At 65.3% G+C, this 112,733-nt stretch carries 107 protein-coding genes and 1 tRNA gene (1 of these 108 running past the window's edge); 44 read left to right on the top strand and 64 right to left on the bottom strand.

The genetic code is table 11. The features are described from left to right. The 4 genes from AC1DV8_RS19820 to flaF all read left to right on the top strand — a co-directional run. A protein-coding gene (locus AC1DV8_RS19820) for a flagellin N-terminal helical domain-containing protein (protein ID WP_477158628.1) crosses the window boundary here: on the top strand, positions 1–49 show its end. The gene continues 1,769 nt to the left of window position 1, outside the view; 49 of the gene's 1,818 nt are visible here — the last part of the coding sequence; its start codon lies off the left edge, out of view; its stop codon occupies positions 47–49. A gap of 86 nt (positions 50–135) precedes the next feature. Continuing rightward, complete coding sequence (locus tag AC1DV8_RS19815) at positions 136–1,338, top strand: MFS transporter (RefSeq protein WP_477158627.1); 1,203 nt, start codon at positions 136–138, stop codon at positions 1,336–1,338. A 63-nt stretch (positions 1,339–1,401) separates the two neighbouring features. Continuing rightward, positions 1,402–1,788, top strand: coding sequence for a flagellar biosynthesis repressor FlbT (flbT, locus tag AC1DV8_RS19810; protein WP_477149639.1), 387 nt, complete (start codon positions 1,402–1,404; stop codon positions 1,786–1,788). Next, positions 1,778–2,149 carry a flagellar biosynthesis regulator FlaF gene (flaF, locus tag AC1DV8_RS19805; RefSeq protein ID WP_477149640.1) on the top strand — a complete coding sequence of 124 codons (372 nt, stop codon included), beginning with the start codon at positions 1,778–1,780 and terminating at the stop codon, positions 2,147–2,149. The genes flbT and flaF overlap by 11 nt, the downstream gene beginning before the upstream one ends. Before the next feature lie 155 nt (positions 2,150–2,304). Here flaF and AC1DV8_RS19800 read toward each other — a convergent pair whose 3' ends face one another. The 3 genes from AC1DV8_RS19800 to AC1DV8_RS19790 all read right to left on the bottom strand — a co-directional run bounded on the left by AC1DV8_RS19800 (position 2,305) and on the right by AC1DV8_RS19790 (position 7,490). Further along, complete coding sequence (locus AC1DV8_RS19800) at positions 2,305–3,807, bottom strand: flagellin N-terminal helical domain-containing protein (RefSeq protein ID WP_477158626.1); 1,503 nt, start codon at positions 3,805–3,807, stop codon at positions 2,305–2,307. Positions 3,808–3,819: 12 nt separating this feature from the next. Next, positions 3,820–5,667, bottom strand: coding sequence for a flagellar hook-associated protein FlgK (gene flgK / locus AC1DV8_RS19795; protein ID WP_477158625.1), 1,848 nt, complete (start codon positions 5,665–5,667; stop codon positions 3,820–3,822). A gap of 68 nt (positions 5,668–5,735) precedes the next feature. Next, positions 5,736–7,490 carry a flagellar hook protein FlgE gene (locus AC1DV8_RS19790; RefSeq protein WP_477158624.1) on the bottom strand — a complete coding sequence of 585 codons (1,755 nt, stop codon included), beginning with the start codon at positions 7,488–7,490 and terminating at the stop codon, positions 5,736–5,738. A 255-nt stretch (positions 7,491–7,745) separates the two neighbouring features. Between AC1DV8_RS19790 and AC1DV8_RS19785 the strand changes: the two genes are divergently transcribed. Both AC1DV8_RS19785 and AC1DV8_RS19780 read left to right on the top strand, forming a co-directional pair. Next, on the top strand, positions 7,746–8,612 hold the full coding sequence (locus AC1DV8_RS19785; protein ID WP_477158623.1) for an ATPase: 867 nt from the start codon (positions 7,746–7,748) through the stop codon (positions 8,610–8,612). Positions 8,613–8,669: 57 nt separating this feature from the next. Further along, on the top strand, positions 8,670–9,587 hold the full coding sequence (locus tag AC1DV8_RS19780) for a homoserine O-succinyltransferase (RefSeq protein WP_477158622.1): 918 nt from the start codon (positions 8,670–8,672) through the stop codon (positions 9,585–9,587). 96 nt (positions 9,588–9,683) lie between these two features. Here the strand turns inward: AC1DV8_RS19780 and AC1DV8_RS19775 are convergent, their stop codons facing one another. Genes AC1DV8_RS19775 through AC1DV8_RS19765 form a run of 3 tightly spaced genes read right to left on the bottom strand, consistent with a single transcriptional unit; the run spans position 9,684 to position 13,248 of the window. Further along, a complete protein-coding gene (locus tag AC1DV8_RS19775; protein WP_477158621.1) occupies positions 9,684–10,118 on the bottom strand; it encodes an SRPBCC family protein in 435 nt (144 codons plus the stop codon). Between the two features lie 23 nt (positions 10,119–10,141). Beyond that, positions 10,142–11,302: a hypothetical protein gene (locus AC1DV8_RS19770; protein WP_477158620.1), complete on the bottom strand. Its 1,161-nt coding sequence runs from the start codon at positions 11,300–11,302 to the stop codon at positions 10,142–10,144. After that, the gene (locus tag AC1DV8_RS19765) at positions 11,299–13,248 is read right to left on the bottom strand and encodes a glycosyltransferase family 2 protein (protein ID WP_477149648.1); all 1,950 of its coding nucleotides are present in this window, start codon (positions 13,246–13,248) and stop codon (positions 11,299–11,301) included. Before AC1DV8_RS19765 ends, AC1DV8_RS19770 begins: the two co-directional genes overlap by 4 nt. Before the next feature lie 129 nt (positions 13,249–13,377). On the opposite strand from AC1DV8_RS19765, the gene AC1DV8_RS19760 reads away from it, so the two are divergent. From AC1DV8_RS19760 to AC1DV8_RS19740, 5 genes are all read left to right on the top strand, one after another. Next, positions 13,378–14,832 (top strand): YcjX family GTP-binding protein, encoded by a 1,455-nt coding sequence (locus AC1DV8_RS19760; RefSeq protein ID WP_477158619.1) that lies wholly within the window; start codon positions 13,378–13,380, stop codon positions 14,830–14,832. Next, positions 14,829–15,851 (top strand): YcjF family protein, encoded by a 1,023-nt coding sequence (locus tag AC1DV8_RS19755; protein WP_477158618.1) that lies wholly within the window; start codon positions 14,829–14,831, stop codon positions 15,849–15,851. The genes AC1DV8_RS19760 and AC1DV8_RS19755 overlap by 4 nt, the downstream gene beginning before the upstream one ends. 255 nt (positions 15,852–16,106) lie before the next feature. Beyond that, positions 16,107–16,943: an alpha/beta hydrolase family protein gene (locus AC1DV8_RS19750; RefSeq protein WP_477158617.1), complete on the top strand. Its 837-nt coding sequence runs from the start codon at positions 16,107–16,109 to the stop codon at positions 16,941–16,943. Positions 16,944–17,091: 148 nt separating this feature from the next. Further along, a complete protein-coding gene (locus AC1DV8_RS19745; protein WP_477158616.1) occupies positions 17,092–17,679 on the top strand; it encodes an NADPH-dependent FMN reductase in 588 nt (195 codons plus the stop codon). Positions 17,680–17,756: 77 nt separating this feature from the next. Continuing rightward, on the top strand, positions 17,757–18,119 hold the full coding sequence (locus AC1DV8_RS19740; RefSeq protein ID WP_477158615.1) for a YciI family protein: 363 nt from the start codon (positions 17,757–17,759) through the stop codon (positions 18,117–18,119). Positions 18,120–18,171: 52 nt separating this feature from the next. Here the strand turns inward: AC1DV8_RS19740 and AC1DV8_RS19735 are convergent, their stop codons facing one another. Continuing rightward, complete coding sequence (locus AC1DV8_RS19735) at positions 18,172–18,723, bottom strand: DUF2269 family protein (RefSeq protein WP_477149654.1); 552 nt, start codon at positions 18,721–18,723, stop codon at positions 18,172–18,174. 341 nt (positions 18,724–19,064) lie between these two features. Between AC1DV8_RS19735 and AC1DV8_RS19730 the strand changes: the two genes are divergently transcribed. Next, positions 19,065–19,922, top strand: a complete 858-nt coding sequence (locus AC1DV8_RS19730; RefSeq protein WP_477149656.1) for an EamA family transporter — start codon at positions 19,065–19,067, stop codon at positions 19,920–19,922. Here AC1DV8_RS19730 and AC1DV8_RS19725 read toward each other — a convergent pair whose 3' ends face one another. Then, positions 19,923–20,396, bottom strand: coding sequence for a winged helix-turn-helix transcriptional regulator (locus AC1DV8_RS19725; protein ID WP_477158614.1), 474 nt, complete (start codon positions 20,394–20,396; stop codon positions 19,923–19,925). Positions 20,397–20,527: 131 nt separating this feature from the next. On the opposite strand from AC1DV8_RS19725, the gene AC1DV8_RS19720 reads away from it, so the two are divergent. Together AC1DV8_RS19720 and AC1DV8_RS19715 are read left to right on the top strand one after the other, a co-directional pair. Then, positions 20,528–21,124, top strand: a complete 597-nt coding sequence (locus AC1DV8_RS19720) for an NADPH-dependent FMN reductase (RefSeq protein WP_477158613.1) — start codon at positions 20,528–20,530, stop codon at positions 21,122–21,124. Positions 21,125–21,311: 187 nt separating this feature from the next. Further along, positions 21,312–21,791, top strand: a complete 480-nt coding sequence (locus AC1DV8_RS19715; protein ID WP_477158612.1) for an SH3 domain-containing protein — start codon at positions 21,312–21,314, stop codon at positions 21,789–21,791. 114 nt (positions 21,792–21,905) lie between these two features. Here the strand turns inward: AC1DV8_RS19715 and AC1DV8_RS19710 are convergent, their stop codons facing one another. Next, complete coding sequence (locus AC1DV8_RS19710) at positions 21,906–22,238, bottom strand: 2Fe-2S iron-sulfur cluster-binding protein (protein WP_477149660.1); 333 nt, start codon at positions 22,236–22,238, stop codon at positions 21,906–21,908. Positions 22,239–22,400: 162 nt separating this feature from the next. Between AC1DV8_RS19710 and AC1DV8_RS19705 the strand changes: the two genes are divergently transcribed. Further along, positions 22,401–22,934, top strand: coding sequence for an SMI1/KNR4 family protein (locus AC1DV8_RS19705; RefSeq protein ID WP_477158611.1), 534 nt, complete (start codon positions 22,401–22,403; stop codon positions 22,932–22,934). Positions 22,935–23,026: 92 nt separating this feature from the next. Here AC1DV8_RS19705 and AC1DV8_RS19700 read toward each other — a convergent pair whose 3' ends face one another. The 7 genes from AC1DV8_RS19700 to AC1DV8_RS19670 all read right to left on the bottom strand — a co-directional run bounded on the left by AC1DV8_RS19700 (position 23,027) and on the right by AC1DV8_RS19670 (position 29,721). Next, the gene (locus AC1DV8_RS19700) at positions 23,027–24,052 is read right to left on the bottom strand and encodes an NAD(P)/FAD-dependent oxidoreductase (RefSeq protein ID WP_477158610.1); all 1,026 of its coding nucleotides are present in this window, start codon (positions 24,050–24,052) and stop codon (positions 23,027–23,029) included. A 124-nt stretch (positions 24,053–24,176) separates the two neighbouring features. Then, entirely contained in the window at positions 24,177–25,463 is a 1,287-nt protein-coding gene (locus tag AC1DV8_RS19695) for a phosphoadenylyl-sulfate reductase (protein ID WP_477149662.1), read from the bottom strand. Next, positions 25,456–27,114 (bottom strand): nitrite/sulfite reductase, encoded by a 1,659-nt coding sequence (locus AC1DV8_RS19690; RefSeq protein ID WP_477158609.1) that lies wholly within the window; start codon positions 27,112–27,114, stop codon positions 25,456–25,458. Before AC1DV8_RS19690 ends, AC1DV8_RS19695 begins: the two co-directional genes overlap by 8 nt. Beyond that, the gene (locus AC1DV8_RS19685; protein ID WP_477149746.1) at positions 27,101–27,406 is read right to left on the bottom strand and encodes a DUF2849 domain-containing protein; all 306 of its coding nucleotides are present in this window, start codon (positions 27,404–27,406) and stop codon (positions 27,101–27,103) included. The genes AC1DV8_RS19690 and AC1DV8_RS19685 overlap by 14 nt, the downstream gene beginning before the upstream one ends. Positions 27,407–27,412: 6 nt before the next feature. Beyond that, complete coding sequence (cysG, locus tag AC1DV8_RS19680; protein WP_477158608.1) at positions 27,413–28,804, bottom strand: siroheme synthase CysG; 1,392 nt, start codon at positions 28,802–28,804, stop codon at positions 27,413–27,415. A 196-nt stretch (positions 28,805–29,000) separates the two neighbouring features. After that, positions 29,001–29,321, bottom strand: coding sequence for a 2Fe-2S iron-sulfur cluster-binding protein (locus tag AC1DV8_RS19675; RefSeq protein WP_055878326.1), 321 nt, complete (start codon positions 29,319–29,321; stop codon positions 29,001–29,003). A 79-nt stretch (positions 29,322–29,400) separates the two neighbouring features. Then, on the bottom strand, positions 29,401–29,721 hold the full coding sequence (locus AC1DV8_RS19670; RefSeq protein WP_477158607.1) for an Hpt domain-containing protein: 321 nt from the start codon (positions 29,719–29,721) through the stop codon (positions 29,401–29,403). Positions 29,722–30,134: 413 nt separating this feature from the next. On the opposite strand from AC1DV8_RS19670, the gene AC1DV8_RS19665 reads away from it, so the two are divergent. Then, entirely contained in the window at positions 30,135–35,180 is a 5,046-nt protein-coding gene (locus AC1DV8_RS19665; protein WP_477158606.1) for an apolipoprotein A-IV repeat region-like domain-containing protein, read from the top strand. A gap of 117 nt (positions 35,181–35,297) precedes the next feature. Here AC1DV8_RS19665 and AC1DV8_RS19660 read toward each other — a convergent pair whose 3' ends face one another. The 7 genes from AC1DV8_RS19660 to acs all read right to left on the bottom strand — a co-directional run bounded on the left by AC1DV8_RS19660 (position 35,298) and on the right by acs (position 43,807). Next, positions 35,298–36,500 carry an MFS transporter gene (locus tag AC1DV8_RS19660; protein WP_477158605.1) on the bottom strand — a complete coding sequence of 401 codons (1,203 nt, stop codon included), beginning with the start codon at positions 36,498–36,500 and terminating at the stop codon, positions 35,298–35,300. Positions 36,501–36,509: 9 nt separating this feature from the next. Further along, positions 36,510–37,727 (bottom strand): MFS transporter, encoded by a 1,218-nt coding sequence (locus tag AC1DV8_RS19655; protein ID WP_477158604.1) that lies wholly within the window; start codon positions 37,725–37,727, stop codon positions 36,510–36,512. Positions 37,728–37,830: 103 nt separating this feature from the next. Beyond that, complete coding sequence (locus AC1DV8_RS19650) at positions 37,831–38,856, bottom strand: glycosyltransferase family 4 protein (protein ID WP_477158603.1); 1,026 nt, start codon at positions 38,854–38,856, stop codon at positions 37,831–37,833. A 254-nt stretch (positions 38,857–39,110) separates the two neighbouring features. Continuing rightward, positions 39,111–39,926 (bottom strand): UDP-2,3-diacylglucosamine diphosphatase, encoded by an 816-nt coding sequence (locus AC1DV8_RS19645; protein ID WP_477149672.1) that lies wholly within the window; start codon positions 39,924–39,926, stop codon positions 39,111–39,113. A gap of 148 nt (positions 39,927–40,074) precedes the next feature. Further along, entirely contained in the window at positions 40,075–40,575 is a 501-nt protein-coding gene (locus AC1DV8_RS19640) for a cupin domain-containing protein (RefSeq protein WP_477158602.1), read from the bottom strand. After that, positions 40,559–41,662, bottom strand: a complete 1,104-nt coding sequence (locus AC1DV8_RS19635; protein WP_477158601.1) for a glycoside hydrolase family 3 protein — start codon at positions 41,660–41,662, stop codon at positions 40,559–40,561. Before AC1DV8_RS19635 ends, AC1DV8_RS19640 begins: the two co-directional genes overlap by 17 nt. Positions 41,663–41,863: 201 nt before the next feature. After that, the gene (gene acs, locus AC1DV8_RS19630; RefSeq protein ID WP_477149675.1) at positions 41,864–43,807 is read right to left on the bottom strand and encodes an acetate--CoA ligase; all 1,944 of its coding nucleotides are present in this window, start codon (positions 43,805–43,807) and stop codon (positions 41,864–41,866) included. Between the two features lie 176 nt (positions 43,808–43,983). On the opposite strand from acs, the gene AC1DV8_RS19625 reads away from it, so the two are divergent. Further along, positions 43,984–44,550, top strand: coding sequence for a hypothetical protein (locus tag AC1DV8_RS19625; protein ID WP_477158600.1), 567 nt, complete (start codon positions 43,984–43,986; stop codon positions 44,548–44,550). Positions 44,551–44,553: 3 nt separating this feature from the next. On the opposite strand, the gene AC1DV8_RS19620 is transcribed toward AC1DV8_RS19625, so the two are convergent. The 4 genes from AC1DV8_RS19620 to AC1DV8_RS19605 form a co-directional block, all read right to left on the bottom strand. Then, on the bottom strand, positions 44,554–45,879 hold the full coding sequence (locus tag AC1DV8_RS19620) for a lipopolysaccharide biosynthesis protein (RefSeq protein ID WP_477158599.1): 1,326 nt from the start codon (positions 45,877–45,879) through the stop codon (positions 44,554–44,556). Further along, entirely contained in the window at positions 45,876–47,030 is a 1,155-nt protein-coding gene (locus tag AC1DV8_RS19615; protein WP_477158598.1) for a lipid II:glycine glycyltransferase FemX, read from the bottom strand. The genes AC1DV8_RS19620 and AC1DV8_RS19615 overlap by 4 nt, the downstream gene beginning before the upstream one ends. 109 nt (positions 47,031–47,139) lie before the next feature. Next, positions 47,140–47,832, bottom strand: coding sequence for a TerC family protein (locus tag AC1DV8_RS19610; protein ID WP_477149679.1), 693 nt, complete (start codon positions 47,830–47,832; stop codon positions 47,140–47,142). A gap of 261 nt (positions 47,833–48,093) precedes the next feature. Next, a tRNA-Lys gene (locus AC1DV8_RS19605) sits at positions 48,094–48,169 on the bottom strand. A 128-nt stretch (positions 48,170–48,297) separates the two neighbouring features. Here AC1DV8_RS19605 and AC1DV8_RS19600 point away from each other — a divergent pair. Continuing rightward, entirely contained in the window at positions 48,298–49,179 is an 882-nt protein-coding gene (locus AC1DV8_RS19600) for a mechanosensitive ion channel family protein (protein ID WP_477149680.1), read from the top strand. 42 nt (positions 49,180–49,221) lie between these two features. Here the strand turns inward: AC1DV8_RS19600 and msrA are convergent, their stop codons facing one another. After that, on the bottom strand, positions 49,222–49,863 hold the full coding sequence (gene msrA / locus AC1DV8_RS19595) for a peptide-methionine (S)-S-oxide reductase MsrA (RefSeq protein WP_477158597.1): 642 nt from the start codon (positions 49,861–49,863) through the stop codon (positions 49,222–49,224). 157 nt (positions 49,864–50,020) lie between these two features. Between msrA and AC1DV8_RS19590 the strand changes: the two genes are divergently transcribed. The 3 genes from AC1DV8_RS19590 to AC1DV8_RS19580 all read left to right on the top strand — a co-directional run bounded on the left by AC1DV8_RS19590 (position 50,021) and on the right by AC1DV8_RS19580 (position 52,759). Continuing rightward, a complete protein-coding gene (locus AC1DV8_RS19590) occupies positions 50,021–51,118 on the top strand; it encodes a pyridoxal phosphate-dependent aminotransferase (RefSeq protein WP_477158596.1) in 1,098 nt (365 codons plus the stop codon). A gap of 150 nt (positions 51,119–51,268) precedes the next feature. Continuing rightward, positions 51,269–51,829, top strand: a complete 561-nt coding sequence (locus AC1DV8_RS19585) for a hypothetical protein (RefSeq protein ID WP_477158595.1) — start codon at positions 51,269–51,271, stop codon at positions 51,827–51,829. Between the two features lie 18 nt (positions 51,830–51,847). Beyond that, entirely contained in the window at positions 51,848–52,759 is a 912-nt protein-coding gene (locus AC1DV8_RS19580) for a S8 family serine peptidase (protein ID WP_477149684.1), read from the top strand. 12 nt (positions 52,760–52,771) lie between these two features. Here AC1DV8_RS19580 and AC1DV8_RS19575 read toward each other — a convergent pair whose 3' ends face one another. Next, complete coding sequence (locus tag AC1DV8_RS19575) at positions 52,772–53,221, bottom strand: Lrp/AsnC family transcriptional regulator (RefSeq protein ID WP_477149685.1); 450 nt, start codon at positions 53,219–53,221, stop codon at positions 52,772–52,774. Positions 53,222–53,329: 108 nt separating this feature from the next. On the opposite strand from AC1DV8_RS19575, the gene rocF reads away from it, so the two are divergent. Both rocF and AC1DV8_RS19565 read left to right on the top strand, forming a co-directional pair. Then, a complete protein-coding gene (rocF, locus tag AC1DV8_RS19570; protein ID WP_477158594.1) occupies positions 53,330–54,280 on the top strand; it encodes an arginase in 951 nt (316 codons plus the stop codon). A 55-nt stretch (positions 54,281–54,335) separates the two neighbouring features. After that, entirely contained in the window at positions 54,336–55,397 is a 1,062-nt protein-coding gene (locus AC1DV8_RS19565; RefSeq protein ID WP_477158593.1) for an ornithine cyclodeaminase, read from the top strand. Here AC1DV8_RS19565 and AC1DV8_RS19560 read toward each other — a convergent pair. The 9 genes from AC1DV8_RS19560 to AC1DV8_RS19520 all read right to left on the bottom strand — a co-directional run bounded on the left by AC1DV8_RS19560 (position 55,394) and on the right by AC1DV8_RS19520 (position 62,248). Further along, positions 55,394–56,338 (bottom strand): endonuclease/exonuclease/phosphatase family protein, encoded by a 945-nt coding sequence (locus tag AC1DV8_RS19560; RefSeq protein WP_477158592.1) that lies wholly within the window; start codon positions 56,336–56,338, stop codon positions 55,394–55,396. The genes AC1DV8_RS19565 and AC1DV8_RS19560 overlap by 4 nt on opposite strands. 64 nt (positions 56,339–56,402) lie before the next feature. Next, complete coding sequence (locus tag AC1DV8_RS19555) at positions 56,403–56,852, bottom strand: GNAT family N-acetyltransferase (protein ID WP_477158591.1); 450 nt, start codon at positions 56,850–56,852, stop codon at positions 56,403–56,405. A 64-nt stretch (positions 56,853–56,916) separates the two neighbouring features. Then, entirely contained in the window at positions 56,917–58,491 is a 1,575-nt protein-coding gene (locus tag AC1DV8_RS19550) for a 2-isopropylmalate synthase (protein ID WP_477149690.1), read from the bottom strand. A gap of 115 nt (positions 58,492–58,606) precedes the next feature. Next, complete coding sequence (locus AC1DV8_RS19545; protein ID WP_477149691.1) at positions 58,607–58,732, bottom strand: hypothetical protein; 126 nt, start codon at positions 58,730–58,732, stop codon at positions 58,607–58,609. A 71-nt stretch (positions 58,733–58,803) separates the two neighbouring features. Then, positions 58,804–59,172 (bottom strand): cupin domain-containing protein, encoded by a 369-nt coding sequence (locus tag AC1DV8_RS19540; protein ID WP_477158590.1) that lies wholly within the window; start codon positions 59,170–59,172, stop codon positions 58,804–58,806. Between the two features lie 70 nt (positions 59,173–59,242). Beyond that, entirely contained in the window at positions 59,243–60,085 is an 843-nt protein-coding gene (locus tag AC1DV8_RS19535) for an AraC family transcriptional regulator (protein ID WP_477158589.1), read from the bottom strand. Between the two features lie 53 nt (positions 60,086–60,138). Continuing rightward, complete coding sequence (locus tag AC1DV8_RS19530) at positions 60,139–60,567, bottom strand: hypothetical protein (RefSeq protein ID WP_477149694.1); 429 nt, start codon at positions 60,565–60,567, stop codon at positions 60,139–60,141. Between the two features lie 104 nt (positions 60,568–60,671). Then, on the bottom strand, positions 60,672–61,250 hold the full coding sequence (locus AC1DV8_RS19525) for a TetR/AcrR family transcriptional regulator (RefSeq protein WP_477149695.1): 579 nt from the start codon (positions 61,248–61,250) through the stop codon (positions 60,672–60,674). Beyond that, complete coding sequence (locus tag AC1DV8_RS19520) at positions 61,250–62,248, bottom strand: aldo/keto reductase (protein WP_477158588.1); 999 nt, start codon at positions 62,246–62,248, stop codon at positions 61,250–61,252. The genes AC1DV8_RS19525 and AC1DV8_RS19520 overlap by 1 nt, the downstream gene beginning before the upstream one ends. Positions 62,249–62,404: 156 nt before the next feature. On the opposite strand from AC1DV8_RS19520, the gene AC1DV8_RS19515 reads away from it, so the two are divergent. Further along, entirely contained in the window at positions 62,405–63,187 is a 783-nt protein-coding gene (locus AC1DV8_RS19515) for a hypothetical protein (protein WP_477158587.1), read from the top strand. Between the two features lie 27 nt (positions 63,188–63,214). Here the strand turns inward: AC1DV8_RS19515 and AC1DV8_RS19510 are convergent, their stop codons facing one another. The 4 genes from AC1DV8_RS19510 to AC1DV8_RS19495 form a co-directional block, all read right to left on the bottom strand. Further along, a complete protein-coding gene (locus AC1DV8_RS19510) occupies positions 63,215–64,102 on the bottom strand; it encodes a PhzF family phenazine biosynthesis protein (RefSeq protein ID WP_477158586.1) in 888 nt (295 codons plus the stop codon). 65 nt (positions 64,103–64,167) lie between these two features. After that, complete coding sequence (locus AC1DV8_RS19505; protein WP_477149699.1) at positions 64,168–64,665, bottom strand: heme-degrading domain-containing protein; 498 nt, start codon at positions 64,663–64,665, stop codon at positions 64,168–64,170. A 65-nt stretch (positions 64,666–64,730) separates the two neighbouring features. Beyond that, positions 64,731–65,243, bottom strand: a complete 513-nt coding sequence (locus AC1DV8_RS19500; protein ID WP_477149700.1) for a heme-degrading domain-containing protein — start codon at positions 65,241–65,243, stop codon at positions 64,731–64,733. Between the two features lie 100 nt (positions 65,244–65,343). Then, positions 65,344–65,817 carry a GFA family protein gene (locus AC1DV8_RS19495; protein WP_477149701.1) on the bottom strand — a complete coding sequence of 158 codons (474 nt, stop codon included), beginning with the start codon at positions 65,815–65,817 and terminating at the stop codon, positions 65,344–65,346. A 102-nt stretch (positions 65,818–65,919) separates the two neighbouring features. On the opposite strand from AC1DV8_RS19495, the gene AC1DV8_RS19490 reads away from it, so the two are divergent. The 3 genes from AC1DV8_RS19490 (at position 65,920) to AC1DV8_RS19480 (ending at position 66,924) form a co-directional block, all read left to right on the top strand. Then, on the top strand, positions 65,920–66,066 hold the full coding sequence (locus AC1DV8_RS19490; RefSeq protein ID WP_477149702.1) for a hypothetical protein: 147 nt from the start codon (positions 65,920–65,922) through the stop codon (positions 66,064–66,066). Positions 66,067–66,154: 88 nt separating this feature from the next. After that, the gene (locus AC1DV8_RS19485; RefSeq protein WP_477149703.1) at positions 66,155–66,325 is read left to right on the top strand and encodes a YjiS-like domain-containing protein; all 171 of its coding nucleotides are present in this window, start codon (positions 66,155–66,157) and stop codon (positions 66,323–66,325) included. A 116-nt stretch (positions 66,326–66,441) separates the two neighbouring features. After that, the gene (locus AC1DV8_RS19480) at positions 66,442–66,924 is read left to right on the top strand and encodes a DUF1003 domain-containing protein (RefSeq protein ID WP_477158585.1); all 483 of its coding nucleotides are present in this window, start codon (positions 66,442–66,444) and stop codon (positions 66,922–66,924) included. Between the two features lie 11 nt (positions 66,925–66,935). Here the strand turns inward: AC1DV8_RS19480 and AC1DV8_RS19475 are convergent, their stop codons facing one another. The 3 genes from AC1DV8_RS19475 to AC1DV8_RS19465 all read right to left on the bottom strand — a co-directional run bounded on the left by AC1DV8_RS19475 (position 66,936) and on the right by AC1DV8_RS19465 (position 70,628). Further along, positions 66,936–68,708, bottom strand: coding sequence for a B12-binding domain-containing radical SAM protein (locus tag AC1DV8_RS19475; RefSeq protein WP_477158584.1), 1,773 nt, complete (start codon positions 68,706–68,708; stop codon positions 66,936–66,938). A 199-nt stretch (positions 68,709–68,907) separates the two neighbouring features. Next, positions 68,908–69,927, bottom strand: a complete 1,020-nt coding sequence (gene ilvC / locus AC1DV8_RS19470; protein WP_477149705.1) for a ketol-acid reductoisomerase — start codon at positions 69,925–69,927, stop codon at positions 68,908–68,910. 47 nt (positions 69,928–69,974) lie between these two features. Then, positions 69,975–70,628 (bottom strand): TetR/AcrR family transcriptional regulator, encoded by a 654-nt coding sequence (locus tag AC1DV8_RS19465; protein ID WP_477158583.1) that lies wholly within the window; start codon positions 70,626–70,628, stop codon positions 69,975–69,977. 252 nt (positions 70,629–70,880) lie between these two features. Between AC1DV8_RS19465 and AC1DV8_RS19460 the strand changes: the two genes are divergently transcribed. Continuing rightward, positions 70,881–71,870: an aldo/keto reductase gene (locus tag AC1DV8_RS19460; RefSeq protein WP_477158582.1), complete on the top strand. Its 990-nt coding sequence runs from the start codon at positions 70,881–70,883 to the stop codon at positions 71,868–71,870. A 214-nt stretch (positions 71,871–72,084) separates the two neighbouring features. Then, positions 72,085–74,274 carry a hypothetical protein gene (locus AC1DV8_RS19455; protein ID WP_477158581.1) on the top strand — a complete coding sequence of 730 codons (2,190 nt, stop codon included), beginning with the start codon at positions 72,085–72,087 and terminating at the stop codon, positions 74,272–74,274. A gap of 16 nt (positions 74,275–74,290) precedes the next feature. Here the strand turns inward: AC1DV8_RS19455 and AC1DV8_RS19450 are convergent, their stop codons facing one another. From AC1DV8_RS19450 to AC1DV8_RS19430, 5 genes are all read right to left on the bottom strand, one after another. Then, a complete protein-coding gene (locus AC1DV8_RS19450) occupies positions 74,291–74,884 on the bottom strand; it encodes an HdeD family acid-resistance protein (RefSeq protein WP_477149709.1) in 594 nt (197 codons plus the stop codon). 394 nt (positions 74,885–75,278) lie between these two features. Further along, positions 75,279–75,818 carry a hypoxanthine phosphoribosyltransferase gene (gene hpt, locus AC1DV8_RS19445; RefSeq protein WP_477149710.1) on the bottom strand — a complete coding sequence of 180 codons (540 nt, stop codon included), beginning with the start codon at positions 75,816–75,818 and terminating at the stop codon, positions 75,279–75,281. A 2-nt stretch (positions 75,819–75,820) separates the two neighbouring features. Beyond that, positions 75,821–76,696: a carbohydrate ABC transporter permease gene (locus AC1DV8_RS19440; RefSeq protein ID WP_477149711.1), complete on the bottom strand. Its 876-nt coding sequence runs from the start codon at positions 76,694–76,696 to the stop codon at positions 75,821–75,823. Beyond that, positions 76,693–77,655 carry an acetylxylan esterase gene (locus tag AC1DV8_RS19435; RefSeq protein ID WP_477149712.1) on the bottom strand — a complete coding sequence of 321 codons (963 nt, stop codon included), beginning with the start codon at positions 77,653–77,655 and terminating at the stop codon, positions 76,693–76,695. The genes AC1DV8_RS19440 and AC1DV8_RS19435 overlap by 4 nt, the downstream gene beginning before the upstream one ends. A gap of 61 nt (positions 77,656–77,716) precedes the next feature. Then, positions 77,717–78,745, bottom strand: a complete 1,029-nt coding sequence (locus AC1DV8_RS19430) for a LacI family DNA-binding transcriptional regulator (protein WP_477149713.1) — start codon at positions 78,743–78,745, stop codon at positions 77,717–77,719. Between the two features lie 238 nt (positions 78,746–78,983). Here AC1DV8_RS19430 and AC1DV8_RS19425 point away from each other — a divergent pair, with 238 nt between their 5' ends. From AC1DV8_RS19425 to AC1DV8_RS19400, 6 genes are all read left to right on the top strand, one after another. Continuing rightward, on the top strand, positions 78,984–81,326 hold the full coding sequence (locus AC1DV8_RS19425; RefSeq protein WP_477149747.1) for a family 78 glycoside hydrolase catalytic domain: 2,343 nt from the start codon (positions 78,984–78,986) through the stop codon (positions 81,324–81,326). 86 nt (positions 81,327–81,412) lie between these two features. Continuing rightward, positions 81,413–82,699: an ABC transporter substrate-binding protein gene (locus AC1DV8_RS19420; RefSeq protein ID WP_477158633.1), complete on the top strand. Its 1,287-nt coding sequence runs from the start codon at positions 81,413–81,415 to the stop codon at positions 82,697–82,699. A gap of 108 nt (positions 82,700–82,807) precedes the next feature. Continuing rightward, complete coding sequence (locus tag AC1DV8_RS19415; protein WP_477158632.1) at positions 82,808–83,689, top strand: carbohydrate ABC transporter permease; 882 nt, start codon at positions 82,808–82,810, stop codon at positions 83,687–83,689. Then, positions 83,686–84,513 (top strand): carbohydrate ABC transporter permease, encoded by an 828-nt coding sequence (locus tag AC1DV8_RS19410; protein WP_477158580.1) that lies wholly within the window; start codon positions 83,686–83,688, stop codon positions 84,511–84,513. Before AC1DV8_RS19415 ends, AC1DV8_RS19410 begins: the two co-directional genes overlap by 4 nt. Before the next feature lie 250 nt (positions 84,514–84,763). Then, positions 84,764–86,179: an MFS transporter gene (locus tag AC1DV8_RS19405; protein WP_477158579.1), complete on the top strand. Its 1,416-nt coding sequence runs from the start codon at positions 84,764–84,766 to the stop codon at positions 86,177–86,179. A gap of 131 nt (positions 86,180–86,310) precedes the next feature. Then, the gene (locus AC1DV8_RS19400; RefSeq protein ID WP_477149716.1) at positions 86,311–86,673 is read left to right on the top strand and encodes a hypothetical protein; all 363 of its coding nucleotides are present in this window, start codon (positions 86,311–86,313) and stop codon (positions 86,671–86,673) included. A 62-nt stretch (positions 86,674–86,735) separates the two neighbouring features. Here the strand turns inward: AC1DV8_RS19400 and AC1DV8_RS19395 are convergent, their stop codons facing one another. Beyond that, the gene (locus AC1DV8_RS19395; protein ID WP_477158578.1) at positions 86,736–88,103 is read right to left on the bottom strand and encodes a PQQ-dependent sugar dehydrogenase; all 1,368 of its coding nucleotides are present in this window, start codon (positions 88,101–88,103) and stop codon (positions 86,736–86,738) included. Between the two features lie 162 nt (positions 88,104–88,265). Between AC1DV8_RS19395 and AC1DV8_RS19390 the strand changes: the two genes are divergently transcribed. The 3 genes from AC1DV8_RS19390 (at position 88,266) to AC1DV8_RS19380 (ending at position 92,004) form a co-directional block, all read left to right on the top strand. Then, positions 88,266–89,390 carry an NADH:flavin oxidoreductase/NADH oxidase gene (locus AC1DV8_RS19390; protein ID WP_477158577.1) on the top strand — a complete coding sequence of 375 codons (1,125 nt, stop codon included), beginning with the start codon at positions 88,266–88,268 and terminating at the stop codon, positions 89,388–89,390. A gap of 148 nt (positions 89,391–89,538) precedes the next feature. Further along, positions 89,539–89,967, top strand: coding sequence for a hypothetical protein (locus AC1DV8_RS19385; RefSeq protein ID WP_477158576.1), 429 nt, complete (start codon positions 89,539–89,541; stop codon positions 89,965–89,967). A 198-nt stretch (positions 89,968–90,165) separates the two neighbouring features. Continuing rightward, on the top strand, positions 90,166–92,004 hold the full coding sequence (locus AC1DV8_RS19380; RefSeq protein WP_477158575.1) for an ABC transporter ATP-binding protein: 1,839 nt from the start codon (positions 90,166–90,168) through the stop codon (positions 92,002–92,004). A gap of 70 nt (positions 92,005–92,074) precedes the next feature. Here AC1DV8_RS19380 and AC1DV8_RS19375 read toward each other — a convergent pair whose 3' ends face one another. Further along, a complete protein-coding gene (locus tag AC1DV8_RS19375; RefSeq protein ID WP_477158574.1) occupies positions 92,075–93,283 on the bottom strand; it encodes a multidrug effflux MFS transporter in 1,209 nt (402 codons plus the stop codon). Between the two features lie 281 nt (positions 93,284–93,564). Between AC1DV8_RS19375 and AC1DV8_RS19370 the strand changes: the two genes are divergently transcribed. Continuing rightward, positions 93,565–94,191 (top strand): TetR/AcrR family transcriptional regulator, encoded by a 627-nt coding sequence (locus AC1DV8_RS19370; protein WP_477149722.1) that lies wholly within the window; start codon positions 93,565–93,567, stop codon positions 94,189–94,191. A 3-nt stretch (positions 94,192–94,194) separates the two neighbouring features. Here the strand turns inward: AC1DV8_RS19370 and AC1DV8_RS19365 are convergent, their stop codons facing one another. The 10 genes from AC1DV8_RS19365 to AC1DV8_RS19320 all read right to left on the bottom strand — a co-directional run bounded on the left by AC1DV8_RS19365 (position 94,195) and on the right by AC1DV8_RS19320 (position 105,871). Continuing rightward, positions 94,195–95,847 (bottom strand): SDR family oxidoreductase, encoded by a 1,653-nt coding sequence (locus AC1DV8_RS19365; protein ID WP_477158573.1) that lies wholly within the window; start codon positions 95,845–95,847, stop codon positions 94,195–94,197. Then, on the bottom strand, positions 95,844–97,055 hold the full coding sequence (locus AC1DV8_RS19360) for an FAD-dependent oxidoreductase (protein ID WP_477158631.1): 1,212 nt from the start codon (positions 97,053–97,055) through the stop codon (positions 95,844–95,846). Before AC1DV8_RS19360 ends, AC1DV8_RS19365 begins: the two co-directional genes overlap by 4 nt. Before the next feature lie 52 nt (positions 97,056–97,107). After that, on the bottom strand, positions 97,108–99,027 hold the full coding sequence (locus tag AC1DV8_RS19355) for a potassium transporter Kup (RefSeq protein ID WP_477149725.1): 1,920 nt from the start codon (positions 99,025–99,027) through the stop codon (positions 97,108–97,110). Between the two features lie 166 nt (positions 99,028–99,193). After that, positions 99,194–99,802, bottom strand: coding sequence for an NADPH-dependent FMN reductase (locus tag AC1DV8_RS19350; protein ID WP_477149726.1), 609 nt, complete (start codon positions 99,800–99,802; stop codon positions 99,194–99,196). Positions 99,803–100,066: 264 nt separating this feature from the next. After that, positions 100,067–100,363: a hypothetical protein gene (locus AC1DV8_RS19345; protein WP_477158572.1), complete on the bottom strand. Its 297-nt coding sequence runs from the start codon at positions 100,361–100,363 to the stop codon at positions 100,067–100,069. Between the two features lie 225 nt (positions 100,364–100,588). Further along, a complete protein-coding gene (locus AC1DV8_RS19340; protein WP_477158571.1) occupies positions 100,589–101,347 on the bottom strand; it encodes a pyridoxine 5'-phosphate synthase in 759 nt (252 codons plus the stop codon). Between the two features lie 97 nt (positions 101,348–101,444). Beyond that, positions 101,445–102,332, bottom strand: coding sequence for a DMT family transporter (locus AC1DV8_RS19335; protein ID WP_477149729.1), 888 nt, complete (start codon positions 102,330–102,332; stop codon positions 101,445–101,447). 51 nt (positions 102,333–102,383) lie between these two features. Further along, positions 102,384–102,938: an acetolactate synthase small subunit gene (gene ilvN / locus AC1DV8_RS19330; protein WP_055045130.1), complete on the bottom strand. Its 555-nt coding sequence runs from the start codon at positions 102,936–102,938 to the stop codon at positions 102,384–102,386. 12 nt (positions 102,939–102,950) lie between these two features. Beyond that, complete coding sequence (locus AC1DV8_RS19325) at positions 102,951–104,720, bottom strand: acetolactate synthase 3 large subunit (protein WP_477158570.1); 1,770 nt, start codon at positions 104,718–104,720, stop codon at positions 102,951–102,953. A gap of 314 nt (positions 104,721–105,034) precedes the next feature. Further along, positions 105,035–105,871 carry a MerR family transcriptional regulator gene (locus AC1DV8_RS19320; protein ID WP_477158569.1) on the bottom strand — a complete coding sequence of 279 codons (837 nt, stop codon included), beginning with the start codon at positions 105,869–105,871 and terminating at the stop codon, positions 105,035–105,037. Positions 105,872–105,996: 125 nt separating this feature from the next. Between AC1DV8_RS19320 and AC1DV8_RS19315 the strand changes: the two genes are divergently transcribed. Further along, positions 105,997–107,070 (top strand): sensor histidine kinase, encoded by a 1,074-nt coding sequence (locus tag AC1DV8_RS19315; protein ID WP_477158568.1) that lies wholly within the window; start codon positions 105,997–105,999, stop codon positions 107,068–107,070. A gap of 149 nt (positions 107,071–107,219) precedes the next feature. Further along, the gene (locus AC1DV8_RS19310) at positions 107,220–108,101 is read left to right on the top strand and encodes a phytanoyl-CoA dioxygenase family protein (RefSeq protein ID WP_477158567.1); all 882 of its coding nucleotides are present in this window, start codon (positions 107,220–107,222) and stop codon (positions 108,099–108,101) included. A 3-nt stretch (positions 108,102–108,104) separates the two neighbouring features. On the opposite strand, the gene AC1DV8_RS19305 is transcribed toward AC1DV8_RS19310, so the two are convergent. Further along, positions 108,105–108,551, bottom strand: coding sequence for a DUF805 domain-containing protein (locus AC1DV8_RS19305; RefSeq protein WP_477158630.1), 447 nt, complete (start codon positions 108,549–108,551; stop codon positions 108,105–108,107). 231 nt (positions 108,552–108,782) lie between these two features. Between AC1DV8_RS19305 and AC1DV8_RS19300 the strand changes: the two genes are divergently transcribed. Continuing rightward, the gene (locus tag AC1DV8_RS19300; RefSeq protein ID WP_477158566.1) at positions 108,783–109,772 is read left to right on the top strand and encodes a bestrophin family protein; all 990 of its coding nucleotides are present in this window, start codon (positions 108,783–108,785) and stop codon (positions 109,770–109,772) included. Between the two features lie 68 nt (positions 109,773–109,840). Here AC1DV8_RS19300 and AC1DV8_RS19295 read toward each other — a convergent pair whose 3' ends face one another. After that, positions 109,841–111,463, bottom strand: coding sequence for an ABC-F family ATP-binding cassette domain-containing protein (locus AC1DV8_RS19295; RefSeq protein ID WP_477158565.1), 1,623 nt, complete (start codon positions 111,461–111,463; stop codon positions 109,841–109,843). A gap of 157 nt (positions 111,464–111,620) precedes the next feature. Here AC1DV8_RS19295 and AC1DV8_RS19290 point away from each other — a divergent pair, with 157 nt between their 5' ends. Both AC1DV8_RS19290 and AC1DV8_RS19285 read left to right on the top strand, forming a co-directional pair. Next, entirely contained in the window at positions 111,621–111,986 is a 366-nt protein-coding gene (locus AC1DV8_RS19290) for an ArsR/SmtB family transcription factor (protein WP_477158564.1), read from the top strand. A gap of 1 nt (position 111,987) precedes the next feature. Continuing rightward, complete coding sequence (locus tag AC1DV8_RS19285) at positions 111,988–112,491, top strand: SRPBCC family protein (RefSeq protein WP_477158563.1); 504 nt, start codon at positions 111,988–111,990, stop codon at positions 112,489–112,491. Positions 112,492–112,733: the final 242 nt, after the last annotated feature.

Here is a 112,733-nt window from a genome sequence, read left to right as displayed (position 1 = left end):
GCTGTCGATGGCCTCGCAGGCCGACCAGGCCGTGCTGCGGCTGTTCTAGCGGCATTGGCAGAGACTTGAGGACAGGCGGGCCGGTGCCCGCCTTTTCCATTGTCATGGGTCGCTCGCCGGGCAATCGTCGCACCCATGACGCCGTTCCGAGACATCCTCCGCATCCCGGCCCAGCGCCGGCTGCTGTTTGCGGCCATTCCCGCCGATTTCGCCGACTGGTTCGACTACGTCGCCGTGGTTGCGCTGATCGCCTATGTCTGGGGCCACGGCCCGGTCGCCCTCGCCTTCCTGGCCCTGGCCTTCTCCCTGCCCTACGTCATCGCCGGCCCGCTGCTCGCCGCCTGGGTCGATCGCACCGAGTTGAAGCGCGTGCTGCTGGTTTCCAACCTTGGCCGTGGCGCGCTGACCTTCGCCCTGGCGCTGGCGCCCAATGTTGAGGTTCTGCTGCTGCTTGTCCTGCTGCGCGGCATCGTCGATTCCGCCTTCACCCCCGCCCGGCAGTCGGCCATCCAACTGACGACGCCCGAACCGCTGCTGATGGCCGCCAATGGCCTGCACCAGGGCATCAACCAGGCGAGCAAGATCATAGGCCCGGCGGCTGGCGGGCTGCTACTGGCGCTGCTGCCGGCGCAGGGTGTGTTCGTCGTCAACGGCTTCCTGTCCGTCGTGGCGTTCCTGATCCTGCTGGGCCTGAAGCTGCCGCCTCGCGCCCATGTGCTCCACGGTACCGCGGAGCCATTCCTGCGCCGCGTGTCCGGGGGCATCGCCGAATTCGGGCGCAACCGGCGGCTGCTCGCGGTGCTGATCTTTGCCGCCGCGGCCAACTTCATCTTCTTTCTCTACGACACGCAGATTGCGCTGCTGACCAGCCGTCTCGGCTACGACGCAACGGCCTTCGGGCTGACCGTCACCGCTTCCGGCGTCGGCGGCGTCGTCGGGGCATTTCTAGCGGGCATGGTCAGGCCGAAGCGCCCCCTGGCGATGATGGCCATCCCGGCTTTGATCTCCGGCCCGGTGACCATCGCCGTGGCGCTCGCGGCGGGGTGGAGCCTCGCCATTCCGTTCCCACTGTTCTGTGTGGTGATGGCAGTGATGGGCGGCACCACGGTGTTCATGATGGTGCCCTATCGCTCGGTGATCCAGGCCGAAACGCCACCTGATCGGATCGGCCGGGTCACTGCCGCCGGCGAGGCCGCGATGATCTCGGCCATGATGTCGGCACCGTTCCTCGGCAGCCTGATCAGCGCCGGCTTCGGGGTCCCGGCACCGTTCATCCTGGGCGGCGCCCTGCTCATCCTCCTTGGTCTCGGAGCACTCGCATTCGCCCTGCGCCGGTAGCGTTTTGGTGACGCGCCGTATGCAGTATGCTGCTCCACGGAATCATGGGGTCGAGCCACCGATATGTCGCTAAAGGTCGAACTGAAGCCGGGCGAACGCCTGATCGTCGGCAACTGCGTCATCACCAACTCGGATCAGCGCACGCGGCTGTTCATCGACGGTAAGGCGCCAATCCTGCGCGAGAAGGATATCCTGACTTTCGACACCGCCGACAGTCCCGCCAAGCGCATCTACTTGGCGGTGCAGCTCATGTATATTCATGAGAGCGTCGAACGACTTACGCAGGACTACTTTCAACTGGTCAACGACATCATCACGGCAGCGCCATCAACAATCCGCATTGTTGACGAAATCAATAACGAGATATTAACCGGCTCCCTGTACAAAGCACTCAAGGCTGCGAAAAAGCTGATCCAGTACGAACAGGAACTCCTCGGCAATGCAGAATAGTGCGGCCCTCGCCTACCAGCAGGTAGGCAGGCAGACGGTTAATCCTCGTCTCCTCGAGGCGAACCTCCTCTCTCGAGCTGCCGGCCAGATGCAGCGCATCAGGGACGATTGGGACAACGAGCGTCACGAGCTCCACAACGCCCTGATGTTCAACCGGAAGCTCTGGACCGTGTTCCTCGGCTCGGTGACCGGCGAGGAAAGCCCGCTGCCAAAGTCGCTGCGCGAGAACATCGCCAACCTCGGCCTGTTCGTGATGAAGCAGACGATGACCATCCAGGCCGAGCCGTCGGCCAACAAGCTCACCGTGCTGATCAACATCAACCGCGAGATCGCCACCGGACTGCGCGCAGGCCAGAGCTGAGCGCGACACATCGCTGCGAATGATCAAGCCCGCGGAAACGCGGGCTTTGTTGTTTCTAGCCGTTCCTGCGGCCATGCCTGCGCACCAGAAAACAGAGATCCCCGCTTTCGCGGGGATGACTTGTGCGATCGGGGTCTGCGGAACGTTGGCGGCCGCTACCGCATGTAGTTCACGAGCGATAGCTGGCTCAGCAGCGCGGTGGTCTGGTAGCTGGCTTCCAGCCGGGTCTTCAGCGCCAGGATCTCCATCGCGATGGTCTCGGTCGGCGCGGACTCGATCTGCTCCAGCATGTTGCCGAGCTGCGCCGAGTGCGCCGTGTGCCGCTCGGCAATGGCGCCCGTCGTGCTCTGCGCGAGGCCGAGTTCGACCGTGATGGCCGCCAGTGAGCCCGGCTGATTGTCCTTGGTGTCGGCGAGCCGCGAGGCGTTGCGCGACATCATCGAGGTGTAGCGCTCCTCCGAGGTCGGATCGCTGTCCGGAAAATCCTGTACGGCCACGGCGGCGAGCGTCTGGATCAGATTGAGGAAGCCACTTTCGTTGGCCTGCACGCCATAACCCACGGTCGTGCCCTCACCCACGCGGGCGGTGACGGTGTTGCGCGGATCGGCGCTGTCCTCGCCATTGTACCAGAGCATCGTGTTGGCCGAGGTGCCGGCAATGAGGCCGGTGGCGGTGTCGTAGGGCGGGCCGTCGACGCGCATCACCTGCTCGCCCTGCCCGTTGAAGAAGTCGTCCGCTGCGGCATAGGCCGATGCCGAAACCAGCGCGGTCTCGGCCAGGTTTTTCACCGAACTGGTGAGTGCCGTGCCGAAGTTCGCCGCGGTGGTGTCGGCATCGGCGCCGATCTGGAACTCGCCTGCGCCCGGCGGGGCGGTGGTCGCGACGAGGACGACCTGCTCCTCGGTGCCATCAGGCATGGTGAAGCTGACCTGCACCTTGTCGCCGGCAGACGGCAGCGGCGTGCCGAACTGCACCGTCAGCTGCGGCGGCGGGCCACCACCGGGGGCGGTCACCGCGATGTTCGCCGAGGTGGTGGTGACGCCTGAGAGCTTCATGCCGAACACGGTGGTCTCTTCCGCCAGCGTCACCGTGTCGGTCACGGTACTGATGTCGAGCCGGCCCAGGTGGTCGGTCCCCAGATCGGCAAGCTTCCGCTCACCCACGACCTGCTTGAACCCCGCGCGCGCGCCGACGCCGTTCATCAGGTCCGCCGGCGTCGAGACCGGCTTGCTGTCGGTGCGGTTGCCGCCGAACATGTAACGGCCAGCGATATCGGTGTTGAGCAGCGTCATCACCTCGTCGAAGCGCGAACCGGCGAGTGTCGGCGTGGTCTGGAAGTTGATGCCGGAGGTGCCGCCGCCGCCAGAAATAGCCGCGGCGCGGGCGTCGGACTCGATAGTGTCGAGCCGGCTCATCACCGTATCCAGCACTTCGAGGCGAAGGTTCACGGTCGAGATCGACTGCTGGTAGCCATCCATCCGCGCCACGCGCTGGCGCAGCGCCAGGTCGAAGTACCGGTCCGAGCCCATCTCTGCGAGCGTCGAGGCCTTCTCCCCGCTCGACAACTGCGTCTGCAGCTTGTCGTAGCGCTCTTTCATGTTGGTGATGTTCTTGATGCCGTTGGCGAGCGGGAACATCGTCTTGCCGACTGAGGTCATGGTGTTCGCACCTTAGAGCTGCATCAGGGAGTCCATCAGTTCCTGCACTACGCTCATCACGCGCGCATTGGCGGCGAAGGCGTTCTGCAGTTCCATCAGACGTGCCATTTCTTCGTCGACGTCGACGCCGTACTCGCTGTCGAGGCGCTGCGTCAGCGCATCGAGCGTCATCTCCTGCGTCTCGCTGTCCGAGATCGCGGAGGCCGCCGCGTTGCCCTGGTAGTTGATCGTCTGCGAGATGATGTCGGCCACGGTGCCGCCGAGGCGGAAGCTCGCGGTGGTGCCGCTCGATCCCTCGGCGCCGGCAAAGCGCATGCCGTCGAGGTTGGAGACGATCTGGTTCAGCCGGCTCTGGTCGCCGAGCGGCGTGGTGCCGGTATATTGCACCAGCAGCTTGTTGTCGTTCACCACCGCCTGGTTGACGCTGATGCGCCCGGCGAAACCGAGCTTCTGTCCGACGCCGTCGAGGCTGTCGGTATAGTCGGCATTGTTGGTGTCGACGAACAGGGAGAAGCCGAGGCCGCCGTTCTGCAGGCCCGTCGCCGTGGTCCGCGTCTGCAGCGACAGCATGTCGGTGGTGCCGGCGGCGCCGTCATCCATCACCCTCAGCATGGCGCCCGATGGGCTGCTGACCGAGAGGCTGGTACCGAGTTTTCCCTGCAGCTGCGCCGCAACCGACGCCGCGCCGCCGGAGAAATCGAGCCCGACCACTCGCGCGCCGTTGGCATCGACATAGTCGATCGGCAGCTTCGAGGCGTCGTCGACGCGCAGTACGCGCACGTTCTTTTCGGCGCCACCCTGCAGGTACTTGAAGGTGAACTCGTTGCCGTTGCGGACGTTGGCGAGGTCGACCTCGTAGCCGTTGGAGGCGCCCGAGGTCACCTGCGTTCCCGTGGTCACGTTGGTCGACATCGCCTTAGCCAGCGAGGAGGCGATCTCGTCGAGCTGGTCCTGCGCCTCCACCAGCGACTGGTCGCGCAATTCAATGAGCCCGGCGAGCTCACCGGAGCTGAGAACGTTCTGCTTGACCAGGTCGATCTCGAGCCCGGCCGGCGTCATGATCGTGAGCTTGCCAACGCCGCTGACCGCATCGTTGGGGCTGAAGCGCGAGCTGGCCGACAGCGCACCGGCGCTCTCGTACGAGAATACCGAGGCCTTCACATCGAGGATGCCGACGCCGGAGCGCGTCATCAGCGAGACCGTGCCGTCGCCGCGATAGCTGACGCGCAGGTCCATCTGCTGTGACAGGCCTTCGACCAGCCGGTCGCGCTGGTCCAGCAACGTGGCGCGCGAGGTCGGATCGATCCCCTGGTCGGCCAGCCTGAGGTTGACCTTCTCCAGCGATTGCAGCTGGTTGTTGATGGTGTCGACGCTGTTGGAGAGCCGCGACTCGGTCTCCTGCCGGAGAGACTGGATGTCGGAGGTGAGCCGGTTGAGCGTCCCCGCCAGCCCCTCGGCCTTCTGCACCAGGTCGGCGCGGTTGGCGTAGCTGTCCGGGCTGGTAGCGGCCGCCGCCAGCGCGCTCTCGAAGGCGTTGTAGGCGCTATCGACGGAGCCGGTCGTGCCGGGTTTGCCGAACAGCGTCTGCACGCGATCGAGGAAACTCGCCTTGACGCTGGAGAAGCCGGATTCGCCCGTGGCACGCGTGTAGTGCTGCTGCAGGCTCTGGCTGAAGGTGCGGGTGAGTTGCCCCTCGCGAGCATAGGTGGAATTGACGCCCACCGAGTCGATGATGCTGACCGAACGCCGGTGGTATCCGGGGGTACCGGCATTGGCGACGTTGTTCGACAGCGTGTCGAGCGCGCTTTGCCCGACGCGCATCCCGCTGAGCGCATTGCTGAGGGTAACCGAAAGCCCCATTCCGTCCTACTCCAGCCCCATCCCGAGCCGCCGCGGTTGACCCGCGACAGCTCTGTTCATCCGCCGCCTCAGCGGACCATGTTCAGTGCTTCCTGCAGCATCTGGTCCGCGGTCGAGACGATGCGGGTGCCGGCGGCATAAGCCTGCTGGGTGATGATCAGCTTGGTGAACTCCTCGGAGATGTCGGTGTTCGACGCTTCGAGCGAGGAGCCGATGACGCCACCATTGTCGAGCAGCGGCTCGCCCGACTCCGACGTCGCAGCGAACACGCCGCCATCCATGCGCTTCAGTGCATTCGCGGCATTGAAGTTCGCCGTCACCACCTGGGCGACCTCGAGCTGCTGGCCGTTGTTGTAGGAGACGACGACGCGGCCGTTGTCGTTCACCGCGACCGAGACGTACTCACCAGCGGCGTAGCCGTTCTGGTTGAGCGTGGTCACCTCGGCGGTGCCGTTCGGATCGGCGAACTGGGTGAGCCCGTTCGCGCCGTGCTGCAGACGTATGTCGCCAATGGTCACGCCGTTCACCGTGAGCCCCGGCAGGTCGGTGTATTCCACTGCCGGGTTGGGCGAACCGTCGGCGCCGAAGGTGTAGTCGCCGCCCATGCGGGTCCAGGCGGTACCAGAACCGGTGGCTTCCGAGTTGGTGAGGACGAACATGTTCCAGCGCTCAGCGCCGCCATTGGCGGTCGAGTTCACCTTGGCCCAGCGCACCTGCACGTTGGCGGGAGCGCCGTTGCCGGCATAGACCGTGATCGCGCCGCCCGAGATCGACTGGGCGACGAAAGTGTCCGCGTCGTCGGCACTGACGGCGTTGACGCGTGCGGAGAGGGCCGTCGCGGCCGACACGGTCGGATTGATCGTGCCATTGGCAAGGTTGAAGCCGGTGGTGGAGGTGCCGGTAGTATTGTCGGTGAGGGTGACCGTGTCGGTGGCGTTGGCGGCCGTAACTGTGATCGCACCGGCGGTGTTCCGGGCGAGGGTAACGCCGCCCGGCAGCAAGCCCTGAACCGCAGTCAGCATCGCGTCGACATCCGCGTAGGCCGTGATGTCGATGTTGTTGCCGGAGCTGCCGCCGCCGCTGATGAAGTTGATGGTCGTCGCTGCGCCGCCATTGACGGCGACGCTCAGCGAGTCACCGGCTGCGGCTATGGTCGACGGCAAGGCCGTGCCCGTCGTGGTGGCGCCCGAGGTGGTGGCCGGAGTATCCGGCGTGAGCGTCAGGAAGTCCTGCGCCCGCAGCAGCTCGCTGCCGACGGTCTTCGCCGCCTGGTACGCTGCAGTCTTAGGCAATTGCGGCAGGTTCAGCTCGTAGTTGACGCGCGTGGTCTGCTGTGCCGGCAGGAACGAGTTGGAGACGCGTAGCACCTGCGGGACCGAGCCCGAGATGTTCTGCGTCACCGGGTCGATCGGCAGGCCCTTCAGGTAGTAGCCCGAGCCGTTGACCAGGTAGCCGTTCTTGTCGAGCTCGAAGTCGCCGCGCCGAGTGTAGTAGCTGGCGCCCGCGAACAGCGCGTCACCGTCCGACTGGCCGATCGGCGGCTCGACGATGAAGAAGCCGTTGCCGTTGATGGCCATGTTGGTTTCGGTCGACGTGCCCTTGACGTCACCCTGCAGGTTGTTGGTCGAGCGCGACTGCGCCAGGACCGAACCGGCGGTCTGCCGCTTCTGCGGTGCGTCGGGGATCAGGTCGACGAAATCGGTGTCGATGCGCTTGAAGCCGGTGGTCTGGCTGTTGGCGATGTTGCCCGAGATGTTCTCGAGCGCGAAGGATTGGGCGCGTAGCCCGGTGACTGCGGTCGAAAGAGCGCCGTAGATGCCCATAGTTTGCTCCATACCCCCATTTGGCGTGCGGACACGCGGGTTCGGGTAAAGCAATGCAAGGGTGATGCCAGATCGGGATACCGTTGAATTTGCTGGGTTTTCTGGCACGCCGGTAACGGGTGCGGCGATAACAAGGCAAAAGAGTCCGAGCTATGCGGCAGGAATTGCCGATAGCATGAGATCTCGCCGGAGCCCCTGCCCTTGTCCGCTCTGCGCGCATCGTCTAAATCCATGCGCCGAACCGGACCCGCCCCTATGCTGTTCAACTCCGCCGAGGACTTCCTGAGCGCGCCGCGTCACGCCGTGACGGTGTTCGGCATGGCCGGCGTCGGCAAGACCTGGCTGGCGGCGCTGCTGCGCAAGCACCAGTGGTTCCACTACTCGGCCGATTACCGCATCGGCACGCGCTACATGGGCGAGTTCATTGTCGACAACTTCAAGGCCGAGGCCATGAAGGTGCCGTTCCTGCGAGACCTCTTGCGCTCGGACTCGATCAAGATCGACAGCAACATCACCTTCGCCAACCTCGACCCGCTCTCGACCTATCTTGGGCGGCCGGGCGATACGCGCCGTGGCGGCCTGCCGCTCGATGAGTACCAGCGGCGGCAGGAGCAGCACCGGATTGCCGAGATCGCGGCGCTCGAGGATGTGCCCTACTTCATCGAGCGCGCCGATACGCTCTATGGCTACTCGAACTTCATCGCCGACACCGGCGGTTCGCTGATCGAGGTGGTGGACCCGGCCAATGCCGAGGATCCGGTGATTAAGGCGCTGACTTCGAGCACCCTGCTGCTCTACATCCGGGGCACCGAGCACGACACGGCGGAACTGGTCCGCCGCTTCAAGCACAGCCCCAAGCCGATGTACTACCAGCCACATTTCCTCGTCGAGAAGTGGGCCGAGTTCAAGAAGCTCAACAAGGTCAAGGACGACGCCGACGTCGATCCGGATGCCTTTGGCGCGTGGGGTTTCGAGGCGCTGCTGAAAGATCGGCTGCCACGCTACCAACTGCTCGCCGACAATTTCGGCTACACCATCGAAGCCAGCGACCTCGCCACGGTGCGCGATGGCGACGAATTCCTCGACCTCGTGGCGGGAGCGATCCGGAAGCGAATGCGATAGCGCCGTCCGCGGCGCCGCTTCAGTTCACCCGATCGCTTACCCATCTAGAGGGACATCATGCCCATTCGTATCCCTGACCACCTGCCTGCGGCCAAGACCCTTGTATCGGAGGGTGTCATGGTCATGGACTCCTCCCGCGCCGCTCGCCAGGACATCCGCCCGCTGCAGATCGGGCTGCTCAACCTTATGCCCAACAAGGAACGCACCGAGACGCAGTTCGCCCGGCTGATCGGCGCGACGCCGCTGCAGGTCGACCTGACACTGGTGCGGGTGAGCGACCACAAGTCCAAGAACACCTCGGAAGAGTACCTCAAGAGCTTCTATTCCACCTGGGAAGAGGTGCGGGAGAAGAGGTTTGACGGCTTTGTCGTCACCGGCGCGCCGGTGGCCAACATGCCGTTCGAGGAGGTCAAGTACTGGTCCGAAATGCTCGAGATCATGGACTGGACGCAGACCAACGTGCACCACACGATGTTCATCTGCTGGGGCGCCCAGGCGGCGCTGCACCATTTCCATGGGGCGAAGCGCTACCGCATGCCCAGCAAGGCCTTCGGGGTGTTCCGGCACAAGCTGGTCGGCCCGCAGACGCCGTGGCTGCATGGTTTCTCGGACAGCCCGATGATCCCGGTCAGCCGCTACAACGACATCGACCGGAACAGCCTTGGCAAAGACCTCGAAGTCCTTATCGACAATGAGGAAATCGGCGTTTGCATGCTGCAGGACAAGGTGCGCCCTGCCCTCTACATGCTGAACCACCTCGAGTATGACAACCGCTCGCTGGCGGACGAGTACGAGCGGGACGTGAAGGCCGGGCTCGATACGCCGCCACCGGTGAACCTGTTCCCCAACGGCGACACCACGGTGGAGCCGGAGAACCGCTGGCGCAGCCATGCGCACCTACTGTTCCAGAACTGGATCAATGAGATCTACCAGACGACGCCGTACGAGCTCGAGAAGATCGGGCTGAACGGATAGAACGATATTCGTTCAATTCGTTCGCGCGAAAACTGAGAGAGACGCCCCCTCCGATCCCCCATGAAGAGGAAGGCCGGGAGGGGGCGTCTGCTGCAGTCAGTGCATCCCCTCGGCCGACTTCTTCAGCCCGTCGAGCATCATCGACCAGTTCTTCTCGAACTCCACCCTCGTCTTGGCATCTACCTGCGTCTCCTCGCCCTCGTTGAACTGGCTGAGCGTCACCTTGGTGCGCTGGCCGGTTGGTTCCAGCTGATACTTTACCACGTGGTAGCTGGGCGGGCGCTTGGCGGAGCCGTCCTTGTCGCTCCAATGGGTGAAGCTGAGTTCCTTGGCCTCGGAAAGGCTCTGGATCTCGCCGCGATCGGTGAAGCTCTTGCCCTGCCACTCGCCCTTGAAGGTGATGGGATGGCCGATCTTCCAGTCGGTGTCGATCGTCGTGCCGGGGAACATGGCGCCCTTCTGCATGGCCTTCCAGACCGTGGCGGCAGGCGCGGCGATGGTGGTGTCGATTTCGACGACGGGCTTGTGCATTTCGTCCTCCTTTTGCTGGGAGGTCAAACGCCTGGCCGCAAGGAGAGGTTGCCGACTTCGCCCGGCACGGCGTTGAACAACGCCGCCTTCCAGAGCGGATCATCCCACAAGCCCGTGACGGTCCAGCTGAGAATAACCGAAACACCCAGCATGACCAGCGCGAAGAGCCGCAGGGGCATCGGCAGGCGCACCACCGCCAGCCACGAGGCGAAGGCCGCCAGGAGCGCCACCGCGGGCACAAAGGCCTGCATCTGCGTGTTGAGGATGACCCGCGCAACCGCGAGATAGACCGGGAGCACGATGACGGCGAGCGCGCTGAACACATGCCGCTTCTCCGGCAGCCTGGGCCAGAAGCAGTAGGCCAGCGGTACCACCATTACCGGCGCAAAGGTGACGAGCGACAACAGGCTGGTGCCGACGTCGCCGAACCGCAGGGTACCGTAGGTGGCGACATAGGGGAGCAGCGCCGCGGCTACATCGAGCCGCGCCTGCGCGATAAAGCCGATTATCCCCACGGCGACGATCAGCGACGGCAGAATGGCTACCAGCAGCATGGCGAAAAACGCGCGGGGATCGCGGCGGCCGTCGGGCTCGGCAAGCGCGGCGCCAAGGGCGAACGGCAGGATCAGCAGCGTCGTGATGGGGCTGGCGAGCAGCAGCAGCGGCATGAGTAGGCCGAGACCGATGGCGGACTGCACGTCTCCAACATCCTCGATGCCACGGATGGCCGGGATCAGCGCCGCGAACGCGAAGTAGAGCGGCAGGCCGCGGCTGGCGGCGGTGGTGACGTAGAGCACGTCGGCATGGAGCCCCAGCGCGACGAGGGTGAGCACCGTGCCGATGACGAACCATCCGTTGGCGCGCATGCGATGATAGAGGATGCCGAACATCAGCCCGGTGGCCGCTGCGGCGGTGAGCGACAGCACGCTCTGCTGCACCTGCGTGTAGGGGATCAACCCGACGATCCGCAGCACCGCGTGCGACAGCCAGCCGCCGGTACGCCAGGCCTCGCCGGCCTGCAACGCGGCGATGTCGCGGCGCAGGAAGCCGTTGTCGATGACGTACTGCGCCAGCCACAGGAAGGCTGAAAGCGCCGTGACGGTCACCGCGACCGTGGAGAGCCGCCAGAATTTGACGCGCTTGGGCGGAGCCGTGACGAAGGCGGTGATGTCTGCGAGGCTCATTTGGCCGCCTCGCTCTTGACCTGCTCAAGGGTCTGCTGCGTGACGCTGGACGTGCCGTGCTCGGTCTTTTCCCAGTAGTGGGGATTGAAGATCAGCTGCCAGAAGGCCTTGTACGCCGCGATCGAGTGCAGCACCCAGTAGAACGGCAGCAGCACGCCCACCGGCACCAGGTCGTAATAGCGGCGCTTCAGCGCGGCGATGACTCCGAAATAGACGAGGAAAAGGTTGCCGATCACCAGGTTGAACAGCGCCATGGTGCCGAACGGCTCGGGGAACAGCCAGCCGAAATCCCAGCTGTTGGTGAACCAGACGAGGAAGGTGATCACCCACAGGATCGGCGCCAGCAGCATCGTGAACGGCGGCGCGCCGATGAAGAAGTGGAACGAGAAGAAGCCCTTGGCGCCGATCGACTTCCACAGCTGGATCGGGTGCCGCATGTGCACCAGCCAGGTCTGCATGTAGCCCTTGATCCAGCGCGAGCGCTGCTTGATCCAGCTCGGCAAGACGCCGTTGGCTTCCTCGTAGGTGGTCGAATTGATGACACCGACGGTGTAGCCTTCCTGCGCCAGCCGTACGCCGAGATCAGCATCCTCGGTGACGTTGTAGGGATCCCACGCCCCGACCTTGCGCAGCGCCGAGAGCTTGAAGTGGTTGGAGGTGCCGCCCAGCGGGATCGGCACTTTCAGCCAGTCGAGGCCTGGCAGCAGGAAATCGAACCACTGGCTGTATTCGAGCGTGAACATCCGCGTCAGCCAGTTTTCAGAGCGGTTGAAGTAGTTCAGCCGCCCCTGCACACAGGCGAGATGCGGATCGCCGTTGCGGAACGCCAGCACCGCCTTCTTCAGCTGATCCGGCTCCGGCTGGTCCTCGGCGTCGTAGATGGTGACAAACTCGCCGCGACTGAACTGCAGCGCGTAGTTGCAGGCCTTCGGCTTGGTCTTGGGCTGGCTCGGGGGCACCCGCACGATCTCGAACGTCCCGGGCAGCCGCAGCGCCTTGGCCGCCTCGATGGTCTCGGTGTCGTCTTCCTCGAGAACCAGCTTCACCTCGAGCTTCGAGGCCGGATAATCGAGCCCTTTCAGCGCCTTGGTGAGGAGCGGTAACACCTTCGCTTCTTTGTACATGGGCACCAGTACGGTGTAGACTGGCAGCTCGTTATCCTTCAGCGCAGCGATCGCCTCGGCCGAGATTTCCATGTCAGCCTTGCGCGAGGCGCCGACAAAGGTCAGCACGAACTTGAACGCGAAAGTCAGCGTGTAGATGGTGGTGAAGAACGCCATCAGCGTGACCGCAGTGGCCATCGGCGCGAGCAAAAGGCCCGCCACCAACGCCGCCAGCATGCCCCAAAGCACCAGCTTCTGCGGCCGCGTTACCGTAAACTTGGCCGAGTGCTCGGGCTTCCAGGAGTACAGGGCCTCGCGGGCGAAAAAGCTGTCCCACTCGCGGAACAGCTGCTGCGTCTGCCACAGGATGTCGAACGGCGAAGTGATGACGAAATCGTAGTTGTCGGCGCCGAACCGCTCGTCGCCCCACAGGAAGTGCTCGGTCGAGATTTCGGTGGCGGCGAGGATCAGCCGGCCGTCGATCCGGCGCCACGGCACGATATTGCGCTCGGCATAGTCGGCGCGGTCCTCGACCCGCGTCAGGCTCTCGTCGATCGGCTCCTTCTGCAGATCGACGAACGGCAAGCCGTACACCTCGGCGACCGCCCGGTAGTAGTCGATGGGTCTGACGAACCCGAGCGCGATGATCGTCGAGGCGAGGCTGGAGCCCCACTCCGCCGTCTGCCGCATGGCGATGGCGAGGTCGGTGAGCCGCAGGGTCTTATTTGAAATCAACAGCTTGGCGACATCGAGATGCAGTCGGTCGCCAGCCGTTCGCTCGCGCGGAACACCCAGGAGTTCCGCCGCATCACTCTCGAAGCTACGAGCTACAGCGTAAGCCATGCCCCAGATAAGGCGAACAACAGTGAAGAATCCCCCAACCGTGCGATCACGATTCCTCTAGAGCGCCCAGCGCGGTAGCCTTGCAATCGTGCGGGGACCGCCTACCTTCCCGGCGATCCGGGGACCCTGATGCCGCAATCGCCGACGACCATCACCGACGAGATCGGCATCGCGCTGGGCAACCTCGCCGATGCGGCCGCCGCCCCATTCACGCCGACCTTGCGGCTTGGTGTTACCGGCCTAAGTCGTGCTGGCAAAACGATTTTCATCACTTCGCTGGTCCATAACCTGTTAACCGGCGGGCGGCTGCCGGGGTTTGCGGCGCTGACCGAGGGGCGCTTTATCGGCGCCCGATTGGCCGAGCACCCGGATGCGGGCGTGCCGCGTTTTGCTTACGAGCAGCATCTCGCGGCACTGACCGGCAAGGAGCCGCACTGGCCGGAATCGACGAGGAAGATCAGCCAGTTGCGGCTGACGTTGAAGTTCCAGTCGAAGCGCTGGGTGTCGGGGATGTTCGGACCGACGGTGCTTAATCTCGATATCGTCGACTATCCCGGCGAGTGGCTGCTCGACCTGCCGCTGCTTTCGCTGAGCTTTGCGGAATGGAGCGAGCAGGCACTTAGGCGAGCAGAGCTGCCCCATTCAAAAACCGAGTCCGCTGCATTCCTGAACGAATTACAACAAACGGACAGCTCGAAAGAGGCCACTGACGTCGATGCTGAACGGCTCGCCGTGGCCTTCACGGACTACCTGCGCCGTAGCCGCGAGGACGGACGGGCGCTTAGCACCCTGCCCCCGGGTCGGTTCCTCCTGCCGGGTGACCTCGAGGGTAGCCCGGCGCTGACCTTTGCACCGCTGCCGCCGCCGACAGGGCCGGTGCGCTCGTCGAGCCTCTACGCCATGCTGGAGCGACGATACGAGGCCTACAAGGCGATCGTCGTCCGGCCGTTCTTCCGCGATCACTTCGCCCGGCTGGACCGGCAGGTCGTGCTGGTGGACACGCTACGGGCTCTGAATGCCGGGCCGGCCGCTGTCGCCGATCTCGAAACCGCGCTCACCGATATCCTTGCCTGCTTCCGGCAGGGCGACAACAATCCGATCATCCGGCTGGTGGCGCGGCGGATCGACCGGATCCTGTTCGCCGCCACCAAGGCCGACCACATACATTCCTCCAGCCACGACCGGCTCGAAGCGGTGATGAACCGGCTGGTCGCCGATGCGGCACGCAAGGCCCGGTTCGCCGGGGCGGAGACCCGCTCGATGGCCATCGCGGCGATCCGCGCCACCCGCGAGAGCGTCATCGAGGAGGGGGGCGAGCGGCATGAGGTGATCGTTGGGACGCCGCAAAAGGGTGAGGTGCTGGATGGCACCACCTATGACGGCAACACCGAAATCGCCTTGTTTCCCGGGGACTTGCCGGAACATCCGGACTCGCTTTTTGAGGACGGCCGCCCGGTTGCACTCAAGTTCATGCGGTTCCAGCCGCCGCAGCGGCTGGACAAGAACGCCGAGGGCAACGTGGTGCTGCCGCACATCCGTTTCGACCGTGCGCTCGACTACCTGATCGGGGACTGGCTGAAATGAAACCGCCCTTTGCCCGCACGGTCTCCACCAGCGGCACGGCCGCCGACGAACCGCGCCGCCCTCGGGCGTTCGAGCCGGCGCAGGCTGTCGCGCTGCCCGAGAGCATCGAGCCGATCACTGATATCGACGTGCCGCTGGACGACACGGCGCGGCCGCCGCGCCTGCTCAGCTGGGTTGGGCGGGTGGCATGGACCGCCGGCGGCATCCTGGTGTCGCTGGCGCTGGGGCTGGCGGCGGAACGACTGATCGCCGACCTGTTCGCTGCGCAGCCCTGGCTCGGCTGGGTCGGGCTGGCGGTGCTAGCGGTGCTGGTGATCGCGCTGGTGGTGATCATCATTCGCGAGGTCGCATCGCTGATGCGGCTGAGGGCGCTGGACCGGCTGCGCCATGCAGCGATCGCGGCGCTGGCCAGCGATCGCAACAAGGACGGCGCGGCGATCACCCGCGAGTTGCTCGAGATATACGCCCGCCGGCCCGATTTGGCCCGTCCACGGGACGAGCTCGAGAGCAATGCCCATCACATCTTCGATGGGGCCGAGCATGTGCGGCTGGGTGAGCGGCTGCTGATGGCGCCGCTCGATGCCCGGGCACGGGCGCTGACGGCGGCCTCGGCCCGGCGCGTGGCGCTGGTGACGGCGGTGTCGCCGCGGGCGCTGATCGACATTGCCTTCGTGATCTTCGAGAGCGTCCGGTTGGGCGGCGACATCGCCCGACTTTACGGCGCGCGACCGGGCTTCATCGGCACGTGGCGGCTGATCGGCGCGATTCTCGCGCACCTGGCGGTGACGGGTGGGCTGGTGCTGACTGATGGCGTGGTCGAGCAGCTGCTGGGCCAGGGATTGGCCTCGAAGCTCTCGGCGCGGCTCGGCGAGGGCGTGGTCAACGGGCTGATGACGGTGCGCGTCGGCATCGCGGCGATGCGCGTGGTGCGGCCGCTGCCGTTCGAGGTGGTGAAGCAGCCGATGGTGAAGGACTTCATCCCGGAGCTGGCGAACGTGCTCAATGCGGAGAAGAAGTAGGCGGGGAGTGCCGTTGCCGGCGGGGAGTCGACCCCCACCCCTGTCCCCTCCCCTTAAGAATGGGGAGGGAGACCATCACACTGGCGCCCGAGCGTGCGTCTCCCTCCCCTTGTTGAGGGGGAGGGGTCAGGGGTGGGGGTCGGCCGCACCGGCTCTCGCTACTCCCACATTGTCGGATTTCTCCAATCTCGGTCCGGTCCCCGTCGCTAGAACTGACGACATCACCCGGCCTCGCGCCAACAACGGAGAATGTCGATGTCGATCCTCAGCACCAGCACCAAGACCGCCGCCACCCTCGCTTTCGCGCTGCTGGCCAGTGTTTCCCTCGCGTCCGAGACGGTCGTGGACCTGCCCAGCGGTGTGAAGGGTACCCTGTCCGTGCCCGACGCCGGCGCCACCGGCCCGGCCGTCGTGATGCTGCACGGCTTCGGCAGCTCGCGTGACGAAGTGGGCGGGCTGTTTGCCCAGCAGGCCGCGGCACTGGCCGCCGAAGGCATCGCCTCGCTGCGCATCGATTTCCGCGGCTATGGCGAGAGCACCGGCGACATGGCCGACACCACGCTCGAGGGGCTGGCCGCGGATGCCGCTGAGGCCCGCGCCTATCTCGCCGGCGTCGACGGCATCGATGCGGCCCGGGTCGGCGTCATCGGCTACAGCTTCGGCGCTGCGGTCGCCATGCTCGAGCCCGACGACTTCAAGTCGGTGGTGGTGTGGGGCCAGATGGGCGACCTGCAGGCGGAGTTCCACGAGTTCCTCGGCCAGGACTTCTACGATAAGGCGAAGACTAAGGGTGTCGCCAGCGTCGATCTCGGCTGGCGCATCGTGACACTGAAGCAGACGTTCTTCGACAGCCTCGCCAAGCACGATCTCGCAGCGCGGTTCTCCGGGTATGCCGGGCCGTTCCTGACCATCGCCGGCGATGCCGACCCTGCCACCGGCTATTTCCAGCAGTATCTCGGACTGGCCGCCGGCAAGACCGAAGCCCTGACCATTCCCAGCGCCGACCACATGCTCGGCGTCTACAGCGAGCAGCCCGAGATCGGCAAGCAGGTGGTCGACAAGACCACCGCCTGGCTGCGCGACACGCTGTAAGGACCATTTGCCCTTCTGAGGGGGCCGGGCCCATGCCCGGCCTTCATTTGTCGGGCGGATGCCGGTTACAACTTTGTGCCGCCTTGCGCCGTTCGAACCATAGGCACATATCCACCCCCAGTCACAAATTGTAACCAAGGGGGCACCGATGTACCGGGTTGCCGTTTTCGTCGGGAGCACACGCCCGACTTCGTCAAATCTCAAGCTCGCCAAGGCGCTGGAAAAGCTGGCTGCCGGCCGGCTGGCGTTCGACTATATCGAGATCGGCAACCTGCCGTTCTATGACGACGCGCTGTGGAACGATCCGCCGGCCGAGGTGATCCGGCTGAAGCGCGAGATCGCGGCAGCCGACGCCGTGCTGTTCGTCACCCCCGAGTACAACCGTTCGATTCCGGGCATCCTGAAGAACGCCATCGACTGGCCGTCGCGGCCCTATGGGGATGGCGTGTGGTCGGGCAAGCCCGCCGCGATTGCCGGCGCCACCGGCGGCGTCAGCGGCACGGCGGCCGCGCAGGCGCACCTGCGCTCCATCCTGCCGGTGCTGGGCCTCGCGCTGATGGGCGCGCCGGAGATCTATTTCCAGTCTCGCCCCGGCTCGATTGACGACGACGGCAGTATCACCGACGAGCGTATCCGCACCAATCTGGGTATCTGGGTGGAGCGCTTCACAGACTGGATCGGCCGCTTCGCTGCGCCGCAGCAGACGGTCGAGGAAATCGAGCGCAAAACCGCCTGATCGCCTTCACACAAGAGTCGCATCGACGGGCTACCCGTTTCCTATCCGGCACTTTGCCGGCGATATGGAGATGCGCGATGCCCAACTATCTCTTGGCCTACCATGGCGGTGGCAACCCCGAGAGCGAAGAGGCGCAGGCGGCTGTGATGCTGGCCTGGAACGAATGGCTCGAAGCCACCGGTGAGGCGATGCTGGATCTCGGCAGCCCGGTCGGCGCGACAATGACCGTCGGGTCCGATGGTTCGGTGGGCCCTGCCCCGTCCGATGCCGTCAGCGGCTACTCGATCGTCGAGGCCGACGACATGGACGCTGCGCTCGCCATCGCCAAGGGCTGCCCGGTGCTCGCCGATGGCGGCACGGTGGAAGTCGCTGAACTCGTCGACATGGATTTCGACGATGAAGACGATGATGACGACGAGGATGAAGACGAGGACGACTGAGTCCCACCGGTGATCGCCACCCGCCCCCAAGCAAGGCGGCGATCACCAGCGCTCACTCGGCGCGGAGTGCCCTGAGACGCTCCCTGCCGCCGAGGATGAGGAAGGCGGCGATGCCGAGGCCGCCGTAGATCACGAGCAGTGCCAGAATGTCAGTCCAGCCGGGCTTGAGCACCATCAGCGCGACGATGGCGACGATGCTGGCGTAATCAACCATGGCGATGCGGATCATCCGGCTGCCGAACACGGCGGCCTCGGCGACCTTGCCATCGGCAATGAGCCCGGCGGCCTGCTCGCCCATCGGGCGCAGGAAGAAGTGGCCGACGACGAAGCTGGCCAGGGCGCCGAGCAGCCCAAGAATGACCCACGCCTCGCCCCAGAGGTTGCCGAGCAGCACGGTGACGAGGCCGAACAGCAGCGTCAGCCCCGAGGCCGGCAGGAACCACAGCATGGCAAGGCTGCCGAGACCGCCCGTGACCCGCATCAGGCTTTCGTCGTCGCCCTGGCGCATGGCCAGCACCGCCTGCAGCAGCATGACCGCGCCGCCGCCGAACCAGGCCATGGCTGCGAGCACATGCAGGAATTTGAAGATTGTATAGAAGTCCATCGTGACCCTCGCGAAGCCCCCCGCGAAGCGCGCGCTGCGTATGTCGCCGACGGTGAACGGGGGATGAATGGACAGACGAACTCGATGCCCATCTCCCCCTTTGCGGGGGAGAATGGAACTTCCTGGGCTTAGCTTCTGGGCTAAGCCTTGGAAATTCCAAGAGGGGGACGTGGAGGGCACCGTGGCCAGAACGTCCCCCCTCTTGCGAAAACTAAGGGTTTGGCTGCGCTAAACCCGAGCTTTCGCTTTCTCCCCCGCAAGGAGGGAGATGCGCTGTGGCACTATCCAGCCCAGCTCGTGGGTCCTACGCTCGCCATTCCACCTGATTCCCGAGCCCCGCGATGAACCTGAAATTGGCTGCCCTGTGCGCGGCGATCCTGTGGGGTTTCACCTACATCATCACCACTACCATGCTGCCGCATAACCCGATCTTCATCGGCTCGGTGCGGGCGCTGGGCGGTGGCCTGCTGTTGCTGGCGTTTGCCCGGCAGATGGTGCCGAGGGGTTATTGGCCCAAGCTGATCGTGCTGGGGACGCTGAACTTCGGGGCGTTCTTTTCGCTGCTGTTCATCTCGGCCATCCGGCTGCCGGGGGGCGTTGCCGGAACGTTCCAGACGCTGGGACCGCTGATCACGATCCTCCTCGCCTGGGCCCTGCTCAGCCAGCCGCCGACGCTGCTGAAGATCGTCTCGATCCTGATCGGCGCGGTTGGTGTGACGCTGGTGATCCTGCGCGGCGATGCGGGGATCGACATGCTCGGGGTCGTCGCAGCGCTCTGCAGCGTGGTCGCCGGCTCGCTGGGCGGCATCCTGATCAACCGCTGGGGCCGGCCGGCCGAGATGTCACTGGTCAGCTTCACCGCCTGGCAGTTGCTGATCGGCGGCACCGAGCTCGCTGTGCTGGCGCTGCTCATCGGCGACCTGCCGGCGTCGATCGAGTGGAGCAACGTGCTGGGGCTGGCGATCCTTGCGGTGGTGCTGACCGCCCTGCCCTTCATCCTGTGGTTCCGGGCCATCGTGGCGCTCGGTGCAGCCTCGGTGATCCCGTTCGTGCTGATCACGCCGGTGGTGGCCTTCATCCTCGATGCGGTGATCCGCAACGTGGTCCCGGCGCCGCTTCAGGTGGTCGGCGTGCTATTGGTGATGACCGGGCTGATCGTCAACCAGTGGGCCGGTGCGCGGGCTCTAAAGCCCGCCTGATCACCAGGCCAGGGCGCGGGCCTCGGCCTCGCGCTCGGCGAAGCGCTCGCGCGCTTCCTCGACGCGGTGGCGATTGAGATGAGCCCAGTTGCCGATGACCCGCAGCGGCTCCTGCAACTCCTCGCCCATTTCGGTCAGCGCATAGTCCACGCGCGGGGGGATCGACGGGGTCACCTTGCGGGAGACGAAGCCATCCTTTTCGAGATCACGCAGCGTCGCGGTCAGCATCTTCTGAGAGACGCCGTCGATCTGCCGCTTCAGCTCAGAGAAGCGCTTGGAGCCGTCGCTGAGGCCGCGCACCACGAGAATCGTCCACTTGCCGCTGATCTGTGCCAGCACCTCGTGCACTGGCAGCATGGCGCGCTGGCACTCGGCAAAGTTGTGCGGCTCGGTACGGACGGCTTCGAACGCTGCAGCAACGGCGTCGGAGGCGGTCGCTGCCGGCAGTTCCGTGTGGGTGACCAGGTCGTCCATGGGTAACTCCGTGAAGAAACGGTGCCGTCTTGTGCACCTCAGAGGTAGTCACCAACATAGCGCCAGTTACTGACGGTGACTAGGTCTCCGTTGGTGGCCACCCATGCATTCCTGACAAGGCAGACATCCAAATGACCCAGCCCCGTATCGGCATCATCCTCTCCACCACCCGCGAAACCCGCTTCGCCGACCGCCCCGCCCAATGGGTGCTCGAGATCGCCAAGACCCGCGGCGACGCCGATTATGAAATCGTCGACCTGCGCGACTATCCGATCCCGTTCTTCGACGCCGTCGGCTCGCCGCGCTTCGTGCCGCAGACCAACGAGGTGGCGCTGAAGTGGGCGCGGAAAGTGTCGGAGCTCGACGGCTACATCTTCGTCACCGCCGAATACAACCGCTCGATCTCGGGTGTGCTGAAGAACGCGCTGGACCATATCTACGACGAGCCGGCGCGGAAGCCGGCTGCCTTCCTCGGCTATGGCGCCGTGGGGGCGGCGCGCGCGGTGGAGCAGCTTCGGCTGATGGCAGTGGAACTCAGCATGGTGCCGATGAAGGCCGGCGTCCACATCAATATGGAGCCGCTGCTCGGCATGCTGCGCGGCGGCAAGGACTTTGCCGACTACGACTACCTGGCGCCGACCGTGACGGCGATGCTCGACGAGCTGGCCTGGTACACCAGGACGCTGAAGGCCGGGCGCGACGTCGAGGCGCTGGAGCAGGCGGCTTAGGCCCGACGCCCACTGGCGGCGCGGAGCTGAGGCGCCGGGCCGCCGCCGGGGGCGATTCCACGGCGCGACGGAACTTCCTGCTGCCTCGGAACTTAATATCGCTACGAGAGCCCGTGGCCAGCCGGACGCACGAGCAAGAAGAGCAAGTCCGGCGCGGCTTTGCGGCTCTCCAACAAGGGAGCTGCAATTGGCCCACTTGCTTGTCTCACTCGCCACGTTCTCGGCCGTGGCGCTGGTTTCCGGCACACTGACCGTTGGGGGATTGAAGTACAGCGCTGACACGGTGAGCAGCGTCGCCGCGGCCATGCCGGTCAAGACCACCAATCTCAAGCCCAGCTACATGGCCCGCCTGCCGCAAGCCAAGGCGGACGACCTCAATGTCGCCAGATCGGTGCCGGTGGCACCCATCGCTGTCGCTACGCCAGACCCACTGGCGGCGTTGCCGGCACCGGCGTTCAGCCACACCGTCGCGGTGGAAGCGCTTCGGGTCCGGGCGGGCCCGAAAAAGACCCAGCCCCAGGTATTCACACTCAAGGGCGGCAGCTGGGTCAACATCAGCGACAACGTGCAGGGCTGGGTGCTGATCACCGACGAGACCGGCCGGACAGGCTGGGTCTACGGAAGTTTGCTGCGTCCTGCCGCGACGGCCGAAGCGCAGCTTCGCTAACGGGCCATATCAGAGCCCGGCGCTCCCGGGTCCGCCGCCAACGGGAGCCAAGTGCAGCGGGCGTCCAGTGACCTCCGGACGCCCGCTGTTTTCGTATCTGATGGGCAGCGGGGACTATGCCGCCTCGGAGTCCTTGGCGGCGCTCGGGGCCAGCGTGACGCGCATGCCGTCGAGATCCTCGTTCAAGAGGATCTGGCAGCTCAGCCGCGAGTTCGGCTTCTTGTCGAGCGTCGAGTAGAGCAGGTCTTCCTCGTCGTCGCTTGGCGCCGGGAGTTTGTCGAACCACTCGTCATCGACATAGACGTGGCAGGTGGCGCACGAACAGGCACCGCCGCACTCGGCCTTGATGTTGAGGCCCCAGTCGCGGATCACTTCCATCGTGCGCCAGCCATCGAGCCCCTCGAGCTCGTGTTCGGTACCAGACTGGTCGGTGACGAGGATTTTCATCAGATGAGGCCGTCGCGCGTTTTCGTGGCGGCCCTAATAGCACACAGAGTTTTCAGGGGAAGTGGCCTTTTGGGGTAGCGGTTTACACCGCGGCCCGTGGTGCCCCGCTCGAAGGTACGGTTACTATACATACAGGCCGCCATTGAACGTTGAGAGGACCAGATGAGGCCCTATGAGAAGCTGCATACCCGCTGGCGGCAAAGCGGCTATAGCGGCGGCGGAATCTACAAGGACATCTTCGCGCCACTGGAGGACTGCGGCTTTCCCTTTCCCGACCAGGCGATGGTTCAGGAGATCGAACGACAGCACGACGTGAAAATCCCCGCCGATCTGTTTGAGCATCTGCTCCATGTACCGCTGACCGGCGAAGGAATAGACGGCGGTGAGTTGGTGCTTTTCTGGTCGGCCGATTGCGTAACGAGCATCGCCGACAAGTATAAGAGAAGCCGATGGTTGACCGATGGATGGGAACACCCCGGATGCCCCGAGACCCATCTCATATTCTGCGACTACATGGTCTCTTGTTGGGACTGGGCGGTGGAATGTGCGCCAGGACCCAACCATGGGAAGATTGTGCTGGTGTCCAGCGACGCTGACGAGTGGTTTGTCTACGACTCTTTCGCAGAGATGGTCGATGACTATGTCGCGAAGGACCACATCGACTTCGCCCACCGATGGAACCGCCCCCTCAGGTAGGGGATAGCGCCTTTGGCCGCCCCCTCCACCAGCTTCGCTGGTCCCCCTCCCCCGCCACGCGGGGGAGGATCACGGAGAGGCCGGTGCTTCTATCACACCACGCCGAGCTTCTTCTGCAGCTTGGTCGAGCTCGTCGTGTACTGGAACACCACGCGCTCGCCCGGCGAGACCACGGCCTTGGCGGCCTGGGCCATCAGCGCGGCTTCGTGGAAGCCCGAGAGGATGAGCTTCAGCTTGCCCGGGTAGTGATTGATGTCGCCGATGGCGAAGATGCCTGGGACGGAGCTTTCGAACTTCTCGGTGTCGACGGCGATCAGGTTGTCGTTGAGTTCGAGCCCCCAGTCGGCGACGGGCCCCAGCTTCATAGTGAGGCCGAAGAACGGTAGGAGGCGCGTGGCCGGCACCGGGATGTCGCCGGAATCCATGGTGATGTGGATGTGGTGGAGTTGGCCATCGGCGCCGTCGATCTTGCCGATCTGGCCGAGGAGGAAGTTGATCTTCCCCTCCATGACCAGCTCTTTCATCTTGTTGACCGAGGCCGGCGCCGCCTTGAAGGCATCGCGGCGGTGCACCAGCGTCAGCGAGCGCACGATCGGCTGCAGGTTGAGCGTCCAGTCGAGCGCGCTATCGCCACCGCCGACGATCACCACGTCCTGGTCGCGGAAATCGTCCATCTTGCGGACGGCATAGAACACCGACTTGTTCTCGTAGGCCTCGATGCCCTCGACCGGCGGGCGCTTGGCCTGGAACGAACCGCCACCGGCAGCAACCACCACCACCTTGCAGCGGAAGGTCTCGTCGGCGTCGGTGGTGAGGACGAACGTGCCGTCGTCCTGCTTCACCAGCGAGGTGATCATCCGGCTGAAATGGAACTGGGGCCCGAACGGCGCGATCTGCTGCATCAGGTTGTCGACGAGGCCCTGCCCCGTGACCACCGGGAAACCAGGAATGTCGTAGATTGGCTTTTCCGGATAGAGCTCGGCGCACTGCCCGCCCGGACGGTCGAGAATGTCGACGAGGTGGCATTTGACATCGAGCAGACCCAGCTCGAATACGGCAAACAGACCCACCGGGCCCGCGCCGATGATGACCACATCAGTGACGATTTCGTTCGACATTCGCTTCTCGTTTGGCTGAAGGCCGCTTCGACCTTCCAGTGCTAAGGTATCGCGCCGCCTGTCACGCTAGGCGCGGCGAAAACGGCGATCCCCGCTTACGGGAACCGCCGCGAATACGGAGGTGTCAGGCGTTCTCGACGGCGCGGCGGAGGAACGGCCGGGTGCCGAGCGGCACCTCAGTCTTGCCGACCGGCTGGTAGAAGATATCGACAGTCGCCAGCTTGCCTTCTTCGAGCGCCTTACGGGTCGGCTCGTGCCTGACCACGAAGGCGTTCATGCCACAGCGGCGCATATGCGAAATCTGGTCGTGCAGCACGTCGCCCACGGCGCGGAGTTCGCCCTTGTAGCCATAGCGCTCGGCGATCAGGCGCGATGACGAGTAGCCGCGGCCATCGCCGAAAGCCGGGAAATTGATGGCGATGGAGCTGAAGCGATCGAGATCGCCCTGCACCAGTTCGACATTGTCGCCCGGCGACACCAGCAGGCCCACCGGATGGGGGTTGGCCAGGATGGCTTCACGGTTTTCGAGGAACACCGGCAGCGGGATGTGCGTATAGCGCACGCTGCCCGCATCATCGCCTTCCGCCCACGCGCGGAACGGGTCGGCGATGAAAGCGCCGTCTTTCCAGAGGTTCAATTCCTGAGCGGCCATGGGTTTGGCGATGGCTCCGTTGAAATCGAAATGGATGCCGCACTCTTTCTTGTTGAGCCCACGCCAGCGGCCGGCACGCGGGTCTTCGCCTTCGGCCACCACGCTCGTGCACGGCGCGCAACCGATCGACTTGTAGCCCTTATTGTACAGCGGGTGCTCGGGCAACCCATACTTGAGCTTGTAGGTCGTGATATCGGCATCGGAGAAATAGGCCAGCGGGTTGACCTTGATGCGGTCGTCGCTGGTCAGCTCGAAATGCGGCAGCACCCCACGCTCGGCGGTCTGGAAGCGCTTGCGGCCAGTGACCCAGCCGCCGAAGCCGGAAACCGTGGCATCGAGCGGCTCCGTCTTCCGGATATGGCAGCAGGAGTCCGGATCCGTTTCCCACAGGTCGCCTTTGGGATCGAAGCGTTGGATGTCCTTGCTGTCCGGATGGAGCGCGATGACGTTGGTCAGCCCGAGGTGCTTCTTCAGCGTCTCGACATAGTCAAGCGTCTCCGGGAAGTGCTTGCCGGTCTCGAGGAAGTAGACCGGCAGGTTTTTGTCCACCTGCGAAACCATGTGCAGCAGCACCGAGGAATCGGCGCCGAACGAAGAGACGATGGCGACATCGTCAACCAGCAGTTCCTCGACGGCCTGGCGCAGCACTGCCACGCCATCCATCTCGTCGAACATGCCGTTGAGCGACATGATGCCGAGTTCGCGGAGTTTGTCCGGCTTGTGGGCGCGAACGCCCGGGGCTACGGCGAGATCAAGCATTGCCGTACAACGCCTCCTTGAACGGCGCGTCGCCCAGCCGCCGGTAGGCAGCGATGAACGGCTCGTCGGCGCTGATGCGCTTCGAGATGTAAACGTCGACCAGCCGCTCGATCGCGGCAGGCACCTCTTCGACCACGAAGCCGTGGCCGAGGATGTTGCCGATCGCAGCGTTCTCGGTGGCATCGCCGCCAACGGTGATCTGGTAGAGCTCAGTGCCCTTCTTCTCGACGCCCAAAATACCGATGTGGCCGACATGGTGGTGGCCGCAGGCGTTGATGCAGCCCGAGATCTTGATCTTCAGGTCGCCGATTTCGGCCTGCCGTTCGGGCGAGGCGAACTTGCGGCTGAGTTCCTGGGCGAGCGGGATCGAACGGGCATTGGCCAGGGCGCAGAAGTCGAGGCCAGGGCAGCAGATGATGTCGGTGATCTGCCCGGCATTGCCCTCGGCCAGATCGTGCTCGACGAGCGTCGCGTAGACCGCCGGAAGATCGGCAATCTTCACGTGCGGAAGCACGAGATTCTGCTCGTGGGTCACCCGCAGCTCGTCGAACGAGTAACGCTCGGCGAGATCGGCGACGACCTCCATCTGCTTGTCGGTGGCATCGCCCGGCGCGCCGCCCGTCGGCTTCAGCGAGATGGTCACCGAGACATAGCCCGGCTGCCGGTGCGCGTTGAGGTTGCGCTCGAGCCAGCGGCCATAGGGCGGGTTGAGTATCTTCTCCTTGGCAACGTCCACGATGGTCTCGTTGACCAGCTCGTAGTCGGGCTGCGCGAAGTACTTGGTGATCCGGTCGAGCTCTTCCTGCGGCAGGGTCAGCACGCCGCCCTTCACATGGGCGAACTCTTCCTCGACCTGCTCGCGGATGGTGTCGATGCCGGTCTCGTGCACCAGGATCTTGATGCGCGCCTTGTACTTGTTGTCCCGGCGGCCGTAGCGGTTGTAGACGCGCAGGATGCTCTCGAGATAGGCGAGCAGGTGCTCATGCGGCACGAACGGCGAAATCTGCTTGCCGATCATCGGCGTACGGCCGAGACCACCGCCGACCCAGACTTCCCAGCCGATCTCGCCGACGGCATTGGTCGCCGCCTGCAGACCGATATCGTGGAAGCGGATCGCGGCGCGGTCGTTGGTCGAGCCGGTCATCGCGATCTTGAACTTGCGCGGCAGGTAGCTGAACTCGGGGTGCAGCGAGGACCACTGGCGCAGGATCTCGGCGACCGGGCGCGGATCGATGATCTCGTCGGCGGTGGCGCCGGCGAACTGATCCGTCGTGATATTGCGAATGCAGTTGCCCGAAGTCTGGATGGCGTGCATCTCGACCGAGGCGAGGTCCGCGAGGATCTTCGGGATATCGCGCAGCTTCGGCCAGTTGAACTGGATGTTCTGGCGGGTGGTGAAGTGGCCATAGCCGCGATCGTAGTCACGGGCGATCCGCGCCAGCATCCGCATCTGCTTCGAGCTCATCGTGCCGTAGGGCACGGCAATGCGGAGCATGTAGGCGTGAAGCTGCAGGTAGAGCCCGTTCATCAGCCGCAGCGGCCGGAACTGGTCCTCGTTCAGCTCGCCGGTGAGACGGCGGGCCACCTGGTCGGAAAACTGCGCCGTGCGTTCCTTCACGAACGCGGCGTCGAACTCGTCATATCGATACATGGCCGTCCTCGTCGAGATGCTGCCGGTCGAAGCGCGGAGCCGTAGGGCCCTCGGCGCGGATGCGCTCGCGGATACGGTCGGGATGGATCACCCCGTCGCGCAGCGAGACCGTTTCGACCTCGATGGAATTGATGCGTCCGGTCTTCTTGGTGGCCGCGACCGCTGCATCTTTGGCCTCCGCTTCTTCCGCGAGGAAGACACGGGCCTGCTGCAGCTCTTCGACCCACTTGCCGGCGCGGTCCAGATAGACCGTCGCGCCGCTCATCAGCTCATTGCCGGTGAGGATTTCCATGCTCACTTACGCCACCTTGAATTCGGAGCTGGCGAGTTCGATCGCGTCGCTCCAGTCACCGTGCGCGATCGCTTCGCCCACGAAAATGATTGCCGGACCGTCATCAAGCTCGATCGTGCCCGCGGCCAGTGTGCCCAGCGTGCCACGATAGAGCACGCGATCCTTGCGCCCTGCCCTGACCACTACCCCGACCGGGATAGTCGCGGCGGCGCCTTCGGCAATAAGCCGGGTCGCGGTCGGGCCGGCGACCGACTTGCCCATGTAGAGCGCCAGGGTCAGGCCGGTCGAGGCCAGCGCCGCCCAGTGCTTCAGCTCCTCGGACTCGGCGCCGTGCGCCGTGGCGAGGACGAAGCCCGTGGAAACCTTGCGCAACGTCACCGGCGTTGCCGTGTCTGCGGCCGCAGCCAGCGCCGAGGTGACGCCGGGGACGATGTGGTACGGAATGCCGGCGGCTTTCAGCGCGTCGATTTCCTCGCCAGCGCGGCCGAACACCATCGGGTCGCCGCCCTTGAGACGCGCCACCCGCTTGCCGGCCTTGCCGAGCCGCACGATCAACGCGTTGATCTCGGCCTGGGTGAAGGAGTGATGGCCCTTCTGCTTACCGACGAGGATGCGCTCGGCATCGCGCCGGCCCATCTCGACCGCGGCAGCAGGCACCAGGTGATCGTGGACGATCACGTCGGCTTCCTGCAGCAGCCGCTGGGCGCGCAGGGTGAGGAGATCCTCGGAGCCGGGACCGGCACCGATCAGCCACACTACGCCCGGGCTCTCGCCGTCGGCGGCATGCCGCTCAAGCAGCGTCTCGGCCTTGTCGGCGCCCTGCCCGCGCAGCAGCGCGACTTCGACCTCGGGCGAGGTGACCAGTTCTTCGTAGTAGCGGCGGGCGTGGGCCCCGGGCAGCAGCGCGGAGACCTTGTCGCGCATCGAACCGGCGAGCTTGGCCAGCGCACCAAGGTTGGGCGACAGCGCGGCCTCGATCCGCGCCCGGATCAGCCGAGCCAGCACCGGCGCATCGCCTTCGGTGGCAACGGCAATGGTGACCGGAGCCCGGTCGATGATCGATGGGGTGTAGAAATCGCACTCTTCGGGGACGTCAACGACGTTCAGCGGCACCCGCCGGGCGCGCGCGGCGAGCTTCGCGGCGTCACCATCCGGACCGTGGTCCGCGACGAAAACCAGTGCGGCATCAACGAGATCGGCGTCCTCGAACGGACGCGCCAACACGGTGACCGGCAGCTCAGAGAAATCGGCTTCGATGTTTCGGGAGATAATGACGACCAAAGCAGTCGTCTTAGAGGCCAACCGGGCTTTGTTGAGGGCTTCTTCTCCACCGCCGACGATGACGATGCGCTGACCCTGGACTTTGTAGCTGACGGGGAATGTGTTCAGTTCACCCATTCACGGCCTTTCCGAAGCCGGATACATACTGACTTCGGCTCTTTTGGACAAGCCATTGAAATTCAATAGCTTTAATGTTTCCCATAGCAGCTGCGGATTAGAATTGCGTTGAGGTCCGGCAACCTAGCTCGACAAATGAATCCATAGCGGGCGCCGATGATGGAACGATGGCGCTGTTCGGGACACTCTGCCGAGATCAGCCCTGCCGCTCGGGCACGTGCACCACGAGCCCATCCAGCGCGTCCTTGACCTTGATCTGGCAGCTCAGCCGGCTGGTCGGCTTCACTGCGTAGGCGAAGTCGAGCATGTCTTCTTCCATCATCGAGGGGCCGCCGACCGTCTCGGTCCAGGCGTCGTCGACATAGACGTGGCAGGTGGCGCAGGTGCAGGCGCCGCCGCATTCCGCAACAATGCCCGGCACGCCGTTCATGATCGCGGTCTCCATCACGGTCGATCCGACCTCGCCCTCGGTCTCGTGCCGCGTGCCGTCGGATTCGATATAGGTGATGTGGGGCATGTAACTTCGCTCGGGAGGGTTAGCCGCATATAGCGGTGCCGCCCCCTCGTCGCAAGCGCGCCAAACGGCGCAGGCAGGCTCAGGCCTCTTCGGCGCCGACGAGTTCGGCGATGAAGGCCTGGCAATCGACCACGGCGGCGGCGATGTCCTGGATGTGCTCGGGATTGACCGGATTGCCGGCGCGCAGGGCATCCTCGGCGCGTTTGGTCAGGTCGCGAACGCCCCAGGCGCCGATGCCGGCGGCGGCGCTCTTCAGGGTGTGGAGATGTTGGAGCAGCAGCGGGATCGAGGTGCTGTCCTCGATGCGGCCGAGGTAGACGCTCGACATCTCGGCATAGAGCCGCAATACCTCGTCGCGGAGCCCCGGATCACCCAGCGACTGCTGGTCCAGATGGTCCATGTCGATGGGCGTCTGTGAGAGATCCCGAAGCGGAGCATCCTGCCCCGTTTTCACTGCGTTCTTCCCGCTCATCCCCGTGGCCCTTGGTTCGTTCCCGCCCGTTTCTAGGCTGGATGCAAACTAGCGGGAGCGGATGAAGGGGCCGCCAAATGAATGGGTACAATCTTACCTATGCCCTTAACCGGCCGCATTCCCACCCGAAATTAACCTTCCATTAAGAATGCGTTCGGTTTGCCTCAAATTGCATGTATGTTTGAGGTCCACCTAGCGTGCGGCGGCGTGGGGCATAGGGCAGACTGCGGGGCATTTGAATCGCATTTTACCCAATTTGGACGGCTAACCGGAACCCCCGGGGTGGTCCAATGCAAGCTCTGATCGACCGCCGAGTGCCGATGCGAGAGTTGTAAAGAGTTATGGCCAAAAAGACCGCAACACCCCAGAACGATCCTGCTACGCTCGCTTTTTCCGCCGTCGAGGACGCGCTGAAAGACTCGGTTTTCGCGAACCTGGACCAGCCCGCTGCGGCTGAAGAAGCGCCCGCGGAAAAGGCCGCCCCAAGGCCGATGCCGAGGGACAACTCGCCCCGCTCCGAGCGTCAGCGCACCGCCGACAAGTTCGCGGCGCAGACCGGTTCGGTGGCGAACGACGACCGCTTCCCCTCCTCCAAGATCCTTTACGGCCTGCAGTCGAAATCGTCCGGCGCGCCGACCATGGTTGCCGGGCTGGTGGCGCTCGGCTGGGTGGTCGCGATCGCACTGGTGGCGATGATCCGCAATGGCGCCGACATGGGCACCGCGGCCTTCTGGGGCTCGAACGACTTCATCGGCCTGCTCGCACTCGCCATCGTGCCGGTGATCGGCATTTTTGCCATCGCCACGCTGATCCGCCGTGCGCAGGACCTCCGCAATGCTGCCGCAGCTGTGACGCAGGCGGCGATCCGCCTCGCCGAGCCGGAAACCACCGCGTCCGAGAAGGTCGCCTCGGTCGGCCAGGCCGTGCGCCGCGAGGTGAACGCGCTGGGCGATGGCCTCGAACGAGCCCTGTCGCGCGCCGGCGAGCTCGAAGTGATGATCCACAACGAGGTCACCGCGCTCGAACGCACCTATTCCGACAATGAATCCCGCATGCGCGCCCTGATCCAGGAACTGGCCAGCCAGCGCGAAGCGGTGATCACCAATACCGAACGCGTCCGCGAAGCCATCACCGAGAGCCACACCGGCCTCGTGTTCGACCTCGACATGATTTCGCAGCGCATCGCAGGCACCATCGTCGAAAGCGGCGGCAACCTGACCAAGGCACTCGAAACCGCCGGCAACTCGCTGAACGGCGCGTTCGGCGAGCGCACCGAGAGCTTCGTGTCGCTGATCGACCAGCGCACCAGCCACCTGCTGGTCGCGCTCGATGACTCGGCCTCGCGCCTCAACATCACGCTCGAGGACCGTGCCGGCACGATCTCGGGCGCCTTCGAGAACCGCACGATGGAACTCAGCTCGGTGATCGACGGCCGCATGCAATCGCTGACCGAGGCTCTCGACAGCCGCGCCGTTACCCTGTCGGACGCCATCGACAACCGCACCTCCTCGCTGGCCAAGCTCCTGAGCCAGGGCGGCATCACGCTGCTCGACCAGCTTCGCGACCGTGGCCATGAAGTGTCGAGCGCGCTCGACATGATCGGCACCCGCATCGCCTCTGATATCACCGGCCGCGCTCGCGAAGCCGAGCAGTTGCTTTCGGGCCTCAGCCACCAGCTCGACGAGCAGGTGCAGATCCAGGTCAACTCGATGGAATCGCGCCTGCAGTCGGCGATGATCGAGCTGTCGGGCGCCCTCGACGACACCACGGAACGCGCCCGCGTCACCTTGACCGGCGCCGGTTCGCAGAACCTCGCGCAGTTCGACGCTCGCCTCGACGAGATTGCTGTGGTCATCGACAACCGTCTGTCGAGCCTCGACGGCGTTATCGGCGACAAGGGCGACAAGCTGATCGCCGCCCTCGACAAGAACAATGCGAGCTTCGCCGCCCGCGCCAACGTCCTCGAGATGGCGCTCGACGAGAAGTCCGAGCACTTCAACGAGATTGTGTCGCAGCGCACCCGCGAGATGACCGAGACGCTCGGCCAGCGCACCAAGCAGATCACCGAGTCGATCGCCAACCGTTCGCGCGAAATCTCGGACTCGCTCGAGGGCCACACACAGATCATCGCCGACGCCCTCGACGGCCGCACCCAGCTGCTCAACGAGACGCTGCAGAGCCGCCACGGCGAGCTGAGCGCCGCGCTCGACGAGCACGTGAAGGCGTTCGATGTGACCATTGCCGGCCATGCCCGCGCCATGGACACCAACATCATCACCCACGCTCAGGCCATCGACCTGGCGCTCGGCGCCCGCGTCGAGCAGTTCGACAACGTGCTGACCAGCCGCGCCAAGGAGCTCGACCAGTCTGTTGCCAGCCGTACGCAGGCGCTCGACCAGTCGGTCGCGACCCGCACGCAGGCCATCGACCTCGCCCTGCAGCAGCATGCGCAGCAGATCGGTGATAGCTTCGACCAGCGCACCCAGGCGCTCGACACGACGCTGCAGCAGCACGCCCAGCAGATCGGCGACAGCCTCGACCAGCGCACTCAGGCACTGGCGACGACCGTGTCGACCCGCTCGGCCGAGCTCGCCGAAGCGCTCAACACCCGCACCCAGCAGCTGGCCGAAACGCTCGGCAGCCACACCGTAGGCATCGCCGCGGCGATCGGCGACCGCACCAGCGAGCTGGCCCGCACCATCGACGCCCAGGGCGCCACCGCCCGCGACCGGATCGAAGCCAGCCTCCGCAACGTCACCGATGTGATGTCTGAGCGCGCCGGCGCCGTCTCGACCCTGCTTGAGACCAAGGTCGCCGAAGTCAGCGAAGGCCTCGGCCGCGGCATCGACAGCGCCATCCTCCGCATGGCCGACGCTGAAGCCGGCGTGAATGCCCGCATCGAGGGTGCCGCCGGCACCGTTGGCGAGAGCGCCCGCAAGGCCGCCGACATCATCGAAACCGGCGTCAACTCGGCCCGCAAGGCCATCACCGACATGGTCGACCAGCGCCTGGGCACCCTGCCTGAGGCGATAACCGCCCGTGCCGACATCACGGCCGAGCGCCTGGCCTCGCTCAACACCGCGATCAACACCGCGCTGGTGCAGTCGATGACCGACCTCGAGGCCGGCGCCGACCGCATCGAGGAGACCATCTCCCGCCGCATCGTTTCGGCCACCCAGAATATCGCCGACGACGTCACCACCACGGCCGACCGCATGGACGTGGCCGTGGGTCGCGCGCTGGCGCAGATCCAGCAGGCGTCGAGCAATATCGACGAGCTGATCTCGATCAAGGCGGTGGCCGCTGCCGACGCCATCGGCGGCAAGGTCGCGGAAATCAACCGCGTCGTCTCCGAGCAGACCGACGCCTTCTCGGCGCTGGTCTCCGACAGTTCGGCTCAGCTCGAGATGAGCCTGCAGAACCACGGCAACGTCCTGGCCCAGGCGCTGATCACCAATGCCTCGCAGGCCGAAGACCTGATGAACCAGTCGACCTCGCGCATCCTCACCGATGTGACGACGGCGCTGGGCAAGCTCAACGACTCCAACATGCTGCTGCAGAAGGTGCTCGACGCCTCGACGGCGAACCTCGCCAACCTCGAGACCTCGGTTGCCCAGCAGACCGCCACCTACTCGACCACCGTTCGCGAAGCGATCGGCTCGACCGAGGAAGCCGGCCGTCTGGTGACCGAACATGTCGGCGCCCTGCAGGCCTCGATCGCCTCGATGGTCAACGAGTTCGGCTCGATGCTCGGCAACCTCGACAGCGAGGCCAAGAGCCTCGATACCGCCGCGCAGAACCTCTCGGCCTCCGGCACGCTGACGCTCGCCAACCTCGACGAGCGCCGCACGGCCATGGACGAGCTGGCACAGGCCTTCACCGCCCGCGCCGACGAAATCGACACCCGCATGCGCGGCTTCGCCCACTCGATCTCCGACACCGTCGAAGAGACCGAGCTGCGCCTCGTCGCTGCCCGCGAGTCGATGGAACAGCTGCTCGCCTCGACCACCTCCAACGTTGCCGAGACGCTTGAAGCCACCTCCGGCACGATCAACGCTGCCCTCGCCGACACCACCGATCAGCTGCAGAGCGTGCTGACCAATACGGCCGAGCAGGTGCAGACCGCCCTGGGCGAAACCACCAGCCAGCTTGAGTCGGTGCTGACCACCACGGCGGAGAAAGTGCAGAACGCCCTCGGCGAGACCACCGGTCAGCTCGAGCAGGCCCTCACCGGCACCACCGACAAGGTGCAGAGCGCCCTCGCCAACGCCACTGCCGAGATGCAGTCGGTGCTGGGCAAGAGCACGAACCTCCTCGAGGAAGCCCTCGATGGCACGTCGCACCGCGTTGCGACGCAGCTCGGTTCGTTCACCGATACCGCGGCGAACGAGAGCCAGCGCGCTGCCGATGCCCTGCGCCAGACGCAGGCGACGATGATCCTCGAAATGCAGCAGGCCCTCGAGGCCGCCACGCAGCGCTTCAACGAGACGGCGACGGCGATGCGCGCCACTGCCAAGGAAGTCGGCTCGGAACTCGAGAACACCCGCTCCGAACTGGCGCGCGGCGTGATGGAGCTGCCCGAGGAGACCAAGTCGAGCGCTGCTGCCATGCGCCGCGTCGTGGCCGAGCAGATCGAGGCCCTCGCCGAGCTCAACGCCATCGTCCGCGCCCAGCCGGCAACCCACGACCTCAATGAGCGTCGCCCGTCGACCCCGAGCCGCCAGAGCATCGCTCGCGACGAAGCCCCCTCGCGGCCCGAGCCGCGTCCGGAACCGGTCCGTCCGGAGCCGGTGCGCGCCGCCGAGCCGCCCAAGGCTGAGCCGGCCCGCAGCCAGCCGCGGTTCGTGCCCATGCCCGACGTGCCGGCCACTGTGGTCACCGCACCGCGCCCGCAGCCCGTTGCCGAAGCCAAGCCCGCAGCTGCGGCGCTCAAGGCCGAGGAAGGTGGCGGCTGGTTGCGCGACGTGCTTCGCAACGCCTCTGGTCCGACCGCTGCCGCTCCGGCGCCCGCTCCGGCTCCGGCCCCTGCCGCGCCAGCTGCTGCCCCGGCACAAAACCTCTCGACGCTGACCGAGGAAATCGCCCGCTCCATGGAACCGGCCGCGCTGGCCGATGCCTGGCAGCGCTACCAGGCCGGCGAACAGAACGTCTTCTCGCGCCGCATCTATACGCTGGGCGGCCAGGCGACCTATGACGAAGTCAGGAAGCGCGTCCAGCGCGACCAGGACTTCGCCAAGACCGCCGCCACCTACATGGCCGAGTTCGAGCAGCTGCTGAAGCGCGCCGCTACCGGGCCGAACCCGGCCGGCGAAACCCGCGAGTACCTGCTCAGCGATCGCGGCCGCGTCTACACAATGCTGGCCCACGCCAGCGGCCGCCTCGGCTGACGCCTAAGGTTTGACCTCGACTACAGGCCCCGTGGGAAACCGCGGGGCCTTTTTCTTTGGGATGAGCCGCCCGGAGGCATCCGGCGTCGCTGGAGCAATGGTAGCAGGGCGCGGATCCTACCCGAGCCGCGCCTCCGTCCGCCGCTTCGGACCCTGCATGGCGATCGAGAGCCAGATCAGTACAGCGCCCAGCAACGCGAAGGCGGCCGCTATGAAATAGGCCTTGGCGCCCATCATCCCGGTGAGCCAGCCGAAGGCGATCAGGGCGATGACGCTCATGATCTGCTGCAGCATCTGGAAGAAGCCTTGCGCCTCGGCGGCGATCTCGTCGCTGGTCCAGTTGGCGATGAAGTGGACGCACCCCATGAAGCCGACCGCGAAGGTGAAGGCGTGCAGCAGCTGCAGCGGAATCAGGAACTCAAGATCCGGCTGGAAGCCCATGCAGATCCAGCGGAAAACCGCGGTGACGGCGGAGAGGAGGATCAGGCTGCGGGCCGGGAAACGCCGGGCCAGTTTGCCGAACACGAACATGATCGCTGCCTCGGCGAAGGCCGCGAGGGCCAGCAATGGCGCAATCAGGTCGGGCGATAGCCCCTGCTCCATCCAGAGCAACGCCTGGAACGCGTTGAGCACGATGTGTGTGGCGTAGACCATCGAAAAGCCGATCAGCGGCAGGACGAAGAACGGCTTCATCACATCGCGCAGTTGCGCTGCACCGGAGCTGACGGGCGCCGTCTCGCCCTCGGGCCCCCGGAAGCGCGGCAGCCCAAACGCCACGAGCCCTCGCAGGATCGACAACCCGACGAACATCGGCAGAAAGATGCCGCCGCCGAACGTGGCGATGAGCCAGCCCGCGAAGAACAGCGTGACCATGTAGCCGACGGTGCCCCAGGCCCGGATCGGCCCGTACTGCGTGCCGCGCCGTCGCGTCATCCGCATGGTCGCGGCATCGGCGACCGGCCCGATAAGGCCGGCGGGCAGCAACGCCAGCATCCAGACGACCAGGATGCCCCAGAAATCGCCAATGACGTAGAATAGCCCGATCGGGATGATGGCCGACAGCGCGCAGCCCAGGACGATGACCTGCCGCCAGTCCGAGGCGCGGTCGGCGATGCGGCCCACGAGGATGTTCAGCAGCAGCGTCACCAGCACCGGGAGCGCGTTGATGATGCCGATCTGCTCGGAGGTCAGCCCCTGGTCGGCGAACCAGATGCCGCCATAAACGTTGAAGGCCGCTCCCCCCATGTAGATGCTGAAGTAGAAGAATGTCGCGCGCAGCTCGGGCGAGATTGTCGGCGCTTTGGCCGCGTTGGCAGGCATTCTTGGACCTCAGGGGGCCGGATCGGCAACGGTGAGCTGATCCGACGTGATCGGATGCGCGGATGGTGGCTGGAGCTTTAGCGAGAGCACCACGCAGAGCGCTCCGACCACCGCATAGGCTCCGACGAACAACCACGCCATTGGACCAAAGGCGGCCACGAACCAGCCCATGGCGACGATGACCACCACCGACATTCCCTGCTGCAGCACATAGGAGAAGCCCTGCGCTTCGGCGGCGATGTCGTCGCTGGTCCAGTTGGCGATGAAGTAGATGCCGCCGAGGTACCCCATGGCGAAGGTGATGGAGTGCAGCAGCTGCAGCCCAAACAGCAGCCAGACCGGCGGCGAGAACGCCATCACTGTCCAGCGGAAGGCTGCGACGAGACAGGCGAAGATGATGATGTGCCGGGCCGAAACCTTGAGCTTCAGCCGGCTCCACACGAACATCATCAGCGCTTCGGCCGCCGCCATAGTGGCAGTAAGCGGCCCGATAAGCCCCTGCGGGATGCCCTGCTCCGTCCACAGCACTGCGGCGAAGGCCCCGAGCACGCCGTGGGTGGAGTAGAGGATGGCGAGGCCGAGTAGACCCATCAGGAACCACGGCTTCAGCACTTGGCGCAGCCGGCTGGCGCCTTTGGTCATGCTGGCGCGGTCTTCACCGGCGCGGAACTGCGGCAACTGGAACGCCAGTATTGCGCGCAACAGCGCGCAAGCGACGAATACCGGGACGAACGCGGCGTCGCCGAGCCAGGCGATGAGGGGGCCGCTCAGCCCGGTGGTGACCATGAAGCCGACGGTGCCCCAGGCGCGCACCATGCTGAAATCTGTGCCACGGCGCTGCGTCATCCGGAGCGTCGCCGCGTCGATGATCGGCACCAGCGCGAAGGCCGGCATCACCGTGAAGATCCAGACACCGAGGATGCCCCAGAAGCCGGAGACGAAGAACAGGCCGATCGGCACGAGCCCGGCGATCAGCGACAGGACGATGATGACGCCGCGCCAATCCGGCATGCGGTCGGCGATGCGGCCCACCAGCTGGTTGACCAGCAGCATGACGAGCAGCGGCGCGGCATTGATGATGCCGATCTCCTCGGCACTGATGCCGCGATTGAGGAGCCAGATGCCGAAATAGACCGACGCCACGCCGGTGCTGCCGAACACGGCAAAATGGTAGATCGCAGCGCGCAGCTCTGGCGAGACGCGCGGCGCGATAGTGGTCGACGACATCAGGGTGTGCTCCGGGCGGGAGAATCCGCCGCACGGGCCGACAGTGCCGAGGGGCCGGAGAAAGATCAACGGGCACGGCGCTAATGTGCGTTATGCCGTGGCGTTATGCAGCCTGGGCCGCAGCCTCGCGAACCGGCACCAGTGCATCAAGGAAGATGTCGGCACAGCGCGCCCAGGTGAAGCCCAGCGCATGCGCGCGGGCGGCTTCGCGACTGAGGGTCAGGGCGCGGATGACGGCGAAGCCGAGGTCTTCGTCGAGTGCACCGCAGGCGGGATCGGTGAGGATGTCGCGCGGGCCGGTGACGGGATAGGCAGCGACAGGGACGCCGGACGCGAGCGCCTCGATCATGACATTGCCGAAGGTGTCGGTGCGGCTGGGGAAGACGAACACGTCCGCCGAGCGGTAGAGCGCAGAGAGTTCGTCGCCGGTCCTGAGGCCGAGGAACACGGCGTCAGGATAGCGCGCCGTGAGCTCGCCACGGGCGGGGCCGTCACCGACGATGATCTTGGTGCCGGGGACATCGAGCTTGAGGAAGGCCTCGACGTTCTTTTCCACCGCGACACGGCCGACATAGAGCAGATGCGGCCCGGGGAGATCGAGGAATTCGGTCTTCTCGCCGGGCGAGAACCGGGAGTGATCGACGCCACGGGTCCAGAGCCGCACATGGCCGAACTGGCGCGAGGTCAGCTCTTCCTGCATGGAGGCGGTGGGCACCAGGGTCGCGGCGGCCGGCTCGTGGAACCAGCGCAGGAACCCATAGGTCCACTCGGTCGGAATCGGCATCCGCGCCGCGACATATTCGGGGAAGCGCGTGTGATAGCTGGTGGTGAAGGCAAGGCCCTGCTCGAGGCAGACGAAGCGAGCAAGCAGGCCGAGCGGGCCTTCGGTGGCGATGTGGATGTGGTCCGGAGCCTCGCGGGCGATCACCTGGCCGATGGTCATCGGCGTGACCAGCGACAGCCGGATCTCCGGGTAGGTCGGCATCGGGAAGGTCCAGAAACCCTCGGGGGTGAGGTAGCTCACTTCGTGGCCGCGGCCCATCAGCTCGCGGCCAACCGCTTCGAGGCAGCGTACCACCCCGTTGGTCTGCGGCAACCAGGCATCGGTGACGATCAAGACCTTGCGCATCGGACCCACCCTCGGGAATCGATGCTGGCGGTTTACGGGAGTCGGGTGACAGCGTTGCGAACGGGCTGTGACGGTAGGATGACGGATGGTGGGTGAGTGTCACACGGGAGGCCGGAGCGTGAGGCACCCCCACCCTTGATCCCTCCCCACAAGGGGGAGGGAGACGCAAGAACTGAGACGTTGCAGAGCTATCGCCTCCCTCCCCCTTGTGGGGAGGGAATGAGGGTGGGGGTGACCCACGCTCGGTGCTTGAATTACTGCCCCGGCACCGCCGGCGCGCGGCGCAACCGCAGCCGCCGTGGCTTCCGCGGCAGCGGCGTCTCAGTCCAGCGCACCAACTCGAGCACACCCTCATGCGTCTCGGCCACTGCGGTGCAGCTTTCCACCCAGTCGCCGGTGTTGACGTAGTGGATGCCGAGCCGCTCGTGCATGTCGGCATAGTGGATGTGGCCGCAGATCACGCCATCCGCGCCGCTGTCGCGGGCTTCGAGGGTCAGCGCCTCCTCGAAGCGGCCGATGACGCTGACGGCGTTCTTCACCTTGTGCTTGGCCCAGGCCGACAGCGACCAGTAGGTCAGACCCATGCGGCGGCGCACCCAGTTGACCGCGATGTTGATCCGGAGCGCGGCGCGATAGGCCCAGTCGCCGACATGCGCCAACCACTTGGCATGCGCCACCACCACGTCGAACTGGTCGCCGTGCATGACCACGTAGGTCTTGCCCTGCGCCGTGGTGTGCACGGTGCGATCGACGAACTCGACCTCGCCGAAATACGTGCCGAGATACTCGCGCAGGAACTCGTCGTGATTGCCCGGCAGCACCACGATGCGGGTGCCGCTGAGCGCCTTGTCGAGGAAGATCTCGACCAGTTGGTGATATTCCGGCGGCCAGTACCAGGCCTTGGCCAGGCGCCACCCATCGACGATGTCGCCGACGAGATAGATCACCTCCGCCTCGTGCCAGCGCAGGAAATCGATCAACTGGGTGATGCGGGTGGGGCGCATGCCGAGATGCACATCGGAGATGAACAGCGCGCGAACCCGCCGCACCTCCCTGCCCTCTTCGCTCATGCCTTCAAACCTCTCGCCTTCGGGATCAGGAGTTTAGCTCATTTGACCTATGGGACGGGAGCGCTTTCGATGCTCCATCGGCCGCGAGGTGGGGAAAACTCCGGCCCTCATAAGCGAACAGCACCAGTGCGACAAGCGTGCGACCGGCCTAGGGCGCCGATGTCAGCCGGGTGATCACCTCGACATGCTGCGGGAATTTGGCCAGCAGTTCGGCCCGAGTGACGAGGATCATGTCCTCCATCTCCCAGCCCGGCGCCACCACTTCACTGACGAGACCATACTCGCCGGCCGGCAGCTCGGCCGCCTTCCAGACGCCGCCCGCGACGGCGAGGCTGGGCACCTGCCCTGCGGCGAGGTCGGGGCCGAGCACAACCACTTCGTAGCGGCCGTCGGGGTGGATCATGTGATAGGTCAGCGGGGCACCGAAATGGTGAAACTGAATGCCGTCCGAGTGCTTGGTGTGGAAGTGGTCCACCGGGGAGTCGTCCGTCAGCATGTAGTAGATACTGGTCATGGTGCCGCGCGGACCGCGCGCCGTTTCCAGCCTCTCGCGATGCGTCGGCCGGAACGTCTCGCGGAAATAGCCGCCCTCGAAATGCCCGCCGAGGCCCAGGGCAGCGATCACTTCTGCCTTATTGAGCTTCGACATTTGCAACCCCGATACGAGACTTCAGCGCCACGATGCGCTTGTAGCTCTCCTCGATCCGCGCCTTGAACGCCGGATCGGCCTCGGCCTCGGCAACCAGGATCGCCCGCACCTCGTCGCCCAGCGTGGCGCGCTGGTAGGCGGTGTTGGAGAACAGCAGCACGTCGACGCCGGCGCGCACGGCCTTCACCACCGTTTCCTTTAGGTCGAAATGGTCGCGGATGGCGCCCATCTCGAGGTCGTCGGTGATCACCACGCCCTTGAAGCCAAGCTGGCCGCGCAGCACCCCGTCGATCCACTCCTTGGAGAGGCTCGACGGCAGGCCCGATGGATCGACGTTGGTGTCGATCAGGTGGCCGATCATGACGAAATCCTGGTAGCCGCCGGCGATCAACGCCCGGTAGGGCTCGAGCTCGCTGTCGTGCCAGGTCTTGGTGATGTCGACGAAACCCTCGTGGCTGTCGGCGGTCGAGGAGCCGTGTCCGGGGAAGTGCTTTAGCGAGGTGAGCAACCCCGCGTCGTGATGTGCCGCGATCACCTCGGCAGCGTAGGAGGTGACCACGTCGCCGGTCTTGCCGTAGGCGCGGCCGAACTTGGCGATCACCTGGTTGTTCGGGTTGACCGCGAGATCGACTACGGGCGCGAAATTGACGTTGAAGCCCCACTCGGCGACGCCCTTGGCGAGCCCTTCGTAGACGCCGCGGGCTTCGGCCGGGGTGTTCTTCGCGGCGACCGTCGCGGCGTCGGGAATCTCCTTGAAGCCGACCGAGTCATCGAGCCGCTCCACCAGCCCACCCTCCTGGTCGAGCGTGATGAACGGCGGCAGCCCGGCCGGTGCAGCGTCGCGAAACGCCGCGTTCATCGCCTGCACAGCCGCACGGCTCGCGACGTTGGTCTTGAGGTACATGACGCCGCCGATGTCGCCGGCCGCCACTTCCTCGCGCAGGGCGACCACGTCCTTGTCATCGACGCCATTGCCGGCAAAGCCGACGACGATCATCTGCCCGGCCATCTGCTGCAGCGACTGGGCGGAGGCGGGCGACGCGGCAAAGGGAAGGATCGTCGCGAGAAGCATCGTAGCAAGGCGCATATGGGTGGGGTCTCGGAGAACGGGAGGACGGCTTTTGGCTTACGAGTGCGGCGAAAGCTGGTCGGCCGGAGCGTGGGGCCACCCCCACCCTAGATCCTCCCCACAAGGGGGAGGGAGACGACTGAGAGGTCAGCGAGCACGATCGGCCTCCCTCCCCCTTGTGGGGAGGGAATGAGGGTGGGGGTGGCCCCACGCTCGGTGTCAGCGGTTCTGCCGGTTCTCGATCAGATCCGTCACCACACTCGGGTCCGCCAGCGTCGTCGTATCCCCCAGCGCGCCGTAGTCGTTCTCGGCGATCTTGCGCAAAATCCGGCGCATGATCTTGCCGGAGCGGGTCTTGGGCAGGCCCGGGGCGAACTGCATCAGGTCGGGCGAGGCAATGGCGCCGATTTCCTTCCGCACCCAGTTCCTGAGCTCGGTCTTCAGCGCGTCGTCGCCTTTCTCGCCGGCCATCAGGGTGACGTAGCAGTAGATGCCCTGCCCCTTGATGTCGTGCGGGTAGCCGACCACGGCCGCTTCCGCGACCTTGGGATGCGCCACCAGCGCGCTTTCGACCTCAGCGGTGCCGATGCGGTGGCCCGAGACGTTCAGCACGTCGTCGACGCGACCGGTGATCCAGTAGTAGCCGTCCTCGTCGCGCCGGCAGCCGTCGCCGGTGAAGTAGTAGCCCTTGTAGGTCTCGAAATAGGTCGAGACGAACCGTGCGTGATCGCCATAGACGGTGCGCATCTGGCCCGGCCAGCTGTCGGCGATGCAGAGCACGCCTTCCGCTTTGGTCTGCTCCTGGAGCTTCCCCTCGGGCGACAGCACGATCGGCTTGATGCCGAAGAAGGGCTTGGTGGCCGAACCGGGCTTGGTGGCGATGGCACCCGGGAGCGCCGAAATCAGGATGCCGCCGGTTTCGGTCTGCCACCAGGTGTCGACGATCTCGCAGCGCTCCTTGCCCACATGCTTGTGGTACCAGAGCCAGGCTTCCGGGTTGATCGGCTCGCCCACCGAACCGAGCAGCCGCAGCGACGGCATGGCGTACTGGTCGGGAATGGCGGCGCCGGCGCCCATCAGCGCCCGGATAGCGGTGGGGGCGGTGTAGAAGATGTTGACCTTGTGCTTTTCCACCACCTGCCAGCAGCGGCCGGCATCGGGATAGCTCGGGATGCCCTCGAACATCAGCGTCGTGGCGCCGTTGGCGAGCGGCCCATAGACAATGTAGCTGTGGCCGGTGACCCAGCCGACGTCGGCGGTGCACCAGTAGATCTCGCCTGGACGGTAGTCGAACACCCGCTCGTGGGTGAGCGAAGCCCAGACGATGTAGCCGCCGGTCGTGTGGAGCACGCCCTTCGGCTTACCGGTGGAGCCGGAGGTATAGAGGATGAACAGCGGGTCCTCGGCGTTCATCGGCTCGGGCGCGCACTCGGCCGAGACTTTGGCGGCTTCGTCCGCATACCAGACGTCGCGGCCGGCCTTCATGTCGACGGCGTTGCCGGTGTTCTTGACCACGATGACGCGCTCGACGCCCGGCGTCTTCGTCAGCGCCTCATCGACGTTCTTCTTCAGCGGGATGGTCTTGCCGCCGCGGCGGCCTTCGTCGGCCGTCAGCACGATCTTGCTGTCGCAGTCATTGATGCGGCCGGCGATCGAATCCGGCGAGAAGCCGCCGAAGATCACCGAGTGCACCGCGCCGATGCGCGCGCAGGCCAGCATGGCCACCGCGGTGTCGATGATCATCGGCATGTAGATGGTGACGCGGTCGCCCTTCTTGACGCCGTTGGCCTTGAGCACATTGGCGAAGCGGCCGAGCCTCTCGTGCAGCTGGCGATAGGTGATCTTGTCGTCGGTGCCGGGGATGTCGCCTTCCCAGATGATCGCCGTCTCGTCGGCGCGGGTCGCCAGGTGCCGGTCGACGCAGTTGGCGGAGATATTCAGCACCCCGTCCTCGAACCATTTGATCGAGACGTCGGGGTAGGCGTAGCTGGTGTTCTTGATCTTGGTCGGCGCCTTGATCCAGTCGATGCGCTGGGCCTGCTCCTTCCAGAAGCCATCCGGATCGCTCAGCGAGCGGGCGTACATCTCCTCGTACTGCGCTGCCGTGGTCCGGGTGTGGGCAATCGCTGCCGCGCTGGGCGCGAACACCAAACTCTCGCTCATCGTCGTCCTCCGATTTTGCGAACCGTTCTAACCAAGCCCTCAAGGCCGGGCAAGCAGACCACTTGCCGGCTCCGGGTCAATTGAAACGCTCTGAAAACCCTTCGGAAACCCTTGCCGTAAACGCTTTCTCGGCGGTTTCCGGGCGACAATGGCGGCAATACCATTTGGAGGCTCCGATGCCCGAACTCGGCTATCACGCCGCGCGACCGGACGAACTCGACATGATCCACCGCGAACTGATGGCGGTGATCGACGAGTCTCCGCATTACTCGGAGCGCTTCAAGGAACACGAGAAAGGCCGGCTGACGAAGGGGTTCCTGCGCGCATTGCAGCGGGTCGATCCGTTCCACGTCATCATCCTGACCCAGGACGGCGTCGCCGGCGGTGGCCTGATCTCCGGGCCCGAAACCGGCGCGATCTTCCGCTACTGGAGCTGGATCTTCCCGGCCCACCGGCAGAGCCGGCTCGGCATCTACGGCATGCGGGTGTTCGACGAGCATTGGGACAACGGCAAGTTCCACAAGGCCTTCACCTGGGTGCGGCCGGAAAACGAAGTCGCCCTCGCTCTGCTCCGCCGCTACGGCTACGAGCAGGCCGCGCTACTGCGCCAGCAGATCTTCGGGCAGGACTACGTGGTGATGGAGAAGTTCTACACCAAGGTCACCGAGGAGTATGACTCGGGGATGGGCATGGGGCGCCTGGCGAAGGTCAGGGCGCGGATCAATTCGCTGCTGGGACGATAGGCCCTAGACGTCCTTTACCCGGCGGGCCAGCAGCTCGCCCAGGCGCGGTCCGATCGACACATCGATCCCGGCCATCCGCTTGGCCGTCAGCCACATCGCCGCGCACCAGAACGTCTGCGCCGCCAGCGCTGCCACGGCAGCACCCATCAGCCCATGCACCGGGACCAGCAGAATATTGGCCCCCACCAGCACGCCCATCCCAAGCCCAATAGCTGGCAGCGTCGCATAGGGCCGGTCGTGGATCGACAGCACCAGCGCGGCGGGGCCGAACAGCGAGCGGACGCAAAGCGTCAGGCACAGCACCGCCAGCGGGCCGACACCCGCCTGGAACTCCGGCCCGAACAGCATCAGCAGCAGCGGGCCCGTTGCGGCGATGACCGCGAACAGCGTGATCGAGATGGCGGCGGCGACGAGGTTGGCCTCGCCGATCTGCTTTATGAAGCCGTCGCGATCGGCCGCAGCGTTTCGCTCGAACATCTCGGGCAGCGTCACGGCGTAGACCGCCGATACAGCGAAGGCCACAAGCGAGAATACCCGCGTGCAGACGCCGAACACCGCCAGGCTTTCGCGGTCGAGAAAATTGGAGAGGATCAGGAGATCGATGTCGAAGAAGAAGTCGGTGGCGAGCGCGATCACCACCCAGGGCAGCGCAAAGCGCCACCAGCGCTTCTGCTCGGCCGGGTGGACGCCGCTGGCATCGGGGACTTGGCGGACGGCACGGAGGACCCAGGCGAACTGGGCGGCGGCAATGAGAGCGAAGCCGATGGCGAGGAGCCAGATCAGCTCGGCGAATTTCGCCTCGGCATCACCGGCCATAGCGGCAAGCGCGAAGCAAAGGACGATGAGCAGCGGGCGGACGATGGTGTCGGCGAAAAAGCCGGCGAACGGCCGTTTCAGCCCGACCAGCAGCGCGCTGTTGCAGTAGACCACGGCGGTAGCGAGCGTCATCAGGCAGGCGGGTAGCCAATGGGCTGTGAGCACCCTGCCCGGCTCGCCGAATAGCGTGGCCAGCGGGTAGCCGGCGACCACCAGCAACAGCGCCGTCGCGGCGACGTGGCCATAGGCGCGCAGCATGAAGCCGCGCAGCAAACGGCCCTCGCCCTTCGAGCGATATTCCGCGGCGAAATAGGTGCCGATGGTCTCGAAGCCCAGCGGCATCACCACCGCGACGATATTCACCGTGGCGATGATCAGGAGGTACTCGCCGAGGATCTCGGCGCCCCAGAGGCGCGCGATCGCCGCCTGGGCGAGGAAGATCACCCCCGCACCGAACAGCCGGGCGCCGAAAATGATGCTGGATTGCGAGAGCAGGCGCTGCCTGAGGCTCATCGGGCGTCCCGCTGCTGGTCGGGCTTGGCCCGGTCGGGCCGCAACCGGTCGATGCGGCGGCCGACCATGTGAGCCAGCTCACGTCCAGCAAATGCCGCCTCGCCGAGCAGGCGCGGCCACCAGCGTGCAGCGTAGTTTGCGACCGGCGGCACCGGCGTAATGACGCCCCGCTCGCCGACCATGCCCTTCTTGAACTGGTGCAGGCCCTGGAAGCCGTCCGTGCCCCCCAGGTCGTACCAGCGGGCCGGCGTGTTGTCCCGTAGCCAACGGATGATGTGCCAGTGGAGGAAATAGCCGGCGCGCAGCTCGAGCGCCGCAGCACTGGTGGCTCCGTAAAGATAGACCGCCCGGTCGCCGGCCTTGAAGATGATGGCGCCGGCGACGATCTCGCCGGCATGGCGGACGAAGAACAGTTCCGGCCTGAGCGTCGAGTTCGCCATGTCCATCAACGCTGGCACGGTGCCGTAAGCCGAGTGGTCGGCGAACTTCTTGCGATCGACCATCTGCTCGTAAAGCGCGTCGAACTCGGGCCGCCGCTCCGGCCCGGCGTGCTCGAAAGCCAGCCCCGCCTTGTCGGCCTTGTTGAGATGATAGCGCCACTTCTGGTGGAAGCTGGCGCGCTGCTCGGCATCGCTGAGCCTGAGATTGACGATGTAGCGATCCGGAAACCCCAGCGTCGCGCCCTGGCGGAAGCCGTGCTCCAGCAGCAGGCGGTATTCCGCGTTGCCGCCGGCCAGCGAGGCGCGCGGCAGCACTGACAGCATCATGCCGCGACGCTCCGCATACTCGGCGCACAGCGTCTCGATCATCCGGGCGTAGATGGCATTGGCATCGGCGCCCTCGGTGCGACGCAGCATCGGCGCCCACTTGGCCACGGCGATCGAACCCAGGCCCAGCGGCAGCCCCTGCACCATGATCAGGCATCCGCCGACGACCTTGCCACCGAGCATGAACAGTTGCGGCTCAAGCGCCACGCCCGGCCAGCGGGCCCGCGCGAAGGTAGCCAACTGCTCCTGGCACACGCCCTCGAAATCCGCGATCGCATCGTCCCATGCCTCTGGCTCCACCAGGCGCATGACGAAGCCCGACGCCGGTCGTGGCGGCAGGTCGGCGTAAGTGAGCGGGCTGGGAGACAGGGTGGCGAGCGACATGGACGAAATCCGGCAGAAGACCTGCCGGACGCTATCGTCCGCGCAATGATGAAATCCCTACGGCCCGCCGCGCAATGCGAAGGAAAGTCGGGCCGTGGTTACGAGCCGGTTAGTGCGCGACGGCCGGAGCGCCCTTGATCAGCGGAATCATCGGCAAGGTGTGGCCCATCAACTGGTCGGCGCCCTCGTAGAGCATCTTCACTGCGACGTAGAGGATGATGACGAGACCGAGCCAGGCGATCCAGCGATACCGGTGCAGGAGGCCCGCGACCAGCGTCGCGGCAACGCCCATCAGCAGCACCGAGAGGCCGAGCCCGAAGATTAGCGCCACTTCATGGTGCTGCGCCGCGCCGGCCACGGCCAGCACGTTGTCGAGCGACATCGAGACGTCGGCGATGATGATCTGCCAGACCGCCTGCTTCAGCGTCTTCTTCTTCTTGCCCGCAACGGTGCCGTCGGCATTGAGATCGGCATTGGCGAGCGCCTCGGTGGCGTCTTGCTCGTCCTCGTGCGAGACCGACAGCTCCCGATACATCTTCCAGCAGACCCACAGCAGCAGCAGGCCGCCGGCGATGAGCAGACCGCCGCCGAGCTGCAGCAACTGTGTGGTGATCAGCGCGAAACAGATACGCAGCACGGTGGCCGCGATGATGCCGATGAGGATGGCCTTGCGGCGGAGATCGGACGGCAGCCCGGCCGCGGCGAGCCCGATGACGACGGCATTGTCGCCAGCGAGCACGAGATCGATCATGATAACCTGGAAAAATGCCGCAAAAGCCGATGCATCAAGGCCAAAGGGCATTCCGGGTCATCTCCGCGCTGAAAAGGTTAATCGCGGCTATGTAAGGACCTGTGCGGAGCTTGTGAAGAGCGCCATTGGAACAATTCAACACCTGTGACGCCACGGCGCGACCAACGCCGGCTATCAGACGAGCCGACTCAACACCGGATTCGTCCGCACCGGCCGAGGCTCGCCGATGCAGGCACGGCCGCAAGAGCGTCGCAACCTGCTACCCGCGGCAGACTGGCCGTTAGGCCTGTCATATCAAAGCTTTAGGAGGATTGGTGGGTGCGCACGGACTCGAACCGTGGACCCGCTGATTAAGAGTCAGCTGCTCTACCATCTGAGCTACGCACCCGGTCCGAGCGGCTGACTATCAGGGCTCCCCCACCTTGTCCAGCACCCATTCGCGTGTCTGTGGACTTTCGCGGTTTTGCCAGATTGGTAAGTTAACGCCCGCCCACGCCACAGCCCCGCGAAGTGCCCATGAACAATCTGAACACCGATCTGCCAACCCAGGCGACTGAAGCCGTTTCCCTTCCGCTTCGCTGGCTTGCCGACAATTCGGTGGCGCTGCTCAGTGCGCTCTTCGTACTGGTGGCCGGCTGGTACCTGGCGCGCATGCTGTCGCGGATGGTGCGCAACCTGCTGCCGCGCGCCTATGGCGTCGACAAGAACTTCGCGCCGCTGCTCGCTCAGGTGACGCGCTACGGCGTCATCATCTTCGCAATCGTCACGGCGCTCAGCTTCCTCGGCGTTTCCAGCACGTCGATCTATGCCGTGATCGGCGCCGCCGGCCTCGCCATCGCCCTGGCGCTGCAGGGCACGCTCGCCAACATCGCGGCCGGCATCATGCTGGTGTGGCTGCGACCGATTGCCATCGGCGAGTACATTGTCGGCGATGGCGTGGCTGGCGTGGTGGTGGAGATCGGCCTGTTCGGCACGCGGCTGCGCTCGACCAGCGGACTCTACATCTTCACGCCGAATCAGAAGCTTTGGTCTTCGGCCATCACCAACCACAGCCGCGAGCCGCGCCGGCGGATCGACGTGAACATCACCGTGCCGGATTCGATCAACGTGGCCGCCGCCCGCCGCACGATGCTGAAGATCGCTACCTCCGACAAGCGCGTGCAGGTCGACCCGCCGCCGACGGTGCATGTCGAGAGCTTCGTCGGTGACAAGATCATGCTGCAGCTGCGCGCCTGGGTGCCGACTCCGGAATACCTGCCGACGCTGCGGGACCTGACCGAGAAGGCTAAACTCGCCATCAACAAGATGCTCTCGGCAGAGGGCGAGCACGCGCAGGTGGAATTGGCCGCAGACCCGCATACACAGAATGCTGGTGAGCGGACGCCGGATCTGACTTAGCCCGCCCCCCAAGCTTTGTGGTGACGGGAACAGCAGCCCGCCTCAGGCGTGCCCGTCCAGCCCCTTGAAAGCGTCCTTGCCCCAGATGGCTTCGACCTGGCCGTTCTTGCCGCAGCCGGCGCGGTAGCGGGCATAGTGCTCGGCGCGGGTCAGGCCGTTCTGCAGCATCTCGGAGCCCTTCCAGAAGTCCTGGTGGTAGTCCTCCGCCGGCCAAAAGGTCGGGGCCATGGCGACGACTGTGGCGACGGGCTTGCCCAGAGCCGCGGCAGTGGCTTCCTTGCCGGCTTCGGCTTCCTTCAGTTCGGTGTCGTTGCCGGCGTAGATCGCGGTGGTGTAGCTCTCGCCGAAATCACAGAACTGCCCGCGCGTCTCGATCGGGTCGATCAGGTGGAAGAACGTGTCCACCAGCTTGTCGTAACTGGTGACTGAGGGATCGTAGACGATCTTCACCGCCTCGCGGTGGCCGGTGGTCTCGGTGACCACCTGCTCGTAGCTCGGGTTGTCGACATGCCCGCCGATATAGCCGGACGTGGTGGAGAGCACGCCCGGCGCGTGGTCGAAATCGCTCTCGATCGACCAGAAGCAGCCACCCGCGAAGATCGCGGTCGCCGTCTCGGCGCCCTGTGCGCCAGTCATTCCCAGCGCGCCCACGATTGCTACCGCGAGCGCCAGCCTGTTCTTCATCATTGGATCCACCCATGAGGATTGTGGCGGCATGATTGGACCCGCCCGGCGTCACGCGCAACACAATCAAATGTGCGGCGCGGCCGGTGAAACTTTTCCGCTCGCGGCACGTGATCGGCCCGTTGCGGCGGGCGCCGGGCACGCTAAGTTCGCCCGCATGCGTTCCATCCTCACGCCCCTCGCCCAGTCCCTGCCCTCGACTGTCCCGTTCACCGGCCCCGAAGCGCTGGAGCGGCGCACCGGCATGCCGTTTCGCGCCCGCGTCGGCGCCAACGAGAGCGGCTTCGGGCCATCACCGAAGGTGATCGAAGCCATTGCAGCGGCGGCTGGCGGCGTGTGGATGTACGGCGATCCCGAAGTTCATGACCTGAAGGCGGCGCTTGCCGCCCATCTCGGCATCCCCACTGCGAACATCGCGATTGGCGAAGGCATCGACGGGCTGCACGGCCTGATTGCTCGACTGATCACCGAACCCGGCGATGTCGCCGTCACCTCGCTAGGCGCCTACCCCACCTTCAACTATCACGTCGCCGGCTACGGCGGCCGCATCGTCGCAGTGCCCTATGCCGGGAACCACGAGGACCTCGGAGCACTTGCCGAGGCAGCCCGGCGCGAGCGCGCCAAGGTGATCTACCTCTCCAACCCGGACAACCCGATGGGCACCTGGTGGAACGCTGCCGAGATCGACCGCTTCATCGTCTCGGTGCCCGAGGAAACCCTGATCCTTCTCGACGAGGCCTATTGCGAGACAGCGCCGGCCGGCACCCTGCCCGCGCTCGATATCGAACGCCCCAACCTGATCCGCACCCGCACCTTCTCCAAGGCCTACGGCCTCGCCGGCATGCGCGTCGGCTATGCCATCGGCGAGACCGGCTTCATCAAGGCCTTCGACAAGGTTCGCAACCATTTCGGCGTCACCCGGCTGAGCCAGGTGGCAGCGATGGCGGCCCTAGCCGATCAGGATTGGCTGGCGGACGTGGTTGCGAGGGTCGCAGCCGGCCGCGAGCGACTCTACGCCATTGCTGCCGAGAACGGGCTCGGCACCGTGACATCGGCCACCAACTTCGTAGCGATCGATTGCGGAGGCGACGGAGAGTACGCCATGCGCGTGCTGAAGGCGCTGGAGGCTCGGGGCGTGTTTGTACGCAAACCCACGGCTCCCGGACTCGACCGACACATCCGGATCAGCGTGGGGCGGCCCGATGAGCTGGCCGTCGTGGCCGAGCAACTGCCGGTGGCCTTACGCGAGGCTTAGATAATTCCGTCGAATTAGTTCCGATCGCGAACACTTCTTTAGAGAAAATGCGATTTGATATGCCCCCTCTGATGTGGGGCATATCTCGTGGGCGCAGTCGACCCTGAGGTTGATCGGCAGGTCGAACCGCAAGTGCGGGTCCGCTGGTTGTTGGCCGGGTGGCTCTTCGCCGCTTGTGCCGCCGCGTCGCCCTCGCCCGCTGCCGCACAGGAACTCGCCGTTGCGCTCCACGTGATCGATATCGCGCAGGGGTCGGAACTGACCGAGAGCGTCCGCAACCTCGCCAACGGCGGTTACGAGCTGTCGGATGGCACCTGGGTATCGTTGCCCAAGTGGTACCACACCGACTGGCCGGATACCCACATCGACATGCTCACCCAGGTTGGCGAGGATTTCGGACTGCTGTGGGGCCTTGGCACCGGCGAGCGTGGCGAGAAATACACCATCGACCCAAGCCTGCGGATCGGCTTCGTCGCACAGGCCCACCCGAGCGCCAATACCACCCTGTCGCTGACCGTCCGCGGCATCCTCTGGGGCAACCTCACCGAAAAGACCTGCGAGGGGGATTACGGCGAGATCGGCGGCGGCCTGCAGATCGTCAACTGCCGCCTCGCCGCGACTCCGCTGCCAACGCAGGAGACGCTGCAATACCTCGCCGACGCCGAGCCGAACCGGCTCCATGTCTCCCTTACCTACAGTGCCAGTTTCTAGCTTTCAGGAGTGAACGCCATGACCTCACGTATCAAGTATCTCGTAACGGCAGTCATCGCCGCCCTCGCCCTGCTCGGCGGCGTCTCCGCCCCGCAGGCCCAAACCACGACGCCCATCTGGCGCAACTGGATGAGCCCGGAGGTCGCCGACGCCTGGACCGCCGGCTACAAGGGCCAGAAGACCACGATCACCTTCATCGACGACTTTTCCAGCACGTCGAAGTTCGGGGGCAACCTCACTGGCACCAGCCAGGTCCTGCGCCACGGCGAGTGGACGCGGCTCGAGGGCAGCATGATCGCGCCCCTCGCCACCATCAAATCCAAGGAATTCAGGTCCAGCACGAGCGTCAGCCTCGCGGCGGGGCTCAATATTCTGAACCTGAGCTACGGCATGTACGCCAGGGCCGGCTACAGCGCGAGCCAGATTGGCTGGAGTGGGCAGGAGTCCTCGATCATCTCCTATGCCAGGAACGGCAAGGCAGTGATCGCCAAGGCGGCCGGCAATGACGGGATCGCCATCGGCGGCACCAACAAGAGCGGCCAGGTCGATTATCTCAACCTCGCGCTCGTAGGCACGCAATCCACCATCTATGTGGGCGCGCTGAATACCAACGGAACCGTTGCCAACAAAGCGAGCCTCGCGTCCTACTCCAACAAGGCCGGCACCAACACCGCGGTGCAGAGCCACTTCCTCGTCGTCGGCGTTGACAGCAGCAAGATGGGCCTGGCCGGCACCTCGTTCGCCGCTCCGATCATCTCGGGCTATGCCTCGATCCTGGGCAGCAAGTTCACCACCGCGACGCCGACCCAGATCACCAACCAGCTGCTGAATACTGCCCGCAAGGATACGCTGCTGAACTACAACGCGGCGACCTACGGCATGGGTGAAGCAAGCCTCGGCCGGGCGCTGGCGCCGCTAACCATCAGGTAGGGGCACCGGCCCCTACCCCAGTTCCTTGCGGGCGGCGAGCAATATGCTCGTCTCGGTATTGGCGATGCCGTCGATCTGCCGCACCTTGCGCAGCAGTTCGTCGAACTCACGCAGCGTCGGCGTCTCGATCTCCGCCACCACGTCCCAGCGGCCATTGGTGGTGTAGAGCCCGCGAATCTCGGGGAAGCCGGCGAGCCGGCGGATGATCTGCTCGGAGTTCTTGCCGTCGACTTCGACCATCATCACGGCACGCACTGCGTCCGCCCGCCCCTGCGCCTGCACCACGACCGTGTAGCCGGCAATGGCCCCTGAGCGCTCCAGCCGCTCCATCCGCGCCGTTACAGTGGCGCGCGAAACGCCAAGCTCTGCCGCGAGCTTGGCCACCGGCAAACGGCCATTGGTCCGCAGCAGAGCGATCAGGCGATAATCGAGGTCGTCGAGCCCCGGTGTACTATTCGTCAATTCGCACCGCCACTTTGCACATCTCGCTGCGCAATCTTATCACTTCTCCGCCTTTTCGTCTGCACGCATCGATCCTCACATAAGCGGGAACTGAATCGAGGACCCCCAATGCTGCACGACGCCCGCGCCCGCCGTTCCATTACCGGTAACCGCATCGACCTGATCGGCCTGCCGACCGATGCCGGCGCGTCCTGTCGTGGTGCGGCGCTCGGCCCTGACGACCTGCGGGCCGCCGGGATCGCTGAGCGTCTCGCGGGCATCGGCTACGCCGTTGCGGATCTCGGCGACGTGAACGTCAGCCAGAAGCTGGCTCCAGCCGCCGAGATCGACGCGCTGGCCGTTGCCGCCAGCGAGGCCGGCTATCGCAGCCTCGAGAATGGCGCCCGCCCGGTCTTCCTCGGCGGCGATCATTCGATTTCGATGGGCTCGGTCGCCGGCGTCGCCCGGCACTGCCGCGACACCGGGCGCCCGCTGTTCGTGCTGTGGTTCGATGCGCATGGCGATTTCAACACCTGGGCCACCACCGAAACCGGCAATATCCACGGGATGTCGCTGGCCCGCCTGTGCGGCGAGCCGGGCTTCCACAACTCCACCGACTGGTTCGCCACGGTCGACCCAGCCAACGTCATGATCCTCGGCGCGCGCGCCCTCGATTGCGAAGAGGCGCAGCTGCTCGACGAACGTGGCGTGCAGGTGGTGGACATGGACGCCATCCGCGTCGCGGGTGTGGCGACGCCGCTCCAGCACTTCCTCGATCGTGTGGAGGCGGCGAACGGCCATCTGCATCTCTCGCTCGACGTCGATGCCATGGACCCCAGCCTCGCCCCCGGCGTCGGCACCACGGTGTCCGGCGGTCTCAGCCGCGACGAAGGCGACCTGGTGATGGACATGCTGCACAGGAGCGGCCGCGTCGGCTCGCTCGACCTCGTCGAACTGAACCCTTTCCTCGACCATCTCGGCATGAGCGCCGACCTGATGATCGACCTCACCGCCCGCCTGTTCGGCGAGCGCCACTCCACCCCGGCCGCGAGGCAAGCGGCCCTGTCAATGACGGCCTGACGGCCGCAACACGAGCACTCGAAGCCTGACTGCTCCAGCAAAGTAAGAGGCGAATATGACCCAGTTCATCGGCACCAGCGATATCCGCGCCCTCCTGAGGAAGACCGGCGTCGAGCCCTTCCTCGTCGGGCTCGCCGACTACATCGAAGCCGATTTTCGCCGCTGGGAGCAGTTCGAGAAGGCGGCGCGCCTTGCCAGTCACAGCCACGATGGCGTCATCGAACTGATGCCGGCCTCGGATGGCGCGCTCTACGCGATGAAGTTCGTCAACGGGCATCCCAAGAACACCGCCGCCGGCAAGCTGACGGTCACCGCCTTCGGCGTCCTCGCCGACGTCGCCACTGGCTATCCGCTGCTGGTCTCGGAGATGACCATCCTCACTGCGCTGCGCACCGCCGCGACATCTGCCGTCGCCGCACGCGCCCTCGCCCGGCCGGGCAGCCGGACGTTGGCGCTGATCGGCGCCGGCGCCCAGTCCGAGTTTCAGGCCATGGCCTTCCGGGCACTGCTCGGCATCGAAGAAGTGCGTGTGTTCGACGTCGATGTCGAAGCAGTCGACAAATTCTGCCTCAACCTCGCAACCAGCGGCCTACGCCTCACCCGCGCTCCGTCCGTCGCCGAAGCCGTGCGCGGTGCCGACATCGTCACCACCTGCACCGCCGCCAAGCGCCACGCCGACGTGCTGATACCGGAGATGATCGCCCCCGGCGTGCACCTCAATGCCATCGGCGGCGATTGCCCCGGCAAGACCGAGTTGCACCGCGACATCGTCGCCAGGGCCTCGGTGTTCACCGAATACACTCCGCAGACCCGCATCGAGGGCGAAATCCAGCAACTGCCGGATGGCTTCGCCGTCACAGAACTATGGCAGGTGCTGTCGGGACACAGCCCAGGTCGCCGCACGGCCGCCGAGGTGACCCTTTTCGACTCAGTCGGCTTCGCCGTCGAAGACTTCTCAACCCTGCGCTACGTCCGCGATCTGAGCCTTGTCGAGGCACGCCACATCGACCTGATCCCCGAACTCGACGATCCAAAGGACCTGTTCGGACTACTGATGCCTCAGAGTCGGCCAGGGCATGTCGAGTTCGCCGAAACCACAGTTGAGCAGCGACGCTAGCGGTTCCCCGCCAGCCCAATCTCCGCGATCAGCCCCCGGTGGTTCGAGCCCATCGAGTCTCCCATTGCGTCGACTTGCTCGATCACCAGCGGCGCGCGGGCGAAGACGTTGTCGATAGGCACGCCAAGCGGGCCGAGGCGCACCGGCCAGGTGGCCGGGTAGAACGGGCCCGGCGCCAACTTTTCGCGACTCGCCAGTCCGTCGATCCTGGCGGACCACGCTGCGGCGTTGAAATCGCCTGCCAGCAGCAGCGGCCCCTCGAGCCGGCCAATCGCCAATCCTAACCGGCGGAGCTCTTCGTCCGGGAAGTCGTCGAAATAAGGTTTGACCAGATGGGCGCCGACGATGTTGACGCGCTGGCCACCGACAACAGTCGCTGCGGTGATCAGCCGGTTCCGCCATACCTCGCTCAATGAGCCTACGGCCACATTCTCGAGCGGGGTGCGCGACAGCAGCACGGTGGAGCAGTCATCACTGATATCGCAGCCGGCATGATACGGGTAAGTAGCGAGCAGCTTTTCGCGATATGGCCCGATCGGCGAAGCCTCCATCAGCAGCACCACGTCGGCTCCGGAACCAATGATGAAATCGGCAATCGCCGCGCCGTTCCGGTTGTCCACGAGGAGATTGAAGCTCAGCAGCCTCAAGAGCGGCTTGCTCCCGACCCCTTGTGCGGCGATCCGCGCTTCCTGCTGGCGATAGATGATCGCCCCGCCCTGCCCGGCGCTGACGGCGAATACGAACAGGAACAGCAGCCCGCGTCGCCACGCCCCGCCGATGAACAGCAGCAGCACCAGCCCCAGCAGCGCGGCGGCGATATGAAAGCGCAGCGATTGCAGCAGCGCCTGCCCCGGAACGCCGAAATCGACGCTCACCGCGAGCAGCACGCCGCACACCACCAGCGCCAGCGCGGTGATCGCCCCCCTCAGTTCACGCAGCATGCAATGATCCCCGTCAGATGCGCCGAACCGTAACGGCAGCCGCGGCGCCGGACCAGCCCGCGCGCTACAGGTGCTTCATCATTTGCACACAGCCGCTCCGCATCCCGCTGAGCTCCTCGGGGTCCCAGACCTCGCGCTGCCAGCCGCGCTTCTCGTAGAACCCGATGGCCTCCGGAGCCGAATTGAGCATCAGCGTGGTGATGCCGAGCTTGTAGGCGTGGTTGATCACCCCCTGCTCCATCACGCTCCCATGCCCCTGCCGCTGGCTATCGGCCACTATCCCGACGAGGCGCACGGCGGCGCGTTCGCCCTTCAGGTCGAGCCGGGTCGTCCCGATAGGTTCGCCATCGAGCAGCAGCAGGAACTTGATGTGGTTCGCGGCTGCGTCGTCCGGGTGCGCATCGTTGTAGACGAAGCCCGGATGCCGCTCGGGCGGAAACAGCACCTCGCGCCGAATCCGATGCATCGCCGCCCACTCTTCGAGAGTCTCCACCCGCCTCAACTCGTAAGTCATTGCTCCTCCATAAGAAAAGAGCCGCCCGAGGGCGGCTCCTGATTGTTCGGACCGGCGGGTGCCCTCACCCGACTGCCGCTTCGGTCGCGCCTTGCGCCGCGGCGCCGCGTTCGAGCAGCAGGCGGTTGTAGGCGTTGATGTAGGCGCGGGCCGAGGCGACGAGCGTGTCGGGCTCGGCGGCGTTGCCGGAGACGATGCGGCCGTTCATTTCGAGGCGCACATGGGCGCTGGCCTGCGCGTCGGTGCCGCCGGTGACGCCGTCGATGGCATAGAGCACCAGATGAGGATCCTTGCCGACGGCCTGTTTGATCGCGTTGAAGATCGCATCCACCGAGCCGGTGCCGTCGAACGCAGCCTTCACTTCGACCCCATCGATGGTGATGGTCAGGTCGCAGTGATGCACGCCGCCGGTCTTGGAGATCACCTCCATGTCGACCAGCTTGATGCGGTCGTCGACCGAGCCGGCCTCGTCATCGACCAAGGCGACGATATCGGCATCATAGACGTGCTTCTTGCGGTCAGCCAGGTCCTTGAAGCGAACGAATGCTTCCTGGAAGGCATTATCGCCAAGGTCGTAGCCCAGTTCCTTCAACTTATCCTTGAAGGCGGCGCGGCCCGAATGCTTGCCCATCACCAAGGTGGTTTCCTTGATGCCCACGCTCTCCGGCGTCATGATCTCATAGGTCTGGGCGTTCTTCAGCATCCCGTCCTGATGGATGCCGCTCTCGTGCGCGAAGGCGTTCTTTCCGACGATCGCCTTGTTGTACTGCACCGGGAAGTTCGCCGCCGCCGAGACTATCTTGCTGGCCCGGCTGAGGTGCGTCGATTCGATCTGGGTGTGGTACGGCATGGCGTCGGCGCGGGTGCGCAGCGCCATCACGATCTCCTCGAGCGCCGCGTTGCCGGCGCGCTCTCCCAGGCCATTGATGGTGCATTCGACCTGTCGCGCCCCGCCCCGCACCGCGGCCAGCGAGTTGGCGACCGCGAGGCCGAGGTCGTTGTGGCAGTGGGCCGAGAAGATCACCTTGTCGGCGCCCGGCACGCGCTCGATGATCGAGCGGAACATCGCCTCGTGCTCGGCCGGAATGGCGTAGCCGACGGTGTCGGGCAGGTTGATGGTGGTGGCGCCGGCCTTGATGGCGAGCTCGACGCAGCGCGCCAGGTAGTCGATCGGCGTGCGCGTGGCGTCCATGGCGCTCCACTCGACATTGTCGATCAGGTTGCGCGCCTGCGCCACGGTGGCGGAGATGATCTCCAGCACCTGCTCCTCGGTCTTCTTCATCTGGTGCGCCAGATGGATCGGCGAGGTCGAGACGAACGTGTGGATGCGGCCCTGCTTGGCGTGCCGCACTGCTTCGCCGGCGCGCGCGATGTCACCCGGAATGGCGCGGGCGAGCCCGGCAACCACCGAGTTCTTCACCTGCTTGGCCACCGCGACCACCGCTTCGAAGTCGCCGTTCGAGGCAATCGGGAAGCCGGCTTCGATGATGTCGACGCCCATCTCGTCGAGGGCTTCGGCCACCTGCAGTTTCTCCTCGAGCGTCATCGTCGCGCCCGGGCTCTGCTCGCCGTCGCGCAGCGTGGTGTCGAAAATGAAGACGCGGTCCTTGTTGCTCTGCGCCTGTGCCTGGGTGCTCATTTCGGTATTCCTATCAACGGCCGGGGTTCGAAAACCATCGCGACCGGACAAATCGATGTTCGGTTTCTTGCGCGTTATCCCCTGACCACCCGCTCGCTATCCGAGCTGTCGGTTATCAGGGGCTGATAAGAAGGAGAAGCAGGGCGGCCGGCAGCAGCAGCAACGCAGCAGCCAGAATCAGCCGGCTCTCCCGAGCCTTCTGTTCAGCGATTGCGATGGCAATGGCGCGTTTGCGCTGCATGGCGAAATTCCGTTTGCGTCGCGGATAGTGCTGGAATTGAAGCCCATTGGCAAGCGTCTGTGACGACAGATTCAAACCCAGACGTCATTTTCCGCCGTCCTCGCACCGCCCTCGGCACCGGTGTTGAGCGTACCGCGTGGCTCGATCAGCAGCATCTTCACCTCGCGCTCGGCGAACGGCTTGTGCTCGATTCCGCGCGGCACGACATAGAGTTCGCCCGGCCCCACCGCCACCGATCCGTCGCGGAAATCGATCCGCAACTGCCCCTCCAGCACCAGGAACGCCTCGTCGGTATCCTTATGGTCGTGCCAGATGAAGTCGCCTTCGATCTTCACCACCTTGAACTGGTAGTCGTTAAGCTCGGCCACGACGCGCGGCTGCCAGTGCCCGTCGATCTTTCCGATCTTCGCAATGAGGTCGATGCTGGTGTAAGCGGCCATTCCGGTCTCCTTTGGGGAGCCGAGATTGGCGCGCTGCTGGCCGGTTGGTCTTGAACGTTCGTGCGCGATCTCAGGCTGCGAGCAGCCGCACCCACGCTGCGGGCGTCATCCCGTAGGTTCGTTTGAAATGCCGGCTCATGTGGCTCTGGTCGGCGAACCCGGCACCAGCCGCGGCCGCCGCCAGCGAGGCGCCCTCGCGCATCGCGCTGCGCGCCTGACCCAACCGGCGCATCACCAGGTAGCGGTGCGGGCTGGTCCCATAGAGCTGCCTGAAGTCGCGTGACAGCTGCCAACGGTCTCGCCCGCCGATCACCTCGAGCTCCGCCAGCGTCACGGGCGCGTCCAGCGCTCCATCGAGGAACTCCCGCGCCCGCTCGGCTGCTCGATAGTCGCTCAGCCCGGTGTGTCGCCCTTCACGGCTATCGCCGGCCCGGTCCAGTGCCCAGGCCAGGTCGTAAACCGCATCCTCGTATTCGAGGCCCTCGAGCGGTCCATCGAGATGCTCAAGCAATGCCGCCGTGGCATCGCGCAGTTGCGGATCGTGCGAAATCCCGCCAGCCACATAGGGCAGCGGCCGGCCACCCAGCGCCTTCTGCAGCATCGCCGGCTCGATGTAGAGCATGCGATAGCGAAAGCCGCCCTCTGCTCCCGCCTGCCCGTCATGCAGTTCGTCCGGATGCAGCACCATGGTGCCGCCGGGCACGCTGTCGCGCCGCGCCCCGCGATAGTTGAAGCTCTGCACGCCCGAAAGCGTCAGCCCGATCGCGTAGGTATCGTGCCGGTGCGGCTCGTAGGCGCGGCCGGCGAAATAGGCCTCGATCCGCTCGCAACCCGGCTCATCGGGCGCGCGGCGTATCCACCCGGCGCGCCCGGTTTTGACGATCGCACCCGTGCCGGCAGCTTGTTCGCTCATGCCGCAAGACTAGCGCCCGGCCGGCAATGTGCCAACCGGGCGTCTGCGAGCCGTCAGCCGAAGGTGATCGCCGCCGACAGCACGATGAGAATGAGCAGCGTGGCGTTGGCCATGCCGACCCTCGGCGCGAGCTTGGCGGCGGACATATCGCCGCCCTCGATCCGCTTGCCCAGCATGCCGCTGTAGATCACGCCGGCGATCAGCAGGAGCACCAGCACCATCTTGATCCAGAACCAGGCGCTGATGCCGCCGACGCCGCCATACTTGAGCCAGATCATCAGCGGTCCGGTGATGATCAGCAAGCCGATCCCGGCGCGCCCGACTTGCGCCAGCCCCTTCATGATGTTCATCAGCAGCGGCCGGGTCTCGGGCGCCGCGCTCTGCATCCGGCTTCCGACCACGGGAATGCCGAAGGCAGCGGCGCCCCCAAGCGCCAGGCCCATGAAGTGCAGCCACAACAGAATTGTATTGATTACGTCCACGGCACGCCTCCCCCAAGCAAGCAACGGTACGTCAGCGTACACTTGTGCGAGAGTCGTTGGGAGTCACATCCTGAGCGACGCGGTAGGCCGTCCCGCCACCGCCGCTAGGCAGCGATAGCGGCGGTTACCAGGGCGTAGACGCGATCGAAAGCGGCGTCGTTCTCAGGATCGTTCCAGTCGAGGGCATGTGCCGGATCGTGGAAGCGCGCCATGGCGTCGAAAATGGCCTGAGCGGTCGATTTGGGGTCGGCCTCGCGGAACTCGCCGGCGGCAATACCGTCCGCGACGATCTTCTCGATCTGGGCGACGAGGAGTTGAACATGGCCGGAAACCACTATGGGCGCCTCGCTGAAGATCGCGCGGGCGATCGAGAACAGTTCGGGATCGCTCGATGCATACTTACGCTTGGTGGCCCTCAATCCATCGAACCACTGCCGAAGGCGCAGGCTGGGCTGGACGTCGGAATAGGCGATTGGCTCGAGCCGATCGGACGTCCGCCTCAGCCAGCCCTCGACCACCGCGTCGCGCAGCGCAGCCTTGCTCTGGAAATGCCGGTATACGCTGCCATGGCTCACACCGAGCAGCCGCGCGACGTCGACCACGGTGGTCTTCTGCGGGCCAAAGCGGCGGAACACCTGCTCCGCCGCCTCGAGGATCCGTTCGCGGGTCAAGACCTCGTTCATCAGGCTCCAGTTCGCTCGCTGTCGAGCATCGCCATCTGCGCCGGCATGTAGCGCTCGCCGCGCGCGGCATTCGGCGGCACAGCCTCTTCGATGGCCGACAGATCGGCCCCCGTCAACACCACATCGAGCGCACCGAGTGCCTCAGTGAGACGATCGCGGCGGCGCGCCCCGATCACCGGCACGATGTCCCTGCCCTGCGCCAGCACCCAGGCGATCGCCAGTTGAGCGACGCTGACGCCCTTGCCGGCCGCGATCTCGCGCAGCCTTTCAACCAGTTGCAGGTTGTGATCGACATTCTCGCCGCTGAAGCGTGGGCTGTGGCCGCGGAAGTCGCCGGCGACGAGCCCGTCCTTGCTCCAGTGCCCGCTGATCAGGCCGCGCGACAGCACGCCGTAGGCGGTGATGCCGATGCCCAGCTCGCGCGTAACCGGCAGGATCGCCCGCTCGACGCTACGCGAAATCAGCGAATACTCGATCTGCAAGTCCGCCACCGGGTGTACTGCGTTGGCACGGCGGATGGTCTCCGGCCCGACCTCGGACAGGCCGAGATGGCGGACGTAGCCGGCAGCGATCAGGTCCTTGATGGCGCCGACGGTGTCCTCGATCGGCACGTTCGGATCGAGCCGCGCCGGCCGGTAGATGTCGATGTGGTCAACGCCGAGGCGTTCGAGTGTGTAAGCGAGCGCGGTCTTCACCGCCGCTGGCCGACCATCGAAGCCGAACCACTGCCCATCCGGCCCGCGCTGCGCGCCGAACTTGACGCTGAGCACGGCATCGTCGCGGCGGCCCTTCAGCGCCTCGCCGATCAGCATCTCGTTGTGGCCCATGCCGTAGAAATCGCCGGTGTCGATCAGCGTGACGCCGGCCTCGAGCGCCGCATGCAACGTCGCGATGCTCTCGCTGCGATCGGACGGCCCATAAGCGCCCGACATACCCATGGCGCCCAACCCGAGGGCGGAAACGACGGGGCCCGATGTTCCCAATGTGCGATGATCCATGACCAGTCTCCTTGTGGTGAGACCGTGCAAATGGATGACGACTGACAAAAGTGCAAGTCTGTCAGTTGATTTTTGTCGACTAGGGTTATGCGCGTCCGCCTTGCTGCCGACACGGTGCGGGACGACCCTGGCTCACCCTCGCCTTGGGAGGATGCGATGGTGCGGTCTCTCGGCTTTGCCTTTGTCGCCCTGGCAGCAGTGATTTCGGCGGCGACACCATCGCGCGCCGAAGGGGTCAGCATGGATCTGCTGATGCTGCAGGCGACAGCCCGCATCGGCGTAGCACTTGCTGCCGGCAACTATTGCGCCGGCGTCGAACTCCGCCCACTGATCGAAACGACCGCGCACTATCTCGCCGGTGCCAACGCTCCAGCAGCCGCCGACCGGGACCTGATCGCGGAGACCCGCAGCCTGCTCGACGCCGCAATCTACGACACCGCTTTTTGCGACCAGCCTTGCACGACCCTGCCCGCGGCCGCGGCCGGGACCGGAACCGAGCCTTTCACGCCTCAAGCCACATCAAGCTATCTCGCGGCGTTCGACGCGGTGGTAAGCCGCTGGCTCGCTGCCGCAGAGCACGATCCGCCAACGCTGACCATCAGCACTGCCCGCCATTCCTACGATCCGCTGCCGCGATACGCTCCGGGCGATGCCGTTGCCTACCAAGTGCATGTCGGCCCAGCCTGCCACGGCGCCGTGCTGTGGCTCGATCGTCCATACGCCCTGCCGTCGGCGTTCGATGGAAGCGGCAGCTTCGTGCCGCCGCACGACGGTCTCTGGACGGTTGATCTGAGGCGCCGCGATGGGCTGGCGCTCAGCCCCCTCACCTATCTCGATGCTGCCGGCCTGCCGTCCTACATCAAGGAGTTCTGGGTCGGTGCCGAACCCACGACCGGCCTAGGCCCGGGCAGTCTCAGCCCGTGGCACAAGCGGCCCTAGCAGTCGGGTTGGCGAAACCGCCTTTCGCTAGTCGCCGAGGTTGAGCGTCCCCTCGCCCACGATCACTGCGTGCCCGCCGATGCCGCCATGGGTGAGCTGGTCGTTTTCCTTGCGCATCTGCAGCGTGATCAGGCTCGGACGCCCCATCTCGTGGCCTTGCCGCAAGCGGAACTCATGCTGCCCGTTGTCGGCGTGACGGACCAGGAGTCCGATCAGCGCCGCGGCAGCCGAACCGGTTGCCGGATCCTCGCCTCCGCTCATGCCGGGTTCGAACATGCGCGCTGCAAAATCGTTGTCCCGCTCTTCAGGCGTCTGGGTGAAGACATAGATCGAGCCGCGACCGACGGGGTAGATCTCGTCCCAGCCGCGCCGCTCCAGGCGGATGCGCTTCAGCGCCTCGGCGTCCTTCACCGGCAGCAGGTAGAACGGCGCACCTGCGGAAAACAGCGCCGGCTCGTACGGTCCGCAGCCGATCTCCTCGGGCTCGAGCCCCAGCGTCGTGGCAATGGTCATCACGCTCGGCGCTTTCCCGATTTCTTCGGGCAACCGCGGCAGGGCGAAGCGGGCGAGCCCGATATCCTTCTCAATGCGCTCGATCACGCAGGTGATCACCCCGACCTTTTCCTCCAGCCGCACCGCCGTGCTGCGATTCTGCAGCCCCAGCACCACGGCTGCCCCGACCGTCGGATGTCCGGCGAAGATCAGTTCCGACGACGGCGTGAAAATCCGCACCGCCGCGGCATGCCGCTCGGACTGCGCTTTCTGGATGAACACCGTCTCGGAGAGGTTGAACTCGGCGGCGATGGCCTGCATCTGGTCATCGAGCAAGCCATCCGCCTTGAGCACGACGGCAAGGGGGTTTCCCTTGAGACGTTCGGTGGTGAAAACGTCCAGCAGCAGGTAGTTGAGTTTCATTTCCGGGCTCCGCGACCGGCAGCAGTTGCGGCAGCCGTGCCCGGACTGTCAAGCGCGCCCCAGCGCTAAATCTTGGCCAGCGCGAACGCCGCCTTGTCGAGCCCGAGTTCGTCGGCCACCGCATCGACTCCGACCTGATGGTCGTCGCGCTCGTGCAGCCCCGAAATGGTGATGCAGCCGATCGGCCCAAAGCCCTTTAGGCGGATGGGGAAGCCCCCGCCCGCCAGCACGAAGTCGGCGCCGTCGAGCGCGCGATTCGGGGCAAAGAGCCGATCCTCGCGCGCCTGCTCCAGCGCCGCGCGATAGCTCGATTTGAGCAGCCGCTGCACCGTGTTGACCTTGCGGCGCACCCAGTTGGGATTGTCGGCGGTCGTCCCCGGCATCGCCGCGTAGAACATCTGCCGGTCCCAGGTGCGCACATCGACCACCAGTCCCAGCTTCTCGCGCACCGCCCGCTCGCGCACCCGCGCGCCGATGGAGAACGCGATGTGCTCGTCGAACCGGGTGAATTCGAGCCCCTGCTCCTGCTCGATGATCTTGGCGATATCGTCTGCCGTGGCCATGCCGTCCGCTCTCCTCGTGTGCGGCGGGATATAGCCAGCCGGGAGATGTGACAGCAAGCAAGCCTTCAGTCGGACTTCGGCTCCTCGTGCGGCAGCATCAGCGGTGCCGGATCAATGCCCAGATGGTTGGCGACGGCTGTGACCACGAAGCCATGGTCGTGCCGCCCGGGCACCCCGGACACGGTGATTGAGCCGACCACGCTCACCCCTTCGATGCGGATCGGGAACGAGCCGCCATGCGCCGCGATCTCGGTCGGATCGACATTGTCGTCCGGCGCGAAGCCCCGCTTATCGCGCTGCTGGCGCAGCGTCATGGCGTAGGACGCGCGGTTGAAGCGCTTGACGCAATTGCTCTTCCGCCGCACCCACTCGAAATTGTCCGGGCCGGTGCCGGGCATCGCATAATAGTAGAGCGGCCGGTTCCAGAACCGGATATCGATCACCAGCGCCGCCTTTGCCGCCTCGGCCAGCCGGCGGATGTCCTCGCCCAGTTGCAGCGCCGTCGCCTCGTCGAACCGGCTGAATACCAGCCGCTTCTCCTGCTCGGCGACCAGCGCGATATCGCTGTCGAAACTCATCGAACCCTCCTCAGACTCCGGCCGCCCTCGTAGCATGGGAAACCGGCGCCACGCCCTCCGCCGACGCCGCGAATCCTTCCGGCAAATTGCGATTTGCCGGTCAGGCCGTCGCCGCACTCCAAGCGTCATAGAGCGGCTGACGGTCTGGCGGTTGGCCGGGGAAGTTGACCTGCGTCCGATCGATCACAGCCCAGGGCAGCCGGCTGTCGGTCCAGATATTGCCGATCGGCACCGCCCAGCTCGGATCGTCCAGCGTCCCGGGTTTCACCACGAACATCGCCGGTGAGGCCAGCGGTTCGTTCCACAGCTTGGTGCCACAGCTGGCACAGCCGAGCATCCGCACCGTGCGGCCGCTGTCGGCCGCCTTGTCATAGGCAACCAGCTCGCCGCTCAGATGCTCCAGCAGCTCCCGCTTGATCGGCATCGACATCGAGTGGGTCGCCCCGCTCGAACGTTGGCAATCCCGGCAGTGGCAGTTGTAGACCGCCAGCGGAGCTCCGGTGATCCGGTAGCGCACCGCCCCGCACTGGCATCCGCCCTCGACCGGAAACGCCGGCAGCTCGATCTCGCTCATCCAATCCTCCCTGAAGGCATCGTTCAGAACCGGTTCAACCGGCGTAGCTCATTCAGCGCCCATTGCCGGAATGAACCGGTTCACAAACACGGAAATCGACCAATGATCCCCGAACTTCTACTCCTCGCGGACCACCTGCGTGCCCGCACGCCCAACCAGCAGATCGAAGACCGCCTGCTTGCCGATATCGGCGTCACCCGCGCCGAGCTCAACAAGCAGAATAGCTGGTTCCGCCGCAAGGCCCGCTAAGCCGCCAGCAGTTCATCAGGCGTTCATCGCCTTATGGGCATAAGCCCCCCGCCGATCCCGGCACCATCCAAACTGACGAGATGATCAAATGGCTTTCAGCCTGACGTCCATGTTCCGCCGCTCGCAGCGGAAGCGGGTCCTCACCGACCTGATGAAGTTCGACGACCACCTGTTGCGCGATATCGGCCTCACTCGCACCGACCTTGCGGTCATGCGTTCCGGTCGGCACCACGCATCCCCGACCCGCGGCCATGAATAGCCACTGGGTATCCGACATAGCAAAATAGGAGGGCTCCGAGATGATCGGGGCCCTTCGTGTTTCAAGGGCCGACAACTGCTAGAACTGCGCCACGCGGATGTGCCCGGAGGCGACAGATGAGCGACTCACAACCCAATGCTGCGGCCCACCAGGCCGCCCGGCGCTTCAGCCTCAGGCACCAGCAGCCGATCGCCCTGCCGCGCACCTACGGCGAGTACCTCGCCGATCGCATCGCCGCTGTCGTCGGCTCGTGGCGCTTCATCGTCGTCCAGTCGGTGCTGCTGGCGTCCTGGATCGTGCTGAACGTCGTCGCCTGGATGCAGCACTGGGACCCCTATCCGTTTATCCTGCTCAATCTCGTCCTGTCGTTCCAGGCCGCCTTCACGGCTCCGATCCTGATGATGGCGCAGAATCGGCAATCCACCATCGACCGCCAGAAGGCACAGCTCGACTACGACGTGAACCTGCGCGCCGAACTCGACATCGAAGCCTTGCACGAAAAGATCGATCTGCTGCGCCAGGAAGACATCACCCGGCTCGTTGGCCTGCTGGAGGTGCTGACCAAGGAGCGGATCGGCAAGGACGGCAACAAGGCCTAGCCGCGCCCGTGCTACTCGGCCGGGGTTCCCAGGCCGCCGTGCCGCGCGCGCTCGAGCCGCTTCTCCTGGCTGATATAGGCGAGCGCATCTTCCGACTGGAACATCTCGAGTTCGTCGTCATGCTCCGAGACCGGCGTCATCGCCAGGTCGGTATAGGCCTTGCGGTTGAGATCGTTCTTGATCTTCAGCCAGTGCCGCCCGTAGCGCGCGTAGAGCAGGCCCCAGCGTGCCAGCTTCGCCGCCGTTTCCGCCCAGTATCGAGGGTAGAACACCAACGCTGACTCGATGCCACGTTCTGGCCGGCGCGACAGCCGGTGCTTCAGCCGGAGCGCACCGCCCTCGAGCGGATGCACCTTCTCGATCTTGATCGAACCCATGAACCAGGTGGAGAGGAACAGGATGTTGGGCGCCGAGATGCCGCTCGCGGCGGCGCGGCGCATCATCGTCGTCACGTGCTCGGTCGTGTAGTAGCGATCCCACGCCATGGCGTAGCACCGCTCCCAATCGGCCTTGCTCATGTGCCCATGCGCGGTGGTCGCGTGGTTGAGGTCGTATTTGTTGAGGTCCTTGTCCATCGGCACGGCGGCGCGATGGAGCTTCTGGTGATCCTCCGACCCCGGCAGCGGCGTCAGGTAGAAGAACTCCAGCATATCGACCGGCAGCTCGCGCTTGATCACGTCGATGTCGTGCATGATCGAGTCGACCGTATCGCCGGGGAAGCCGAGGATGTAGCCGGCATAGGTGATGATGCGCTTCCCCCGCCAGGCCAGCAGCATCTTGCGGTACTCGGTGATCTTGTTCTGCTTCTTCTTGGCTCCGGCAAGGTTGGCCGGGTTGATGTTCTCGAGCCCGATGAACACCCGCTTCACTCCGGCGCGGGCGCACTTTTCGACGAAGCCATCGAGCTTGTGGCAGAGCGTATCGACCTGGATGACGAACTTCATCGGGATCTTCTCCACCTCGCGCAGGTGGATCAGCCGGTCGAGGATCGGCTCCCAGTCCTTGTTGCGGGCGAAGTTGTCGTCGGTGATGAAGTAGGCGTGGATCCCCTGGGCGTGGTTGTCGCGGATGATGCGCTCGACGTCGTCCGGCGAGCGCCGCCGCGACTTGCGCCCCTGCACGTTGATGATGGTGCAGAACGAGCATTGATAGGGGCAGCCGCGGCCGGCGTCGAAACTGGTGATCTGCGTTGCGGTGCGCTGCACGTGGCCGGCCGGCATGAACGGGGTCGGCGCCTGCTCGATGCCCGGCAGATCGTTCATGAAGTTGTAGACAGGCTTCAACGTGCCGGCCCAGGCGTCGACCAGCACCTCGTCGAGCCGCCCCTCGGCCTCGCCGGCATAGAGCGAGATGCCCATGGCCTGCGCCTCGCGCAGCCCGTCATCGTCGCCCGCCAGCATGCTGATCGTGCCGGACACGTGAAAGCCGCCAATCCCGACCGGAATGCCGAGAGCGCGCAATGGCCGAGCGATGTCGAGGGCGCGCGGAAACTGGTTCGATTGCACGCCCACCAGCATCACCATGCCGGCATCGGCTGCCTTGATGCGGGCCGCGATGTCCTTGATGTGCACGCGGCTGTTGGTTTCGTCCATCGGCTCGACGTCCCAGTCGACATCCGGCCCGAGCACCTGCCGGCTGATGCTGTCCTGCACCAGGCCGTACATGGCGGCGAGTGAATTGGACGGAATGGGCGAGCGCCACCACTGGATCACGTAGCCGTCGTCGTCGTAGTGCGACGGCTTGATCAGCACCAATGCGAACCGTTTGCGGGTCGTCGTGGGCACGGCAAACTCCACGTCGGATACGGGAGAAGCCCACCGGTAGCAGGTCTATCTAACGCACAAAAGCAGAAGGGGCCCGAGGGCCCCTTCGAACGTTCGACTGATGCAGCGCGGCCTCAGTTTTTCGCCTTGTCCACCAGCGCGCCGGCCTTGATCACAGCGCGCCAGCGCGCATCAAACCAGGCGTGGAGCAAGGCCCCGCTCAGTTCTTGGCCTTGTCGACGAGGGCGCCGGCCTTGATCCACGGCATCATGCCGCGGAGCTTTTCGCCGACCACCTCGATCGGGTGCTCGTCGGCAAGGCGACGGGTGGCCTTGAAGCGCGAGGAGCCGCCCTTGTATTCCTGCATCCACTCGGAGGTGAACTTGCCCGACTGGATGTCGTGCAGCACGCGCTTCATCTCGGCCTTGGTCTCCGAGGTGATGATGCGCGGGCCCGACACGTACTCGCCCCACTCGGCGGTGTTCGAGATCGAGTAGTTCATGTTGGCGATGCCGCCCTGGTAGATCAGGTCGACGATCAGCTTCACTTCGTGCAGGCACTCGAAGTAAGCCATTTCCGGAGCGTAGCCGGCTTCCACCAGCGTCTCGAAGCCGGCGCGGATCAGCTCGACCAGGCCGCCGCAGAGCACGACCTGCTCACCGAACAGGTCGGTCTCGCATTCCTCGCGGAAGTTGGTCTCGATGACGCCCGAACGGCCGCCGCCGACGCCCGAGGCATAGGCCAGCGCGATGTCATGGGCATTGCCCGACGCGTCCTGGTGCACCGCGATCAGGCACGGCACGCCGCCACCCTTCTGGTATTCGCCGCGCACGGTGTGGCCCGGGCCCTTCGGCGCGATCATGATCACGTCGACGGTGGCCTTGGGCTCGATCAGGTTGAAGTGCACGTTGAGGCCGTGCGCGAAGGCGATCGCGGCGCCGTCGCGGATGTTGGGCTCGATGTCCTTCTTGTAGATGTCGGCCTGCAGCTCGTCCGGGGTCAGCATCATGATGACGTCGGCCCACTTCGCAGCGTCGGCGACCGACATGACCTTCAGGCCCTCGCCCTCGGCCTTCTTGGCCGACGGGGAGTTCGGGCGGAGCGCCACGACGACATCCTTCACGCCCGAGTCGCGCAGGTTCAGCGTGTGCGCATGGCCCTGCGAGCCGTAGCCGACGATTGCGACCTTCTTGGACTTGATGATGTTCAGATCGGCATCACGATCATAATAGACGCGCATGGAAATCTCCCTTTTGTGCGTTGGGCCGTCACGGCCGATTTGAAAAATCACGCGGGCTGGTGGTGGACCGCGTAGATGGCAAGAAACTGTTCCGTCGCCCGAGCCGCGTCCCGCGCGATCTCGGCTTCGGAGGTGGCAAAGGTTTCGCCAAGCAGCAGCCGGATCTGCGCGTCGCGCACGACGAGCCCGAAGAAGCTGCGATAAGCCTCCTCCGAACTCTCGAAGCGCAGCAGCCGCGCCTCCCGTCCGGCTTCCAGCACCGGCTTCAACCGTTTGCGGATAGCGAGCGGCCCGTTCTCGAGCACGATCGCGCCGAGCCCGTGCTTCTCAGCACCGGCATGGCCGATGGCAAGCCGGTTCAGGGTCACCGAGACCTCGCCGACTATGGTGCCCAGGAGGTCCCGAGCAAACTGTTCGATGCTCTGGCGCAGCGACGCGGCGTCGAGCCGCCAACGATCGACCTGCGGCGCCTTCACCTTGGCCGCCTGCCACTGCACCGTTGCGGTCAGCAGCCCGTCACGGTCGCCGAACCACTTGTAGAGCGTTTCCTTCGAGCACGAGGCGCGGCGCGCCACCGAGGTCATGGTCAGCCGGTCGCCCTGCTCGACGAGCAGATCGAGCGCCGCCGTCAGCACTTGCTGCTGACGCGGCGTGAACACCTCTTCGCTGTTGGCAACCACAACCGCCACGACGACACCCAAGGCCTCGCGGTTCAGGTCCGCATCCCGCGAACCGACCGCTCATTCTCCATGTCACGAACCGTACCGTACGTTACGGTTCGGCGCAAGAGGAGAAGTACGGCTTGACGGCGGCGGGACAGTCGGCTGCGGCCGTCCTACCTCCCGGCGCCCCTGAACGCCACGATCGCCGGCGCCGCCATAAGCCGCAAGGCTGGGTTGTCCGATCTGACATGGGATGCTGGTATGGCAGTTCAGAACATTTGGAGGATGAGCATGAAGACGTCGCTGCCAACCCGGGCCTTCGGCAAAACCGGCATGGAGATCACCCGCCTCGGCGTCGGCGCCTGGGCCATGGGCGGCAATATGTGGGGCCCACAGGACGACGCTGATTCCGACGCCGCCATCCGCCACGCCATCGATCTCGGCATCAACTGGATCGACACCGCCGCAGCCTACGGCGTCGGTCATTCCGAAGAGGTGATCGGCCAGACGCTGAAGGCCCTGCCCGCCGACCGGCGCCCTTATGTCTTCACCAAGGGCGGCGTGATCCGCGACGCCAACGGGCAGAACCCGCGCCGCCTCGCCAATCGCGAAAGTCTGCGCAACGAACTCGAGAACTCGCTCCGTCGCCTGCAGGTCGAGGCGATTGACCTCTACCAGGTGCACTGGCCGGCCGATGACGTGCCGCTCGAGGACTATTGGGCGACGATGCTGGAGCTGAAATCCGAGGGCAAGGTCAAGCACATCGGCCTCTCGAACCACAATGCCGAGCAGCTCTCCCGAGCCGAAGCGATGGGCCATGTCGAAACGCTGCAGCCACCCTTCTCGATGATCAAGCGCGAAACGGCCGAGGAAGTCCTCCCCTGGTGCGCGGCGCACGGCACCGGCGTCATCTGCTACAGCCCGATGCAGGCAGGCCTGCTCACCGGCAGCTTCACTAGGGAACGCGCCGCGACCCTCGCCGACAACGACTGGCGCAAGACCAACCCCGAGTTCACCGGCGACCGTCTCGACCGCAACCTCGCCCTCGCGGCGGGCCTGAAGCCTGTTGCCGACAAGCACGGCACGTCGATTTCCACCATCGCCCTCACCTGGGCCCTCGCCTGGCCGGGCCTCACCGCCACGATCGTCGGCGCCCGCTCACCCGCCCAGGTCGACGGCTGGATCGACGCCGCGAGCATCGAGCTCGACGCAGCCGACCTCGACGCCATCGCCAAAACCATCGCCGCGACCGGCGCCGGCCAGGGCCCGCTAAGGCCGTAACCTTATCCGGCTCGGTGTGGCGCGGACGCCGCAACCCATTGGGAAAGCACGAATCCCGTGCTTTCCCTCCATCAAGGCGATTTACAGCAGCCCCCAGCTTCGCGACGTTGCTGAGGCAAATATTGCGGCGGTGGGGCTATCGTCTATGCGTGCGTGGTGGTCTGCGATTGGGTTCGCAGCGCTGAGGATTTGCATCCTCGCGCTGGTGTCGACGATGGCGGTAGGTGCTGCACAGGCGCAGCTCTATCCCGACTTGATGCTCACCAACACCGTGAGTAACGAGACTCCAGCGGCCGACACCGACATCACCTACACCATCACCGTCACTAACGTGGGGGACGCGGGTAACCCTGGCGCCGACGACGCCTCGAACGTGGTGATGTCAGATCCGTTGCCGCCGGGCACGACGTTCCAAGCGGTCGCCGCGCCGTCTGGTTGGGACTGCAACACCGCATTTGATCCCCTGCCCGCCGTTGGCACTAATGGAACCGTCGTCTGCAAGATCAACCCGCTGTCGGTGGCGGCAGGGTCCCAGGTCTTCACGATCACCGCCCATATCGACGCGGGTACTCCGCCCGGGGCGTTCTTCACCAACATCGCGACCGTTTCATCCCCCGACGATCCCAGCGAAGAGAACAACAGCTACACCGCGACGGCACAGATTCCGGCACCCTGGGTCGATGTCGGCGTACAGAAGCTGGCGGCAGGGAACGTCACGGACGATACCGACCTCGTCTACACCTTGACCGTCACCGCCAGCGGCAGCCCCGCGACGATCACTCTGACCGACGCCCTGCCAGCCCCACTGACCTTTGTATCGCTCGCGGCCCCATCCGATTGGAACTGCTCGACGCCGGCCGTGGGCAGCAACGGCACTGTCAGCTGTTCCGCCACGAACCCTGCTGCCAGCTCCGCCGCCTTCACGCTGACGACGCATGTGCCGGACGGCACACCGGAAGGCACGTTCATCCAGAACTTCGCCTCGGTCAGCACGACCAGCAATGACATCAACAGCGAGAACGACAGCTCGACCGTCGGTACGACCGTCGAGGGCGAAGCCGATCTCAGCATCAGCAAGACCGGCCCCGCCAGCGCCGAGCGGTTCGAAGTGCTCAGCTATACCGTCACGGTGAACAACTCCGGTCCGAGCTTTGCCACCAATACCGTGATGACAGACGCGCTGCCCGCCGGCCTGAGGTTCATGAGCATCGCCTTTCCCTCAGGCTGGAGCTGCGCCACCCCGGCGGTCGACAGCGGCGGCACCATTACCTGCAGCCGCAGCGAATTCGCGCCTGCGACCCCCGCAACCTTCACTATCGGCGCAACGGCCGTGCTGGACGGCTCGATCACCAACGTCGCAAGCATCGCCAGCAGCGACCGCGATATCAACACGACGAACAACTCAAGCTCTGCGACGACGGCGGTCACCGACACCGTGTCCCAAGCCTTCGAGGAGATGACGCGCGGCTTCGTCGAAACCCGGCAGAAGCTCATCGGCAACGCCATTGACACCCCCAGCCTCGGCGATCGCCGAGGCGGCGGCCCCAACGTCTCGCTATCCGAGGCAAACGGCGATGCCGTGCTCAACTTCTCTGCCCGTACCGGCAACGCCTGGGACCTCGGCCCCGGCGCGGCCCTGCTGGCCGAGGACACCGCCGCTCCGTTCAGCTTCTGGATCGACGGCTCGCTCACTTTCCACACGCGCGACAACGCCGACGGCAGGCTCAGTGTGGTGGGCGCGGGCGCCGACTACCTGGTGAACGATCGGTTCCTCGCCGGCGTCGCGCTCTATCTCGACAACATGCGCGACGTGACCGACATCGGCGGCATCACCGGCACCGGCGCCCTTATCGGCCCCTATGTGTCGCTGGAGATCCTCGATAACGTCACCCTCGATGCCAGCGTATTCTTCGGCCACTCGTGGAACGACGCGAACGCCACGCTGTTCGGCCAGACCTTCACCGGCACCTTCGAGACTGACCGCTTCATCACCAAGGTGGAGGTCGAGGGCGAGTGGAGCGCCGACGCGTTCACCATCCGGCCCAGCGCCAGGCTGTACTTCACCAACGAGGATGTCGGCGACTACACCGTGACCAACCCATCGGGAGACGTCGTGAACGTCGACGGCTTCTCGACGTCGACGCTGGAACTCGGCGGCGGTCTCACGCTGGCGCGAACCTTTGCATTCAGCAACGATCTCGACCTGACCCCATCCATCGGCGTCCGCGCCGGCCTGGGCGGCACGGGCTCTGTGCTTGCGATCGACAACACCTTTGCCGGGCTCACCGGTGGCGTGACGCTGGCGGGGCCGGATTGGTCGCTGCGGGCGCTGGCCGACTATGGGATCGACACCACCGGCCTTGCGGCGGCATCGATCCGTGCCAGCATGACGGGACGGTTCTAGCGACGGGCAGTCGGCGCTAGGCCGCCTGCTTGAACGTCCGCGCCCGGAACGCCAGCATGATCAGCAGCACGCCGCCGAAGATCGAATAGCCGGCGATCATCCAGATCAGCGACAACGCGCCGGCGCCCGGCTGGAACAGCAGCAGCAGGCCAAACACGATTGTGAGCAGGCCGAACAGCCCCAGCACCCACTCGCCCTCGATCTCCTTGCGCGCCTGAATGGCGCCCCAGATCGTCAACACGCCGATGATCACTGCCCAGATGCCGATGAACAACAGCAGCACGAATGTCGTCATGCCCGGCCAGAAGAACGCCGCGAGGCCGGCGAGAACGCTCACCACCCCGCTGATGGCGAGCCACCAGCGCGCGCCCATCCCACCGACCGTCCGGCCCGAGATCGCCGCCCACAGCGCAAAGACGCCGTCGACCAGGGTGTAGGCGCCCCATAGCAGGGTGAGCGAGATCAGCGTGATGGCGGGCCAAAAGATCGCCAGCACGCCGAAGGCGATCGCGGCGATGCCGCGCAGCAGGAGCAGCCACCAGCTGTCGCCGAGCATGCGGCGCAGGCCGGGAGGAAGATCGGAAGGTACGGAAGACTGCGTCTCGGCCATCGTGCTTCTCCACTGGTTGCGGAAAAGCTCCCGGAACCTCCGAGAGCCCCGCACCGATACTAGCAGAGTCTCCGCGCAGTTAAGAAGCCAAACGCCTGTCTCGCCTTCGATCTCGATAGTAGCCGCGCAATGCTCTCGCAATCCCGACAGTCAAAATGGTCGATGCGGTCACCAGTGACCCGTCCATCAGCGTTGTGCAGGCACACACCGGCACAACCATCAACTGCCCGATGACCACCTGTCGGCTGGGCTGCGGGCCTCGTTATTGCCGCGCCAGCAATGGAGAGCGCTACCGGCGCCGGTAGGGCCCCATTCTGCCGGTCCGGGGACGACCCGGACCGGTCCTCGGCCAATCGGACAGGCCGCGTCAGCAGATGATTGCGCGTCGGCCCGGTCAGGCGGTGAAACGCACCGCCCCGATGTGGGGCAGGTTGCGGTTGCGCTGGGCGTAGTCGATCCCGTAACCGACGACGAACTTGTCGGGGATCTCGAAGCCGATCCAGCGCGCCTTCACGCTGGTCTCGCGCCGCGACGGCTTGTCGAGCAGCGCGCAGACCTCGATGCGCTTGGGGTGGCGCGTGCCGAGAATTTCGAGCACGTGCTTCAGCGTGTAGCCGGTGTCGACGATGTCCTCGACCAGCAGCACGTCGCGCCCCTCGATCTCGCCGCGCAGGTCCTTGAGGATCCGGACTTCGCGGCTGGATTCGGTGGAATTGCCGTAGCTCGACACCTCGAGGAAATCGACCTCCACCGGCAGGTCGAGTTCGCGCACCAGGTCGGCGATGAACACGAACGAGCCGCGCAGCAGCCCCACCACCACCAGCTTCTCGGTGCCCGCGTAAAACTCCGAGATTTCCTTGGCGAGTGCCTCCACCCGCGCCGCGATCGCCTTGGCCGAGATCATCTCGTCGATCACGTAGTTCTTCGCCGTCATGCTTACTTCAGAGCCCCTTGGGTGAGTCCGCGCACAAAATACTTGCCGCCGATCAGATACACCAGCAGCGGCGGCACGATCGCCATCATCACCGTCGCCGCGGAGCCGCCGGCGCGCACGCCCATGATCGCCACGGTGATCGGCTGCTGGTCGCCCGAGGTGAACACCATGCCGTAGAGGTATTCGTTCCAGATCGAGGTGAACTGCCAGATCACCGTCACCGCGATGATCGGGCCCGACAGCGGCAACATCACGCGGATGAAGATGCGCCAGAATCCGGCGCCATCCACCTGCGCCGCCTTGACGATCTCATTGGGCACGCCGGCGTAGAAGTTGCGGAAGAACAACGTCGCGAACGAGATGCCCATCACGGTGTGGATCAGCAACAAGCCGAGCACGTTGTTCTGCAGCCCGAGCTGCCCGATGATCCAGGCCCAGGGCAGCAGCGCGATCTGGCTCGGCAGGAAGATGCCGAGGAAGATCATCACGAAGACGAACTCCGAGCCCCGAAACTTCCACTTGCTCAGCACATAGCCGTTGAGCGCCCCGATGATCGCCGTGGCGATAGTCGCCGGCACGGTGATGATCAGCGAGTTGAGAAAGTTCGGCCCCAGCCCCCGGCACATGCCGCTGACGCAGGCGTCGTTCCAGGCGCGCAGGTAGTTGTCGAACGAGAAGCTCTCCGGCACGGCGATGACGCCGTTGCGAAAGACCTCCTCCCCGTCGCGGAACGAGTTGAAGAACACCAGCAGCGCAGGCACCGCGTAGACGAGCGCGAACAGCGTCAGCACGACGTAGATCAGTACGCGCGACACCGCCCACCGGCGACGGGCAGCAACCCCGTCGCGGTCGGCGTAGTCGAGCGTCAGTGCGGTCACGGCAGGGTCTCGTCGAGCCAGGCGACCTGCCGCCGCTCCTGCCAGGTGCCGCCACCCTCGTGGTTGTTGAACGTGTAGCTCTCGATGGTCTTGGGGCCGGCCCAGGCATTGTAGGCGCCGTAGACGGTCGAGGGCGGGCAGACGTCGTCCATCAATGCCACCGAGAACAGCGCCGCTGCCTTGGAGCGCGCCGAGAAATGCACGCCATCGAAGTAGTTGATGGTCTTATAGGCCGCCGCCGCCTTCTCGCGATGCGTCGCGAGGAAGCGCACGATCTCGCCATAAGGGTCGCGGCTCGTGAGCCCCACCGCACGCGGAAAGTCGCAGAGGAACGGCACGTCCGGCATCGCCGCCTTCACCCGCGGCTCGAGCCCGGCCACGGCGATCGAAATGCCGCCGCCCTGGCTGCCGCCGACCACCGCGAGCTTGGCCGGATCGGTTTCAGCTCGGCCCAACGCCGCCTCCACCGCCCGCACGCCGTCGGTATAGACGCGGCGGTAGTAGTAGTCCTTCGGGTCATTGAGACCGCGGGTCATGAAACCGGGATGCGCCGGGAACGAGCCGGCCGGATCCGGCGTATCGCCGCGCGACCAGCTGCTCCCCTGCCCGCGCGTATCCATCACCAGCACGGCGCGACCCGTCGCCGGCCACAGCAGATGCTCCTGCGGCAAACCGCGACCGCCGCCATAACCGATGAACTTCACGACCGTGCCGCGCGGCGCAACGCCCACCGGCTTGATGTACCAACCGCGCACCTTGTCGCCGCCGAAGCCGGAAAAGGTCACGTCGAACACGTCGAACAGCCTCAGGCCCGTGTCGACGGCCTCGAACACCGCCTCGAGCGGCTTGGCGCATGACTCGGCGAGCGTTGTCGCCCAAAAGCTGTCGAAATCGGCGGGAGCGACGGCGCTAGAACGGTAGCTGTCGAGCTGGGCTTGCGGCAGGTCGAAAAAGGGCATGGCGACAATCTTGATTGGGTTGAATTGTGATGGTGGGTGAAAATCGGCTCGGCGGAAAGCACTACGAAGGACGGGGGCGCGAACTCCCTCGCACCACCAGCCGTGGCGTGACGACGAAGTGCTCGCCCTGCAGCCGGCCATCGATCCGCTCGATCAACAAGCGGGCCGCCTGGAGCCCCAGCACCTGGCCGGATTGATCGACGCTGGTCAGGCTGTTCTGCGCGAGGTCACAGTAGATCGTGTTGTCGTAGCCGACGATGGCGAGATCGCCCGGCACCGCGAGACCGAGATCCTTGGCGACGCTGAGCGCATGCAGCGCCACCATGTCGGTCCAGCAGAACAGCGCCTCGGGCCGATGCCGGGCCTCGAGCAGGTGACGGACGGCCGTCTGCGTCTCGCGCGCCGACTGGTCGGCCGGCACGATGTTGATGTACTGGCTCAGCCCGCACTCCTTCATCGCCTCGCGATAGCCGCGCTCGCGCTGCACGGTCACCACCACGTTCTTGGCGGGGACTGCGAGTGTCACCATGGTGATGCGGCGATAGCCGTTGGCGGCGAGATGGCGCACCACGAGACCAGCGCCGGCGATGTCGTCGTTGTTGGCCGTATCCAGCGTGGCGATCTGCGGGACGTGATAGCCGACGATCGCCGTAGGGATCCGCGCGGAAACGGACTCGGCCGTCTCGGGCGGCATGCGCGGTCCGATCATGATCAGCCCGTCCATCTGCCGGTCGATCATCGAGTCGATGAGCGACATCTCGATCGGCTCAGCCGATCGGCTCACGCCCAGCATGGTCTGATACTGCGTGCGCTCGAGCGCGTCGTTCACCCCGGCGAGGATGTCGGCGAAGAACGGGTTGCGCATATCCGGCAGCAGCACGCCAAGCGTGTAGGTGCGCCCGCGCATCGCCCGCGCCCCGGCATGCGGCCGGTAGTTCAGCTTCTCCATAGAGGCCTGAACCTTGGCGCGAAGCGCGTCGCTGACGCCATAGGCATCGCGCAGCACCTTCGAGACCGCCGCCACCGACACCCCTGCGTCGGCAGCAACCGTCTTGATGGTAACCCGGCCGGTCTTGGTGATTGGCGCCACAGTTCCCCCCGAACCGCCCTCCTTCTAGCAACCCGCTTTCCACAACACAACGTGAGCGATTTTGGCGGTTCTTGAGGGCATTTGGCGGTTCATGCGCCAATTTGGCGGTTCATGCGCGAATCCTGCTTGAACTGATCGTGTAGAACGGTATACGTAGAACGTCACACGTTGATCGGCAGCCAAAGGCGCCGGACGGACCGCAACAGGTCCCTTGGAGGATGCAAAAGTGAACGAGACGATGCTCATCCGGGCAGGTGAAGCCGTATCCGGCCATGGCGCCTGGGTCGCTGAAATGATCCACCCCAGCGTCGATCAGGGCGTCGGCACGCAGTCGTCCTTCCTCCGCAAGACCTTCAACCTCTCCTCCCGCGGTGGGGCCGGGACACTACGGATCAGTGCTCTCGGCCTCTATCGTGCGTTCATCAACGGCAAGCGCGTCGGCGAGGATCTGCTGACACCCGGCTGGACCAGCTACTGGGACCGCCTGAGCTTCCAGACCTATGATGTCAGCGCCCTGCTCAAGGATGGCGACAACACCATCGACATCTGGCTGGGTGACGGCTGGTACCGCTCGCGGATGATGTGGCCGCGCAACCAGATCCTGAACACCTGGGGCGACAAGATCGGCGCCATTGCCGAGCTGCGCGGCGCCAATGGCGAGCTCATCGTCGGCACCGACGCCACCTGGCAGAGCGGCCTCGCGCCGGTGCAGAAATCCGGCATCTATTACGGCGAGAACTACGACGCCCGCGCCGAGAACGCGCCGGTGAGCGGTGGCGCCACCGTGCTTGGCGACTTCGACAAGTCGACACTGCTGCCGGCCGAAACCGGCGGCGTGCACGAACTACCCGCCCTGCCCGTGGTCAAGTCCTTCGCCGATGCAGAGGGCCGCACGGTCTACGATTTCGGCCAGAACGCCGGCGGCTATGTCGCCTTCACCGTCGAGGGCGAAGCCGGCGCCAAAGTCACCATCGAGCACGCCGAGATCGTCAACCACCTCGGCAATTTCGACCGCGAGAGCATGCGGTCGGCCGAAGCCCGCGTCGAATACGTGCTCAAGGGCGGCGCGCCGGAAAGCTACCGTCCGACCTTCACCTTCTTCGGCTTCCGCTTTGCGCGCGTCGCCATCGAGGGCAAGGCGACGATCACCAGGATCGAGATGATCCCGATCAGCTCGGCGGTCACCCGCACGGCGAACTTCAGCTCGGCCAATGCGCTGGTCAACCGGCTGGTCGAGAACACCGTCTGGTCGCAGCGCTCCAACTTCATCGAGGTGCCGACCGATTGCCCGCAGCGCGACGAGCGCCTGGGCTGGACGGGCGACGCACAGGTCTTCGCGCCCACCGCCTGCTATCTGCATGAGAGCCACGGCATGCTGACCAAGTATGTGCGCGACCTCATTGCCGACCAGCGGCCCGATGGCGCCATCCCCCACGTGGTGCCCGACCCGACGCGCAACCATGAGGACGAGATCCCGGGCTTTTACGGCTCGACCGGCTGGGGCGATGCGATATGCGTCATCCCGTGGACGCTCTACACCCACTACGGCGATCGCGGCATCCTCGAGGAAGCGCTGCCGGCCATGATCAAGTGGAACGACTTCGTCTGGTCGATCAGCGATGGTCCGATCGTCCGCCCGCCGTCGGGCTGGGGCGGACGCGGCTTCACCTTCGGTGACTGGCTGCAGCCGCAGGGCGATTTCGCCAAGCCCTATCCGACCATTGGCGACGATGCGGCCGCCACGATCTACCTTTACATCTCGTCGTACCTCACCGCCAAAGCCGCCGAGGCGATCGGCGACCAGGCGCAGGCCAAGCGGCTCAATGAGCGCGCCGCAGAGGTGAAGAAGGCCTTCCAGCGCGAGTTCATGACCGCCGCCGGCCGTATCGGCTACAACGACCAGACCTCCTACGCGCTGGGCTTCCTCTGGGACCTGATCCCGGCCGAGCACTACGCCGCCGCCAAGGGCTACTTCAAGGAAACCGTCGCCCGCGCCCAGGGGCGGATCGGCACTGGCTTCATCGGCACACCGGCACTGCTACCGGCCCTGGTTAAGATTGGCGAAGCCGATCTCGCGGCCTCGGTCTTCCTCCAGGAGGGCCTGCCCGGCTGGCTGTTCCAGGTGAAGATGGGCGCCACCACGATCTGGGAGCGCTGGAACGCCCTCAACGAGGACGGCGTGGCGTTCGATCCGCAGATGAACAGCTACAACCACTACGCCTATGGCGCCGTCTGCCAGTGGCTGCTCGAGGGCGTTGCGGGCTTCCGCCCCGACCCGGCTTTGCCCGGCTTCAAGCACATCTTCTTCGAGCCCACGATCGTCCCGGCCCTTTCGCCGGTTGCGGCCAACCATGACTCCGCCGCCGGCCGGATCGAGGCAGGCTGGAAGGTCGATGGCGACAAGGTGACCTACAACATCACGGTGCCCGAGGGCGCGAGCGGCACGCTCGTCCTCGCCGCCGGCTACACCGACGCCAGCGTCGACGGCATCGCCGTCAGCGAGCGTGGCACGGATGGAAAAGCGCGCAGCCTGCTGGCGCCCGGAAAGCACAAGGTGACGTTCCGGATCAGCAAGCCCTGACGGCAAGAGGAGCCGGAGGGACGAGTAATTTGCAACAGGCCGCCGGAGGACCCGTGGCGGCCACAAGGGAGGAACTATCAATGCTGATGCGCAAACTGACGCGTGCGGCGCTGGCCACCACCGGCGCTCTCGCGATCCTGGCTGGCACCGCCATGGCCCAGGACAAGGTCAAGCTGACCTTCCTGTTCGACAATGCGCCCTCGACGGTCGCCATGTCCGAGGCCCTGGCTGCGGCCTTCGAAGCCAAGCACCCGAACATCGACATCGAAACCGAAAGCCGCCCGGGCGGCGCCGATGGCGACAACCTGATCAAGACCCGCCTCGCCACCGGCGAGATGGCCGACGTGTTCCTCTACAATTCGGGCTCGCTGTTCCAGGCGATCAACCCGACACAGAACCTCGTCGACCTGACCGCCGAGCCGTTCCAGGCCAATGTCATCGATAGCTTCAAGACCGTCGTCACCGGTACGGACGGCAAGGTCTACGGCGCGCCGATCGGCACCGCCATGGGCGGCGGCATCCTCTACAACATCCCGATCTACAAGGAACTCGGGCTGACCCCGCCGAAGTCCTGGGCCGAGTTCATGGCCAACAATGAAAAGATCAAGGCGGCCGGCAAGACCGCGGTGATCCAGACCTTCGGTGCGACCTGGACCAGCCAGCTGTTCGTGCTCGGCGATTTCTACAACGTGCTCGCCGCCGATCCGAACTTTGCCACCGACTATACCGCCGGCAAGGCCAAGTACGCCTCTACCCCGGCCGCGATGAAGGGCTTCGAGCGGCAGGAGGAAGTGTTCAAGGCCGGCTTGCTCAACGAGGACTTCGCGGCGGCGACCTTTGAGGACGGCGTGACCAAGGTCGCGACCGGCGAAGGCGCACATTACCCGATGCTGTCGTTCGCCGTCGCCAACATCAAGGAACTGGCCCCCGAGAACGTCAACGACGTGGGCTTCTTCGCCATCCCGGGCGATGACGCGGCCAATAACGGCCTCACCACCTGGATGCCGGCCGGCCTCTACATCCCCAAGACGACCAAGCACGAAGCCGAAGCCAAGGAATTCGTCGCCTTCGTCGCCAGCGTCGAAGGCTGCGATATCCAGACCCAGTCGGCCGGCGCCACCGGCCCGTACCTGGTGAAGGACTGCACCCTGCCGTCCGACGTGCCGCCGGTCGTCGCCGACCTGCTGCCCTACTTCCAGGAAGGCGGCCATTCGGCCCCTGCCCTCGAGTTCCTCTCGCCCATCAAGGGGCCGGCGCTCGAGCAGATCACGGTCGAAGTCGGTTCCGGCATTCGTCCGGCCGCCGATGGCGCCGCGCTCTATGACGAAGACGTCAAGAAGCAGGCCCAGCAGCTTGGCCTGCCCGGCTGGTAATCGGCCCCACTGCGTGTGAAAATCGGCGCCCGGCCGAAAGGGTCGGGCGCCAATTCGTCGAGGAGGATGACGGGTATGGCAGTTGCGGTCGCAGAAGGCTCAGTGCCCATCGCAAATCCGCGCCGCAAGTCGCGCACGGCCGGGCTTTATCCCAGCTGGTTCTACCTGCCCGCGGCCATCATCTTCGCCGTGCTGTTCATGCTCCCGACCTTCGCGTCGCTATTCTTCAGCCTGACGCGCTGGACGCTGCAGAAGGCCGACTTCATCGGCCTCGAGAACTTCGCCCAGTTCTTCCGCGAGCCCTTCCTGTTCCAGGGCCTCATCAACACGCTGATCTACGGCGTCGTCACCTCAGGCCTGAAGGTCGTGCTCGGGCTGCTGCTGGCGCTGCTGCTCACCTCCGATATCTTCGGGCGTGGATATCTGCGCGCCGTTATCTTCTTCCCGGTGCTAGTATCGACAGTCGGTGTCGGCATCACCTTCACCGCGATGATGCATCCCACCCAGGGCCTGCTCAACGAGTCCCTCGCCGCGATCGGCATCAAGGGTCCGGGCTGGCTCACCGATCCGCGCTTCGCGCTCTATTCCGTCGCGCTTGTCGATGTCTGGAAGGGTGTCGGGCTTGCGACCGTGATCTACATCGCCGGCATCGTCTCGATCCCGCTCGAATACTACGAAGCGGCACGGATTGACGGCGCTACGGCGTGGCAGCGGTTCTGGACCGTCACCCTGCCGCTCGTGCACCCGGCCACCGCCACCGTGATCATCCTCAGCTTCATCGGCGGCCTGCGCTCATTCGACATGATCTGGGCCATGACCAAGGGCGGGCCCGGCTTCACCTCCGACGTCATCGCTTCGGTGATCTACAAGCAGTACCAGGCCGGCTTCTACGGTCTCTCGACCGCTGGCAACGTCGTGCTGTTCATCATGGTGGCGCTGATCATCGTGCCGCTCTCGTTGCTGCTCAATCGCCAGGAGACGGACCGGTGAGGCACGCTCAGCGCTACATTCTCGGCGGCATCGCGATTGCGGCGTCGATCGTCGTCTTCCTCGTGCCGTTCGCCTTCATCATCCTCACCGCGGTCAAGGACCGGCGGCAGGCGGCGACCCGCTCGTTCGATTGGCCGACCAGCTGGCACTTCTGGGACAACCTGATGGAGGTACTGAGGACGCAGGATTACATGCTGGTCACCGCGTTCATCAATTCGATCATCCTCACCGTCGCGAGCGTGACGCTGCTGGTGGTGCTCGGCGCCATGGTCGGCTTCGTGCTGCAGCGTCGGCCGTCCCGCTGGACCGCGATCGTCAACTTCCTGGTGCTTGCCGGGCTGATCATCCCGCCGGCGGTGGTGCCGACGATCTGGGTGCTGCAGTCGTTCGGCTTGTTCAAGACCATGCACGGCATGATCCTGATCGAGGTTGCCTACGGACTGAGCTTCACGATCCTGCTGTTCCGCGCCTTCGTCGCGACGATCCCGCGCGAGCTCGACGAAGCGGCGATCATCGATGGCGCCGGACCGCTTCGGCTATTCTTCCAGGTCGTGCTTCCCCTGCTAAAGCCGGTGGTGGTGACGGTGATCGTGGTGCAGTCGGTCGCCATCTTCAACGACTTCACCAACCCGCTCTATTACCTGCCGGGCAAGCAGAACGTCACGGTGCAGCTGACGCTGTTCAACTTCCAGGGGCAGTTCAACACCTCGCTGCACCTGCTCTTCATGAACATCCTGCTGATCACCATCCCGCCGCTGATCGTCTACCTGTTCTTCAACCGCCAGATCGTCGCGGGGATGACTGCGGGCGCGGTGAAGGGGTAGGCACAGTGGGCGCCCCTAGCGTCCCCTCTCCCTCTGGGGGAGAGGGTCAGGTGAGGGGGCCTTCTGCAAGCGCCGAGCGTGGGAAAGGCCCCCTCACCCGGGCCTACGGCCCGACCTCTCCCCCAAAGGGAGAGGTGATCAGTGCACCGGCAACACTTAGCCTCAAAATCATCGGCATCATCCCATTGCCTGATATGCGCCGCCCCGCTTTGCCTGTACTGGTACCATACTAGTCATTCGCATCCTCATCATGTCCACGCGCCTCACCCCACACGCCCGCAACGTCGCCCTCGTGGTTGCCGCCACGCTGTTCATGCAGTTCCTCGACGGCGTGATCATCGTCACCGCCCTGCCCCGCATGGCGCGGGATTTCGGCGTCGGCACGCTCGAGATGAGCCTCGGCGTCACCATCTACATGCTGGCGGTGGCCGTCTGCATTCCCGCCGCGGCGTGGCTCTCCGATCGCTTCGGCGCCCGCCGCGTCTTCGTGGTGGCGATCGCCCTGTTCACGCTTACCTCCATCGCCTGCGGTCTCGCGCAGGATCTGGGCCAGTTCGCCTTCGCCCGTGCGCTGCAGGGCGCCAGCAGCTCTGTACTGTTCCCGGTGGGCCGCATCATCGTGCTGCGCACCGCGCAGAAGTCCGAGATCGTCGCCGCCATCGGCCTCACCATCTGGCCGGCTTTGTTTGCCCCGGTGCTCGGGCCGGCACTGGGCGGCTTCATCACCGAATACATCTCCTGGCAGTGGAATTTCTGGATCAACATCCCACTCGGCCTCATCGGCATGGCGCTCGTGCTGGCCATCGTCCCCAAGGACAACGAGTTCGCCGATCGTCCCTTCGATGCCCCCGGCTTCGTGCTGACCGGCATCACGCTGGGCTGCCTGCTCTACGGCTTCGACGCACTGGCGCAGGGCGGGCTGCCCGCCTGGATCGCCACGCTGCTGATCGCGTTCGGCCTCGCAGTGGGCGCCGCCGCGGTGCTCTGGCTACTGCGGGTGGATCACCCGCTGATCGACCTCCGAACCCTGCGCATCAACACCTTCGCCGCCACCGACGCCAAGGCCGGCGCGATCATGCGCACCGCGATCAACGCCACGCCGTTCATGCTGCCGCTGATGTTCCAGGTCGCCTACGGCATGGACGCGCTGAGTTCCGGCGCCCTGGTGGTGATCTATTTCTTCGGCAACCTCGCCATCAAGGCTGTCACCACGCCGACGCTGCGCCGCTTCGGCTTCCGCACCATCCTCACCGTCAACGGCGTCCTCGCCGGCATCTCGGTCGCCGCCTGCGGCCTCCTCGGTCCCGATACCGCCTACCCGATCACCGCCGGGGTCCTGTTCATCGCCGGAGCGACCCGCTCCATGCAGTTCACCGCCCTCGCCACCCTGGCCTTTGCCGATGTCGACGCCGCCCAGCGCAGCTCGGCCACGACGATCTCCAGCATGTCGCAGCAGCTGTCCATGGTGTTCGGCGTGGCCGTCGCCGCTGGCTGCCTCAACCTCAGTCAGATGTGGCGCGGCGCCCCCGCTCTCGGGGTGATCGATTTCCAGATCGCCTACCTGCTGATGGGCCTGATCATCATCGCCTGCTCGCTGCAATTGCTGACGCTGCACCGAAACGCCGGCGCGGAAGTCTCCGGTCACCGCCGCCCCCAGGCCGCCTGAGCCAGACTTCTTCACAGCCCTCCAAGGATAGGCCGATCGCCTTCGCCCGATGATTGAGGCCAGCGCAGCCCTCTGCTAGCAATTGACTGGGCAGACGCGGCGTCACGTATGTCTCGTCATTGGGGGATGTCATGAATTCAGTATTTCGCGGCGGCGCGGTCGCCGTTTGTCTGTTCGCGCTCGCGGCCTGCGACCCGAGCTCCATGATCACCGGCGGCGAACTCATTCGCCCCGGCGAGCCGACTGGCACGCTGACTGTCATCAATGGCACCGGCGGCAACATCGACGTGGTCTCCATCTCCGACTGCAATGCCTCGACCTACGGCTTCGATCGCCTGCCCGACAATGTCTCGATCGGCCCAGGGCAGTCCTACAGCTTCGCCGTTTCGGCCGGCTGCTGGGACGTCGACGCGGGTGCATTCGGCGTCGGCGAAGCCCGCCAACGCCTCAGCGTCGCCGCCAACGGCATCACCGAGTACACAGTGACGGACTGACAAAAAGAAGGACGCCCTCGCGGTTCCCCACGAGGACGTCCCTGAGGCGGTCTGACCTCCGCCTATTCCGCTTTGCTGACGCGCCAGATGGTGCCGGCGCCGTCTTCGGAGACAAACAGCGCGCCGTCGGGCGCCACTGCCACGCCAACCGGCCGGCCCCAGACGTTGTCGGCGTCCATGACGAACCCGGTCATGAAGTCCTCGTACTCGCCGGTCGGCTTGCCGGCGTCGTCGAAGTCGAGCCGCACCACCTTGTAGCCGGTGCGCGTGCCGCGGTTCCACGAGCCGTGCATGGCGACGAAAGCGTCACCCTTGTACTCGGCGCCCCAGGCGTCCGACTCGTCGAAGACGATGTTCAGCGGAGCCGAGTGGGTCTGGAACAGCACGTCCGGAACGGTGACGTGGCCCTTCAGGTCCTCGCGCGGCGTCGCAGTCCAGCGCGGGTCGGGATTGTCGCCAATGTAGTACCAGGGCCAGCCGTAGAACGCCCCGTCCTTCACCGACGTCGCATAGTCGAACGGCACGTTGTCGCCGAGTTCGTCGCGCTCGTTGACCACGCACCAGACATCTCCGGTGGCCGGTTGTACCGTCATGCCGGCGCAATTGCGCAGGCCCGTGCCGAAATACTTCTCGTTCTTGCCCTCGGGATCGAAGGCCAGCACCGCCGCGCGGCGCTCCTCGCCACCCCAGGCAACGCCAAGTGGATGATCCTTGATCCACGCTTCGAGGCCACCCTCAGGCGTCGGATCCATGGTCATGTCGAGCCCGACATTGGAGCCCGAGCCAACCGAGTAGTACATGGTCTGTCCGTCCGTGGAGAACGCGACGTCGCGCGTCCAGTGATGCTCTGCCGGGATGCCGGTGAGGATCGCTTCACCCTGGTCCGGACCATCCTCGCCCTCCTCGACCTTCAGGTCGCCGGCCTTGTAGTGGAACCGCTTCAGCCCGTCGCTCTCGGCGATGTAGATCCATTCGGGATTGTCCTTGGGGTAGAAGCTGATCCCATAGGGCTGGTTGAGCTTGTCGGCGTAGACGGCCGGCTTCACCTCCTTCATCCCGCCCGCTTCGTCGAAATCGAACACCAGGACCTCGCCGTCCTCCGAGTTGGCGACAAACAGGTCGCCGTTCGGCGCGAAGCGTATGGCGCGCGGATTGGTGATCCCCGAGGCGACCAGTTCCACCTTGAAACCATCGGGCACCTTGGGCAGCGCGCCCTCGGGCATCGGCACCGTCCCCGGCGCATTCGACGCGGACTCGGTGACATTCGGCGGGTCGAGGTCCGTCGCCTTGATCAGGCGCCTCACACCCGGTGCATCCTGCGTGAAATCGCCGAAGGCGGCCTTGCCCGTCAGCACCTTGGTATCCTGCGCCAGGACACCGGAGGCAAACAGGGCGACCGCCGAGAGGGTCGCAGCAGCAAGAACTTTCATCACTTTTCTCCTCAACCCTCGCACGCGCAACTCGCCCCCACTGCGGCGGTTCCGGCGAACACGGCATGTTGAGTGCAAGTGAGACCTGCTCCATCGGTACTTGCCGATGGAGTGCTCGCGGTGCAAGGTCCCGCTCCCTCCACCTGCAGCAGCAGCCGATTTATGTCCCAGCTATTTTCCTCGTTCACCTTGCGCGGGCTCACCATGCGCAATCGCACGGTCATCGCGCCCATGTGCCAGTATTCGGCGCAGCACGGCTTCGCCAACGACTGGCACTTCGTGCACCTCGGCCGTTTCGCCCTCGGCGGCTTTGGCCTCGTCATCCTCGAAGCAACCGGTGTCACGCCCGAAGGGCGCATCTCCTACGGCGACCTCGGGCTCTGGAACGACGAACAGATCGCGCCGCTGGCCCATATCGTGAAGTTCCTGAAGTCCGAGGGCGCTGCGACGGGCATCCAGCTCGGCCATGCCGGGCGCAAGGCGGCGACGCCGATCTGGTGGCGCGGCGGCTTCAACGAGACCGAGGCAGACAAGGCCGAATACGCCTACGAGACCTGGGTGCCCGAAGCTCCCAGCGCCGAGCGCCACGCCGACAACCCTAACTTCCAGATGCCGGTCGCGCTGGATAAGCCGGGCATCCAGCGCATCGTGCAGAGCTTCGCCGACGCCGCGCGCCGCGCCGACCAGGCGGGCTTTGACACCGTCGAGATCCACGGCGCGCATGGCTACCTGATCAGCCAGTTCCTCTCCCCGCTCGCCAACCATCGCACCGACGAGTACGGCGGCAGCCGCGAGAACCGCATGCGCTTCGCGCTCGAGGTCACCGAAGCCGTCCGCGCCGCCTGGCCGGCCGACAAGCCGCTGATCATGCGCCTGTCGGTGACCGACGGCAGCCCGGGTGGCTGGGGCGTCGAGGATTCCATCGTCCTCTCGCGTGAACTCCAGTCACTCGGCGTCGATATGATCCACTGCTCATCGGGCGGCTTCGACGGCTATTCGCTGAAAGCGGCGCCCCTTTACCAGGTGGAGCTGTCGAAGGCGGTGCGGGCGGCCGGCATCCCGACCATCGCCGTCGGTCTCATCGACGATCCGCACGACGCAGAGCGTATCCTCGAGGAAGGCGAAGCCGACCTCGTGGCCTTTGCCCGCACGGCGCTCGAAGACCCGAACTGGGCCGTGCACGCGCGCCACGCCCTCGAAGGCGGCGGCGATGCCTACCAGCTCTGGCCCAAGCAGGCCCGCAACCGCATCCGCGACCGCGACCGCGCGCTGGGCATCCGGCAGTAGCCAGGCACTTGGGCGGCCGCTGAGCCCACGCTCATCGGCCGTTCATTTTCACTCCCCGATGATCCGATTTCCGTCGTAATCGCCATGCCACCTTGTATGGCGATTACGACGCACCCATGTTCGGATTGCCACTGGAGATTGACGCCGAATGACCAGCAAAGCCGCCCTCTTCGCCTTGCTCGCCATGTGGGGCGTCGGCTCCACTGCCTGCCTTCCCGCCTTCGCCGAGGATACGGCAACCGAATCCGCCACCGATGCCAAGACCAGCAAGGCCGGGCTCGTCGATCGGGTCTGGACCAAGGCCGATGGCGACCTGCCCGGCGTAATGAAGATCTTCCTCTCCGACGGCACCCTCGTGCAGGATTCCTGCTGGGAAACCCACCGCCTGTCGGCATGGGAGCTCACCTCGGACACCGCGCTGAAGTGGAACGAGGACGGCATGGACATCAACGCCGACATCGTCTCGCTCACCGACGCCGAACTGGTGCTGAGCCTCAAGCTCGGCAGCGACGCGGTCGAGGAGAAGTACGTGACGGCCACCGTGCCCTACGTCTGCCCGGACATGCCCAAGAGCTGAACCCCGGCACGTTGCCGCGAGCGTTCGCTGCACCTGTTGCCCGTCAACCACACCGCCACCCGACAACCGGCACTCCCGGTTGTCGGGGCATCCCACCTCGCCTATGGTCCGCCCTCAATTCATGCCCTCGGGAGATCACGATGAAAGCGACGCTGTCCACTCGGAAAGGAGCCCATCTCAGCAAGGACATCACGCTTCATGCCTTCCACCTTCCCGCGCGCGAGGAAGAACCCGCCGCGCCATAAGCCGCTCCACCATCGCATCGCCGACTCGTCCGACCCCGCTGCCCGTCAGCGGCGCTCGGCGCGGGTACGGAAGTTCTTCTCCTACTATCGCCCACATCTGCCGCTGCTCGCGGCCGACCTGATCTGTGCCGTGCTGGTTGCGGGCACCGCGATCGCCCTGCCGCTCGGCGCCAACTTCATCACCACGCGGCTGTTGGCCCTGCCCCATGCGCCCGGAGTCATCTGGCAGATCCTCGCCATGGGCGGCGGCATGCTGGCTGTCCTCGCCATCCAGATGGCGGCGGTTTTCTTCGTCGACTATCAGGGCCACGTGATGGGCGCCCGCATTGAAGCGGCCATGCGCCAGGAGCTCTTCGAGCACTGCCAGAAGCTGTCCTTCAGCTTCTATGACCGGCAGCGCACCGGCCAGCTGATGAGCCGCATCACCAGCGACTCCCTCTGGGTGGGCGAGCTGTTCCACCACGGTCCCGAAGATCTCGCCATCGCCGTGCTCAAGTTCGGCGGGGCCATGCTGGTGCTGTTCTTCATCGATCCGCTGCTGGCCGGCCTCATCCTGGCGCTGACCCCGCTGGCCCTCGCCTATGCCCTCTATTTCAACCGGCGCATGAACCGGGCGCTCGAGCGCAGCAAGCAGCAGATCGCCGCCGTCAACGAGCGGGTCGAGGATGCCCTGGGCGGCATTCGCGTGGTCCAGTCCTTCACCAACGAGACGCTGGAAACGCAGCGATTTGCCGAGCAGAACCAGCGGTTCGTCATGAGCCGCGCCGATGGCTACAAGTCCGAGGCCTGGTTCTCCATCGGCGTTGAGAGCTTCGCCCAGCTGGTGATGATCCTGGTCGTGGTGGTGGGCGCGCTTCGCATCCTGTCGGCCGAACTCACCGTCGCCGAGATGCTGACCTTCCTCCTCTGCGTGGCCGTGCTGGTCGATCCGATCCAGCGCCTCGCCAACTTCGCCCGGCTGCTGCAGGAGGGGTATACCGGGTTCACCCGTGCCATGGAGATCCTGGAGGTCGCCCCCGACATCGCCGATCGGCCGGCGACCGTTCCGATGCCCACGCCCACCGGCGCCGTCAGCTTCGACGATGTCACCTTCCGCTACGAGGCGGGCGGGCCGCATGTGCTGCGCAACCTGTCGCTCGATATCGCTCCCGGCGAGTTCGTCGCCCTGGTCGGCCCCTCCGGCGTCGGCAAGAGCACGCTCTGCGCGCTTATCCCGCGCTTCTATGATGTGGATGCTGGGGCAATCCGGATCGATGGGCGAGACGTGCGCGACGTGACGCTGGAGACGCTCCGCCGCCATATCGCTGTCGTTCAGCAGGACGTCTACCTGTTCGCCGGCTCGGTGGCCGACAACCTTCGCTACGGTCGCCCCGGCGCAACCGACGTGGAGGTCGAGGCCGCGGCGCGAGCCGCCAACGCGCACGAGTTCATCATGGCCCTGCCCCACGGATATGACACGGACGTCGGGCAGCGCGGGGTGAAGCTCTCCGGCGGGCAGAAACAACGTCTGACCATTGCTCGCGCCTTCCTCAAGGATCCCGCCATCCTCATTTTCGACGAGGCGACCAGCGCCCTCGACAACGAAAGTGAGCGGGCGGTCCAGCAGGCCCTGCTAACTTTGGCGCGGGGCAGGACGACCATCGTCATCGCCCACCGCCTCTCGACCGTTCGGCACGCCGACCGCATCCTCGTACTCGGCCGCGACGGCATCGCCGAACAGGGCACGCACGACGAGCTGATGGCAATGAGCGGGGTCTATGCCGCGCTGCAAAGTGTGCAGGCCAGCATCTAGGGCCGCCCGCCCTTAAGAAAAGGGCGCGAGGTTTCCCTCGCGCCCGACCGGCCCGCATGGGTTAGGCCAGTTATTCGGCGGGCGCACCGACCACCGGCGTCGTCGTCGTGCGGATCGTCACCTGCGTCAGCAGGAAAGCCAGCACCGCACAGACCGCAAAGCCGAGCACCATCGGAATGGCCGTGCCGTCGTGGAACGCACCCACGATGCCCATTACCACCGCGCCGAGCACCATCTGCAGCGTCCCCATCAGCGCCGATGCGGTGCCGGCGAACTCGCCGTGCTCTTCCATCGCCAGCACGCCCGTCGTCGGCAGCACGAGGCCGAGGAAGCCAAACGCCACGAACATCAGGCCGCTGAGGATCCACATGCTGTCGATGCCGGCGACGAAGATACCCGCCAGCAGCGCCATCGACACTGCGAACCCGGTCACCGCCCAGCGAACCACCCGCTGCAACCCGAAGCGCTTCACCATGAAGCCGGTCGACTGCGACACCGCGAAGAACGAGATCGCGTTGACCGAGAACGCAAGGCTGTACTCGGTTGGCGTCAGCCCATAGTGCTCGATGAACACGAAGCTCGAGTTGCCGATGAAGGCCATGAAGGCCGACATGCCGAAGGCGCCGATGAAGGTCAGGCCCATGAAGTTCCAGTCGACGAGCAACGAGCCGTAACCACGGATCGCGCCACCGAGGCTCGACTCGGTCCGCAGATGCTTCGGCCGCGTCTCCTTGAGCGCGACGACCGACAGGATCAGCCCGAGCACCCCCACCGCGCCCATCACCCAGAACAACAGCCGCCAGTCGCCAAAAGCGATGACGATGCTGCCCGAGAGCGGGGCAAGGATCGGCGAGATCGAGAACACCAGCATGATGAGGCTGAACAGCTGCGCCGCCTCGGCGCCGGTATATTCGTCACGCACGATGGCCCGCGGCAGCGACATCGCCGCACACCCGCCGATACCCTGGATGAATCGGCTGACGATCAGCCACTCCACCGAAGGGGAAACCGCACAGCCGATCGAGCCAATGATGAACAGCGCGATGCCGAAATACAGCGGCGGCTTGCGCCCGACCATGTCGCTGATCGGACCGTAGATCAGCTGACCGACCGCGAATGCGGCCATGAACGACATCAGGCTGAGCTGCACCGATGCAGTGCTCGCCCCCAGCTGTCCGCCAATTTCCGGCAGCGCCGGCAGATACATGTCGATGGCGACGGGGCCGATCACCGACAGCAGCCCAAGCACGAGGGCCGACTTCAAGATGTTCATGTTCATAGCAGTGATTCCCAACCTGCTCGTATTTAACCAATCAGTATATAACTTACCAGTTGAATATCCCTTCGACCGGGCGGCGATCAAGCGCGCGCGTTTCACCCCCGCGCGTCGTCTCATATCCACCGGGTTCTACCCGGCTCTGCTGCCGCTAATGTGACGATGCCGTCCATAAAAATGGACACATGTGTCAAAATGACTTTTGGACACTCTTGTCCAATTCGTCAAGTCCCATTATCCTCCTCTGCATGGAGATCAGCCACGACCTTGTTCGCAGCCCAGCCATGCAGCGGGGTAACTACAACAAGCGATGCGCCATCATCGCTGCCGCCACCGCGGTCTTCGTGCGCGATGGCTTCACCGGCGCCAGCATCGACGCCATCGCCGAGGAGGCGAGCGTCTCGCGGCAGACGATCTACAATCAGATCGGCGACAAGGAGAAACTGTTCGCCGAGGTGGTGCGCGACATTACCGAGCAGGGCAGCACCCGCATGGTCGCGACGCTCGCCACCTTCCCTGATCAGCCGCAGGACATCGGCCGCGAACTCGTCGCCTTCGCTATACGGCTCACCCGAAACTGCCTCTGCGACGCCAATTCCCGCGCGCTCCGCAAGCTGATCGAGAACGAGGGGCGGCGCTACCCGGAGCTCTTTGAGACCTGGAAGGACTACGGCCCCGGCAAGAACTGGCCGGCCATCTCCGCTCGCTTTGCCCGCCTGGCGCGCGCCGGCGACATCGAACTCGACGATCCTGATCTCGCGGCCCGCCAGTTCATGGCGCTGATCGGCGCCGATCTTCCCAACGAACCGGGCGAAACCGTCAGCGACGCGCAGCTGGAGAAGGCCGCCCGCAACGGCGTGAAGACGTTCCTGCGCGCCTACGGCAAGCGCGACGCGGCCCTCGCGATCTAGGCGTCAGACCACCAGATAGCCGCGATAGGCGATCAGCCGGCCAAGCAGCGGCAGCGCGATCTCGACCTCGAAGCGATGGCGGCCACCCTCGTCTACCCGCTCCTCGGCCTTGATCACCGGCAGCAGGAAGCCGGGAATCGGCACGCCCCAGAGCCGGCCCGAGACCCGCTGCATATCCAGCCCGTCGCCACGCGGCACCAGCCGCATCCGGATGGCCACCGGCCCGAACCGCTCCTCGATCAGGCCCTCCGACGCCAGACTCATCACCGACCGCATCGGCCTGTCGGCAAAGAACCGGGTCCAATGCTCGCGCCCGTCGCGGCTTTCGATCACCACCCGCACGGGTATCCGCCCCTCGTCGAGCGGCAGCCCGAAGCGCCGCGCCAGGAACCGGGTGACGAAATTCTCCGGCGGCGCCACCACGGCCTCGCCCTCGGCAATCACAGCCGGCCGGCCGCGATGCACCCGCCGGGTCACCTCCGGCAGCCGGTCGAACCCATCGCCCATCACCCGCCGGTACAGGGGCTTCTCGCCGCGAAACGCCATCTGCTTGGTCTCGATGGCGAGCCCATCGAACCACGGCCTGATCTGCTCGAGCGTGACGATCCCCGCGGCCGAGCGGGCCCCGCCGCGCAACCGGCCGCCAAGCGTCAGCATTTCGACCACCGCTGCGGCCGGCGCCACCGGCACATAGGGACCATCACCGTTCGCCGCCCTCAGCCACCACCGGACCACCCGGGTATCGCCCCGCGCATCCTGCCCGGCCGCCTCGACCAGCATGCCGCCATCGGTGGTCCCGAACCGGTCGAGCCACATGGCAATCTGCGTGCCGAGCCCCGCGAAGACGCGCGCCGACTTCACCAGTCCCCAGCGCACCGGCACCGCCACTACCCCGATCAGCCAGTTCAGCACCGGCAGTTCCATCCCGGCGTCAAACCCGGCCCGCACCCGCGGCGCAAATCGCGCCGGCACCAGATCGAGATCCGGGACGTCCGCCAGCATCGCACGCCTTCGCGGCAGCCCCTCGATGGTCACCCATCGGCCGCCGCTCCACCCGCGCCCCTGCTCCCACCCGGCCTCGCGGAACACCCGCACCCGCTGCCCGACCCAGCTGAGGATCCCCTCGATCACCGAGCGGCCCTTCGGCGTCCGGTTCCCGGGCACGATGGCGATATCGATGCTGTCGACGGTAAGCCAGGCGCTCGTCACGCTGTCGAGCACGGCATGCGTCAGGCCCGGCGTCGAGCTCGCCCCCGAGATCACCGAAATCGCCACCGCCCGCGCCGCGCTGTCGAACTTGCTGACGCCGGTAACGAACGCACGCGAGTCGGCGATATCGACATAGTGGCATCGCGCCCCGATGGCGGCCTCGATCAGTTGCGTGCCGCTGAGCTGGAACGGCCCCGAGCAATCCACCACCACGTCGCAGTCGATTTCCTTGAGGCGCTCGGCCCCGATCCGGTCGCGGTCGATCATCACGAAGCCGAACTCGCCCTGCTCGTCGATCAGCCGCAGCTCCCGCTGCAACGCCAGCGCCCGGCTCTCCGTGCGCCCGCCGAGGCTCACCCGGAATCCCTTTCGCCGCGCCAGCAGCCGGGCCAGCCGCGAGCCGAACACGCCGGCGCCGCCGACGATCAGGACGTGCGGCCGGCTCACGCCGGCACCTCGCGTAACGCTTTCGCTGTGAGGCCGATCGCCTTCAGCGGACTCAGCAATTGCCCCGACACCATGCCCGCCAGAACCCACTGAACCGGCGGCAGCTTGGCCATCGCCGATACCAGCACGTCACGCGCCAAGGGCAGGACAACGCCGTCGGACTGGTAGAACGGCGTCAGTGTCAGCGACAGCATCTGGTAGAGCCGCACATGCCAGCGCCGCAGCCGCGCATAGCTGTCGAGTGCATCCCCGATCGATCCGGAACTCGCCAACGCACTGCTCAGCGCCGCCGCATCCAGCAGCGCCATGTTGGCACCCTGCCCGAGCTGTGGGCTGGTCGCGTGCGCGCTGTCGCCGATAAAGGCGATCCCGTCACCGGCCGGCACCCGCAGGGTATGGTGCGCATAGCGCGCCAAGGTCATCTGGTCGAAATCGGCGATCGCCTCGAGATGCGGCGCGGTCTCGGGCCAATGGCCCATCACCTGTTCGCGCCACCCATCAATCCCGGCTGAGCGCACCGCCGCGTAAGCCTCCGGCTTCAGGCTCCAGAACAGCGCCGCCTGCTCGGGCGCATCGCGCCTCTGGCGACCGACCGGCAACACCCCGATCATCACGCTGGCCTGGCGATAGCGCTGCATCAGCGCGTCGCGCCGAAAGCCCGCGTCCACCCAGGGGACCGTGCCCCAGATCGCGCCAAAGCTCAGCGGTCGCGTCCGGCTCGGCACCTGCGCCTCGACCTTCAGCGGCGAAGCCGAGCCGAGCGCGTCGACCACCAGGTCGAACGGGCCCTCGCGCCCATTAGGCCCCAGCAGCCATTGGCCGCCGCCCGACCGCTCCAGCCGCTCCACCACGAACCCGGTGCGGATCGACAACCCGTCGACCACCACCGCATCGTGCAGTACGTTGAACAGCGTCGCCCGATGGACGCCGATCGCATGCACCTCCGACCCCAGCGGCCGATAGCCCACGTCGAGCACCACGCGGCCGCTGCGAGCATCCGTGCCGACCAGCCGTCCGATCCGCGCTCCCAGCACTGCGATCTCGTCATAAAGGCCGAGCGCCTCCAGCACGGCCAGCCCGGTCGGCTGCAGCATCAACCCCGAGCCCACCGGCCTCGGCGTCTCGAACCGCTCGAACAGCCGTACGCGATGGCCGGCACGGCTGAGCATCAGCGCCGTCGCCAACCCGCCGGGTCCCGCCCCAGCGATCGCAATGTCCAGTGATTTCAGCAGGCTCGCGTCCCTCGGTTCCCCGAGCGGACTAGATCACCACCTGCGTGCCAATTTCAACCACGCGGCCGGTAGGAATGTGGAAGTATTCCGTTGCGTCTGTCGCGTTGCGGGCCAGCGCGATGAAGATACGGTCGAGGAACAGCGGCATCCCACCTTTCGGCGATGGCTTCAGCGACCGCCGAGACAGGAAGAACGAGGTCGACATGATGTCGAACTTCCAGCCGAGCTTGCGGGCAAGCGCCAGTGCTTTCGGGATATTCGGCGTTTCCATGTAACCGAAGGTCACCACCACCCGGTAGAACAGGTCGTTGTAGGCATCGATCCTGATCTTGTCCTCGTCCGCCACGCGCGGACGGTCGGACGTGATCACCGTGAGGATCACATTGTGCTCGTGCAGCACCTTGTAGTGCTTGAGGCTGTGCAACAGCGCCGTCGGCGCGCCCTCGATATCGGAGGTGAGGAATACCGCCGTGCCAGGCACGATGGTCGGCTTCTTCTTGGCGAGGTTCTCCACCAGGAACTCGAGCGGCACCTCGTCGCGCCGCGTCTTCTCGGTCAGCCGCCGGCGGCCCCAGATCCAGATCACAATGGTCGCCGCAATCGACAGCGCCACCATTACCGGCACCCAGCCGCCCTGGAAGAACTTGGCGGCGTTGGAGGAGAAGAAGATCACCTCGATGATCCCGATGGGCAGGACGACCGCAGCGATCATCCAGGGTTGCCAATGCCAGATGCGGCTCATGACAACCACCAGCAATCCCAGCGTCACGATCATCTCGCCGGTGACAGCGATGCCGTATGCGGCGCCCAGGTGGCTCGAACTGCCGAAGCCGAGCACCAGTAGGACCACGGCCACCATCAGCAGGCCGTTGACCAGCGGCATGTAGATCTGCCCGTGCTGGGTCGCGGACGTGTGGAGCACTGTCATGCGCGGCAGGATGTTCAGCGACACGGCCTGCCGGGTGAGCGAGAAGGCGCCGGTGATCACCGCCTGGCTGGCAATGACCGTGGCCATTGTCGCGAGGATGACCATCGGCACCTGCGACCAGTCCGGCAGCATCTGGTAGAACGGGTTCGCGACCGCCTCGCCGTGGCCCAGCACATAGGCGCCCTGCCCGAAATAGTTGAGCAGGAGGCAGGGAAACACCAGCGCGATCCAGGCGATGATGATCGGCTTCCGGCCGAAATGACCGAGATCGGCGTAGAGCGCCTCGGCCCCGGTGACGGCGAGAAACACAGCGCCGAACGTGGCCGCCGCGATCGCCGTGTGCGTCGCGATGAAGTTGACCCCGTAGAGTGGGTTCAGCGCGGAGAGGACGGCAGGATCCTCGATGATGCGCGTCAGCCCGAAATAGCCCAGCGCCAGGAACCAGACCACCGTGATCGGGCCGAACACCGCGGCGACGCCGCTGGTGCCGAAGCGTTGCACCGCGAACAGGCCGATGATCACGACGATGGTCATCGGGATGATCCACCGGTCGAAGGCGGGCGCCACGACCTGGATGCCCTCGATGGCCGATAGCACGGAGATCGCCGGGGTGATCATGGCGTCGCCGTAGAACAGCGCGGCGCCGAGCACGCCGAGCGCCAGCACCCAGGCCGGTCGATTGGTGAAGCTCGCCTGTGCAAGCGCCATGAGGGACAGGGTGCCGCCCTCGCCCTTGTTGTCGGCGCGGAGCACGATGGTGATGTACTTGCCCGTGACGAGAATGATCAGCGTCCAGACGATCAGCGACAGCAGACCCAGCACGATCGTCGGGTCGATCCGCGCGCCATGCCCCGTCGAGACATGCAGCGCCTCTCGGAACGCGTAGAGCGGGCTCGTTCCGATGTCGCCGTAGACGACACCGATAGCCCCCATGATCAGCACGGGGAGGCCCTGGTTCAGTTCTTCATTTAGGGGAGTGGTCGAGCTGTCCGGCTGGGCAGCGGTATTCTCGGGTGCCATGAAGGGCTCCGCCTGTCGAGGGCGGTTGTCTACACCCAACGGCTTACACACTCAACCCGCCGCCCAATCGGCCACGTGACAATACAAAAGGGGACGGTGCCATGGGAAGCACCGTCCCCGACCGGGGTGCGAAAGGAGGAGAACCCCGGAAACGGAAAGCCGGGGTTTAGGCGGCCTTGGTCGCCGCGGCGGCCGCGTCGGCCTGGCGTGCGTTGCGGGTGGCATTGGTCCACCACACCAGGTTGTCGAGCATCTCGGGCACGAAGAAGTCGAAGTTGCCCTTGGTGTCGTCCCAGCTCTTCTGGCCCATCATGATCGGGATGAAGTCCGAACCACCGATGTGGACGGCGTGACGAACCGGCACGGCCTGCAGTTCGACCATGATGTTGCGCAGGTGCTCGATGGCGCGGGCGCCGCCCACCGAACCGTAGCCGACAAAGGCCACGGCCTTCTTGATGAACGGCTTGTAGGCCCAGTCGATGGCGTTCTTCAGCGCACCGGTGATCGAGCGGTTATACTCGGCGGTGACGATGATGTAGCCGTCGAACTCGTTGAGCTTGGCCTGCCACTTGGCGGCAACCTCGTTCGGGGTCGGCATCCAGAAGTCGGACGCGGCCGCGTCGAACAGCGGAAGCGGGTAATCCTTCAGGTCGACGATTTCGACATCGACGTCGCCGCGAGCGGCGGTGTGATCGGCGATCCACTGCGCCGGCTTGTCGCCGAAGCGGGTCGGACGGATCGAGCTGATGATGACGGCGATCTTGGGTTTGGTCATTTGCTGCTGCACTCCTAGTAACAAAATGTGACTAGCGGCAAATAAGTGACCCACATGGCCCGGTGCAAGCAGGCACCAATTTGAAGCGGGGGCACAGAATCCAAACCCGGGCACAGCCATGTGCGTGCGGTTACAGGACTGTGAGTGAAGCTATTCCGGGCCTCACCGAGCGCGCCATCGCGCTGCGGCCCAGCTGATGCGTCATTCTCGCCGAATGCGAAATGCACCGTTCGCGATTACCGAACGACTGGTAACGGAGGCGTGTCAGCGCAGCCCGAAGGAATAGGTCCAGGCCAGCGCCTTCAACCCGGAATCATCGAGCTCAGGGTGCCTGGGCTGCAATTGCTCGATCGCCCGCTCGGTCAGGCTCTTCTTCGAGCGCTTCTCCAGCCCATCGACCGGCTGCTGCAGCTCCTCGAGCAGCCCAAGGATGCGCTGCTTCAGCTCAGTGCCCTCGGCCTCGCCGAAGCGCTGCACCAGATGCGGCGTCTTGGCCCGCGGGAATGGCGAGCTGCCGAACCCGGTATAGAGCACCAGTGCTTCGTTGATCGGGTCGCTCATCGCCTGCTCGTACGCAACTGCTCTCAAAGCCATATGGCAACCCGCCCGATCCGTGGAAGACCCCAACTTGGTCCATCCACGGTTGAAGCGAAATGAGCGGCGTCGGCGGTAGTTAAGTCGGATTTGACCGCCAACCGCGTGTTGCCCGTTAACGTATGTGCGAAAGCGCACCGATGGCGGTCATGCACGCCAGCATAAGCACTTAGCTCAGGCGCTCCTGAACGGTCAGGCGCAGGCCGCCTTGTAGCGCCGAACCGTCTCAGCCATGCCGTAGATCAGCGCGTCAGCCGTGATGGCATGGCCGATCGACACTTCCGCCAGATCGGCGATCGCCTGCTTCAGTGGCGGCAGGTTCACGAGGTTGAGGTCGTGCCCGGCGTTGACCATCAGTCCACCCTGCCCCGGCCGCGTGTTGTGGCCGGCGGCCCGTGCAGCGTCGGCTGTCTCCTTCAGCGCCGCCAGATGCACCGCCTGCACCTCAGGCTTCAGCGATCCGCCATAAGGTCCGGTATAGAGCTCCACCCGGTCTGCGCCGACATTGGCCGCCGCCGCCGGCGCCGCCGGATCGGCATTGATGAACAGCGATACCCGAATACCGGCCTTCCTCATCCGCTCGATCGCCGGCACCAGCACGGCCCGGTTGGCCTCGATGTGCCAGCCATGGTCCGACGTCGCCTGCAGCGGATCGTCCGGCACGAACGTCACCTGCTCCGGCGCCGCCCGCTCCACCAGCGTCAGGAAATCCTCGGTCGGATAGCCCTCGATGTTGAACTCGCGGCCCGCATAGTCCTGCCGCAGCAGCGTCACCAGCTCGAACACGTCGGTCCGCCGGATATGCCGCTCATCGGGCCGCGGATGCACCGTGATCCCGTCCGCGCCGGCATCGAGCGCGATCCGCGCTATGCCGGTGACACTCGGCCACGGCACCGATCGCCGGTTGCGCAGCATGGCGACAGCATTGAGATTGACGCTGAGATGGGTCATCGCGGGCCTCGGCAGGTTCAGGCGCGAGGCTTACCGCATCGGACGCCGGCCAGCCAATCGAACGTTTTGATGAGCCCGATCGGCGCCGAACATGGCCCTACGCCACCGGCGCCAACCGGCGCTTCCGCTCATCGAGAAGCACGATAGCAAGCCCGCTCGCCACCACCAGCACGATGCCGCTGATGGCGAGAAGGTTCGGGAACTGCCCGAACACCACCAGCCCCGAGAGCACCGCCCAGAACGTGAAGAAGTAATAGAACGGCGCCACCACGCCGGTCGGCCCGACGCGGTAGGCCATGAAGATGAAGAAGTGCCCGAAGATCAGGAACAGTCCGGCGCCGGCGAGCAGCAGCAGGTGATGCGTCTGCGGCGTCACCCATTGCTCCGTGACGAGATGCATCGCCCCTGCCCCGATCAGCACCACGATGATCGCCGACATCGCAACGATCATCCCCGGCACCTCGGCGGCCACCCGCCGCCCCGCAATATCACGCACCGCACAGAGCACGGCATTGGCCAGCGCCAGCACGGCGTAGATCGAGATCCCCTGCATCGTCGGCTGCGCCACCATGATCGCACCGATGAAGCCGACCCCGATCAGCGCCATCCGCACGCCGCCGATCCGCTCCCGGAACAGGATCGAGGCGCCCAGCAGCACCAGCAGCGGCGTGATCTGCCCCAGCGCCGAGGCATCGGCGATCGGCATGTTGGCCAGCGCCACCACGTAGCAGAGGATCGCCGCCATCTCGGCGAGGTTACGCGCCAGCACCCGCCGCTCGAACACCAGTGGCAACTGCTTGCCATAGCCGAGCAGCAGCATCAGCGGCAGCCCCCACAAGAGCCCCGCGCAACCGCGCAGCATCAGCACCTCGTAAGGCGGCAGCCCCTCGGTCGCGAGCTTCATCATCGTGTCGTTGATCACATACGAGCAGGTCGCGATGACCATGAACAACGGCCCGCGGAACGGGTGCGACGCAAAAGACACGAGTAGATCCCCTCGAACGAAAAGGCCGGGATCGCTCCCGGCCTCCGTGTCTTACATGCCTTCCGGCCCGCGCGAAATCGCCGCGAGTCCGGTGCGCACCACTTCGATCAGCCCCAGCGGCATCATCAGGGCGATGAAGCTGTCGATCTTCGATGGCTTGCCGGTCACCTCGAACACGAAGCTCTCGGTGGTCGCATCGACGATCTGCGCGCGGAACGCATCGGCCAGCCGCAGCGCCTCGGCCCGCGGTTCGCCCGAGCCGCCGACCTTGATCAGCGCCAGCTCGCGTTCCAGCGACTTGCCCTCGCTGGTCAGGTCATGCACCCGGTGCACCGGGATCAGCCGCTCGAGCTGCAGCTTGATCTGCGTCAGCACCTTGGGCGTAGCAACCGTAACCACGGTGATACGGCTCAACCCCTTCTCGTGCTCGGTCTCTGAGACAGTGAGACTGTCGATATTGTAGCCGCGAGCCGAGAACAGCCCGACCACCCGGGCGAGAATGCCCGGCTCGTTGTCGACCAGCACCGAGAGCGTATGCCGCTCCGGCTTCTGCGTTTCCGCGGCGAGGAAGTAAGCCGAACCGCTCGGCTGCAAATGTGCGTTCATGGTTCTAGCTCCTCAAACCAGCTGCCGGCCTTTTTCGTCGATCACCGCGCCGATATCGTCCTCGAAGTCGGGCAGGATCATCTCGTTATGCGGCTTGCCCGACGGGATCATCGGCAGGCAGTTCTCGTGCTTTTCGACCATGCAGTCGAACAGCACCGGGCCATCGTAATCGAGCATCTCCTGGATCGCCGCATCGAGCAGCGCCGGGTCCGAACACCGGATGCCCTTGCCGCCGTAAGCTTCCGCCAGCTTGACGAAATCCGGCAGGCTCTCCGAATAGCTGTGCGCATAGCGTCCGCCATGCAGCAGGTCCTGCCACTGCCTGACCATGCCCATCCGCTCATTGTTGAGGATGAACACCTTGATCGGCAGGCCGTACTGCACCGCCGTCGACATCTCCTGCATGGTCATCTGCACGCTCGCCTCGCCGGCGATGTCGATGACCAGTGCATCCGGATGCGCCACCTGCACGCCGACTGCCGCCGGCAGGCCATAGCCCATCGTGCCTAGCCCGCCCGAGGTCATCCAGCGGTTCGGCATCTCGAACGGGAAATGCTGCGCCGCCCACATCTGGTGCTGGCCGACCTCGGTGGTGATGTAGACATCCCGCCCCTTGGTCGCCTCATACAGCCGCTTGATCGCGTGCTGCGGCTTGATCGTCGTGGTCGAGTTCTTAAAGCCCAGCGAGTGCTTACTGCGCCAGCCCTCGATCTGCTCCCACCACGGCGCGATCGCCTCGGTGCGCGGCTGGTTGGTCTTGGTGCGCCAGATGCGGACCATCTCTTCCATCACCAGCCCGCTGTCGCCGACAATGGCGAGATCGGTGCGGACGTTCTTGCCGATTGAGCTCGGATCGATATCGACATGGATGCGGGTCGAGCCCGGCGAGAACGCGTCGATCCGCCCGGTGATGCGGTCGTCGAACCGCGCCCCAATGTTGATCATCAGGTCGCAGTCATGCATCGCCATATTGGCTTCGTAGGTGCCGTGCATGCCGAGCATGCCCATCCACTGCGGGTTGGAGCCCGGGAAGGCGCCCAGCCCCATCAGCGTCGAAGTCACCGGGAAGCCGGTCAGTTCCGCCAGCTCGCGCAGCTTCTCGGAGGCTTCCGGCCCCGAGTTGATGACGCCGCCGCCGGTGTAGAAGATCGGCCGCTCGGCCTTCAGCATCATGTCGACGGCCTGCTCGATCGCCTTGCTGTCGCCGGCGCCGGCCGGGTGATAGCTCTTGTGGCGGCTGGGCCCGACCTCGTCGATCCCCAGATAGGTGCCGAGCGCGAACTGCACGTCCTTGGGGATATCGACCAGCACCGGACCCGGACGGCCCGAATTGGCGATGTGGAACGCCTCATGCATGACCCGCGGCAGGTCGGCGACACTCTTCACCAGATAGTTGTGCTTGGTGCACGAGCGGGTGATGCCGACCGTGTCGCATTCCTGGAACGCGTCCGAGCCGATCAGCGTCGTCGGCACCTGCGCCGTGATGCAGACGAGCGGGATCGAGTCCATCAGCGCGTCGGTCAGCCCGGTGACCGCATTGGTCGCCCCCGGCCCCGAGGTCACCAGCACCACGCCGACCTTGCCGGTCGAGCGCGCATAGCCCTCGGCCATGTGCGTCGCGCCCTGCTCGTGGCGGACCAGGATGTGCTGCACCTTGTCCTGCTGGAACATCGCATCATAGATCGGCAACGCCGCCCCGCCGGGGTAGCCGAAGATATGCTCCACCCCGTTATCGACCAGGGCCTGGATCACCATCTCGGCGCCTGTCATCTGCTCGGCCATTTTCTCTCACTCCACCCGGGCTCAGCCGGTCTTCTATTCGCAACGCGCCGTCACCGGCGGAAATTCGGCAACAAAAAAGGCCCCGTTAGGGACCTTCGAACGAGCGCACCGACCCTCGCAGGGATTTACCCCACGTGCTCGATGCGCCCCACTACTACGATAAGCTTCTGCACGGATCGTGCTCCAGATTTAGGTGGGGATTGATAGGCGTGTGTCGGGTGAGGTGTCAAGGGGCCGCTTTGCGCACTCTACCCGCAAGAGCGGTCCGGAATGGCTTGGGCCCTATCGGGATAATGGCTTGGGCCCTATCGGGGCTAGCGAAACACCCGCGCTACCTCCGACACGAGACCCAGCTCGGGTGAGAAACCGAGCTGATGGAGACGCTCCAGCTTAAGTTGGAAGTCACGGTAGGTGACGCGGTTCGACACCGCGAGCGCAGCAAGTTCCTCAAGCTCACCTGCGACCATCAGAATAAGCAACTCATGAGCACTCCGCTGACCCTGACTGTGTTTGCGCGCGCCCGTGCGAACGTAGAGTTGCGCGTGCTTGCGCACGTAGCGAGCGACGGCTTCCAGTGCCTCGGCACGCGCTGTGGATCCCCTGAAAGCCCGATAGATGCAGTAGGCGGCATCCTCGATCAGATGCTGATCACGATGAGTGTCAGGCGGCACGTCGCGCCGCGAGTACTGGCTGGGCGAAAACGCACCGTTGGCCAAGTGGTAGAAGGTGACGGTGGCGCCGCCGAGTGTGGCAGTGCCTTTGTCCAGATCGACCTGCCACGGTGCGGCGGGGCCACCCCGCGCCTCGACACGCGCGATCATCTCGGCGACCTCGACGGCATGGTCGCGCATCCTCGAGATCTGATCTTGATCATCGTCGAAGACCGACAGAGTGTCCGGCTTCCAAGGGATGCGACGCTCATGAAGCTTGCGCCATGCGCGGATGGCCGCCTCTGCGACCCCGGGAATCTGATCTTCCTCGCCCCACCGCCGCAAAGTGCGGTCGGAATAGCCTAGAAGTTGGGCTGCCTCTTCGCTGGAGATGCCGAGGTGGGTGAGCTGTTGCTGGAAGTCTGAATACGTCATCATGTCCAATACTACGCCACTTAATGTCCACACGCCAACGGACATTTCGTCCGACGTGTTCAGCATACGTTCCGGCTGGTAGCACCCCCGACATAAATCGCGACATCCACCCCCACACCCCCTACACTGCCCCCCGTATCAGCCGGCAGCTTCGCCGCCGGAGTGCTGATCCAGATCGGACCGTCGACCCAATGATGTCCCCGATCATCAAGATCGCCGACGCCCAGACGCTCGCCCAGGCCATCGTCAACACCATCATCGAGCCCTTCATCGTGCTCGACGACGCGTTTTGCGTGCTGGCGGCCAGTCGCTCATTCTACGACGTGTTCAAGGTCAGCCCCGAGCAGACGCAAGGGCGGCTGCTCTATGACCTCGGCGACGGCCAGTGGGACATTCCGGCGCTCCGCGTCCTGCTCGAGACCATCATCCCCGAAAAGGTTGCCATGGATGGCTTCGAGGTCGAGCACGATTTCCCGCTCGTCGGCCAGCGCACCATGCTGCTCAATGCCCGCAAGGTCGTCTACGACAACAGCGACACCTCGACGATCCTGCTCGCCTTCCTCGATGTTACCGAGCGCCGCATCATCGAGCGCGAGAAGGCGGACCTGCTCAGCCAGACCGAGGAACTGCTGCGCCAGAAGCAGATGCTGCTGCAGGAGATGCAGCACCGCGTCGCCAACAGTCTGCAGATCATCGCCAGCATCCTGTTGCTCAAGGCCCGGGCAGTCACCTCGGAGGAGACCCGCCTCCATCTGCAGGACGCCCATCAACGCGTGATGTCGGTGGCGGCAGTTCAGCAGCACCTGCATGCTTCCGAGGGCATCGACGAGATCGAAGTCCGCGGCTACCTGACGACGCTGTGCGAGAGCCTCGGCACCTCGATGATCGGCGAGGGCCGTCCCATCGCCATCGTCACCACTGCCGACCGCGGCATGATCGACTCCGCCCGCGCCGTCAGCATCGGTCTCATCGTCACCGAGTTGCTGATCAACGCGGTAAAGTACGCGTTCCCCGAGCCGAGGGACGATGCAGCGATCCAGGTGAGCTACGAAATCAGCGGCACCGACTGGAAGCTCACCGTCTCCGACAATGGCGTCGGCAAGTCGGCCGACGACGCCAAGCCCGCCAGCGGTCTGGGCACTGCCATCGTGCGCGCGCTGGTGAAACAACTCGACGCCCAGATGGAAACCGAGAACAGCTCCTCGGGCCTCAGCATCTCGATCGCCCGCGCCACGTTCCAGCCGCGCACGGCCAAGGCCGCCTAGCCCGTCCTGACAGCCGTCTGCCCGCCGTGCTCGGCCGCGCGCGGGCATCCCTTTGTCGAGTTCCACCCCCACAGAATCCGTGCTTGTATACTAGCACTCCGCCGCCGCGAGCCGATCTGTCAGAGCCATCCCACCTGTAGGAACATCCGATGACTTCCCAGCAATTCCAGGTGCTCACTCCCGAGCAGGCGCAGCACTTTGTCGAAAAGGGCTACGTCCTCGTCAAAGGCTGCCTCGACCATGATCTGGCGCGGAAGTGGACCGCCGAGGCCTACACCAGGCTCGGTTACGACCCCGTCGACCGCTCGACCTGGACCAAGGACATCGTCTGGATGGACCGCAACAACATCGCGGCCATCAAGGATATCTCGCCCAAGGCCTGGGGCGCGCTCTGCGACGTGACCGGCGGCGAGGATCGCATCGATCACAAGGTCATGGAGATCGAGTCGCAGCACTTCACCACCATCGATTCAACCGAGTGGTCGGACGCCTTCATCGTCAATTTCCGCCGCGGCGCCGACAAGCCGTGGATGAAGCCGTCGCCCGAGGCCGGCGGCTGGCACAAGGACGGCAGCTTCTTCCGCCACTTCCTCGATAGCCGCGAGCAGGGTCTGCTCACCGTGGTCTACTGGTCCAATGTCGGCCACAAGGGCGGCGGCACCTTCATCGCGCCGGACTCGATCAAGCACGTGGCGCGCTACCTCGCCGACCATCCGGAGGGCGTCGATCCCTCCTTCGATTTCGGTCACCTGATCGACAAGTGCGAGGAGTTCGTCGAGGTCACCGGCGAGGTCGGCGACTTCATCATCCTCCACCCCTACATGCTGCACGCCTCGTCGAACAATCACTCGCCCAACGTGCGCTTCATGACCAACCCGCCGGTGGTGCTGAAGGAGCCGATGAATTTCAACCGCCCCGACCCGGCCGATTTCTCGCTGATCGAGCTGGCAACGCTGCACGGCCTTGGCGTCGACCGCTACGATTTCCGCCCCACCGGCCCGCGCGACGAGCAGTGGAAGGTGATCGGCTGACCGTCAGCCCCGCGCCCGCCGGCGCGCCTCCATCTCTGCAACGAACAGCTGCGACCGGCTGAGCTTTGGCGCCCTGCCTCGGGGCGCCACGGCCGGCCCGTCCTCGCGCGGATCGTCGCCATAGTCGTTCGCGCCGTAAGTATCCGGCCCGAGGAACAACAGCACCAGCAGCCAAAAGCCGCCCACGAACGGCACCAACGAGATCCAGTACCACCAGCCCGATCTTCCGCTGTCGTGCAACCGCCGCACCGTTGCCGTGATGTTTGGGATGATGTGGACGAAGATGCAGAACAGCGTCAGCGGCCCGAAACCGCGCCCGCTCGGCCCAAAATACCCTAGCACCGACACATCCACGTACAGCGCGACGCCGAACAGGACCCACGACGTCAAAGTGAACACCCAATATTGGGTACGCGACGAACGACCCGCGAACTCGAAATATCGAAGCATCGTGTCGAAATAGCCAAACATCTGAAAATCGCCCCGCGGCAGGCCCCCTGCCATCGGAAAGCAACGCTAGATCAAGACGATCAACATCTCATTCTGGCGAAAGATCGCAATTTAGCGACCTTGGCCGGCTACCCAGCCTCGATCCTCTGCCCGACACCGCCGTCGCCGCGAATGGCGGTGACTCTCCCCCGCGCGTGCCATACTGCCCAGATCGAATCTCGGAGTTGCTCAATGCACGTCGGACGCTCATATCGGTTGCTGGATTTTGCCGTCTGGTCGCGGCGCGGGGCGCTCTACATGCTGGTCGTCAGCCTCGTGGCGGTGGCGGCGTACAGCCTGCCGCCACTGGCCGGGTTTTCCATCCCCTGGCCGATCGTGGCGGTGCTCGGAACCAGCGTCGCGCTCGTCGCCGGCTTCAAGAACGGCCAGGTGCTGCAGCGGAGCTCAGAGGCGCTGCAGGCCTTCGCCCAGATCGCCGCGATCAGCCGGCTGCTGGCAAGCCTCAGCTGCGATTTCCTCGACAAGGACACCGCCCGCCGCGTGATCCGCCGCCATCTCGCCTGGCTCACCGCGCTGCGCTTCTCGCTGCGCCGACCGATGCCCTGGGAGACCGCGGGCAAGGGAGTGAACCGCGCCTTCCGCCGCCGCTACTATCAGCTCCAGGAAGACCTCACCTCGCTGCCGCAGGAGCTTCAGGCCCTGCTCGGAGCCGACGCGGGCGGCATAGCCGCCCAGCCGCACCCCGCGCTGACCTTGCTCCATCTCCAGGGGGAGGAGATCAACGCCCTGCTCAAACAGAATGCGATCCCCACCCAGGTCTATTCCGAGCTCATGAAGCTGCTGCGCGATTGCCACGACCAGCAGGCGCGCTGCGACCGCATCAAGAACACGCCCTACCCACGCCAATACGCCGTGGTCAGCACCATCTTCGTCGTCATCTTCGGCACCCTCCTCCCGTTCGGCGTGGTGCCGGCCTTCGCCGCGGTGGCCGGTGCCGGCGGCGCGATGATCTGGCTGAGCGTGCCGTTCAGCGCCCTCATCGGCTGGATGTACTTCGCGCTCGACCTGGTCGGCGAAAGCACCTCCAACCCGTTCGAAGGCAACGCCAACGACGTGCCGATCTCACAGATCTGCCGCGAGCTGGAGATCGAACTGCGGGGACGGCTGGGCGAAACCGACCTGCCCCACCCGCTGCCACCGGTGCACGGCATCGCGACCTGAGCCGTATGCCGGGTCGACGGCTCCTTGGCCTTCTCCCTCAAGGGGAGAAGGCAGGCCGGAGGTTGGCCCTACCCCCTGAGTCCCGGAGCCTCCTGCCCGGTGCGCGCCACGTATTCGGTGTAGCCGCCGCCATAGGAGTGCACGCCCTCCGGCGTCAGTTCCAGCACCCGGTTGCTGAGCGCCGCGAGGAAGTGGCGGTCGTGTGAGACGAACAGCATCGTCCCCTCGTACTGCGACAGCGCCTCGATCAGCATTTCCTTGGTTGCGATGTCCAGGTGGTTGGTCGGCTCGTCGAGCACCAGGAAGTTCGGCGAGTCGAACAGGAGCTTCGCCATCACCAGCCGTGCCTTCTCGCCGCCCGACAGCACCCGGCACTTCTTCTCGATCTCGTCACCCGAGAAACCGAAGCACCCGGCCAGCGCCCGCAACGCCGCCTGCCCCGCCTGCGGAAAGCTGTCTTCCAGCGACTGGAACACCGTCCGGTCGCCATCGAGCAGGTCCATGGCGTGCTGCGCAAAGTAGCCGAGCTTGACGCTGGGGCCGACATTGATCGAGCCGTTGTCCGGCTCGGTGCTGCCTGCCACCAGCTTCAGCAGCGTCGATTTGCCGGCGCCGTTGATGCCCATGATGCACCAGCGCTCCTTGCGCCGGACATGGAAATCCAGCCCCTCGTAGATCGTCCGGCTGCCATAGGCTTTGTCGACGCACTTCAGCATCACCACGTCCTCGCCCGAACGGGCCGGCGGACGGAACTCGAAGTTCACGGTCTGGCGACGCTTGGGGGGCTCAACCTTGTCGATCTTGTCCAGCTTTTTGACCCGGCTCTGCACCTGTGCCGCATGGCTGGCGCGAGCCTTGAACCGCTCGATGAAGGCGATCTCCTTGGCCAGCATCGCCTGCTGGCGCTCGAACTGCGCCTGCATCTGTTTGTCGCTAAGTGCCCGCTGCTGCTGGTAAAACTCGTAGTCGCCCGAGTACGCGGTGAGCGAGCCGCCATCGATCTCGACGATCTTGTTGACCACGCGGTTCATGAACGCGCGATCGTGCGAGGTCATCAGCACGCCGCCGTCATAGCGCTTCAGAAAATCCTCGAGCCAGATCAGGCTCTCGATGTCCAGGTGGTTGGAGGGCTCGTCGAGCAGCAGCGCATCGGGCCGCATCAACAGGATCTTGCCGAGCGCCACGCGCATCTTCCAGCCGCCGGAGAGCGCTCCGACGTCGCCGTCCATCATTTCCTGGCTGAAGCCGAGCCCGTTGAGCACTTCGCGCGCCCGTGCATCGAGGCTGTAGCCGTCGAGCTCCTGGAACTGCCCTTGAACCTCGCCATAGCGGGTGATGATCTCGTCCATCTCGTCGGCGCGATCGGGATCGCCCATCGCTGCCTCGAGTTCGCTCATCTCGGCGATCAGCGCGCCGGCCGGGCCCGCGCCTTCCATCACCTCGGCCACGGCGGTGCGGCCGGCCATGTCGCCGACATCCTGGCTGAAATAGCCGATGGTGATGCCGCGATCGACCGCCACCTGCCCCTCGTCCGGCTGCTCCTCGCCGGTGATCATCCGGAACAAGGTGGTCTTCCCCGCGCCGTTAGGGCCCACCAGCCCAACCTTCTCGCCCTTCTGCAGCGCCGCCGACGCCTCGATGAAGACGATCTGCTTGCCGTTCTGCTTGCTGATATTTTCGAGGCGGATCATGCGCGTGGGAGGCCCTGGAAATGTCGGGCCATCCGTGGCCGCGTGCGAGTGGGCGTCCCTAAAGCATCTGTGTGACGGCGAGACAAGCGCCGCAGGGTCACAGGTGCCCTGCGTCCAGCCGTTGACATTATTTGCGTCTTCACGTAATTACCTACATATGCAAACACAAGATCCACTCACCGCCACCTTCGCCGCTCTCGCCGACCCCACCCGTCGCGCCATGCTGGCGCGGCTGACCCAGGGCCCGGCGACCGTCAACGAGTTGGCCGAACCCTTCGCGCTCACCCTCCCTACCGTCTCGCGGCATCTGAAGGTGCTCGAGCAGGCCGGGCTGATCAGCAAGCAGCGCTCAGCGCAGTCCCGCCCCTGTACGCTGGAGATCGCCCCTCTCGTCGCTGCCGACGAGTGGATGGCCCAGTACCGCGAGTTCTTTACCACCCGCTTCGACCGGCTCGACACACAGCTCAAGGCCATGATGAGCGCCCGCGCCGATGCCGCAAACAACCCCAAGGGAGATCAGTGACATGCCCGCCACCTACACCCTCGACCGCGGCCTCACCCTGCAACGCACCTTCGCGGCCCCGGCCAGCGTCGTGTTTGAAGCCTGGACCGACCCGGCCTATCTCGACTGGTATTTCAACCCCGGCAACCCCACCGAGCACCCGGTGACGGTCGACCTCCGTGTCGGCGGCCAGTGGCGCCAGGAAATGGTGGAGAGCCCCGAGAAGCGCTACTTCACCGGCGGCGTCTATCGCGAGATCGTGCCGGGCCGGAAGCTGGTGTTCTACTGGGGCGCCGTCGGCGGCTGGCCGGAGCTTGATCTGAGCAATCTCGACGAGAGCCCGCTGGTCACCATCCGGCTAACCCCATACGGCGCACAGACCGTGATGGATTTCCACGTGCAGTTCCCCGACCACTTCACCGAGGAACGGATGGACTGGTGGATGAACTGCGGCATGGTGGCCGGTTGGAACATGACCATCGACCGCCTGGTCGCGGTCTACGAGGGCAACCGCCGGGCGGTGTGACGAACCGGTGGCTGCTCGGCAACTCCCTTCACGCACCGACCACCATCCCCACCGGCCGGTGGGGTTGGGCTCGATCATGCCCCAAACTCGATGCGGCACCTCCCCCTCTGACGGGGGAGGATGGGTGGGGTGAGCGGAGCCACAATCACGAGGCCGGGCAAGGCGTTGCGAGAATCTTGCACGATTCTATCCCCCCGCTCCCCACCCATGCGATTCTCCCCCCATCCGATTCTCCCCCCATC

The organism is Devosia sp. P3_B2 (assembly GCF_056402875.1).
The sequence above is the reverse complement of the archived record's forward strand: the minus strand, read 5'-3'. Positions and strand labels throughout refer to the sequence as shown.

Coding starts and splice junctions, on each gene's coding strand:
- AC1DV8_RS19435 (WP_477149712.1), bottom strand. CDS start 77,655: ATGCCCTTTTTCGACCTGCCGCAAGCCCAGCTCGACAGCTACCGTTCT.
- AC1DV8_RS19340 (WP_477158571.1), bottom strand. CDS start 101,347: ATGACCCATCTCAGCGTCAATCTCAATGCTGTCGCCATGCTGCGCAAC.
- AC1DV8_RS19785 (WP_477158623.1), top strand. CDS start 7,746: ATGCTGTTCAACTCCGCCGAGGACTTCCTGAGCGCGCCGCGTCACGCC.
- AC1DV8_RS19370 (WP_477149722.1), top strand. CDS start 93,565: ATGCAGCGGGGTAACTACAACAAGCGATGCGCCATCATCGCTGCCGCC.
- AC1DV8_RS19460 (WP_477158582.1), top strand. CDS start 70,881: ATGAAGACGTCGCTGCCAACCCGGGCCTTCGGCAAAACCGGCATGGAG.
- AC1DV8_RS19395 (WP_477158578.1), bottom strand. CDS start 88,103: ATGAAAGTTCTTGCTGCTGCGACCCTCTCGGCGGTCGCCCTGTTTGCC.
- AC1DV8_RS19610 (WP_477149679.1), bottom strand. CDS start 47,832: ATGCCCTTTGGCCTTGATGCATCGGCTTTTGCGGCATTTTTCCAGGTT.
- AC1DV8_RS19480 (WP_477158585.1), top strand. CDS start 66,442: ATGAGCGACTCACAACCCAATGCTGCGGCCCACCAGGCCGCCCGGCGC.
- ilvC (WP_477149705.1), bottom strand. CDS start 69,927: ATGCGCGTCTATTATGATCGTGATGCCGATCTGAACATCATCAAGTCC.
- ilvN (WP_055045130.1), bottom strand. CDS start 102,938: ATGAACGCACATTTGCAGCCGAGCGGTTCGGCTTACTTCCTCGCCGCG.
- AC1DV8_RS19590 (WP_477158596.1), top strand. CDS start 50,021: ATGCGTTCCATCCTCACGCCCCTCGCCCAGTCCCTGCCCTCGACTGTC.
- AC1DV8_RS19560 (WP_477158592.1), bottom strand. CDS start 56,338: ATGCTGCGTGAACTGAGGGGGGCGATCACCGCGCTGGCGCTGGTGGTG.
- AC1DV8_RS19550 (WP_477149690.1), bottom strand. CDS start 58,491: ATGAGCACCCAGGCACAGGCGCAGAGCAACAAGGACCGCGTCTTCATT.
- AC1DV8_RS19660 (WP_477158605.1), bottom strand. CDS start 36,500: ATGCCTGCCAACGCGGCCAAAGCGCCGACAATCTCGCCCGAGCTGCGC.
- AC1DV8_RS19775 (WP_477158621.1), bottom strand. CDS start 10,118: ATGCACAAGCCCGTCGTCGAAATCGACACCACCATCGCCGCGCCTGCC.
- AC1DV8_RS19700 (WP_477158610.1), bottom strand. CDS start 24,052: ATGTCGAACGAAATCGTCACTGATGTGGTCATCATCGGCGCGGGCCCG.
- AC1DV8_RS19665 (WP_477158606.1), top strand. CDS start 30,135: ATGGCCAAAAAGACCGCAACACCCCAGAACGATCCTGCTACGCTCGCT.
- AC1DV8_RS19320 (WP_477158569.1), bottom strand. CDS start 105,871: ATGCTGAACACGTCGGACGAAATGTCCGTTGGCGTGTGGACATTAAGT.
- AC1DV8_RS19520 (WP_477158588.1), bottom strand. CDS start 62,248: ATGGATCATCGCACATTGGGAACATCGGGCCCCGTCGTTTCCGCCCTC.
- AC1DV8_RS19565 (WP_477158593.1), top strand. CDS start 54,336: ATGACCCAGTTCATCGGCACCAGCGATATCCGCGCCCTCCTGAGGAAG.
- rocF (WP_477158594.1), top strand. CDS start 53,330: ATGCTGCACGACGCCCGCGCCCGCCGTTCCATTACCGGTAACCGCATC.
- AC1DV8_RS19485 (WP_477149703.1), top strand. CDS start 66,155: ATGGCTTTCAGCCTGACGTCCATGTTCCGCCGCTCGCAGCGGAAGCGG.
- AC1DV8_RS19375 (WP_477158574.1), bottom strand. CDS start 93,283: ATGAACATGAACATCTTGAAGTCGGCCCTCGTGCTTGGGCTGCTGTCG.
- AC1DV8_RS19755 (WP_477158618.1), top strand. CDS start 14,829: ATGAAACCGCCCTTTGCCCGCACGGTCTCCACCAGCGGCACGGCCGCC.
- AC1DV8_RS19525 (WP_477149695.1), bottom strand. CDS start 61,250: ATGAACGAGGTCTTGACCCGCGAACGGATCCTCGAGGCGGCGGAGCAG.
- AC1DV8_RS19615 (WP_477158598.1), bottom strand. CDS start 47,030: ATGTCGCTCGCCACCCTGTCTCCCAGCCCGCTCACTTACGCCGACCTG.
- AC1DV8_RS19790 (WP_477158624.1), bottom strand. CDS start 7,490: ATGGGCATCTACGGCGCTCTTTCGACCGCAGTCACCGGGCTACGCGCC.
- AC1DV8_RS19750 (WP_477158617.1), top strand. CDS start 16,107: ATGTCGATCCTCAGCACCAGCACCAAGACCGCCGCCACCCTCGCTTTC.
- AC1DV8_RS19405 (WP_477158579.1), top strand. CDS start 84,764: ATGTCCACGCGCCTCACCCCACACGCCCGCAACGTCGCCCTCGTGGTT.
- AC1DV8_RS19780 (WP_477158622.1), top strand. CDS start 8,670: ATGCCCATTCGTATCCCTGACCACCTGCCTGCGGCCAAGACCCTTGTA.
- AC1DV8_RS19710 (WP_477149660.1), bottom strand. CDS start 22,238: ATGAAAATCCTCGTCACCGACCAGTCTGGTACCGAACACGAGCTCGAG.
- AC1DV8_RS19510 (WP_477158586.1), bottom strand. CDS start 64,102: ATGAAACTCAACTACCTGCTGCTGGACGTTTTCACCACCGAACGTCTC.
- AC1DV8_RS19760 (WP_477158619.1), top strand. CDS start 13,378: ATGCCGCAATCGCCGACGACCATCACCGACGAGATCGGCATCGCGCTG.
- AC1DV8_RS19425 (WP_477149747.1), top strand. CDS start 78,984: ATGCTCATCCGGGCAGGTGAAGCCGTATCCGGCCATGGCGCCTGGGTC.
- AC1DV8_RS19305 (WP_477158630.1), bottom strand. CDS start 108,551: ATGCTTCGATATTTCGAGTTCGCGGGTCGTTCGTCGCGTACCCAATAT.
- AC1DV8_RS19535 (WP_477158589.1), bottom strand. CDS start 60,085: ATGAGCGAACAAGCTGCCGGCACGGGTGCGATCGTCAAAACCGGGCGC.
- cysG (WP_477158608.1), bottom strand. CDS start 28,804: ATGGGTGAACTGAACACATTCCCCGTCAGCTACAAAGTCCAGGGTCAG.
- AC1DV8_RS19740 (WP_477158615.1), top strand. CDS start 17,757: ATGCCCAACTATCTCTTGGCCTACCATGGCGGTGGCAACCCCGAGAGC.
- AC1DV8_RS19495 (WP_477149701.1), bottom strand. CDS start 65,817: ATGAGCGAGATCGAGCTGCCGGCGTTTCCGGTCGAGGGCGGATGCCAG.
- AC1DV8_RS19725 (WP_477158614.1), bottom strand. CDS start 20,396: ATGGACGACCTGGTCACCCACACGGAACTGCCGGCAGCGACCGCCTCC.
- flgK (WP_477158625.1), bottom strand. CDS start 5,667: ATGGGGCTTTCGGTTACCCTCAGCAATGCGCTCAGCGGGATGCGCGTC.
- AC1DV8_RS19635 (WP_477158601.1), bottom strand. CDS start 41,662: ATGCGCCTTGCTACGATGCTTCTCGCGACGATCCTTCCCTTTGCCGCG.
- AC1DV8_RS19720 (WP_477158613.1), top strand. CDS start 20,528: ATGACCCAGCCCCGTATCGGCATCATCCTCTCCACCACCCGCGAAACC.
- flaF (WP_477149640.1), top strand. CDS start 1,778: ATGCAGAATAGTGCGGCCCTCGCCTACCAGCAGGTAGGCAGGCAGACG.
- AC1DV8_RS19690 (WP_477158609.1), bottom strand. CDS start 27,114: ATGTATCGATATGACGAGTTCGACGCCGCGTTCGTGAAGGAACGCACG.
- AC1DV8_RS19450 (WP_477149709.1), bottom strand. CDS start 74,884: ATGGCCGAGACGCAGTCTTCCGTACCTTCCGATCTTCCTCCCGGCCTG.
- AC1DV8_RS19815 (WP_477158627.1), top strand. CDS start 136: ATGACGCCGTTCCGAGACATCCTCCGCATCCCGGCCCAGCGCCGGCTG.
- AC1DV8_RS19295 (WP_477158565.1), bottom strand. CDS start 111,463: ATGATCCGCCTCGAAAATATCAGCAAGCAGAACGGCAAGCAGATCGTC.
- AC1DV8_RS19745 (WP_477158616.1), top strand. CDS start 17,092: ATGTACCGGGTTGCCGTTTTCGTCGGGAGCACACGCCCGACTTCGTCA.
- AC1DV8_RS19545 (WP_477149691.1), bottom strand. CDS start 58,732: ATGCAGCGCAAACGCGCCATTGCCATCGCAATCGCTGAACAGAAGGCT.
- AC1DV8_RS19685 (WP_477149746.1), bottom strand. CDS start 27,406: ATGGAAATCCTCACCGGCAATGAGCTGATGAGCGGCGCGACGGTCTAT.
- AC1DV8_RS19625 (WP_477158600.1), top strand. CDS start 43,984: ATGCCCGAACTCGGCTATCACGCCGCGCGACCGGACGAACTCGACATG.
- AC1DV8_RS19500 (WP_477149700.1), bottom strand. CDS start 65,243: ATGAGTTTCGACAGCGATATCGCGCTGGTCGCCGAGCAGGAGAAGCGG.
- AC1DV8_RS19315 (WP_477158568.1), top strand. CDS start 105,997: ATGATGTCCCCGATCATCAAGATCGCCGACGCCCAGACGCTCGCCCAG.
- AC1DV8_RS19515 (WP_477158587.1), top strand. CDS start 62,405: ATGGTGCGGTCTCTCGGCTTTGCCTTTGTCGCCCTGGCAGCAGTGATT.
- AC1DV8_RS19385 (WP_477158576.1), top strand. CDS start 89,539: ATGACCAGCAAAGCCGCCCTCTTCGCCTTGCTCGCCATGTGGGGCGTC.
- AC1DV8_RS19400 (WP_477149716.1), top strand. CDS start 86,311: ATGAATTCAGTATTTCGCGGCGGCGCGGTCGCCGTTTGTCTGTTCGCG.
- AC1DV8_RS19355 (WP_477149725.1), bottom strand. CDS start 99,027: ATGGCACCCGAGAATACCGCTGCCCAGCCGGACAGCTCGACCACTCCC.
- AC1DV8_RS19600 (WP_477149680.1), top strand. CDS start 48,298: ATGAACAATCTGAACACCGATCTGCCAACCCAGGCGACTGAAGCCGTT.
- AC1DV8_RS19455 (WP_477158581.1), top strand. CDS start 72,085: ATGGCGGTAGGTGCTGCACAGGCGCAGCTCTATCCCGACTTGATGCTC.
- AC1DV8_RS19650 (WP_477158603.1), bottom strand. CDS start 38,856: ATGCGCAAGGTCTTGATCGTCACCGATGCCTGGTTGCCGCAGACCAAC.
- AC1DV8_RS19655 (WP_477158604.1), bottom strand. CDS start 37,727: ATGTCGTCGACCACTATCGCGCCGCGCGTCTCGCCAGAGCTGCGCGCT.
- AC1DV8_RS19675 (WP_055878326.1), bottom strand. CDS start 29,321: ATGCCCCACATCACCTATATCGAATCCGACGGCACGCGGCACGAGACC.
- AC1DV8_RS19770 (WP_477158620.1), bottom strand. CDS start 11,302: ATGAGCCTCGCAGACATCACCGCCTTCGTCACGGCTCCGCCCAAGCGC.
- AC1DV8_RS19800 (WP_477158626.1), bottom strand. CDS start 3,807: ATGACCTCAGTCGGCAAGACGATGTTCCCGCTCGCCAACGGCATCAAG.
- AC1DV8_RS19640 (WP_477158602.1), bottom strand. CDS start 40,575: ATGTCGAAGCTCAATAAGGCAGAAGTGATCGCTGCCCTGGGCCTCGGC.
- AC1DV8_RS19345 (WP_477158572.1), bottom strand. CDS start 100,363: ATGAGCGACCCGATCAACGAAGCACTGGTGCTCTATACCGGGTTCGGC.
- AC1DV8_RS19290 (WP_477158564.1), top strand. CDS start 111,621: ATGCAAACACAAGATCCACTCACCGCCACCTTCGCCGCTCTCGCCGAC.
- AC1DV8_RS19420 (WP_477158633.1), top strand. CDS start 81,413: ATGCGCAAACTGACGCGTGCGGCGCTGGCCACCACCGGCGCTCTCGCG.
- AC1DV8_RS19285 (WP_477158563.1), top strand. CDS start 111,988: ATGCCCGCCACCTACACCCTCGACCGCGGCCTCACCCTGCAACGCACC.
- AC1DV8_RS19490 (WP_477149702.1), top strand. CDS start 65,920: ATGATCCCCGAACTTCTACTCCTCGCGGACCACCTGCGTGCCCGCACG.
- msrA (WP_477158597.1), bottom strand. CDS start 49,863: ATGAAGAACAGGCTGGCGCTCGCGGTAGCAATCGTGGGCGCGCTGGGA.
- AC1DV8_RS19580 (WP_477149684.1), top strand. CDS start 51,848: ATGACCTCACGTATCAAGTATCTCGTAACGGCAGTCATCGCCGCCCTC.
- AC1DV8_RS19390 (WP_477158577.1), top strand. CDS start 88,266: ATGTCCCAGCTATTTTCCTCGTTCACCTTGCGCGGGCTCACCATGCGC.
- AC1DV8_RS19645 (WP_477149672.1), bottom strand. CDS start 39,926: ATGAGCGAAGAGGGCAGGGAGGTGCGGCGGGTTCGCGCGCTGTTCATC.
- acs (WP_477149675.1), bottom strand. CDS start 43,807: ATGAGCGAGAGTTTGGTGTTCGCGCCCAGCGCGGCAGCGATTGCCCAC.
- AC1DV8_RS19380 (WP_477158575.1), top strand. CDS start 90,166: ATGCCTTCCACCTTCCCGCGCGCGAGGAAGAACCCGCCGCGCCATAAG.
- flbT (WP_477149639.1), top strand. CDS start 1,402: ATGTCGCTAAAGGTCGAACTGAAGCCGGGCGAACGCCTGATCGTCGGC.
- AC1DV8_RS19735 (WP_477149654.1), bottom strand. CDS start 18,723: ATGGACTTCTATACAATCTTCAAATTCCTGCATGTGCTCGCAGCCATG.
- AC1DV8_RS19350 (WP_477149726.1), bottom strand. CDS start 99,802: ATGACCAAACCCAAGATCGCCGTCATCATCAGCTCGATCCGTCCGACC.
- AC1DV8_RS19765 (WP_477149648.1), bottom strand. CDS start 13,248: ATGGCTTACGCTGTAGCTCGTAGCTTCGAGAGTGATGCGGCGGAACTC.
- AC1DV8_RS19620 (WP_477158599.1), bottom strand. CDS start 45,879: ATGAGCCTCAGGCAGCGCCTGCTCTCGCAATCCAGCATCATTTTCGGC.
- AC1DV8_RS19705 (WP_477158611.1), top strand. CDS start 22,401: ATGAGGCCCTATGAGAAGCTGCATACCCGCTGGCGGCAAAGCGGCTAT.
- AC1DV8_RS19540 (WP_477158590.1), bottom strand. CDS start 59,172: ATGGCCGCTTACACCAGCATCGACCTCATTGCGAAGATCGGAAAGATC.
- AC1DV8_RS19505 (WP_477149699.1), bottom strand. CDS start 64,665: ATGGCCACGGCAGACGATATCGCCAAGATCATCGAGCAGGAGCAGGGG.
- AC1DV8_RS19300 (WP_477158566.1), top strand. CDS start 108,783: ATGCACGTCGGACGCTCATATCGGTTGCTGGATTTTGCCGTCTGGTCG.
- AC1DV8_RS19670 (WP_477158607.1), bottom strand. CDS start 29,721: ATGGACCATCTGGACCAGCAGTCGCTGGGTGATCCGGGGCTCCGCGAC.
- AC1DV8_RS19695 (WP_477149662.1), bottom strand. CDS start 25,463: ATGCTTGATCTCGCCGTAGCCCCGGGCGTTCGCGCCCACAAGCCGGAC.
- AC1DV8_RS19325 (WP_477158570.1), bottom strand. CDS start 104,720: ATGGCCGAGCAGATGACAGGCGCCGAGATGGTGATCCAGGCCCTGGTC.
- hpt (WP_477149710.1), bottom strand. CDS start 75,818: ATGACGGCGAAGAACTACGTGATCGACGAGATGATCTCGGCCAAGGCG.
- AC1DV8_RS19310 (WP_477158567.1), top strand. CDS start 107,220: ATGACTTCCCAGCAATTCCAGGTGCTCACTCCCGAGCAGGCGCAGCAC.
- AC1DV8_RS19730 (WP_477149656.1), top strand. CDS start 19,065: ATGAACCTGAAATTGGCTGCCCTGTGCGCGGCGATCCTGTGGGGTTTC.
- AC1DV8_RS19555 (WP_477158591.1), bottom strand. CDS start 56,852: ATGACTTACGAGTTGAGGCGGGTGGAGACTCTCGAAGAGTGGGCGGCG.